This is a genomic window from Paraburkholderia sp. OAS925, from assembly GCF_040543975.1.
GTDB lineage: Bacteria > Pseudomonadota > Gammaproteobacteria > Burkholderiales > Burkholderiaceae > Paraburkholderia > Paraburkholderia graminis.
The window spans coordinates 2,529,015-2,644,357 of the sequence record NZ_JBEUNO010000002.1 but is presented as its reverse complement, the minus strand read 5'-3'; the positions used below and the strand labels follow the sequence as shown (position 1 = coordinate 2,644,357).

Genomic DNA, 115,343 nt, shown 5'->3' with positions numbered 1-115,343 from the left:
GCTTTTCGCCGCTTGCACAGGCGCTTCTCGACCGCTCCGTTCAGATGGTGCGTGCAGTTCCGTTCCTCGCCATGCTGCCGCTCGTGATCGTGTGGTTCGGCGTCGGCGAAGTCGCGAAGATTTTCCTGGTGGCGCTCGCGGTGCTCTTTCCGATTTACATCAACACGATGCTCGGCATTCGCCAGATCGATCCGAAGCTCATGGAGCTTGGCCGCGTGGTCGGACTCGAGCGGGCCGCGATCGTGCGGCGGATCATTCTTCCGGGCGCGATGCCGTCCATTCTCACGGGCGTGCGCTACGCGCTCGCGCATGCGTGGCTCGCGCTGGTCATCGCCGAAACGCTCGCAACGACGAAGGGCATTGGCTTCCTCGCGATGGATGCACGCGAATTCCTCAATACGAACGTCATCATCCTCACGATGATCATTTACGCGATCATCGGCGTCGTCGCGGACGCGCTGGTGCGTCTGCTCGAAGGCCGCTTCCTCTCGTGGCACGCGAACTACACGAAAGGAGCGCGCAAGTGAATCAGCCTACCGCTCCATCTCGCGATCGCGCTGCGGCAGCGCCTTCACACGAACGCGAACGCGAACGCATCGGTACTCAAGCATTGGCCGTTTCCGTCCGTGGACTAAAGCGGCGCTATGGCAGCCGCGTCGTGATCGACTCGCTCGACCTCGACATCCAGAAGGGCGAATTCGTCGCGCTGCTGGGTGAAAGCGGTTGCGGCAAGACGACGCTGCTGCGCGCGTTGGCCGGACTCGATCAGCCGGACGCGGGGACGATCCGCGCGCCGGAACGTCCGTCCGTCGTGTTCCAGGAACCTCGCCTTTTGCCGTGGGCGCCGCTGTGGGAGAACGTCGCGCTCGGTCACGAAAGGACGATTGGCCGCGACGGCGCCGCGCGCGCGCTCGCCGAAGTCGGACTCGCCGGCCGTGAGGACGACTGGCCGCGCAACCTCTCGGGCGGCCAGGCTCAGCGCGTGGCGCTGGCACGCGCGCTTGTTCCCGATCCCGCGCTGCTGCTGCTCGATGAACCGTTCGCGGCGCTCGACGCGCTGACCCGCATCAAGATGCACGGACTCGTCAAAGAGCTTGTCGCGCTCCACCAGCCAGGCGTGCTGATCGTCACTCACGATGTCGACGAAGCGCTGACCCTTGCAGACAGGATCATCGTCATGCGCGCAGGCCGCATCGCGGCCTCGTTCCGCCCCAAAGACCACGCCGGCACGCTGCGGTCCATTCTGCTCGAAGAGCTGGGCGTTCAGTCTCATTGACCCGTTTCCCGTCAAACCGAAGGATCTCAAAGGATGAATGATTCATTGCTGAGCCGCCGCCAGTTGCTGCGCGCGGCGGGCGGCCTGCTGGCCGGCGCTGCCGTGGGCGGCCTCGTTCCGGCGCAGGCAGCCGAACCGCGCAAGCTCACACGTAATACGGACACCGTACGAATCGGCTGGGGCTACGGCAGCCTGCCCGACATCGCCAAACAGCGCGGGCGTGTTCGAAAAGACGCTCGCGGCCAAAGGCATCAAGGTCGAATGGATCGGGCCGTTCCCGAACCATGCGCCGTCGATTCAGGCCGTGGTCGGCGGCAGCGCGGACTTCGGTTTCTGGGGATCGACGACGCCCGCGCTCGCCGCAATGCTCGCCGGCTCGCCCATCGTCTTCAATGCGTTCGATATCTATTCGCCGCGCTCCACTTCCATCATCGCGAAGAAGTCGAGCGGCATCAACTCGATTGCGGATCTTGCGGGCCGCAAGGTCGCCGTCAACCGCTCCGGACTCGGCGAATTTCTGCTTATCGCCGCGCTGGAGAAACATCGCATCGACCGGGACAAGGTGCAGTTCGTCTATCTGAATCCGCCCGACGCCGCACCGGCGTTCGCGCAAGGCCGGGTCGACGCCTGGTCGATGTGGTCGCCGGGCGTGGACATCGCGCGCTTCTCGAACGACGCGAAGGACATATTCAACGAAGGCCGCGACCTGGATTTCCTGATCGACTATAGCTCGCTGGTCACGCGCCGCAAGTTCACCGAAGAGAACTCCGAACTGATCCGCGCGGTCATCGATGCGTATTACGTTGAAGGGACATGGCAGTCGTCGCACTCCGTCGAAGCGGAGCAGCTCGTGCAGCGCGAGGGCAAGTATCCGGATCAGGTGCGCGACTATCTCGCCGGCCTCAAGCGCGTGAACCAGTTCCACGAGGCAGACGACGCCGCCTTCATCGCGCAGTTTCAGCGCGCCGCCGACTGGCTCGCGGAGCGCAAGATCATCAACTCGCGCATCAAGGTCGCGGACTACAGCATCAGAGTTTGAACACGGGCGAGCGCATGACTGACACCAGCAGCATCAAGGAAGCGGGGCCCACGCAGTGGATTTCGCCGCTGAGCGTGACGCTCGGCTTCGCGGAGATTATTGCCGCCATCGCCGCGACTGCCGCGGCGCGCGAACGGGAGCATCGTCTGCCGCACGACGAGATCGCGAGACTCAAAGCGATCGGCTTCGGCGCGTTGCGTCTGCCGTCCGATAGAGGAGGGCATGGCGTGTCGCTCAGCGAATTGTTGGTCGTAGCCCGCGACGTGGCCGCCGCGGATTCGAACATCGCGCATGCATTCCGCAATCATCTGTGGCAGGTGGAAACGGCGCTCAGGAAGCGCGATCATCCGTTCCATGCACACGTCCTCGCACTGAGCGCGCAGAAAAAAACCGTCGGCCTGAGCTTTACCGAAAGCGATGTGAAGGCGGCCGGCGCGCGTCCGACTCAAGTGTTGAGCCGGCTCGAATGGGACGCTTCGCGCGACCTGTACGTCGGCTCGGGAGAGAAGGTGTACGCGACGGGCAATCTGTACAACGACGCGTTCGTCGGCCTCGCGGTGGAGAGCCGCGCGGGGCGAACCGTGCAATATGTGCTTGAGCGAAGCGCAGGCGTCAGCAACGACGACGACTGGCAAGGTTTCGGCCAGCGGCTGACCGGCTCGGGCACGGCCCGCTTTCGCGACGTCACCGTGCCGGCGGCGCATCTTTATCCGCTCGATCCGCCGGCGTCCGAACACGCCGCGCCGTGGGGATTCACGTTCCATCAGGTCTATCTGACCAATTGCATTGCGGGTATCGTGCGCCGCGTTGCGCTGGACGCCGTCGACGTGCTGCGCACGCGCGGCCGCAACTTCTATCACGGCGAAGCCGAGCATCCCGCCGACGAAGCCGTGCTTCAGTCGCAACTCGGTCGAATCCGTGCGTATACGGCGAGCGTCGAAGCAACCGCCGATCGCGCTGTCGCTGCCTTGCAGCGCGCCTGCGACGCTTACGGCATGGACGGCGAATACGAGGCCACGCTCGCTGCCACCTTTGCAGCGTCCGAAGCCAAGGTCGTGATCGACGACCTCGCGCCGCAGATCGCAAGCTGGCTGATCGATCTCGGCTCGGGCTCGGTCGTCTCGCGTATCGGTGCGCTCGACCGGCACTGGCGCAACATCAAGGTCATCGCCTCGCACAATCCGCGGCTCTATAAGGAGCGTTTGCTTGGACAGAATTTGCTGACCGGTCAGTTGCCGCCTACCGGTGCGTTTTTCTAGGCGTGCATGAAAGCGCCCGCGCGCGTGCCACGACGTGACATGACGGGCGGGCGTTTGACTTTCGGCGGTGGCGTTGTGTTCAGTCCAGCAGGCGGCGAACGCGCGGCATGACTTCCTCGGCGAAACGGGCCATGTCGGCTTCGAAAGGCTGGAACTGCAGCATGAACAGTTCGATGCCGGCGCGATGGAACTCCGCAATGCGCCGCGCGACCGTATCGTAATCGCCGACAAGGCCCGCAGCCGTGCCGCCGTTCGATCCGACGCGCGCCGAGCGCGCGAAGGTCTGATGCATCACCGCGTTGGGATCGATGTTGGCTTTTTGCCGTTCCCGTAGCGGCTTGTCGAGTTCGGCCAGCGCGAACAGGTGCTCGAGATGAGCGTCGGCCCCGGACTGCGTCTCGCGTGCAATCACGAACGCCGACAGGCCGAAGCGCAACGCATCGTGGCCGGCCGGACGGGGGCGCGCGGAGACATCGGCGATAAGAGCCGCCACGTCGTCATGCGGCTGTCCGTTGATGAACCACACATCGCCATGCGCGGCCACCAGCGAACGCGCAGGCTCCGACTCGCCGCCGACATAGATGCGCGGCCGCGCGCGGAACGGATCGGCCGGACGCAACTGATAGTCGTCGATACGGAAGTTGTCGCCGCGATGCGTGAGCGCTTCACCGCGCAGCAACGCATCGACGACGGTGATCCATTCGCGGCCGTACGCGTAGCGTTCGTCGTGTTCCGCAAAGCCGATGCCGGCGCGCTCAAGCTCGGGGCGATTCCATGCGTTCACGAGATTGATTGCGAAGCGTCCGCCGCTGATGTGCTCGATCTGCTGCGCCATTTTCGCGAGCACGGCCGGATGGTACAGATACGGCTTGATCGCGGCGATGATCTCGATGCGTGAAGTCAGTGCCGCCAATGCAGCCGATGCCGTCCACGCCTCGAGCTGATCGAGCGAAGGATCGTGCGGATTGATGGTGTGCTGCGCGACGAGCACCGAATCGTAGCCGAGACGCTCGGCTTCCAGCACGAGCGCCTTGTTGCGCGCCCATGAAGCGTCGTAGGGTTCCGCGGGGTCCTGCAGCGCCGCACGGCTGCCATGTACGAGCGCCCAGACGCCGAAGCGGAGAGGTTGGGACATTGCGCGAGTAACCCCGAGGACGGAACAGGAAGGATGCCTATGTTAAAGGCCGCACGCGTGCGCCGTTCCAATTTCTATCGATATGCAATTGCCGTATTGGCATTTGCAGCGCGTCAACGCACGTACCTCTAAGAAGCTTGCGACGAATCTCACGTTGCCTTCTTCACATCCTTGCTCGACCGGTTCGTCAGCATCGCGCCCGCGATAAAGTCGAAGAGATAATCGGCGCGTGGCGCGAACGACGGCTGGTCGACGACCCAGCCGAGTGCCGACATCAGCGCGAACAGGTCGACACCGTTCATATCGGCGCGCGCGGTTCCCTCGGCCTGAGCGCGGAGCAATAGCCGCTCGCCCGCCGAGTGCACCGCTGCGCATGAAGCGTAAAGCGCGGACTCAGGGTCCGCGTGGGCGCTCGCCATCAACGCGACAACGCCGTTATAGCTATGGACGAATGCGACGCCTTCGCGAAACCAGGACACGAGCGCTTCGTCAGGTGGACTCGACGCTTCGAGTTCGGCCGCCTTTTGCGTCAGCGCGTCCAGATGCTCGCGCAGCAACGCCTCGAACAACGCTTCTCGCGTCGGGAAATGGCGCAGCACGGTTGCCAGCCCGACGTCGGCGCGGCGCGCGATATCTCGCATGGACGCATCGGCACCATGTTCGCTGATGACGTCGCGCGCGACTTCAAGTAGATGGCTGTAGTTCTTTCTGGCGTCGGCTCGCATGATTTTCTTGACAAGTGGATCAGTGATCCATATATTTGACTCAGGATGTGGATCAGTGATCCATAAGATACAGCGCTTTTGTTCAAATGGGAATAGCGGCGCTGCCCGACACCACGAAAGGAGAAGTCATGGGAAAGCTAGACGGTAAGGTTGCAGTCATCACGGGCGGTTCGAGCGGCATGGCGCTGGCGAGCGCGAAGCGGTTCGTTGAAGAAGGCGCGTATGTGTTCATCACGGGCCGCAGGCAAGAGGCGCTCGACGAGGCCGTCAAGCAGATTGGCCGCAACGTGACCGGCGTGCGCGGCGACGCGGCCAATCTCGACGACCTCGACCGCCTGTTCGATACAGTCAAGCGGGAGAAGGGCAAGATCGACATCCTGTACGCAAGCGCCGGCACGGGCGAAGCGCTGCCGCTGGGTCAGATTACCGAGCAGCACTTCGATGCGGCCTTCGACCTGAATGCGCGCGGCACGCTGTTCACGGTTCAAAAGGCGTTGCCGCTCTTCAACGACGGCGGATCGATCTTCATGACCGGATCGATTGCGTCGATCAAAGGTTTCCCTGGTTTCAGCGTGTATGCGGCGAGCAAGGCGGCGCTGCTCGCGTTCGCACGTGGCTGGCTCAACGAACTGAAGGGCAGGAATATCCGCGTGAACGTGCTGAGCCCGGGGCAGATCGCCACGCCGATTCAGGAACAAGTCTTCGACGAAGAGACGAAGCGGCAGTTCGAATCGCTGGTGCCGCGCGGGAAGATGGGTCGTCCCGAGGAAATCGCGACGGTTGCGCTGTTTCTCGCTTCAGACGATTCGAGCTTCGTGAATGGCGTGGAGTTGTATGTCGACGGCGGCACGTCGGCTATCTGAGATCGCGCCGATACACGTGTAGAAGTAGCTATCGACTTGATGAAGGTGGTCCAAGTACTTCCATAAATCCGGATTCCTTATCATATTGAATGGAGTTTTCGCATGAGCTATTCGATTATTGGCTTTGGCGCGGTAGGCCAGGCGCTCGCCCGAGCGTTTGCAAGAAAGAACATCGAAGTGACCGTCGCCAGCCGGCGCTCGCCCGAGAGCCTGACGCAGCAGGCAAGAGCGATCGGCCCCACCGTTGTCCCGAAGACGCTGCAAGACGCCATCGCGTCCGACATCATCTTCCTGGCCATTCCGTTCTGGGAACATCGCGAAGTCGCGAAGCTGATCCCGAACTGGCAGGGCAAGACGATCATCGACGCGACCAACGCTTTCGGTGTTCCCGTTGAGGAACTAGACGGTCAGCCGTCGTCCGCGGTTATCGCCAAAGCGTTCACCGGCGCCCGGTTCGTAAAGGGCTTTAACCATCTGCCCGCTGGAGTTCTTGCGTCTGATCCGAACGTGAACGGCGGCAGCCGCGTCGTGTTTCTGTCGAGCGATGACGAAAAGGCGGTGGCACCGGTCGCGGCTCTGGCCGAACAACTCGGTTTCGCGCCGATCGCGCTCGGACCGCTCAAGAATGGCGGCTCGCTCGTGCAGGCCAAGGGCAATACGTGGGCTGAACTGATCTTCAAGGATCTCGTCAAGTTCAAATAGCGGCGCGTCGCGGGAAAGTCGCAGCGGCCACGCGCATTGCATTGCTAAACGCGTGGCCGTGATCCGCACAGCTCCTATCTCAGCGCTTGCCCGACACCGCGGCCGCTCCCACGTTTCCCCTACCGCGTTGCCTCAGCCAAGCGCGACAACAGCAATTTCGACCAGCAGCTCCGGCGCGGCAAGTTTGGCCTGCACCGTCGCACGGGTCGGCGCGCAGCCTTGCGGAACCCACGCGTCCCAGACCTCGTTCATGCCGGCGAAGTCGCGCGAAATATCCGCGAGCCAGACTTGCGCGGAAACGAGCCGCGTCTTGTCGATGCCGGCCTTCTCCAGGAAGCCGTCGATTTTCTCCAGCACTTTGGCGGTCTGAATCTTCACGTCGGGCGCATGATCCGCGGAAGTCTGGCCGCCGATAAACACGAGGCCGGCAGCCTTCACGACGCGGCTCATACGTTGATTGGTTTCGATACGAACAATATCGGTCATGACAGTTTCTCAGGTTGAGGTCGAACGAAGCCGCCGCGCGTGCTCGCGAAGCGCGCACGACGGAACAAAAAACAGAACCGCTTAATGCGTCGCGAGTTGCGCGGCGCCGGCGTGAGAGGGCGCCGCGTTGCGCTCGAAACGATCGATCGCGAACGCGTCGAGCGAAAGGCTCGGCGTGCCGTCGAGCATCAGTTCGGACACGAGCTTGCCGCAACCCGGTCCCAACTGAAAACCGCTGCCGCAATAGCCGAACGAGTAATACAGATTCGACGCCTCGCGGCTCGCGGAAATCACCGGTAGTTCGTCTTCGGTGAATGCTTCGACGCCGGCCCATGCGCGATTCACGCCGAGATTGCGCAGATGCGGAAACAGGTCGGTCACGGTTCGGGCGCTGCGCACGAGCCGCACGAAATCGACTTCGCCGTGACGATTCGCCAGATCGGCAATGCCGATCAGTTTTCCGCCGATCACGACCGTGCCGTTGTCGAACTGCTTGAAGGACAGCGGCCTGCCGGTTGCGCCGAGCGTTGCGCGGCAGAAGGGCGCGACGCGATGCGTGACCATCAGCATCAGACCTTCGGGATGAACGGGCACGGGCTCGCCCACCTGCTTGGCCAGTTCGCCGGACCACGCGCCTGCGGTGACGAGCAGTTTCTCCGCGCTGAACGTGCCGCGCGGCGTGTGCGCGAGCCAGCGCGTGCCGCGTTGTTCGATGCGGCGCACGGCGGTGCCTTCGAGAAAACGCGCGCCAAGGCGCTGTGCGGCGAGCCGGAAAGCCGTCGTGGTCCGATAAGGCAACGCGTAGCCGTCGCGCTCCACCCAGATACCGCCGGTCACATGCCGCGCAAGCGCCGGTTCGAGTTCGAGCACGGTCTCGCGGTCAATGACCTTTTCATGCGTGAAGCCCCGCGATTCGAGTAGCGCGACTCGCTCGCGGCATACCTGAAGTTCGTCGTCGGTTTCGGCGATCTTCAACTGGCCGGACGCGACAAACCCACCGTCTTCGCCGAGCAGATCGGTCATGCCGTGCCAGATTTCACGCGACATCAGCGCAAGCGGAATCTCAGGCAGCGGACGGCCCAGCGTCCGCACGCCGCCCGCGTTGACCCCCGACGAATGACGCGCGACATAATCGGCTTCCAGCACGATCACCTTCGCGCCGCGACGCGCCAGATGAAACGCGCTGCTCGTGCCGTGCAGCCCGCCGCCCACCACGAGCACATCGGCTTCCTGCGTGACGGTCGTGTCATTCACCGGCGAGTTCTCCGAGCGTGAGCGGCTTGATCGGCGGACGGATGCGGTAATAGCCGACTTCGGCCGGCGAGACGCGGCGCGCATCGGCGATTACTTCGGTCACCGTAAGACCGCACATGCGTCCCTGGCACGGTCCCATGCCGCAGCGTCCGAACGACTTCGCCTGATTCGGTCCGACGCAGCCGAGTTCGACGAACTGGCGCAATTCCCCCGCGGTCACTTCCTCGCACCGGCACACGACGGTCTCGTCGCGCGGAATGCGGTTGATGTCGCGCGGACGGTACAGGCTGTCGAGAAACGGCCGAATGCGCATCACACCGGCGAGCGCGCGGCGATGTTCGACGGCTTCGGCGTCGCGTGTCGCCGCGGTCAGCGCGCCGAGTTGCGCGGCCACCGCGAGGCCCGCGAGCGTGCCCTGCAATGCGGCCGCCTGCGCGCCGCCGATGCCCGCGCCATCGCCCGCGATGAAGATGCCCGGCACGTCGAGCTCGCCCCATGCGTCGACCTTCGGCGTGAAGCACAGTTGAGCGTTGTCCCAGCGATGCGCCGCGCGCAGCGCCTGCGTGAACTGCGTGTTCGGCACCACGCCCTGATGCAGCAGGATCACATCGGCTTCAATACGATGCGCTTTACCGTGGCTCGTGAAGTGCAGCGCGGCGGCACGCTCCACATTATCTTCACCGATGCGCCCCTCGACGCGCAGATCGTCGGCGGCCTCGAAGATCGGCACGCCCGCGTCGCGCAACGTGCGAATCAATTGCAGGCCCTTGCTGAGAAACGGCCATGCGCGCAGCGCGGCGAACATGTGACGTTTCGCGCGCCAACGGTCTTCATGACGCGTGGTATCGACGAGCGCGCGGATCGGCACGCCCGCACGCACATACTGCCAGCCGAGCAGATACAGCAGCGGTCCGCAGCCTGCGAGCACGGGCGGCGCGGCGGGCACTTCGCCCGCGCTCTTCAACAGAATCTGCGCCGCGCCCGCCGTCAGCACGCCGGGCAGCGTCCAGCCCGGAATCGGGAAGGGCCGTTCCAATGCGCCGCTTGCGAGAATCACGCGCTGCGCGTCGAAGCTGCCGATCTTGCCGTCCTTCAGATAATTGACGCCGCGCTCGCGCGTGACCTGCCACACCGTCGCGTTAGTCAGATGACGCGCGCCGGAGGCGGCGAAGGCCTCGGCAAGCGCCGCGCCCGCTGCGTAGTCGGGGCCGAGAATCTCCTTGCGGCGCGCATCGGCGCGGCCGATCGCGCGATAAATCTGGCCGCCCACGGCGTCCTGTTCGTCGATCAACACAGTCTTGAGGCCGGCGCGCGCCGCGCGCGTGGCCGCGCTCATGCCGGCAGGACCGGCGCCGACCACGACGACGTCGACGGCTTCGGAAGCGAATTCGGAAGCGAACTCGGAAGCGAAATCAGCGGCCATGTGCGTTCTCCATCGGTGCGTCGGCGAAGCTCACGGGCGGCAGATCGCGCGCGCCTTCCTGCGAGCGGATACGCATGCCCGCCTTGACTTCGACCATGCAGGCCTGGCTGCTCGGCACGCCGTCGATCTCGACAAGACAATCGAAGCACGCGCCCATCATGCAGAACGGCGCGCGCGGTGCGCCGGAAACCGGCGTCGCGCGAAAACGCGATACGCCTGCCGCGAGCAGGGCCGCGGCCACTGAACGACCACCGGGCACGGTAAGCGGCTGATCGTTGAACCAGATGGCGACGTTGGTGACGGCCGCGCCTTCAGCGCCGGGCAGCACCTTGAAGAGCGTGTGAGCCGGTGTGTGAGTCGATTGAGTAGTCATGTCGGATTCAGTGTGCGGAAATCAGTTCTCTCGCGTGCTCGAAGCGTTGCGCGGAGAAGGTGGGCAACTCGTCGGGCATGGCCGCGCCCATGATCCACGGCGCGACGCGCAGCGCATGCGCGGCCGCGAGCGTCACGCCGCTATGGCACGTAACGACGAACGCGCCCGGATGCGCTTCGGACTGGTCGTAGATCGGAAAGCCGTCAGGGCTATAGACGCGCAGCGCCGCCCACATGCGCACGAGCCGCACGTGTTGCAGCATCGGAAAAGCGCGCACGCCGCGCCGGGCAATGTCGGCGAGCACGTGCGTCGTGGTGAAATCGTCGAAGCCGACTTCTTCCATCGAATCGCCGAACTGCACGCTGCCTTCGTCGGTCTGGCGCACGTTGAGCGTCGGATAGTGGAGAAACGGCGCGACGCGCTCGCTCACCAGCACTTGCCCGCGATTCGGCGCAACCGGTGCATGAAGTCCCACGAACGGCGCGAGCGTGCGATTGCCGAGTCCTGCGGCGAGCACGACCTTTGCAGCGCGATACGTGCCGCGTTTTCCATGCACGACAAAGCCGTGTCCTTGAGCTTCGATGCGCGCCGCGCGCTCGCCGGAGACGAGCTTCACGCCGCGTGCCTGCATCGCCGTGTGCAGCGCGCGCAGCAGCTTGAGCGGGTTCACGTGGCCGTCCATCGGCGTGTAGCTCGCGCCGATCACCGCGGGCCCGACTTGCGGAATGCGCGCGCGAACTTCGGCGGCATCGAGCATCTGATACGGGTAATCGCCTAGCTCGGCTCGCAGCGTCGACAGACGTTTTTCGCGCTCGGCGAGTTCGTCGTCGTTAAAGCAGAAGTGGAAGCCGCCTGGCTGCTTCAACGCGACGTCGATGCCGCTCTCCTGTTGCAGCGCTTGCGCGAGTTGCGGCCAGCGCGTCGCTGAGCTTCGCGACCAGCGTGCGTAGGGCGACAGGCCGTAGCCCTTGCCCTGAATCCAGACGAGGCCGAAATTGCCGCGCGAGGCGCGAAAGCCGCCGTCGTCCTCGTCGAGCACGGTGACGCGCGCGCCTTCGCGGGCGAGCCCGTAAGCGACGGCCGAACCGACGAGGCCGCCGCCTACGACTACCACGTCCGCGAGCTTATCGGCACTCGCGGCGGTGCTTGTCAATGTCATCGAGCTTCTCCGATCAGAATGCGGTCGAGTCCGACCATGCGGTCAAGCAGGACCATCAGCAGGACCGTGCCGACAATCAGCACCGCCGACACCGAAGCGACGAGCGGATCGATCGTCTGCGCGATCTGGTTGTACATGGCGACGGGCAGCGTGGTCGTGCCGGGCGTCGCGACGAAGATGGTCATCGTCAGTTCGTCGAAACTCTGGATGAACGACAGCACCCAGCCGCCCGCGACGCCCGTGCGGATCATCGGCAGCACGACGCGGCGAAACGCGGTGAAGCGGCTCGCGCCACACGACAGCGCGGCGCGTTGCGCATCGCGATCGAGCCCGACCGCCGACGACAGCGCGAGACGCAGCGCATACGGCAGCACGATGACCACGTGCGCACAAACGAGAGACCAGAACGAGCCCGACAGATGCAGCAGCGAAAGAAAACGCAGGAACGCGATGCCGAGCACGACGGCCGGAATCATCATCGGCGAGAGGAAAAAGCTGGTCAGCGCAGCGCGGCCCGGAAAGCGATAACGCGCGATGGCGAGCGCCGCGGGCACCGCGAGCAGCACGCCGATGGTCGCCGCGGCAAACGCGAGCCGCACCGACAGCCAGAACGCCGAGACGATGTCGCCGTTCTCGATGATCGCGCGGAACCAGCGCAGCGACGCGCCATCGAAGGGCATCGAAATAAAGCCCTTGTCGGTGAACGCGACGAGCATCACGACGACGAGCGGCGCGAGAATGAAGGTGAGGAAGAACGCGTTGTAGACGAGCCCGAGAATGCCGTTCTGTTTCATGATCGCTCTCCTTCGCTCAATCGAAGATATGCCGGAAGCGGCGTTCGGCGAGGCGGCTGCAGCCCATCACGATCGCCACGTTGGCAATCAGCAGCAACACGGCGATACTCGCGCCGAGCGGCCAGTTCAGCGTGCCGAGGAACTCGTCGTAGGCGGCGGTCGCGACCACTTTGAGGCGCCGCCCGCCGATCAGCGCGGGCGTGGCGAACGCCGACGCCGACAGCGCGAACACGATGATCGAACCCGACAGCACGCCCGGCATGATCTGCGGCAGCACCACGCGGCGAAACACCGCGAACGGCGAGCCGCCGAGCGAACGTCCGGCCCATTCGATTTGCGGGTCGAGCTTTTGCATCGTCGCCCACACGGACATCACCATGAACGGCACCAGTACATGCGTGAGTGCGATGATCATGCCGGTCATCGTGAAGACGAGGCGGATAGGTTCGTCGGTGATATGCAGCGACTGCAACGCGTTGTTGAGCACGCCGTTGTTGCCAAGCAGTATCTGCCAGCCGAGCGTGCGCACCACCACCGAAATAAGCAGAGGCCCGAGCACGACGAGCAGACACAGCGATTGCCACGGACGCTTCATCCGCGCGAGCACGATGGTTTCCGGCACGCCGAGCACGATCGACAGAAGCGTGACCGCGAAGGCGAGACCGGCGGTGCGCAGGAAGATCGTGCCGTAGTACGGATCGCTCACGACCTCCCAGTAATTCGTGAGCGTATAAGCGGAGGTGACGCCGGCCGTGTCGCTGAACACGCGGAACGACAACATCAGCGTGAGCAGCAGCGGCACCAGTAAGAGACCGATGAAAAGCAGCAGCGCCGGCCCCGACAGCAGCCACGGCGCGGCGCCTGGGCGGTCGTCGTCAAGCGTGGCCATGAGCGCCCTCCGGCCGGTCTTGCGTCAGTACGCGCAGGTCGTCGTCGGTCCATGCGAGGCCGACTTCGTCGCCTTCCTCGGGCGGCGGCGCGCCGTGATTCGGTTGCGCGACGCGCAGCTTGCCGAGCTCCGTCTCGACTTCGAGCAGCCATTGATTGCCGACGAAAACACGCGTCGCGATACGGCCGCGCACGCGTGCATCGCCGTTGGCGAGATGGACTTTTTCGGGGCGGATATAGACATGCACGGCGCCGTCGACGTGCCGGCCTTCGTGCGGAACATGCAGCGTCGTGCCCGCGACATCCACTTCGGCGCAACGCGGATTGCGCCGCAACACTTCGCCGGCCAATGCGTTGGTGCGGCCGAGAAACGTCGATGTGAACGGCGTGGCGGGGCGCTCATACGCGTCGTACGGCGTGCTCAGTTGCGCGATCACACCGCGATGCATCATCGCGATGCGATCGCTCATCGTCATCGCCTCGACCTGATCGTGCGTGACGAGAATCGTCGTGATGCCGAGACGCTTCTGGATCGCGCGCAGTTCGATGTGCATCTCCTCGCGCAGCTTGGCGTCGAGGTTCGACATCGGCTCATCGAGCAGCAGCAGTTCGGGTTCCATCGCGATGGCGCGCGCAATCGCCACGCGCTGACGCTGGCCGCCCGACAGTTCCTTCGGATAGCGATGCCCAAGACCTTTCAGCCGCACGAGAGACAGCGCTTCGGCAACGCGCTCTTCGCGTTCCTTGCGCCTGACCTTGCGCATCTCGAGCCCGAAGCCGACGTTGCCCGCCACCGTCATATGCGGAAACAGCGCGTAGCTTTGAAACACTACGCCGATGCCGCGCTTCTCCGGGCGCTCGTTCGTGATGTCGCGGCCATCGAGCAGAATGCGGCCTGTGGTCGGCGAGACGAAACCGGCGACCATCTGCAGCGTCGTCGTCTTGCCGCAGCCGGACGGGCCGAGCAGCGCAAGCAGCTCGCCGCGTTCGACGTCCAGATCGATGTGCTCGATCGCCGTGAAATCGCCGTAGCGTTTCGAAATGCCTTGCAGAGTCAGAAAGGCCATGCGCCTCGCTCCTTCATCAGATCGCGCGCCGCGCGAGGAATCTGCCAGTGCCGAAGATGTTCAGCGCTCGACCGAACGGTTCCAGCGCTCCGTCCATTCCGTGCGATGCTGGTTGATCGTGGTCCAGTCCATCGCGGTCAGCTTCGAGATCTGATCGGGACCGTAGGGCACGCGTGCAGCAATCTCGGGCGTCAGCTTCACGGTCTTGTTGACCGGGCCGAGTCCGATGCCTTGCGCCTGCAACACCTGCACTTCCGGCGTCAACAGGTACTGCACGAATTGCTGCGACAACTGCGGCTGCGCGTTTTCAGCGACCACGCACGCGGCCACCTGCAACGCGACCGCGCCTTCTTTCGGGTAGATGAATTTCAGCGGAAAGCCGGTGTTCTGCAACGCGACCGCGCGGCCGCTGCCGTACGGCGCGAGGATCACGTCGCCGGATTGCATCTGGCCGTCCATCTCGCCAGGCGTCGGCGCCCAGGACAGCACGTTGGGCGCGACCTGCTTCGTCATCGCGGTGAAGCCGGGGTCGATATTTTTCTCGCCGCCGCCCGAGAGGCGCGCGAGCATCACGAGCGTGTGCAGGCCGTACGTGTTGGTGATCGGCGGCACGCCGAGCTTGCCCTTGATGTGGCTGTCGGTAAGCGACTTCCACGAGTCGGGCGGCGGCAAGCCGGCCTTCTTGAAGGCTTCCTCGTTATAGCCGATGCCCGTCGCCACCATGCCGACGCCGATCGCCGACGGCCCCAGCTTCGCGAGCGGGTAGACGTCCTTCATCACGGGCGCGTCGTCGAGCTTCGCGCACAGGTTGAGCTGCATCGCCTGGTACATCGGGCCGTCGTCCATCACGGCGACGTTGATCTGCTGATGACCCTTCTGCGCCTGGAGCTTCGCGAGCGTGTCGCTGGAATTGCCCGCGACGTACACAATCTTCACGTTGTGCGCCTTCTCGAACGGCGGAATGATTTTCTGCCGATAGAGCTGTTCGTTCGACCCGCCGACGTTGGCGACATACAGCGTGGTCTCGGCCTGCGCGATGAGCGGCGCGGAGAGGCTGACGGCGAGCGAAACGGCCGCAAGGGCGGGGGCGGACAGACGGCGATGCAACGCTCTTTTCATGACGACGATCTCCAGTTCCGGTATGTGTGGGGCGGGCTTCGCTGCCCGTCGCTGAAATGCAGTGTCGCGCCGGCTGGCTATGTCGTCCAATACGAATAAAATACCTATCCATACATGGATGATATGGATAGGCAGACCGTCTCCTGGGGGAAATACGCATGAATCTCAAGCACATCGAGGCGTTTCGCGCGGTGATGGTGTCGGGGTCGATGACCGCCGCAGCCAAGGCGCTCTTCACGTCGCAACCGAACGTGAGCCGTCTGATTGCGCAACTGGAGCGCGATACGGGCCTGCAGCTATTTCAGCGCAGCGGCGTGCGCCTGATTCCCACTAGCGAGGGCGAGGCTTTTTTCCGCGAGGTCGAACGCGCTTTCGTGGGCTTGCAGGGACTGGCGAATGCGGCCGCGCAGATTCGCAATCTCGGCAGCGGGCGCTTGCGGATCGCGGCGATGCCGTCGGCGGGCATGACGCTCGTGCCGCATGCGATCAAACGTTTCGTCGAGCTGTTTCCCGATGTGACGGTGTCGCTGCACGTCAATACGTCGGCGACGGTCAATCATTGGACGGCATCGCAGTTCTGCGATCTCGGCGTGGCGGTCTACGTGAGCGAGGCGTCGGATTGCGAGGTCGAGCAGCTATCGGACGTGGCGGCCGTTTGCGTGATGCCGGCGGCGCATCGGCTCGCTGCAAAGCGCGGCATCAAGCCGGAGGACCTGGAGGGCGAGTCGTTCATATCGCTCTGCCACGGCGACGGCACGCGAGCCTTGATGGACGAGGTGTTTCTGCGCGCGGGCGTGCAGCGCGTGCTCGCCATCGAGGCGCAGTACACCGCGATGTGCTGCGAGATGGTCCGTCATGGCATGGGCGTGACGCTCGCGCATCCTATCGTCGCGCGGGACTATGCCGGACCTGATATTGCGATCCGGCCGTTTGTGCCGGCTACGCGTTTTCAGACCTATTTGCTGTTTCCGCCGCATCGGCCGCGGGAGCGGCTCGCGTCGGCGTTCGTCGAGGTGTTGCGCGGCTTGCACGACGAATTGCTGGCGGAAGTCGTGCCGCCGTCGCGCAATGCCGCGCCGCGCGGGCGGGCGAGGTTGCGAGCGGGCGCGTGATGCGTTGCGCTCATGCTCCCGGGTTCCTTATAGCGCGCGAGCCGCCGCTGCGCAGGCTTTCTTGATTCAAACCAGCCGGGCGCCGCCATCCAGATTCAGCGTGACGCCGTTCATGAAGCCATTGGTCATCAGGAACACCACGCCTGCACCCGCCTCGGCGGCAGTGCCCAAGCGGTGCAGCGGCAGAGTCTGCTTGAGTCCTTCCACAAAGCCGTCGCGGGCCTCGCCCAGCGCCTTGTGAAAGATGGGTGTGTCGATCGGTCCCGGTGACAGCGCATTGACGCGAACCGGCGCCAACTCGAGGGCAAGACCGCGAGCGAGCGCCTCCATTGCCGCCGACGCCGCGCCGAGTACCGCAGTCCCATAAGCGTTCGGACGATCCGCGAGGCTGCCGGAGATCAGCGTGATCGAGCCGTCCTTGCTCAGGCGATCGCCCAATGCGCGAATCACATGAACCGCGGCCCAGATACGCTCCTCGAACGCCTGACGCAGATAGGCCACCTCGGCGTCGCGCACCTTGCCCGCGACGAATGTGCCGGCCAGCAGCACCAGATGGTCGACGCGAGGTATGTCCTTCACGGCGCGTTGGAGCGAATCGGCGTCGGTGACATCCGCAGCGCGCCATCCCGCGAAACCGTGGTCTTTCGCCGCCTGTTCGGCGGCAACCGCGTTGCGGCCCACAACGATGACCTGCGCGCCTGCCTGCTTGGCCTGAATCGCGGCCTCGAGCCCGATACCCGAAGTGCCGCCGAAAACCAGCACCGTCTTGTCCGCGAGTTGCGCCGCGTTGCTTGCCTGCACTGCGTGATTCATTTTCTTCTCCAGGGATGAACGCCCGTTGGCGTCGTTGGAAAGAAGGTTAATTGACGACGTGCAGCTTGATAATTGGGCCGGACATCGCTTTAATAGTGCCACCATGGAACAAATCGAACGACTCACCGGGCTCATGGCGTTTGCGCGCGCCGCGTCGCTCGGCAGCTATACGGCTGCCGCACGTTCGCTGGCGGTTTCGCCGTCCGCGATCAGCAAAAGCGTGCAACGGCTCGAGCAGCACTTCGGGCTCAAGCTGTTCAGCCGGACAACGCGCTCGTTGACGCTGACCCCTGAGGGCCGCGATCTGCTCGAAAGGACGCAACGTCTGCTGCGCGAAGCGGAAGACATTGAGCAGGCTGTGGCCGCGGCTCGCGCCGAGCCGGCCGGCACGCTCAAGGTGGCGACGTCGCTTCCCGTTGGCGTGCACATTCTTGCTGCCGCGTTGCCGCAATTTCGCAAGCGCTTTCCGAAGGTGAACGTCGACGTTCGACTGAGCGACCGGATTGTCGATCTGATCGAGGAGGGGATCGATGTTGCGGTTCGCGTCGGCGATCCGGGCGACACGAGACTGATCGCACGCCGGCTCGCGCCGCATCGGATATGCGCGTTTGCGTCGCCGGATTATTTGAAGGCGCGCGGCACGCCCCGGCACCCGAGCGACCTGCAGAGCCACGATTGCGTGAACTTCCGCTATCAATCGACGGGGCAGCCAGCCGTCTGGCCGTTCTGGATGGGAGACAAGCTATTGGAGTTGTCGCCGCCGTCAGGGCTGACGATGGACTTGAGCGATGCCATCGCCACGGCGCTCGCAGCCGGTGCCGGCATCGGCATTTCGGCCACCTATATCGCGGCCCCCTACGTCAGACGCGGCGAACTCGTTCCCGTGCTGTTCGAGCACGCGTACGACCGGTTTCAGCTTCACGCGATATGGCCCGAGAGTCGCCGGAGCAATCCTGCGGTGAAGGCGTTTATCGCTTTCTTGCAAGAAGTTTTTCCGTCGCCGGCGCCGTGGGACGTGGACGTCGAGCGACACGCGCGTGCTGCGGCAAAATCACTCAAAGGACGCGCCGGACACCCGGCGAGATAGCACCAAATCAAGTGCGATCCTCTCGCGCCCGACCCGGTTCGCAAGCGGTTGATTCCATCTGTCACTCTGCTGCTGGTAGCATGGGACATTGAGTCGAACTAACTCGGGCGGCATTATGACCACGTATCAGTCGGAGACCCCATCATCGAGCCCTGAGGCGCTCGCGGCGCTTGGCGAATACCTCGAACTCGCGCTGAGCAAAGGCGTCAGCTTCATCGTCGTGCGACGGGGCTCCGACTCGAGCGCCTTATACATCGGCGACGCGAGCGCGCCCGCCGACGAATGGACCCGTTCCGGCTCAATCAGCAACGCCGCGGTGAGCTCGATACTGGAAGCGACGCAGTCTGGCCGGAACGACCTGCTGATTGGCGGGCAACCTTATCGATTCCTGCGCACCTTCACGCAAGTCGAGAACGATGGCGCGATCGTCTTCACTCCGGTCTGAGATAGGTGTGACCAAGATGTGACTCCCGATCGCGCCAGCGACGATTCGCTCATGCGTCTTGAACCGGGTCCTTGTTCAGCATGCTCTTCGGAATCGACAAAATAAGCACGCAGCTGACAAGCAGGCATGCACCAAGCGCGTACGTACCATTGTTGATATTGCCGGTCAGATCTTTAGCGATGCTCGTAATCATCGAGCCCGTGAATCCGGACAGGTTGCCGACCGAATTGATGAGCGCAATGCCCGCAGCAGCGGCGGTGCCCGAAAGAATCTGTCCTGGGAAGGTCCAGTAAATCGGCATCAGGCCGAGAATCGCGCAGGTCGAAATCGTCAGAAACACAATCGACACCGGAACATTGTTCGCAAACAGCGCACTCAAAATCAGACCGACGCCACCGATGAACGCAGGAATAGCCGCATGCAATCTGCGCTCCCCGGTCTTGCGCGAGTGCGATGCGTTCCAAAGCATTGCCACGACGGCGCTAAGGTAGGGAATGGCGGTCAGCAGGCCAATGTTCAAAGTACTCTTTACACCGGAAGCCTTGATGATAGAAGGCAGCCAGAAGGCCAACCCGTAAAAGCCGGTATTGAACGTGAGAAGAATGAACGTCAGCAACCAGACGCGCGGGCTTTTCAGCGCAGCGCCAACGCTGTGGGTCTTTTTAGCACTTTCCTGTTCGAGATTTCTTTGAAGCAAAGCCTTCTCGGACTGTGTCAGCCAGGTCGCCGATTGAATTCCGTCGCCCATACGGAAAAGCACGACGAACGCGACCAGAATAGAAGGAATGCCTTCGAGCAGAAGCATCCATTGCCAGCCTCCCATGCCGAGCAGACCGTGCGTGTTTTCCATCAACCAGCCGGAGACGATGCCGCCGAGCGTCAGGCTGACCGGAATGGCAATCAGGAACCCAGACATCGCCACGCTTTGGCGCCTGGCGGGAAACCAGTAATTCATATACAGGATGATGCCGGGAAAAGAACCCGGCCTCGCATACTCCGAGCAGAAACCGGAGCGTGTAAAACATCGTCGAAGTCTCGACATGGAAAAAGTGCGAAAGCGGGGAGATGAATGCGAGTGACGAGGAGACGATGCCCCATGTCACCATGATGCGTGCAATCCAGAAACGCGCGCCGTAGCGATGCAGAAGAAGATTGCTGGGCATTTCAAAGAAGAAATAGCCCCAGAAGAAAATGCTGGCGCCCACGGCATACACGCCGTCGCTGAAGCCGAGCGAGTCGAGCATCTGCAGCTTCGCGAATCCGACATTGACACGGTCCAGATACGCGACGACATAGCATAGAAGCAGCAACGGCAGGATGCGCTTCAAGACCTTGCGATACAACTGTTCTTCGACCTCGTTGGCTACCGCCGGCGCGGCTGCCGCCTGAGTGAGGGTTGGCATGGGACTGTCTCCTTTTTGGTGTGTCTCGAACGGTCCCGTTAAAGCGGAGACCGCTTTCGGCATCTCGTTGTCATGCACCGATACGTCGTGCCGCTCATGCATGCTCGCCGCATGTGGCAATTTATGTTACCGATAACATATCGGGGCAAAACGTTGCCGACGGCGAAAATGTTATCGGTAACGAAGGTAGCACGATGCGGCCCAAAACGGCAAGCCAGGGGAATCTACTTAGGCGCCCTGTACCGAGTGTCGTATCATGCTCAGTCGCTGCCAGCCGGTGCTGCCGTATTCCGCCGACTCGCGCATTCAGGCAACATTCGAACAACATTCAGGCAACTCAACCCCGAGACCGATGGGCACTACCCGCATCAACGACCGTGTCGTCAGCGACCCGCAAGCGAGTCCGCCTCGCATGTCCGACGTTGCGCGCATCGCGGGCGTTTCGAAGATGACGGTGTCGCGCGTACTCGCCGGGCACAGCGTCGCGCCGGCAACCCGCGAGCGCGTGCAGCAGGCAATCGACAAACTCGGCTACGTGGCCGACGCCGCGGCAGGCGCGCTATCGTCCGGCAGGTCGGAGTTTGTCGCGGTACTGGTGCCGTCTCTGGCGAGTTCCAACTTCTCGGATACGGTGCGCGGACTATCGGCCACACTCGAACCACACGGCTTGCAACTCCTGATAGGCGACACCGACTACGACCTCGTTCGCGAAGAGCGGCTGGTTCGCTCGATGCTCCGATACCAGCCTCGCTGCATCGCGCTGACGGGTTCGCAGCACACTGAAGGCACACGGCAACTGCTCGAGCGCTCGCGCATACCCGTCGTCGAAATGTGGGACTTGCCGGCCAATCCGATCGATATGGCAGTGGGCTTTTCGAACGCCCGCGCAGCGCGCGAGATGGTCCGATATCTGAAGGAGCGTGGTTACCGGAAGATAGGTTTTCTGGCCGGCGCCAGCGACCTCGATCGACGCGGTCTCGAGCGCCTGAAGGGCTATCAGCAGGAGATGAAAGCGCAAGGTCTCGGCGAGCCTCGCGTGATCCGCTTCGGCGAATCGCCTATCACGATGAGCCACGGCGGTCCGGCGCTCGACGCGCTTCTCGAACAGTGGCCCGACACCGACGCCGTCATGTGCGTGAGCGACATGTCGGCGTTCGGCGCCATCATGCAATGCCACCGCCGCGGCCTCAGCGTTCCCACGGACATTGCCGTGGCGGGCTTCGGCAATTTCGAAGTTGCCGTCTGCTGTCATCCGACCATTACCACGGTCTCCGTCGACGCCTATGGCATCGGCTCACGCACCGGCAAGCTACTGCTGTCGTCGCTCGGTTCGGTCACCGCACAAGCGGTGCCGCAGCGCCGCAAATTAACCATCGATTACACCGTCATTGCACGCGAAAGCGCGTAGCCTTTTCTGCTGCACGACGTCCGCGCAGCGTGATAACATCCAAAAATGTTACCGATAACAACGCCTGCGAAAAATATCGCGACGAAGCTAGAGGCAAGCGGCAATCACGGCGATAGTGGCTACCATATCGTCAAGACATCGAACGAGGAGTACAAGCGATGACTCAACTCAATTCAAGGCGGTTGCGCAGCCAGGAATGGTTCGACGACCCCGCCAATGCGGACATGACCGCGCTTTACGTTGAGCGCTTCATGAACTATGGCCTCACGCGCGAGGAGTTGCAGTCGGGCCGGCCGATCATCGGTATTGCGCAGACAGGCAGCGATCTCGCGCCGTGCAATCGTCACCACATCGAACTCGCGGCGCGCACGAAGGCGGGCATTCGGGACGCCGGCGGCATTCCGATGGAGTTTCCGGTTCACCCGCTCGCGGAACAGAGCCGCCGTCCCACGGCGGCGCTCGACCGCAATCTCGCGTACCTCGGTCTGGTGGAAATCCTGCACGGCTTCCCGCTGGATGGCGTCGTGCTGACGACGGGCTGCGACAAGACCACGCCGGCTTGCCTGATGGCGGCCGCAACGGTCGATATGCCGGCCATCGTGTTGTCGGGCGGCCCGATGCTCGACGGCTGGCATCACGGCAAACGGGTCGGGTCGGGAACGGTCATCTGGCACGCGCGCAATCTGCTCGCGGCGGGCGAGATCGACTACGAAGGCTTCATGGAACTGACCACCGCCTCGTCGCCGTCCATTGGTCATTGCAATACGATGGGCACGGCGTTGTCGATGAACAGTCTCGCCGAGGCGCTCGGCATGTCGCTGCCTGGCTGCGCGAGCATCCCGGCAGCGTACAGGGAGCGAGGGCAGATGGCGTATGCGACCGGCAAGCGTATCGTCGACCTCGTGCGGGACGACGTACGGCCGTCGAAGATCATGACGAAGGCCGCATTCGAGAACGCGATTGTCGTGGCGTCGGCGCTGGGCGCGTCGAGTAATTGTCCGCCGCACCTGATCGCGATTGCCCGTCATATGGGTATCGAACTGAGTCTGGACGACTGGCAGCGCGTCGGCGAAAACGTGCCGCTCATCGTCAATTGCATGCCCGCGGGCGAGTATCTCGGCGAGAGCTTCCATCGCGCGGGCGGCGTTCCGGCAGTGCTTCGCGAGTTGGACCGCGCTGGCCTCGTGCATCGTGAGTGCTTGACCGTGTCGGGCGAGTTCGTTGGTGCTATCGCCGACCGTGCAGCCGAACCGGACCGCGAGGTCATCAAGAGCACGGACGAGCCGCTCAAGCATGGCGCTGGTTTTATCGTGCTGTCGGGCAACTTCTTCGACAGCGCGATCATGAAGATGTCGGTCGTCGGCGATGCTTTCCGCAATACCTATCTGAGCGAGCCCGGTGCGGAAAACGCCTTCGAAGCAAGGGCAATCGTGTTCGAGGGACCCGAGGATTACCACGCGCGCATCAACGACCCGTCGCTCGAGATCGACCAGCACTGCATTCTCGTTATCCGCGGCGCGGGCACCGTGGGTTATCCGGGCAGCGCCGAGGTCGTCAACATGGCGCCTCCCGCTGCGCTCGTGCGCCAGGGCATAACCTCTCTTCCGACGATGGGCGACGGCCGGCAAAGCGGAACCTCGGCAAGTCCTTCGATCCTCAACATGTCGCCCGAGGCGGCCGTGGGCGGCGGACTCTCTCTGCTGCAAACAGGCGACCGCGTGCGTGTCGACCTGAACGCGCGTTCGGTGAACGTGCTGGTCGATGACGAAGAGCTTGCACGCCGCCGCGAGACAGTCAGCATCTCGATTCCGCCGGCGCAGACCCCGTGGCAAGAGCTATATCGGCAAACCGTCGGCCAGTTGTCCACGGGCGGATGCCTTGAGCCCGCGACGCTCTATCTGAAAGTCATCGAAGAGCGCGGCAACCCGCGGCACTCCCACTAAACTATCGGCACTGACTTCAATCGGCGATACGTTGCGCCGACATGATCTGCCAACATACACGGAGACAATCGCTACCATGACTTCACGATTCGCTACTAACTATCTGCCGCACGATGTCGAGCGGGCGCTGCTTGTCGGCCGCGTCTGGCGCAAAACCGCGACGTATGAAGGGCCGTCGGTCGTCGTGGTCCGCAACGGCGAAGTGCTGGATATAACCGCGAGCGCGCCGACCACGGCCGATCTGTTCGACCGTGAAGACGTCGTTCAGTTTGCGCGGACAGTTGCGGGCGAAGCGCTCGGCTCTGTTCAGACGCTGGTGGAAGCAAACCTGGGCGCTGTGCAGGAACACGCACCGCGACTGCTTGCGCCCAATGACGTGCAGGCCATCAAGGCATGCGGCGTCACGTTCGCGGTGAGCCTCATCGAGCGCGTGATTGAAGAGCAGGCGGGCGGAGACGCCAGCAAAGCGCAAGAAGTGCGGCAAACCATCGCCGCGACCATCGGAACCGACTTGTCGAAAATCAAGCCGGGTTCGGAAGCAGCGATGAAGCTCAAGGCGGAACTCGAACGACGCGGCGCATGGTCCCAGTACATGGAAGTCGGAATTGGTCCGGATGCCGAAGTATTTTCGAAATCGCAGCCGATGTCCGCAGTAGGTTTCGGTGCAGACGTCGGATTGCTGGCTGCGTCGAACTGGAACAACCCGGAGCCGGAGATCGTTCTTGCGGTCAACAGCCGCGGAGAAATTGTCGGCGCGACCTTAGGCAACGACGTCAACCTGCGCGACATTGAAGGCCGCTCGGCGCTGCTGCTGGGCAAATGCAAGGACAACAACGCGTCCTGTTCGATTGGTCCTTTCGTGCGTCTGTTCGACGAATCGTTCGATCTCGACTCGATCCGCGCGACAAGCGTTGCGCTGCGCGTGGAAGGGTCGGACGATGGCTTTGTCCTCGAGGGCGTGAGCCACATGAGCGAGATCAGTCGCGACCCCGAGGATCTCGTCGCGCAGACGTGGGGGCGCCATCACCAGTATCCCGATGGTTTCATGCTGTTCCTCGGCACGATGTTTTCGCCTATCAAGGACCGCGACACGAAGGGCGGCGGCTTCACGCATCACCTTGGCGACAAGGTGACCATTTCGACGCCGGAACTCGGTGCGCTAATCAACACCGTGCGCCTGAGTACCGAGGTCGCCCCGTGGACTTTCGGGGTGCGCGCGCTGTATCGCAACCTGGCGTCGCGGGGCGTGCTTTAAGCGCATTATTTGCGCTCGCTGGCAAGCCATGCTCGCCAGCCGCCGAACTCGCTGATGTCGACCGCGGACTCCACGCCATAAGGCTCGCACACAAAGCCTGTCACCCATGTGCCGTTCGCCAGTTCGACTTTGCCGAGCCCAAGCGGCGACGGGATGGTTGCGATGAACGAGCCCAGTTCCAGGCTCGGCATCTCCCATACTTCGACGGCGATCGCGGCGCCTCCATCGGGCACTCGCCACATGCCGGGCCGCCTCGTGCCGTCCGGCGTGGCGGCCAGTGCGGATAAGCGGTAGTGCGGAGCGGTTTGCGTCGCTTCCACCAGGCGCGCGCCACGACGAAGCAGATCGCGATTGAGCGGCAGGCCCTGCATGTGAGCGCCGCATACCGCGACGCGTATGCGGTCTTTCGCTGCTGCTCGCCCGTTGCTCGCATCAGGCGCATTGCCTCCCACGCATTCGACTCCGCTCATTCGCTGTAACGTGTCCGCCACGCTCAGCAGATACTGATCCGTGAACGCACGACCGAACACGGTCACGCCCCACGGCAAGCCATTTTTCATGAATGCGGTCGGCGTCGCCACCGCTGCATAGTCGAGCAGATTCATGAAGTTCGTGTAGTAGCCGAGCAGCGAGTTCGGTCCGATCGGGTCGCGCTCCAGTTCCGCTAACGTAACGGGACGCGGATAGGTCGGCGTGAGAACGAAGTCCACGGATTCAAGCGCGGCGTCGCACGTGACCTTCAGCGCTTGCAGACGATATTGCGCGCGAAAAAGCTCGACCGCGGTAGCACCGGGCGCTTTCGCGAGTACGTCGCGAATCACCGGTAACACAGCCTCTTGATTAGCCTCGATCAACTCTCCCGCGACGGTGTAGCGCTCCGCGACCCACGGCCCTTGATAAAGCAGATTCGCTGCTTCGACGAACGGCGCGAAGTCGATTTCGACGGCTTCGCCACCCGCGGCTTCGAGCATCGCGCGGGCCTTCGCGAACAACGCCGGGCTTTCGGCGCAGCCCGCGAATTCGAGCTTCGACGGCACGCCGAAGCGGAACGTGGTCAGTTTGCCGAACGCGCGCGCGTCGTTCCATTGCGGATTTCTGCGGCTGTATGCGTCGCGAGGATCGGCGTGCGCGGTGAGCGCGAGCAGTTCGCTGGCTTCGCGCGCGGTCGCCGTGAAGTAGGTCACGCAATCGAGCGTGCGGCAAGCCGGCACGACGCCGGCTGTCGATAGCAGACCCTTGGTCGCCTTGAGTCCGACGAGATTGTTCAGGCCCGCCGGCACGCGGCCCGAGCCGGCGGTATCGGTGCCGAGCGCGAAGCTCGCGACGCCGAGCGCGACGGCCAGCGCCGACCCCGCGCTCGATCCACCCGACGGATACTCGGGATGCACGCTGTTGCGGCACTTGCCGTACGGCGAACGCGTGCCGTTCAGGCCGGTAGCGAACTGGTCGAGATTGGTCTTGCCGAGCGGCACGGCGCCGAGCGCGATCAACTGCGCGACGAGCGTCGCCGACTCGGCGGGCGTATAGGAGAAAGCAGGGCACGCTGCGGTAGTCGGAATACCGGCGAGATCGATGTTGTCCTTGATCGCGAACGGAATGCCGTAGAGCGGCAATGATTCGACATCCTGAGTATCGAGCCACTCCAGATATGGCGCGATTTCCGCCTCGCTCAGAAGGTGGATGAACAGATGAAACTCGGGATTCAGTGCAGCCGCTTTCGCCAGCAGTTCGCCGATCAGCTTGCGCGGCGTCATCGTCCCGTTAAGGTAAGCGGCGCGCAGCGTGGAGAGGCGCAAATCGAATGAAGACATGGATAATTTTCCAGGAAGGTTCAAAGGCGTTCGATTACCGCGACGCGTTGCCCCGCCCGCACCGCGGAGCCAGGCGCCACATAAATCTCGCCGACGGTGCCCGCGCACGGCGCGCACACGGAGATCTCCATCTTCATCGACTCGATGACGAGCAGCACGTCGCCGGCCTCAACCGTATCGCCGGAACTCACGCGCACTTGCCAAAGGCTGCCCGCGATCTCGCTGTCCACGGCGATGTCGCCGTCTTTCAGCGGCGCGAGTTCCGCATCGTCAGCGACAGGCGGCTCGAAACTTTCCTCCGCCGATCCCGCTTCGCGCCATCGTTCGCGCTCGGCCTGAAACGCCGCTTGCTGACGCACGCGGAATTGCTCGATGCCGGCCGATTCGCGCGTGAGAAACGTTTGATAATCCGCCAGCGACAGTTCAGTCTCTTCGATCTTCAGCGGATAACGCCCCAGCGGAAAGTCCGCGCGGATGCGCTGCAACTCGTCGGCAGTGACTTCGTAGAAACGGATCTGATCGAAAAAGCGCAGCAGGTACGGGCGCCCCGCGAACTCGGCAACGTCGCGATAGCGATTCCACATCTGCAACGTGCGGCCGACGAACTGATAGCCGCCAGGCCCTTCCATGCCATACACGCAGAGATACGCGCCGCCGATGCCCACCGAGTTCTCGGCCGTCCACGTACGCGCCGGGTTGTACTTGGTCGTCACCAGCCGATGACGCGGATCGAGCGGCGTCGCGACCGGCGCGCCGAGATAGACATCGCCGAGTCCCATCACAAGATAACTCGCATCGAAGACGATCTGCTTCACGGCGTCGATCGAATCGAGGTCGTTGATGCGGCGGATAAACTCCAGATTGCTCGGACACCACGGCGCGTCCTTGCGCACCGTCGTCATGTATTTGTCGATGGCGAGCCGGCACGCGGGATCGTCCCAGGACAGCGGAAGATGCACGATGCGTGACGGCGCGCGCAAGTCCTTCTGCAACAGAACATGCTGCCATGCACGCTCGACGATCGCGAGCAACTGCTGCAACGGCAAGCGTTCAGGTTGATAGTGAATCTGCAGCGAGCGGATGCCGGGCGTCAGATCGATCACGCCGGGCAATGCCATCGCTTCGAGTGACTGCATCAACGCGTGACCGCGAAAACGCAATACGAGGTCGAGTTCTGCGGGACCGATTTCGAGCAGCAGATGCGTGTCGCCGGATACTCGCGCGACGAGCCGTTCGCGATCCGCGCCGGTATCGAGCACGATCGGCGATACGAGCGGTGCTGCGTTCGCGATAGCAACCGGCTTCGCATCGAATTCGAGCGTCTGCAATTCACGCAGACGTTGTTGTGCCGCCTCGCGCGCTTCATCGATATGAACGGGTACGAAGCGCACTTTGTCACCGGCTTTCAACTGACCGATTTGCCACAAGTCCGCCTCGATAATCGTCACCGGACAAACGAAGCCGCCAAGACTCGGACCATCGGGACCGAGAATCACGGGCATGTCGCCGGTGAAATCGACGGCGCCCACCGCATACGGATTATCGTGAATGTTCGACGGATGCAGCCCGGCCTCGCCGCCGTCCTCGCGCGCCCACTCGGGCTTCGGTCCGATCAGACGCACGCCGGTACGGCTCGAATTGAAATGAATTTCCCATTCGGTGTCGAAGAACCGTTCCATATAACGCGGCGTGAAATACTCCGGCGCGCCATGCGGACCATAAATCACGCGCAGCGTCCGCACGGTTTCCAGCTTCGGAACATTGGCAAGCGCAACGCCCGCATTGTCGTCGCGCAACGCGTGAAGATGCAGCACGTCGCCCGCCCGCAACGCTCGCCCGCCATGTCCGCCGAACTGGCCGAGCGTGAACGTGCTGCGGCTGCCGAGATACATCGCGACATCGAAGCCGCCGCGCACGCACAGATACGCACGTGCGCCGGCGCCGCGGATCGTGCCGAGCGCGAGCGTCGAACCCGCGCGAACGAACAGCGTGGTGTTCAACGGCTGCTCGATGTCGTCGAGCGATACGGACAGATGCGCGCCCGTCACCGCCACGACGGCATCCGTGTTGAAGCGCAACGTCGGGCCGCTCATGGTGAGTTCGAGCGCGGCTGCGTCTGCCGCATTGCCGAGCAGCCGGTTGCCGAGCCGCAGCGCGCGGTCATCCATCGGACCCGAAGGCGGAATGCCGACTGCCCAATAGCCAAGACGTCCCGGATGATCCTGCACGGTCGTCTGCGTGCCGCCGCTCACGACTTCGACGGTGGTCGCGCGATAGTGAAGGCCTTCGAGGCAGCGCGTCCAAGGTTCGCCCGACGCGAACGGATGATCGTCGAGAATCTGCCGGAGATAGTCGCGATTCGTTTCGACGCCATAGATGCGCGTGTTCTGCAATGCCTGACCGAGCGCGCGTCGTGCCTCGTCGCGCGTCGGCGACCACGCGATCAGCTTCGCCAGCATCGGATCGAAGTAGGGTGGTACTTCGCAACCCGCTTCGATCCATGTATCGATGCGCAGCGCGCGACCGTCGGCGGTTGGAAACGCGACGTCGGTCAATAGGCCGGGGCTCGGCTTGAAATCGCGGCCTGGGTCCTCCGCATAAAGACGCGCCTGAATAGCGTGTCCTTGCGGCTTCAGTCCCGCTGCGAGTTCTTGCAGCGGCGCGAGCGTGCCCGCAGCGAGTTCGATCATCCAGCGTACGAGATCGACGCCCCAGACCTGTTCGGTCACACCATGCTCGACTTGCAGGCGCGTGTTCACTTCGAGAAAGTAGAAGCGCTGCGCGGCGCTGTCGTAGACGAATTCGACCGTACCGGCCGAGCGATAACTCACCGCTTTGGCGAGCTTCACCGCGGCGTCGCACAATGCGGCCGGCATGCCGTCCGGCAAACACGGCGCCGGCGTTTCCTCGAGTACTTTCTGGTTGCGCCGCTGCACCGAGCAATCGCGCACGCCGAGCGCAATCGCATCGCCGTGCCCGTCGCCGAAGACCTGCACTTCGAGATGCCGCGCCCGCTCGATATACTTTTCGAGGAACACGCCGGCGTCGCTGAAATTGTTCTGGCCGAGCCGTTTGACCACGTCGAAATGCGCGGTCAGTTCGTCGACGTTCCAGCACACCCGCATGCCGATACCACCGCCGCCCGCCGTGCTTTTCAGCATCACCGGATAGCCGATCGATGCCGCTGCATCGAGCGCCGCCGCAAGATCGTCGAGCAGGCCCGTGCCTTCGAGCATCGGCACGCCTTGTTCCGCCGCGATCGCGCGAGCCGTGTGCTTGAGGCCGAATGCCCGCAATTGCGCGGGCGTCGGTCCGATAAACGCGATGCCTGCCGCTTCGCACGCTTCGCCGAAGCTCGCGTTCTCCGACAGGAAACCATAGCCCGGATGAATCGCCTGAACGTTCTCGCGGCGGGCGATCTCGAGAATCTTTTGCACATCGAGGTAGGTCGCCGCTGCTGGTCCGTCGCCGAGACCATGCGCAATAGGCGCCTCGCTCACATGACGGCTCGCGCGATCCGCTTCGGCATAAACCGCGACACCCGTTACTTGAAGTTCGCGCAGCGTTCTAAGGATGCGGCACGCAATCGCGCCGCGATTCGCGATCAGGATTTTCTCGAACATGAAGGGAGCTTGATTCGTGGGCGGGCCGTCCCGCCACGTGGGAATGCATGCCGCGGTCGTCCGCGGCAGAGACCGGCTTCAAAGAGGCTTTATCGATCCGCTCGAGTCAGTTGCTCGCGCGTGCAGCGACAGCATCGTCCCGAGCGAACCAGCATGACGTAGTAAAGCCAGTGGCGAACACGCGTCAGTTCCATATCAGCAGCTCCGCGGGAGTCGGGTTGTAGGCGTTGCACGGATTGTTCAACTGCGGGCAGTTGGAGATCAGCACGATCACGTCCATTTCCGCGCGCAATTCGACGTACTTGCCTGGCGCCGAAATGCCGTCCTCGAATGTGAGGCCGCCTTCGGACGTCACCGGAACGTTCATGAAGAGGTTGATGTTCGCGCCGATGTCCTGCTTCGACAAACGTCCGTCGTGCGCGCACGCGCGCAGGTAGTTATCGCGGCAGCTATGCATGTAGCGCTTTTCGAGCGCGTAACGCACGGTGTTGCTTTCCTGCGCGCACGCTCCGCCGAGCGTGTCGTGACGGCCGCAGGTATCGGCGACGATCGTCAGCAGCGGATTGCCCAGGTTCGAATACAGCACGGTGCCGGTCGTCAGATAAAGGCTTTTCTGCCGACGCAGCGTGCGTTGCGGATCGAAGCGCTCGCGCGGATCGGCGAGACTGTAGAACAGCGTATCGACGGCCTGATTGCCTTCCAGATCGAGAATGCGCAGCGTCTGCCCGGCTTTGAGTTCGTGAAGCCACGGCTCGCCAGCCGCGAGTGTCTCGCGAAAGACCGCGTGTTCGGGGCGTTTATCGCTGACGGTCAGCGTCGTTGTCATGGTGTCGCGCTCCGCTCAAAGAAAGAAACGATCGGTATTGATGAAGCCGCGCACGTTTTCCTCGCAGGCGGTTCGGCAAATTTCGGCGACGCCTGGCTCGGCGCGGCTCAACTCGAGCTTGACCGGCTTCGGCGCGTATTCCGGATTCGGGTCGAGCGGATGCTGGATCGCGGTGAGCACGACGAGCGTGTTCATCGGCGCATAGAGATCGACGTAGTCGCCGGCCTTCGAATTGCCCGCTACGAAGTCGAGCGCGCCCGCATCCGTCACGTCGACGCGGCTGAACAGATTGAGCGTCATCAGCAGGTCCTGAATGCCGAGTCCCCACTTGCCCATTTCGACGAGCAGGTTGTCGGCGCCGTTTCGATAGAACGCATTGCGTCGTTCCTGATAGCGGCCCACGCCATAGCGTTCCTGCACTTCGTCCGCATTCGATACGCCGCCGATGCTGTCGTGCCAGCCGCACGTATCCGCCACGATGGCGGCGAGCACGCGGCCCATGTCGGAGTACAGGCAATGGCCGGCCGTGAGCTTCGCCGTGTGCTGGCACTTCAGCGTATCGGGCAGGTTGAGCCGTTCGCTTTTCTCCGTTGCATTGAACAGCAACACGCTGACGTTCGCGCCGCCGCGCAGATCGGTCACGCGCAACGACTGGCCGCGCTTGACGATCAGCGATGCATGCCCGCCGCCGGGGACGGTTTCTTCGAGTAGCAGATCCATGATGTTGAGATTCCTGTCAGGCTGAGACCGCTTCGACACGCGATGCACCTTCCACCACGGCCTGAGCCATATGGAGGGACGAGGCCGAATCGCGGCTGTGGTCGAGCGGAATGTTGTAGGTGATGCGCGCGCCGTAGGCACCGGGCGCCTGCGGATCGACGCGAACCTTGTCGAATACCAGCACGCGGCTGCCGAGCGTGAAGCCTTCCTTCAGATCGTGCGTGACCATGAAGACGGTGAGCTTCGATTCGCGCCACAGGCTCAGCAGCAAGTCATGCATGTCCTTGCGGATGCCGGGATCGAGCGCGCCGAACGGTTCATCGAGCAGCAACACGCGCGGCTTCATCATCAGCGCCTGCGCGATCGCGAGGCGCTGCTGCATGCCGCCCGACAGTTGCTGCGGATACTTGTCCAACGCCGCGCCGAGGCCGACGCGGTCGAGCATCGCCGCGGCCTCGTCACGCGCGGCACGCCGTTGCGCGCCGAACAGCCGGCCGGTGAATGTCGCGCGCGGCAGCTCGAGCCCAAGCATCACGTTGCGAAGCACCGTGAGGTGATCGAATACCGAATAGCGCTGAAACACCACGCCGCGATGCGCGTCGGGCTCTGCGGGCAACGGTTGACCGTCGAGCAGAATGTCGCCGCGCGTCGCGCGCTCCTGGCCGAGCAGAAGCCGCAGGAACGTCGACTTGCCGCAACCCGACGCGCCGACCAGCGAACAGAACTCGCCCGCTTCGATACGCAGGTTCAATCGTTCGAGCACGACCTGATCGCCGTATTCCTTCCACACGTTGCGGACTTCGATCATCGTGCGCCTCCGAACCAGGGAAACGACCACTGCGTCACGCGGCGCAGGCACTCGTCGATCAGCCACGCGAGCAGCGTGATCCACGCGACGTAAGGCAGGATCAGGTCCATCGCGAGGTAGCGGCGCACGAGGAAAATGCGGTAGCCGAGGCCGTCGGTCGACGCGATCGCTTCCGCCGCGATCAGAAAAAGCCACGCCGCACCGAGCGACAGACGGATCGCCACCAGCAGACGCGGCAGCAACTGCGGCAGCACGAGACGCAGAATCAACGTCCAGCTATTGGCGCCGAGCGTTTGCGCCTTGACCCACAATTCGGCCGGAATTTCGCGGGCGCGCGAATGCAGATCGCGAATGATCATCGGCGTAATGCCGACCACGATCAGCACCACCTTCGACAACTCGTCGAGCCCGAACACGATGAAGAGAATCGGCAGCACGGCGAGCGGCGGGATCATCGAAACGACCGTGATGAACGGCGAAAACGTCGCGCTGACGAGCGGAAACGAGCCGGTCGCGATGGCGGCTGCCAGTGCAATCACGGCACTCACCAGGAGGCCGATACCGAGCCGCCGCAAGCTCGAAACCGTGTCGGCCCACAGCAGGTATTCGCCCGTGCGTTTGTCTTCGGTGAAAGCGGCTTGCTTGATGGCTTCGCTCATCTGCGTCGCGGCGGGCAGCAGCTTGTCGTCGGGATTGACTGCAAGCCGCATCGACGACCCCGTGAAATACACCGCAATCAGCACGATGAACGGCATCACCAGCAGCATGAGGCCGCCGCTTCGGCTGGGATGTCGATTGATGAGTCGCATGAATGGCCGCCTTGTCGAATGCGTGAATGTCTCGCTTACAGCTTGCCGGCCGCGGCCATTTCGACGTAGGTCGGATCGAAGCGCAGCTTCACGTTGCTCTTGTTGCCGATCACGACGCCTTTGTCGAACGCCATGCCGACCACGTCCGCGCTTTTCGCATCCTGGCCGAGCAGGCCATGATCGAACGAGAACCTGGCGACGCGCGTCATGATCTTCGGCATCTCGGGGCTGGTGACAAAATCGAGTGCGGCTTTCGGCGTGTAGAAGAGGGCGGTGGTCGACAGTTGGCCCTTGAAGCCCGCGAGGTCGGTGCCCGAAGCCTTGGCCATTGCGGTGAGCGCGGCGCTGCTGTCAGCGTTGTTCGCGTGCATCAGCGCGACCATTTCAAACCATGCGCCTGTCAGCGCTTTGCCGAGTGCGGGGTTGTCGTGCAGCGTCTTCGTGTTGACGACCATCATGTCCATGATTTCGCCGGGGATCTTGCTCGAGTCGAAGACTTCGGTGACGTTCGGCTGCGCCTTCAGGTCCGCGAGCATCGGGTTCCACGTCACCGTGTTCTGCACGGCAGGCGTTGCGAATGCGCCGGAGATGTCGGCGTCGGACGTGTTCACCACCTTGAGGTCGCGCTCGCTCATATGCGCGCTTTCGAGCGCGCGTGCCAGCAGGTAGTGCGAGACGGAGAACTGCACGAGGTTGATCTGCTTGCCCTTCAGGTCGGCGATCTGCTTGCCCTTGCCCTTGATGAGCACGCCATCGTTGCCGTTCGAGTAGTCGCTGACGATCAGCGCCGTCGAGTCCACGCCGCCCGAGGCCGGAATGGTCAGCGCATCCATGTTGGTCATCGCGCAGCCGTCGAACTTGCCGGCGGTGTACTGGTTGATGGATTCGACGTAGTCGTTCAGTTGCACGACATCGACATTGATGCCGTACTTCCTGGCCCACTTGGAGACGATGCCCTGAGTCTTCGCCTGGCCCCACGGCATCCAGCCGGCGTAGATGGTCCAGCAAACCTTGAAGTCGGTGCGGCCCGCGGCGGAGGCGGAGGTGGAAGCGAAAGCGGCGAGGGAGACGGCGGCGATGCCGAGAAAGCGTACGAGCTTGCGCATGAGGTTGACCTCGGAAGGGACGGTTAGCGACGGCAGGGAGCAGCGCAAAACATCGCGTTCTCTCCCGGGCTTTTGTCCCGCCGTGTAACCTCGCCTGAGGTCGACAGCTCTCGGACCAGCGCCTGCGTGAAGCAGGCCGGAACCCTAGCCGTCCATTTCCAGATTGTGTTGAACCGGATGAGGCGCCGGCTCCTTGCGCTCCTTTTAGAGCGAGAAGCGTGCCACGCGGAAATCGCCGTATCTGGCGATGTCACAGTGCGTTTGCGCCCCGTTCCGGTGATTGCGCGCACCGGCGCATGCCGGAATCGCACCGCATGCGTGCACTGATGGTGTGGGCTTGATGATGAGTTTCAATTGCCGAGCGGGGCGCTCGCCGGCATGACGGACGTGACGGGCATGCTGTATCGTAGACGCCTTTCATTGCCCAGAGACCCCGATCTCCGTAACGATGCCCTGGATGACCCCACTCCACCGCGATCCCGCTTTCTACCAGCTTCTCAGCGATAGTTACACCCGCTTGCTCGGCGTCCCGCTGGTGCCGCAGCCCATGTCTGCCGCCGACGCCGCCGAATGGCTTTACGAGCACGCGCCGTTCGCCGTGCTTGCGCACAACACCGATCCCGATCCGGTCTTTATCTATGGCAACAAGGCGGCGCAGCGCCGCTTCGAATATAGCTGGGACGAAATCACCAGGCTGCCGTCCCGGCTCTCGGCAGAAGCCCCGAATCGCGAGGAGCGGCAGCAGTTCCTTGCACGCGTGGAGCGGCTCGGTTATGAAGCGGGCTACAAGGGCGTGCGCGTGACACAGTCAGGCCGGCGCTTCATGATCGAGGAAGCCACGCTGTGGCAGCTTCTCGATGAGCAAGGCAAACTGCATGGCCAGGCGGTCGTGATTCCGCGCACGCGCGACCTCTGAGCGCATCGTCTTTCCTCGCGTCGCCTCGGCTCGGCATCGCACTCAGTTCAACGCGACCGCGGCCGCAGCGCTCACCGGCGAGCCTTCAATCGCCACCGAAGGCGTACCGTCCGGCCCGACCGGCACATCGCCGACCAGCGTCGTGCGGTACAACTGCCGGTCGAACTCGAGATCGAAAATATCGGAGGGCGCGAGGTGAGCCGTCGCGCGGTTGTCCCAGAACGCGACGCTGCCTGCTTCCCATTTGAAGCGCACGGTGAACTCCGGCCGCGTCACATGTTCCCAGAGCAGTTCGAGCAGCGCCTGGCTCTCGCGCGGCGTCACGCCGACGATCGACTTCAGGAAGCTCGGGCTCACATAGAGCGCGCGCTCGCCGGTTTCCGGATGCACTCTCACGAGCGGATGCTCGGTCACGAGAATGCGTTGCTCGACGGCTTTGACGAATGCTTCCGTTCCGCTTGCGCCGGCGGGCGGCGCAAAGCGGTGAAGGCCGCGCAGACCGTCGACGAACGCGCGCAACGGCGCGGAGAGCTTCTGATACGCAGCCACGAGGTTGGTCCACTGCGTGTCGCCGCCATACGGCGGAATCGTCACGCCGCGCAGGATCGACGCCCAAGGCGGATTGACGGCGGCCGTCACGTCGGTGTGCCAGCCAGTCCACGGACGCAGCAGCGTTTGCCCTTCGAAACGCGTTGCCTGGCGATACTTCGAGATCGAGTAGATTTCCGCATGACCGTCGACGTGGCCGAACACGGGATGCCCCACCGTCAGCTCGCCGAACTGCGCCGAGAAAGCGATGTGCTGCTCGTGCGTCAGAAACTGCTCGCGAAAGAACACGACGCGCCATCTAAGAAGCGCCGCGCGAATTTCCGCGACTTGCCGCGCATCGAGTTTTTGCGTGAGATCGACACCATGAATTTCCGCGCCGATGTGCGCGGAAAGCGGGTTCACCTGAATCGACTGCGTGTCCTGCAATGCGGCTGCGCTCATGCGAGGCTCCTGGAAAAGAGAACAGGTTGCGTCAATATCCCGCGACCGCGGGCACCTGTTTTGTGAGGTTGGTATAGCGGTTTGCAGGCCGCGGCAGTCCGAGGTTCTCGCGCAGCGTGCGCCCCTCGTATTCGGTGCGGAAAAGTCCACGCCGTTGCAGTTCCGGCACGACGTGTTCGGCGAACTCCGTCAGGCCGCCCGGCAACCACGGCGACATGATGTTGAAGCCGTCGGCGCCTTCTTCCTCGAACCATTGCTGCAACTGATCCGCGATGCTTTGCGGCGTGCCGACCACCTGCTGGTGTCCGCGTGCGCCGGCAATGCGCAGATAGAGATCGCGGATCGTCAGGTTCTCGCGCCGCGCGAGATCGAACAGCAGGCGTTGACGGCTCTTGCCGCCGTTCGTTTCGGGCAGCTCGGGCAGGGGGCCGTCGACGGGATAGTGCGACAGGTCCACGCCGCCCGACATGTTCGACAACAGCGACAGCCCGACGGTCGGATGAATCAGGTCCTGCAGCGCGGTGAATTTCGCGTCGGCCTCTTCCTGCGTGCGGCCGATGATCGGAAAAATGCCAGGCATGATCTTCAGATGATCCGGCGCACGGCCATACTTCGCGAGGCGGCCTTTGATGTCGCGATAGAACGACTGCGCTTCCTCGAGCGTCTGATGCGCGACGAAGATCACCTCGGCGGTTTGCGCGGCGAGCTCGCGCCCGGCTTCCGATGCGCCGGCCTGCACGACGACCGGCCATCCTTGCGGCGAACGCGCGACGTTCAACGGTCCACGCACCTTGAAGTGCTTGCCCGCGTGACCGAGCACGTGCAGTTTGTCGGGGTCGAAATAGACGCCGCTGTCCTTGTCGCGGACAAACGCGTCGTCTTCCCAGCTATCCCACAGGCCGGCGACCACGTCGTAGAACTCGCGCGCGCGCTCATAGCGGACGGCGTGATCCGGATGGCGCTCGAAACTGAAATTGAGCGCCTCCGATTCGGTGCTCGATGTGACGAGGTTCCAGCCCGAGCGCCCGCCGCTCAGATGATCGAGCGACGCGAATTTGCGGGCGACGTTATACGGCTCGTTAAACGTGGTGGAGACCGTGGCGATCAGGCCGATGTTTTTCGTCACGACCGAAAGCGCGGAGAGCAACGTCAACGGTTCGAAATGATCGGCGCGCGCGGTGCGCGATAGCGAGGGCAGATTCGTGTCGCGCACGCTCACGCTGTCGGCGAAAAACACCGCGTCGAATTTCGCGCGCTCGGCGATCCGTGCGAGTTCCGCATAGTGCGCGAAGTCGAGGCCGCCGCCCGCGTGCGCATCCGGATGCCGCCATGCGGCGATATGGTGGCCCGTCTCCATCAGGAAAGCGCCCAGTTTGATTTGCCGCTTGTGGCGATTTTCACCGCTCATCGTGATCTCCGTGAATGATCCAGGTGTGGGAATGCCGCGGGTGTCACCACGCGAGCCGCCATTCGGTGATCGGCGGATTGACTACCGGAATGCGCGTGCCGCCGTGCGGCGTATCGTCCTCGCCACGCTCTCCGTCGTGCCCGGCGAAATCGGCCAGCACTTCCTCGCGCAAACGAATGAAGCGGGGATCGTTGCGGTCGCGCGGACGAGGCAGCGCGACATCCACGATCCGTTTGATCCGGCCCGGCCGCGGCGCCATCGTGACGACCCGATCGCCGAGATAAAGCGCTTCGTCCACGTCGTGCGTGACAAGAATCATCGTGATGCCTTCGTGTTCCCAGATGCGTTGCAACTCGTCTTGCAAACGGCCGCGCGTGAGCGCGTCGAGCGCACTGAACGGCTCATCGAGCAGAAGCACGCGTGGCCGGTTCACGAGTCCGCGCGCGATCGCCACACGCTGCGCCATGCCGCCCGACAACTGATGCGGATACGCATGCTCGAAACCGTTCAGGCCGACGAGCGCGATGTGCTGCGCGACCGCATCGCGCTTCTGTTTCGCCGATAGCGGCGCATTGCGCAACGCGGCCAGGACGTTTTGCGACGCCGTGAGCCACGGAAACAGTCGATGATCCTGAAACACGATGCCGCGCTCGAGCGACGTGTCGCGCACCTTGTCTCCGGCGACGACAATCTCGCCGTTGTAATCGGTGTCGAGTCCCGCGATCAACCGCAGCAACGTCGATTTACCGCAACCGCTCGATCCGAGCACGCTGACGAATTCGCCGGGGCGTACCCGCAGGCTGATGTCGTCGAGAACCGCGAGCGGCGTACCGTCTTGCCGCGCATAGCGCTTGCTGACGTGAAGAATGTCGATGCTGTCGGACAGCGTGGAAGACGTCATGTGCGGACCTCGGTGTGCAATGCAATGTGTGGCGTGTTCATCGGGCGGCCGCCTCCGAACGGCGCGCAAACATCGCCCGTTCGACCGCGCGCGCCAATGCGTTCAGCGCCCAGCCGGTCACGCCGACCACGACCACGCCGAACAGCACCAGATCCATGCGGAACTGCTCGCTGCCGTCGATCAGCGTATTGCCGATTCCGCTGCCTGCCACGAGCAGATATTCCGCGCCCAGCGTCGCGAGCCACGAATAGATCAGCGCGAGATAGAGGCCCGTGAAAATCGACGGCAGCGCGGCCGGCAGAATGACTGCGCGGATCAGTTGCCAGCGCGAATAGCGAAAAGCGCGCGCGACTTCGATGTACGCGCGCGGCACCGCATGAATGCCGTCACACGTATGCGCGGCGACCGGCAGCAACGCAGCGAGCGAGAGGAACACGACCTTCGCTGCATCGCCGAGACCGAACCACACGGAAATCAACGGAATCCACGCGAACAGCGAAATCTGCTTGAACGTGTCGAAGCTCGGGCCGATCATGCGCGTGGCGAGCCGCGAGAAGCCGAGCGCGCTGCCGAGCAGCAGGCCGCCTAGCGTGCCGATCACGAAACCGCTTGCTTCACGCGCGAGCGACGCGGAAAGCGCCTTGAACAGCGCGCCGCTGACGATTTGCTGCCAGGCGGTGGCCAGCACCTGCGCGGGGCTGACGAGCAAGCCGCTCTTGACGACGTGCGCTTCGGAGATCGCCCACCAGATTGCAATGGCCGCAATCGGCAAGACGGCGCCGCGCCAGTCGACGCGTGCGATCAGTGGCTTGCGTGGTCGCGCGGCGCGTGCGAAGGCGGCGGGCACGTTGTCGCCGCAGTCGCACGACAACGTCTTCGTCGACTGCTTAGATGCTTCGGCGGACCGTTTAAAGACAGCAAGACTCATCGTGAATACCTCATGGGCGATGCGACGCGATGCGGCCCGGCAATGGGTCGTCACTACTCGTCATTACTCGCGAAACGCCGACGGTTGACCGCGCCGCAAGCGCGCTTCGAGTGCGTCGAGCGAACGATTCATTGCGTAACCGATAGCGCCGACTACGACGACCGACGCCATCACCAGATCGAGTTGAAACAGTTGCCGGCCGTAGACGATCAGATAGCCGAGCCCTTCCGAAGACGCGACCAGTTCGACCACCACTAGTGCGAGCCAGGCTTTGGTGAACGCGAGCCGTACGCCTGTCGCGAGCGTGGGCACGGCGGCGGGCACGACCAGATAGACGATCCGTTGCCAGCGCTTGTACGCAAAGACACGCGCGACTTCATCGAGCGATGCGGGCGTCTGGCGAAACCCTTGCAGCGTGCTCAACGTCACCGGAACGAGCGCGGCATGCGCGATCAGAATGTATTTGAGCGGCTCGCCGACGCCGACGAGCAGCAACAGAAACGGCAGCCAGCCGAGCACCGGAATCTGCACGAGCGCATTGAAGCTCGGCAACACATACGCTTCGAAAGTGCGGGACAGACCGAGCGCCGCGCCGAGCGCGAAGCCGAGCAGCGTGCCCGCAGCGAAGCCGACCAGCACACGTTGCAAACTGATCAACGTATTGCTTGCGAGATCGCCGCTTCTCGCCAGTTCGACGAAGGTGTCGAACACGCGCTCGGGCGGCGGCAAGATCTGCGGTGCGATCCAGCCGCGCTCGCAACCCGTCGCCCATAAGGCGAGCAGCACGGCCGGCAAGACCCACGGTGCAAGGCGCCAGGCAAGCGCGCGCAGCCGCGCATTGCGATGTGGCGGCGCCGCGGACAACTCGCGCGCCGCTGCGTCGTGGCCGAACCGTTCGTTGCCGGCATCAAGTGCGGTTTCGCTCATCGTGATCGCTCCCGTGTTAGCCGAGCGGCTTGCCGGCGGCGTCGTAGCGTGTCCAGTAATGGTCGAGTTTCTGCGTGCGCAATGCGTTGTCGAGATACTTGGTCTCGAACCAGTTATCGACTTCGACGGGCTGACGGATCAGCTTGAGTTTCAGCGCATCGGCCGCGACGGCCTTGTAGCGCGCGACGATGAACGGGTCGATCAACGGCGAGTTGCGGTCTTTGAGTGTTTGATTCGCGAACTCCGCCTGCCATGACGCATACGGCACGCCGCTCTTGGACCACAGCTTGAAGAGCGCATCGCGGTTCGCTTCATCGGACGACCATTGCGCGCCTTTGACGAGCACGTTGACGACCCGTTGCACGACATCGGGATGCGCGCGATCGAAGTCGTCGAGCACGAGCAGATGCGCCTGACGCGTGAATTGCGGTCCATCGTTCTGCGATTCGTAGACGATCTTCGCGAGGCCTTGATCGCGCAGCTTGTACAGGTGGTAATCGTTGACCGACGCGTCGATCCCCTTGGATGCCAGCGCCGCCAGCGAACTCGCGGAATCGAGATTGATCACGCGAAGATCGCGCTCATCGAGCTGATTGGCGGCGAGCGCATTGTCCGCGACGAGCTGCAGATTGGTGCCGCGAAAGATCGACACGCGCCGGCCTTTCAGGTCTTTAATCGAACGAATGTCCGAATCCGTCGGCACAGCGATCTTGATGCCGACGCGGACGCCCGAGGCGAGCAGCAGGCGCGTCTTCAAACCGTTGGCGCGGCCGAGTACCGAGGGCAAATCGCCCTGATAGGCGAAGTCGAGCGCGTTGTTGGCGATCGCTTCGTTGACGGCGGGGCCGGCTCCCTTGAAGAACAGCCATTCGACCTTGATGCCGTCGGCGGCAAATTCTTTTTCGAGCGACTGCTGCAATTGCACGGTGGCTGCGGGCGATCCACCAAACGTAGGCGGATCGCCATTACCCTGTTGCGCGACGCCGATGCGAATTACCGCCGGCTTGTCGGCATAGGCGTGAACCGCGGCGAGCGACAACGTCGCCACGGCGAAGAAAGATTTCAGCAGACGGAAATAGCGCATGCGGCAATACCGGTCGATGGAAGGGAAAAGAAGTGCGAATGCTCTGGCGGGCAGAGACCTGGCACTACACGTTAGATTCGCGTGCCGTCGAATCCAACCAATCATTGCTGATAAGAAAATCTGCGGCAGTTCGAATCGCGTGACTGAATGCCGTCATGCGGCACGAGCCGCATGCAAGTGCGCAATTCCCGATTTGCATAGTTAAATTCGTCGTTTTGCCCGCATGGATTGCATGGCTACCATGCGACGCTTCAGCCATTCATACGAACGCGAGATCATGTCCACTGTTGCTTTTCCCTCCACCGAAGCCGATCCGCAAACGTCTGCCGGCAACGCGGCGCGTCGCGCGGTCATTCGCAATGCGCACGACGTGTCACGCATCGTCAGCGCAGGCGCCGCGAAAGGCAGTAATGCGCGGATCGTGATTGCGATTGCACTGGGCGGTGTCTTTCTCGATGCTTACGATCTGACCTCGCTCGCTTACGGGATCAAGGACATCGCGCGCCAGTTTTCGTTGTCGCCGGTTCAGGTGGGATTCGTGTCGTCGGCCATCACGTTCGGCGCGATTCTCGGCGCGCTGTTCGGCGGGTATCTGACCGATCGCATCGGCCGTTATCGCGTGTTCATGGCCGACATGCTGTTCTTCGTGGTCGCGGCGATCGCGGCCGGCCTCGCGCCGAATGCGTGGGTGCTCGGCGGCGCGCGCTTTTTGATGGGCTTCGGCGTGGGGCTCGATCTGCCGGTGGCGATGGCGTTTCTCGCCGAGTTCTCGCGGGTGGCGGGCAAGGGCAACAAGGCGGCGAGCGTCGCTGCGTGGTGCCCCGCATGGTATGCGGCCACGAGCACCTGCTATCTGCTGATTCTTGGGTTGTACGCGATTCTGCCCGAGCATCAACTGGGCTGGCTATGGCGTTTGACGCTCGCATTCGGCGCGGTGCCGGCCATCGCGATCATTCTCGTGCGTAGCCGTTATATCAGCGAGTCGCCTGTTTGGGCCGCGAATCAGGGCGATCTCGAAGAGGCCGCGCGCATCCTGAAGCGCTCTTACGGCATCGACACAGTAGTCGAACGAAGCGCGACGCCGCAGAAGGCGCCGCGCGCGGCATCGTGGCGCAATTACGGGGTTCTGTTCAACGCCACTTACCGTCGCCGGACGATTCTTGCCGCGGTGATCGGCAGTGCTTCGTCATTCGGCTATAACGCGATCATCTTCGGCTTGCCGGTGATCATCACGAGTTTCTTCCAGCAGGGGCCGCTGACGACGATTGTCGCGGCGCTCGCGCTGAATCTCGCATTTGCGTTCGTCGGCGGGCTGATCGGCGTGCGCACCGCGCCGACCGTCGGCGCGTGGAAAATGACTGTGCTCGGGCACGCGCTGCAATTCGCGTCGCTGATCGGACTCGCGCTGATCGGCAAACCGGGCAGCGGTGCGCTCGTGGTGGTCGCGATTCTGCTGCTCGGCGGCTATCTGTTCGGACAAGGTTTCGGACCCGGCTCGCATTCGATGACTTATGCGTCGCTGAGCTATCCGACCTCGCTGCGGGGAATCGGCGTCGGTTTTAACCAGACGCTGGTGCGTTCGGCGTCGACGGTCTCGCTGTTTCTTTTTCCGGTGCTGGCTGCCGCGTTTGGCACGAAGGTCTTCTGGTTGATCGCCATCGCGCCGCTGACGTCGTTGCTCGTGCTGCTGGTGATCCGCTGGGAGCCGTCGGGCTACGACATCGACGCCGAAGACTACGCGGAGCCGGGCGGCGTCACGGCCGCGCGTTAGGTCATGGGCTGACGATGTCGCGCGACAGCGCAGTCTGCAGGTCCACCAACGGCATGGCAGTCACGGTGACGGCGACCGATTCCGATTCCGGCAGCATGCCTGTAAGTGCCGCAAGTCCGGTTACGCAGATTGCGATGACCGCGCATGCGCCGATCACGACGATTCCGTTTTTATAGGCCGCGTTCGCTCGGAATGAGTTTGCAAAGAGCCGCATCATGACTGTCTCCTGGTGATGCGGCTAACATTTGCAACTACTGTGCCGACAACGATGCGCTTATGCTCACCGCCCGCCGAGCCAGAGTGGGCGGGCATTCCATGGGAAGGGCGGGAGCGTAACGGCAAATCGATGTTGGGTCTGCCCAGACAGCTCGCATCGTTTTACTCGTCCGATACCAACACTCATCAGGTCCAGCTTTCCATTCCGGCGCCACGTCGCGGCGCGCGTCGGTTGCGCTAGACTGGCGCGAATAAACGGAAGGGGACCTGGATGATACGCAAGACGCTCAATGCCTCGCAGCTTCAGCAGGAGGTCAGCCGGCGAATCCATCGGTTGCAGGAAATCGTCGAGGACGGCGTGAAGATTCGCGTGCCGCGGCCGCAATTGCAGGAAGTCGACAAGACAGGCTGCAACTGGAACATGACTCACTTCGGCAATGTGGTCGGGTTCGAGCGCGACGTGGAAGCGGTCCTCAAGGCGGTGCGTGCGGAATACAATCTCAGTACTGAGGCGAAAAGCAGCGGCAATCCGTTTGAGGACTAAGCGCTTGCCTCGAACAGAAAAAGTACCGACGACCGACACATGGACCTTTGGATTCAACCTTGCGCGCAATGCGCGGAACTGTATGGCAAACCGGCGGCTGAGCCTCCGCACTCGGACCTGACGCTCAACGGCGTCGGTTCAGTGGAAGAGACGCGCCGCGAAGAGCACTACACGTGCAGCCGATGTCGCGCGGTCTTTGCGCGAATTCTTGCGGGGCCAGAGGCCCGGCAAATCTGGATGGTGCTGAACGCGGGTCAGCACTGAACGGCGCTTGGCTCGATCTTGCGCGCGCGGTACTTTTGCGGCCGCAGTCCGGCGCGAGCGGCAGGAACGCGCGTTGCGGCGCTGCATGCTTTCTTTATCCTGATCCGCTTTGCGTGCGGAGAAGACGAGGAGCCGCATGCCGCCATCGACGATTGCACATAAAAAGCCTGCTCACCGGATTGCACTTGCATTGCAAGGCGGCGGCGCATTTGGCGCGTTCCAGGCCGGCGTGCTCGAAGCGTTGCACGACGCGGGTGTCGAAATCGACGCCTGCAGCGGGTCGTCGATTGGCGCCATCAATGCGGCGCTGTATTTCGGCAACGAGCCGTCGCGCAGGATAGAGCGGCTCAAAACCTTCTGGAATAGCGTGTCGGTGCCCGGCTCCGCGCTGCGCGAGCACGCGTTGCAACTATGGCCGCCGCGCGGCGCGCTCGAACATCGAACGGTGAGACGCATGCTCGCCGAAGCCGACCAAACGTACGCGCTGCAATTCGGGTTGCCGGGGTTCTTCGTGCGGCGCGTGGATATTCCGTGGGTCGCAGGCACAGGCAATCCGGGCGATGCGAGCGTATTCGACACACAACCACTCGTCCGCACGCTGTCGAACCTATGCGACTTCGAACTGCTCAATCGCAGCCCCGTCCAGGTCAGTGTGGTGGCTGCGAACGTGGCGACGGGCGCGGCGCGCTACTTCGTCAATCACGACGACGGACTCAATGGCGCCATGATCATGGCGTCGGGCGCGCTGCCGCCGTGGTTTCCAGCCGTCGAAATAGACGGCGCCTGGTACTGGGATGGTTCGCTCGTGACCGGCGCGCCCGTGCGCCATCTGCTGGCGAGCGCATCGCCTGGTGTGAGCACCACCATTTTGCGCGCCGACTTATGGAGTTGCGATGGCCCGCTTGCGGACAATCTCGTCGACGTGGACATTCGCCTCAAGAACATTCAGCACGCAAGCAGAGCGGCGTTCTTCAACGAAACGCGTGAGGAATCGCAACGTTTGAAGTCTTTGCTTGCGTACGCGCTCGAGTGCATCGACGGCGAAAAGCGGCAGAGCGACCCGCAACTGATCAATGCAGCGGCGCTTGCGCAGCCGGACAATGTACGCATCGTGCCGGTGGATTACGAGCGCTCGCAATGCGAGGCGCACTTCAAGGACTCGCAGTTCGGCAAGACCGCCATCGACGAGCACTGGAACAATGGGCGACGAGTGGCCGAAGCGGCGCTCTCGCAGATGGAAAGTGCCTGAATTGCCTTGCGCGGTCTTCAGGCATGCGCCATGCGCTACGTGTCCCACCAGGCCACTGCTGCGCATACCGTCGTGGAAAACCATCCCTTCAGCCTTACGGATTGGCACCGCTTTCTTTTCGGGAACACGTCATCGCTGTTCCTGCTTGAAGTACTGCTGCGAACCGGCGTGACCTATGTACTGCTCGTCATCGCAATGCGTCTGCTCGGGCGCCGCGTGGCGGCTCAATACACATTGTTCGAGATTTCAATTGTGGTCACACTCGCGGCGGCCATCGGCGTGCCGTTGCAGGCGTCGAACCGGGGGATGCTGCCGCCGCTGGTGATTGCACTCGTCGCAATCGTATTGCAGCGTCTCATTGCCCGGCTCGGCACCACACACCGGCGGCTGGAAACACTTATTTCAACCGACGTCACGCTGCTCGTCAGCGAAGGCCGGCTCGAAATGGACGAGTTGGCGCGTGCCGCGATGCCGCGCGAAAAAGTATTCGAAGCAATGCGGATCAAGGGCTGGCAACACCTCGGACAGATTAGCCGGCTCTATATGGAGCCCTCGGGTTCTTTCTCGTTCATTCCCGCGAGACCGTCGAAGCCGGGCCTCTCCGTGCTGCCGGCAATCGACAAGGAACTGCAGGAAGAAGGCCACTTGCCAGGCTGGTCGGCATGTCGTCATTGCGGCAACACGATTGAAAAGGAACACACAGACAATTTGCGATGCGAGAACTGCGGCTCGACTGAATGGACATGTGCAGTCAGGGAAGTGGAGGTTTGATGCAGCTCGTTCAGCGAATCCTGATCGGCGACGGACCCTGGGCGTTCTTATTGGAAGTGGTGGTCCGCGCGGCGCTTGTCTATGTGCTGCTGCTAGTGGCAATGCGCATGATGGGCAAGCGTGTTGCCGCACAGTTGAGCATTACTGAACTCGCGGTGATTCTCATGCTGGGCGCCGCGATTGGCGTTCCTATTCAGGTGTCGTCGCAAGGCATTTTGCCGGCGGCTATCGTGCTATTTACCGTCGTCGCGCTTCAGCGCATGAGTTCGAGAGCCGGCCTGCGGTGGCGCAAATTTCAGGTAGCGCAGGAAGGCGACGTGACCATGCTCGTAAAAGACGGCAGAATTCTTCTCGACGAACTCAAGACCAGCGAGGTGTCCCGCGAAATGCTCGCGTCGGAACTTCGTGCTGCAAACGTCGCGCATCTGGGACAGTTGCGCCGCGTTTATCTGGAGTCGTCCGGTTCTATTAGCCTCGTGTGGAGAAAGCACGAACGCCCCGGCTTGACGGTTCGACCAGACATGGAGTGCTCGCTTCTCGATGCGATCGGCGCCGACGGCTACTTCGCATGCTGGAGTTGCGGCGCGACCGTCGATACCGAGAACCGGCCGACCGAACCGTGCTCCGCGTGTCGTTCGATGCGATGGGAATCGGCGGTGCAATTGCCGCAGAAGCCGAAAGTCGAAGAGAAGACAGAATGAAACCTTTGAAAAGAACTACAAAGCCACTATAAAAACAGCCATAAAGCGACTCATGACTCGTCGCGAATCTCGCCAGGTCCCTTGCCGGTCCAGCGCTTTATTGCTCTGCGGAAGTTAGCGGTGTCGCTAAAGCCGACCAGCATCGCGACATCGTCGGTGCTGAGCTTGGTGGTTTTCAGGTACTCGGTGGCGAGCGAGCAGCGGACGTCATCGACAATTGCGACGAACGACGTGCCTTCCGATTCGAGTCGGCGCCTCAACGTTCGGCTCGTCATTTTGAGTGCTTCGGCCACGGTTTCCATGCTCGGAAAAACGCCGGGCTTGCGCATTAAAAGCTGATACACCTCGCCGGATGCACCCGATGATGTTTTCGCTTGCCCGATCAATCTGTCGCACGTCTCCTGCAAAAGCGCAGCCGAATGCCGATGTGCCAGGTGCGGCTTAACTTCGAGTATGGCGCTGTCGTAGATCAACTGGCATTCGTCGGCGTCGAACTCGCATGGGCAACCCAGGTACTCGCCGTATATCGCGGCATGCTCCGGCGCGGGATAAGAGAAGCGCGCAAGTACCGGCGGGCAGCTTCTTCCCGCAACGTCCTGAAGATGCGTGACGTGCTGCGTGTACTGCTGTTCGAGAAGAAACTGCTGGACGTCGTGCGGCAAATTCGAAGAAAAGGCGTCGGGAAAAGTCCACACCGAAGTATCGGGATTTTCGGTCCACTCGATCGTGATAGTCGGCGTGGCGAGCCGATGGTATTTGACGCCGAGCCGGAAGTAGTCGCGCAACGAAAGGCACGACATCAGCGCATAGCCGTACATGCCATAGGCGGCGAGATGAAGACGTGCTCCCGTTTTGAAAGGAGTACTTGGATCGGATGAAAGACTGACGGCGTTTCTGCATACCATCGCGTATTGCCGCACCGAGGTCATGACCGACGCGTCATAGATCTGGTCAGGCTCGACGCCGCTTCCCTTGAGGCTCTGTTCGGGGGCAATGCCTTGCTCCGCGAGTACTTCCACCAGCGCCGCGATCTTGTACGGCGCGTAGATGCGCTCGTTCAACAGCGGAAATTTCGCCGACACCGTGCCTCCCGTGGATGTCCTCGTGGGACATCAGCTTGTCCGAAATTGACCTTACATACTGAATCGTATCTCACTACTATCAATGGGACAAGAGACGGGTCCGCATTGCAGTTGTGCGACTCGCAAACCTGTTGGAGACAAGCATGCAAATCCACCATCCCCGTGATCTCGCGCCTTTGGCGCTCGTGGCAATCGGCCTGACGCGCGTCATTGCGTCAGCGGCCGCATTCGCCCCGGCTTCCGAGTACTCTGCATCAGCCGCAACACGATAGGTATTGAAATGGGAAATTCGACCAGTAAAGTCATCATTACGTGCGCAGTGACAGGCTCGGCGCATGTGCCGTCGATGTCGGAATATCTGCCGCTCACGCCCGATGACATCAAGACTCAAGCACTCGAGGCCGCCGAGGCCGGCGCCGCGATTCTTCATCTGCATGCACGCAATCCGCAAGACGGACGGCCAACGCCTGCGCCCGAAGTGTTCCGCCAGTTCGTGCCCGCGATTGCCGCGCAGACCGACGCGGTCATCAACATCTCCACTGGCGGCAGCACGCGCATGACGCTCGACGAGCGTTTGGCCTACGCACGCGTCGCCAGACCCGAGATGTGCTCGCTGAACATGGGCTCGATGAACTTCTCGCTGCATCCGGTCGCGGCCCGAATCTCTTCCTGGCGATTCGATTGGGAGAAGGAATACGTCGAAGGCATGGAGGACATGATCTTCCGGAACACGTTCCGCGATATCAAGAACATCCTCACCGAGTTTCATGACTACGGCACGCGTTTCGAATTCGAATGCTACGACGTCGGGCATTTGTATAACCTCGCGTACTTCATCGACATCGGACTAGTCAAGCCGCCGTTTTTTATTCAGTCCGTGTTCGGCATTCTCGGCGGCATCGGTCCTGATCCAGAGAACCTTGCATTGATGCGTTCCACCGCCGACCGTCTATTCGGACGTGAGAACTATCAATTCTCCGTTCTTGGCGCCGGCCGTCATCAAATGTCGCTCGTGACGATGGGCGCGATCATGGGCGGCAATGTTCGCGTCGGTCTCGAAGACAGCGTCTACCTGTCGCGTGGCGTGAAAGCGCGATCGAATGCCGAGCAGGTCCGCAAGATTCGCAGAATCCTCGAAGAGCTTTCTTTCGAAATCGCGACACCGGCCGATGCCCGCGCGATGCTCGGACTGAAAGGGCGCGAAAGCGTCTCGCTTTAAGCATTGAGCATTGAGCATTGAGCATTGAGCATTAAGCAGATGGCATTGCGCGCAAAAGGCTCGCAAGCCGAAGTACTTTTTATCCTGCAGCGCCGGTTGGCAATCGCCCGGCGCGCAACACAAGAAAAAACAGGCAGGACAATTTCCGGAGACATCATGACTGCAGCTACTATTGACCCCCGCCTCGGCGACACGCACTGGCGAGCGACTCGCAAGGCGATGGCGAGGCTCCTTCCGTTAATGTGCGCGATCTACTTCATGTCGTTTATCGACCGCACGAATGTTGCGCTGGCCAAGAGCGCACTCGCGGCCGATCTCGGCATTAGTGCGGCGGCCTACGGGCTGGGCGCCGGCATCTTCTTTATCGGTTATGCGCTTCTCGAAGTGCCCAGTAATCTGGCGGCGCACCGCGTCGGTCCGCGGGCCTGGATTGCGCGTATTGCCGTCACCTGGGGAGCGTTATCCACGGCGATGATGTTTGTGCAAGGCGAACTGTCCTTCTACGTTCTGCGGGTATTGCTTGGGGTCGCGGAAGCAGGGCTTTTTCCGGCCTTGATGTACATGGTGACGCTGTGGTTCGCGCCTAAGGACCGGGCGGTCGCCGTGGGCTGGATTTATACCGCTCCTTCCATTGCGCTCATTATCGGCAATCCGCTCGGTGCGGGGCTGATGCAACTGGGCGGAATCGGCGGTCTGCACGGATGGCAGTGGATGTTTCTGCTGGAAGGTCTGCCCACCATCGTGGTCGGCATCATCCTCTTTTTCAAGCTGCCGAACCGGCCCACCGAGGTGAAGTGGCTCACTCCAGAGGAAGCACAGGCGCTCGAGGATAACGCGGTCATCGACACGCACGGTCACGCCGAACTCACGTCAGCGCACTGGATCGCCGCACTGAAACGTCCGACCACGGTACTCATTGCACTGATTTACTTTCTGAATCAGGTAGCGTTCGTGGGCCTGTACTTTTTCACTCCGTCGATTGTCGGACAGATGCATGTTAAGTCGCCGCTTCTCGTCGGCTTACTGTCGAGTAGTGTCGGCATTGGCTTTCTGCTTGGCGTGCTCACGCTGCCGCGCATTCACCGCCGGATAAGCAATGACTGCGGCTTCCTGGGTGTGCTGACTGCGGGCGTGGTTATCACCGCTTGCGCGTTTATCGCGACGAAAAATCAGGCGGCACAAATCACGCTGCTTGGCATCACCGGCTTTTTCGCGGGCGGCATTCTGCCTTCGTACTGGGCCGTGGCGATGAAGCGATTGCAAGGCGTGCAGGCTGCGGCCGGACTTGCTTTCATCAATACGATCGGCTTGTTGGGTGGCTTTGTCGGACCTTATCTTTTCGGGCTGGCCGAGACGATAACCGGCAGAAGCGACTCGGGCTTTAACGTCGTGGTCGTCGCATCGGTGCTCGGCCTGTGTCTCGTGCCGCTTCTTGCGAAAGCCATCCGGGCTGCGGATCGTCCGATCCCGGCGACGGCCAAGGGCGCGCAACTCAACACATCCAAAAGCTGAATGCCGGCATCGCCATGAAAGCGTATAAGCCCGGAAACGGCTTTATTCCCCATTCGGTTTTATTTGTTGGTGCGACACATGAATACTTTCGAGCTTCTCAAACCGAGGCCCGGTCTGCGCGTACTTATCTCCGGCGCAGCCGCGGGAATTGGAGCAGCCATTGCCGATGCATTTGTTCAAGCAGACGCACAGGTCTATATCTGCGACGTCGACGGCTCGGCAGTTGAAAAAGCCAAGCAGAGGAACCCAAAGCTCTACACCGGCGTCGCGGATGTGGCAAAATCGCGAGCAGGTCGACCAGGTTATCGACGACGCGCGCGCGAGGCTCGGCGGACTCGATGTTCTTATCAACAACGCGGGCATCGCGGGTCCGACGGGCGACGTCGAATCCATTCAACCGCACGACTGGGAACGAACCATTTCGACGAATCTCAACAGCCAGTACTACTTCCTGCATAAGGCCGTACCGCTGCTGAAAGAGACATCGGATTGCCCGGCGATCATTGCAATGTCGTCGGTGGCGGGGCGGCTCGGGTACGCGTTTCGCACGCCATACGCCGCGACCAAATGGGCGATTGTCGGACTGGTGAAGTCGCTGGCAGTCGAGCTTGGGCCCGAGAACATTCGCGTGAACGCCGTTCTGCCAGGCGTCGTGCAAGGCGAGCGAATGGACAGGGTGATCGCCGCGCGAGCCGAGTCGACGGGCGTGTCGTTCGACGAAATGAAAGAGCAGTACCTGAAAAAGATTTCGCTGCGCCGGATGGTGACCGTCGACGACATTGCCGCGATGGCGTTATTCCTCGCATCGCCGGCGGGCTACAACGTCACGGGGCAAGCCATCAGCGTGGATGGCAACGTCGAATATCTTTGACGGCATACCCACATCAAAACAACTCACTACTCAGGGACGCAGATCCAATGAGACTCAACGGTAAGGTCGCAATCGTCACAGGCGCGGGCCAGGGAATCGGCGCGGCGACGGCACTCAAATTCGCACGCGAAGGCGCGAGCGTCGCGGTATGCGACGTGAATGCCAATGCGGTGACATCGGTGGTCGGCGCGTGCCGTGAGGCGGGCGCGCAAGCGGTGGGCTTCACCGTCAACGTGGCCGATCGTGAGGCCGTTCAGGATATGGCGGCCAGCGTGCAGGAGCGCTTCAAGCGCATCGACGTGCTGGTGAACAACGCAGGCATTACGCGTGATGCGCGCCTGCAAAACATGACGGCCGAGCAATTCGAAGACGTCATGGATGTCAATCTGCGCGGCGTTTTTCACGCCACTCAAGCCGTGCTCGACTGCATGATCGGCCAGCAGGCCGGCGTGATTCTCAATGCGAGTTCGGTCGTCGGAATCTACGGCAATTACGGGCAGACGAACTACGCGGCGTCCAAGTTCGGCGTCATCGGATTCACGAAAACATGGAGCCGTGAACTCGGCCCTAAAGGCATCCGCGTGAATGCTGTCGCGCCGGGCTTTATCGACACGCCGATTCTCGCGACCGTACCCGGCGAAGTACTCGAGAAGATGAGAAACCAGGTGCCGTTGCGGCGCCTGGGCAAGCCCGAGGAAATCGCGAACATCTACGCCTTTCTCGCGAGCGACGAAGCGAGTTATATCAACGGCGCTGTTATCGAAGCGTCTGGCGGCATGACGCTGTAGCGGCACAACGTGCAAGCAGCGCGCGGCATTCGCGTTGCGGAAAAGTCGGTCATAACGGAGACATCATGATTCGAGTTCACCTTCGCAATTTGAAAGTCGCGCGCGCCGTCGCGCTCCCTGCCGCGCTCGTTGCCGCGCTTTTGATTACATCGGCGATTCCCGCATCCGGCATAGCTGCGACTCTGCCCGCCGGCCACGTGGCCGCTTGCGAGCGGCTGCAAGGCTTTATCGTGCCGGCTTCGGAAATAGGCTTGCCGACCTCGGGAGCGGCCGTCACCGCCGTAAAGCCAGTCGCAGCGAGCGGAAGCGGAGCAACCGCGCTTCCGGAATACTGCGAGGTCACCGGCAAGATCTCGCCACTCGACCGATCCGCGCCCGACATTCAATTCAAGGTCGCGTTGCCCGCACAATGGAACGACAAAGTCGTCATGTTGGGCGGCGGTGGTTTTGACGGGACCATTCCGAATGTGGCCGGCAACGTGCCCAATGGCCCGGTCGACCAACCCGTACCGCTTGGCCGCGGCTATGCAACGTTCGCAAGCGACTCGGGTCATCAGGCGAACGCGCTCGCCTCGCAGGACGGACGTTTTGGCCTGAACGACGAAGCGGTTAGAAATTTCGGCGGCGACGCATTAAAGAAAACGCACGACGCAGCGCTCGCGATCATCAAGGCCCGCTATGCGCATTTGCCACGCAAGGCCTATTTCGCAGGCGGCTCCACGGGCGGGCGTGAAGCCGTCACGGCAATCCAGCGCTGGCCGTCGGATTGGGACGGTGCAATCGCATGGTATCCCGCATGGGACGACGCAGCGGCGCTACTCGGCGGTCAACGCATGAACCGCGCGCTGGCGAAACCGGGCGCTTATCTTTCCGTCGGCAAACGGCAGGCACTGTACGACGCGGCGATTGAGGCATGCGACGCGCTCGACGGCGTCGCCGACGGCCTGATCAGCGATCAGCAGCAATGCAACGCGCGATTCGATCCGTCTATTGCGACGCTCAACGGTGCTCCGTTGCGCTGCGCGAAAGGCGTGGACACCGGCGACAATTGCCTGTCGGACGCACAAATCGAAGCGCTGAAAGCAATCAATACGTCCACCCACTTTCGCTTCCGGCTCGCGAGCGGCGAGACTCAATATCCTGGCTACAACGTATGGGGCGCCGACCTCGGCATCGTCACGCGCAGTTCTCCCGTCGAGCCTGTGGTTACGTTCCTCGCATTCGGCACCTCACAGCCGGCCAATCCGATGCCTTTGACGGCACCGTATGTCAGCGTGCTGACCGATCAGTGGATCAAGTACTCGGTCACGCGCGACCCGAACTTCAATTCGCTATCGCTCGATCCGGAGCAGCCGGGCGTATGGGCGAACCGTATCAGCGAGCTCAGTTCGCAACTCGACGCAAGCACCGACATTGCTGCGTTCAAGGAACGTGGCGGGAAGCTGCTGCTCGTTCATGGATTATCCGATGTACTGGTCAGCACGCGTGCAACGGAGCAATATTATCGGCGGCTGCAAGCGCAATTCGGCGTTCGCCAGGTCGAGTCGTTCGTGCGCTTCTATGAGATTCCCGGAATGGGCCATGCGGCAAGCAGTACGTTTAACGCCACCTGGGATTCGCTGTCGGCGCTTCAGCAATGGGTCGAAAGAGGCAAGGCTCCGGTCGCGCAGGTGACTACCGACACCGCCGGCGTTCCCGGTCGCACGCGGCCGCTATGCGATTATCCGAAATGGCCGCGTTATCAGGGCGGCGACGTGAATCAGGCTGCTTCATTCGAGTGTGTCGTGCAGTGAGCGAACGAACCGTGCAGGGGCCGCGGTGCGTGTGCACGCGGTCGACGGATTCGGAGTCGGCACAAAACGCAGGCATCAAGGCACAAAACGCTGAGAGTTCCTGTTAGTTAAGAGCACAATTTATGGCCTATGCTGCATTGGCCACGCCCTGAAAACAGAGGCAAAGGCCCCGGCAGAGTGGCATGCCATTCCGCTTGTATAAAAGAGGGGAAAGTATGTCACGCGATATGTTCTCCATGCGCCCGCCGCGCGCCTCGGGCAACCTGCCCGCCGTCCCTGTCTCTATCTCACTGTCTGTCTTCGCGTTGTTCATCGGCATGTCGTGCGCGGCCCCGGTGCTTGCGCAAGGCACCTTGCCGCAAGGCGGAGCCTATGTGAGCGGCAGCGGTTCGATTGCCGGCGCCGGCAATACGCTGACCGTCACGCAACCGGGTTCGACGCGCGGCGTCGTCAACTGGAACAGCTTTTCGATCGGCGGCAACAACACGGTCGTCTTCAACAACGGTTCCGGTGCGACGCTAAACCGTGTGACAGGCGGATCGCCATCGTCGATTCTCGGCAAGCTCAACGCGACCGGCAGCGTCTATCTGATCAATCCGCAAGGCGTCGTGGTCGGGCCGCAAGGCGTGGTCACGACAGGCGGCCGCTTCGTTGCTTCGACACTCGACACCGACAACGCGTCGTTCATGAACGGCGGAGCGCTGACGTTCTCCGGCCAGTCGGATCAGCGTGTGGTCAACCTCGGCCACATCGGCTCGACGAACGGCGATGTGCTGCTCATCGCCGCGAAGGAAGTCGACAACTACGGCACGATCAGCGCGCCGCAAGGCACGGCTGAAATCGCTGTGGGCAGCAAGGTGCTGCTGCAGGACTCGTCGAGCGGGCAGCAGATGTTCGTGCAGACCGCAAGCGGCGGCGCGATCGTCAACACCGGCGCAATCGAAGCCGCGCAGGTGAACCTGCAAGCCGTGGACGGCAACATCTATGCGCTCGCCGGCCGCAACGATGCGGTGCGCGCAACCGGCACCGCGACGCGCGACGGACATGTGTGGCTGGTGGCGGGCACCGCGGGCCAAGTGATTCTCGCGGGCAACGTCGGCGCGCAGCGCGCCGATGGAACCGGCGGCATCGTCGATACCACGACGGGACTGCTGACCTTCTGGGGCGATCTCACGAAAGTCACCGCAGGGCAATGGAACGTTACGCTGCCCGCATACACGTTCGATGACGGCGCGTCGCGCGCCTTTGCCCGCAGCCTCAGCGCGGGCACGTCGATCAACATGACGACGACAGGCGCGGCGGGCCAGAGCGGCGATATCGACGTCGCGCAGAGCATTCAATGGACCGGCGGCGCATCGCTCGCGCTCAACGCGGCGCATAGTGTTTCGGTCGCCTCGGGCGCGACGCTCGGCAACCAGGGCGGCGGCGCGCTGACGCTGCGCGCGGACGCGGGCGGCATCGACAACGGCGGCAGCGTCGCCAATAACGGCACGATCGACTGGTCTTCGAGTACCGGCACCGTCAGCGCGCTTTACGACATGAACGGCAGCTATACGCCCGGCGTCGTGCTGAGCAATAGCGCGTGGAGCGCACCCGCGTACAGCGGCCTGCTCACGCAGGTCACCGGCTATAAGCTCGTGAATTCGGCGCAGGATCTGCAGAACATAGCCAACGACATGGCCGGCAACTACGCGCTAGGCAAGGACATCGACGCAAACGGCTATGCGTTCAAGACGTTGGGCTTTACCGACCATACGTCGTTTTCCGGGCAGTTCGACGGCATGTGGCACACGGTGTTGAACATCTCGCCCGACTCCGATGCGGTGTTCAGCGATATCGCCGCAAACGCCGTGGTGCGCGACGTGAACATCAACGCGAACTCGCATATCTACGCGCCGTCGTTCAGGTCCATCGGGATTCTGGCCGGCAGTAACCACGGCCTGATCGTCAATACGTTCACCTCCGGCGGAATCTCGGCGCCGACCAATGGTGCAGGCGCGTCGATCGGCGGACTGGTCGGCGATAACTCGGGAACCATCGCGCGTTCGGGCAGCAGTGCCGATGTCGTCGCCGATTCGGGTGGCGGCGGCCTCGTGTTTAACAACACAGGAACGATCACCCAGTCGTATGCGACCGGCAATGTGTCGGCCAACGAGTCGCGCGGCTCGTCCGGGGGACTCGTGAATATCAACAGCGGCACGGTCACGGAGTCGTTTGCAACCGGCAAGGTCTCCGCGTACAGCTTGCGCCAGGTAGGCGGGGTCTGCGCCTATTGCTCGGGGCTTGGCAGCAACGTGTACTGGAACGCCGAGACGACGGGCGTGGCGACGAGCGGCGGCAATCTGCCGCCGTCGAACGGATTGACGACTGCGCAGATGAGCGATCCCGCGAGCTTCGCCGGGTGGGACTTCAGCAGCAACGGGGCGTGGACGATGCCTGCGGGCGCAACGCATCCTGTGCTGCGCTGGCAGGTCGAACAACACTAACGAACGGTGCGCTAGAACCGATACAACACCGAAGCCATGCCGTTCAGATCGAGACGCCGCTCGGTGATCGGGCTGCCGGCGGCGGACTTTTGCAGACGCCCGACGACAGCCGCGACGTTCGCCGACCAGTGCGCGTCGAATTTATAAAGCGCGTTGACGTTGAAGTGCACGTCGCGCAAGCCCGAATGCGTCGCATATTGAGGCAGGCCCGACGCGGCGCTTTCCTGCGCATTCACGCCGAAGAAGGTCTGCGTGTATGTCGCGTTCGCCCATGTTACGCCAGGCCCTGCGGACAGCAGCAATTTGCCGAGCGGCGCGGATACGAAGAGATCCGCCATCGCGGTCAGGCCTTGCCCGGTTCCGGCGATGTCCCTGTAGACCGCCGCCGAGCCCGTGAAAGCCCACCACGTATAGTCCGCAAAAAGCCGCAGCTTCGGTCCCACGTGCACATCGGGCAAGCCTTTGAGCCGCGCATCGTCGGAGCTCTTTCGCGACTGGAAATCGAAACTCAGCGAGGCCCCGGCATGATAGTTCTCGCCCGCGAGCGCATTGACGCCCAGCACATCCGGACCTTGGGAGAACACACGGTCCTTCCATGAAATGTCCTGAACGGGAAACGGCAGCACCTGGATCTGCGAAGAGCCTGGGTACTTTGGAAACACATACAAGCCCGGCCCGACCGATATTTTCCAGTCGCTTGCTGCTTGCGGTTCGTCGGCGTGAGCCGCGCCGGCACAAGCTGCCACTGCAAAGCCGCACGCTGCCGCCTTGAGCACGAATGTGCGCTTCATGCTTTCCTCGCCACAGTCGCCAGTTGCCGCAGGCGGCGTGCGAGCGCGCGAGAAACCACGGGCGCCGGGTTATGGCTCGACACGGTGGCGGCCACGCTTTCGCGCAGGAAGAGGGCGCATTCGCGCGCCACGACTTCGCGTTCGTTGTCGGACGTGATCATGTGATAGGAGTCGTCGAGCCAGATGGTTCGCAAGAATGACGCGCCGATGGTGGTCCCGACGAATCGCGCGTTATGCGGGCTCGAGGTTTCGTCGTCGATGGCGTGAATAATCAGGCAATCGGTGCCGATGCCCTTGAGCTTCTTCTTTACCGAGCCCGCCAGGCGGCCGGCCTCGTGCAGCGCCGGCAAGCCGATGAACGCCGGTCCGACTTCGCTGATGTCGTTCTTCTGCATGGCGCGCGCGATCTTCGAGCGCAACGCCTCGTTGCGCAGCCCGTAGGGTTCCTGCTCGCGATAGCGATAACGCGAGCGCAGCGGCGTGTAATACACGTAGTCCAGCAAAAAGCGATACCAGGGAATCGCCCAGCCGTCGTAATTGAGCGTGATCGACAGCAGCAGCAACGCGCGGGCGGCGGGCCGCTCGTGCGCAACCGCGGCCGCGAGCGTCGCGCCCATCGAGAGACCGCAGATCGAGACGTGCCGATGCCGTGCGGCGAGCCGGTCGAACTCGGCGACGGCCGCGCTGATCCATTGCTCCATCGGCTGATGTCCGGTGCCTGCGCTGTAGCCGGGCAATTCCGGCGTATGCGTGGCAAAACCTTCGTCCGCAAGCAGCCGGGCGAGAAAGCGCAATTCGAGCGGCGAGCTCGACAGACCATGCAGCAGCAGGACCGCGTGATCGCTGCCCTCAATGCCTGAAAATGGCGTGGCGTTCATGTCAGTCATCCGCGCGCAAAACCAGGAATTCACCGGACGACGTGGTGAAGCGATCGCACACGCATTCGACCGGCCGCCAGTCGTCGCGGGCGCCGGAGAGAAAACGCATACGGTGATGGCCCGGCGTCAGATGGACGCGCACGTGCGCGAGATCCTCCTCGTGCACTTGCGCATGCTTCGCGCAATAGGCGATGCCCGCGTGCAACGATGCGTCGTCGACGAGGGCATTGGGCGTTGCCGTGGCGGCCGCCGCCACGAAGCTGCCAGGCGGCAAGCTGTTGGCCGGATCGAGCGCCTTGATGAGAATCAGCGAGCGGTTGTACTGCGCGATATGACGCAGCATGCGGTGCATTTCATCGGTAGCCCGGCGGGCAAGCAGCCGCTCGTTGTCGTGGCGCAGCAGCATTTCGTAGCGCGACTGCGCGACGGCCGCAAGCAGTTCGGCGCGATACTGCGCGCGCCGCAAACGTTCAACGAGGCTGATGATGAGAATCGTGAGCAGAGGGTACGAGATCAGCAGATGTAGGTCCGACGCGTCGATCACGTCGATGTGGCCGTACGGCGGCACGAAAAGATAATCGGCAAGGCAAAGCCCGAGCAGCATCACGCATAACGCGGGCGCGAGGCCGCAGTAGTACTCGACGAGCACCGCGGCGATCAGAAAAGCAGTGCCGGGCATGAACGGCCCGAGCAGCGGATGCAGGATCGCTCTGATGATCGCGGCGGCACCGAGTGCCGCGGCTGCGGCGATCCACCTGTTCCGGCCCCGCGGCGCCCACCGTCTTGAATTTATGACTTCCATGCACCCGACGCAAACTTAAGAACCTTTCACCTCGTTAACGGCAATAGGGGAGAAAGATTTAGCCGATAAGTCGTTCGGTGAACCAAACTTTGAGCGCGGCGGCCGAACGAGCCGCCAAAGTTTAATCCAGTGCTGAGGGTTGCGCGAGTTTTAAGACGTGGGGCGTGGTGTCGCGGCGCGATGCAATGCGCAAGCGCCCGCGCGGTGCGGACAGTCGTTCGCGGGCTGAGGTCATTACTTCGGCGCTAAAACAAGCCGAAGTCGTCGTTGCTATCGGGAATCGCGGCAAGGAGATCGCGAATCGCGCGCCAGCCGATCAGCCCCGCCAGCGCCAACGCGACGGCGAGCAGGCGGCTCGTATTCACGCGTCGCTTGCTCGTTGCATGCCGTAGAACACAGGTCGACATATCGATCCTCCCGTCAGGCGCTAAGCGCTGCGCCGCGCGGCACGATTGCCGCTAACGCCTGCGTCAGCGTCGTCGGACCGAAACGCCGTTCGCCGACGCCGTCTTGCACGTCGATGCGGCCGGCGTTATGCGCGTCGTAGAGATCGACGATCAGCCGCGCGTGTCCGTCGCCGAGACCGGCTCCGGCGAGCATCGCGGCCCATTGCTCGCGCGGCACCGCGTGGGCGGTGACTGTGCGGCCGGCGAGATCGGCAATCGTGCGCGCGACGTCGATCACGCTCACCCGCTGTTCGCTTTCGATGCTCACCACGCGCGGCGAATGCCGTGGCGGTTTGCCGTCCATCAGCAGTTGAGCCGCCAGCGCGCCGACATCCTCCGCGGCCACGGTAGGAAAGCGCTTGTCCAGCGGATGATGCAGGCTCGGCAGCACGCCCTTCGCCAGTGCGACCGGCAGCACGCGCGCCCCAGTTGTGCATATGTTCGGCGGCGCGCAGAAACGTCAGGCGAGTGTCGAGCGTGCCGAGCCGCGTCTCCAGGTAGTGGAACAGCGTGGTGATGCCCGTCCCGCTCGCGTGCTCGGCGCCGTAATCCGAAAGCGCGAGCACATGTTGCGGCGGATTCGCGCGCAACGCGTCGACACTCGCGTCGATCATGCGGCGCATCGCGCTCGCCGGGTCGTCGTGATCGCGCGGCACCGGACACAGCATCTGCACCGCGTGCGCGCCGTCGATGGCGCGCGCTACGGACGCAGGATCGTGCAGATCGGCGATCGCCACCTCACAACCCGGGTCGATGAGCGGCGCGGCCTGCGCGGCGTTGCGGACCACGGCACGCACGTCGCAGCCCGCGCGCCGCAACGCAGCCGCGCTTGCGTTACCCACCTTGCCGCCTGCTCCAAAAATCACGAACACGTAAGGCTCCTTATTGGATCGTCATGGCCCGATCATAAGGAAGCGTGCCGCAAAAAACGCGCATGCCTGGATGCAGATGAACAGATTCGGATGGTCGTTTGACGATGGCCGTCCATCGAGCGAAGCCGCGAAAAACCCGGCACAATGCCCGCAGATCGACTGCCATCCGCGAGACAAACGATGAACGCCGTCATACCTGTCCCGACTCAGATTCCGCCCGCGCACAGCGGCTCGCGCACCGCGCTGCGCTCGAGCAAAACGCTCGGCTGGCAAGGCTTCGGCGCGGAGCTGGTCAACGTGTCGGCGGGTTTGCACCGAATACCGGCGCTCAAGCATCATCGGGTCGGCGTGCATGTGGGCGGGCCGGTCAGAGCGCATTGTCTTTGCAACGAGAAGCCGCACTCGCGCATTCAGGCGCACGGCGACGCCGACGTGATTCCCGCGGGACTCGACGGCCAATGGAGCGACGAATCGGCCTGCACGATTTTCAGCGTCTGGATCGGCGAGGAATTCGCGCGCAAGACAGCGGAGCAACTGGCAGTCAAGGCAAGCGACGCGCAGATTCGCCCGCAATTCCAGATGCGCGATGCGCGCTTCCAGCATCTCGCGTGGGCGTTGCGCGCCGAACTGGAAGCCGACGACGCGTCCGATCCGCTATACGCCGAAAGCCTGTGCACGGCGATGGTGGTGCGGTTGATCGGCGGGGCGCCGTCGCTCGACGGCAAGGAGCGCACGCTCGCTCCGAGAACGGCGGCGCGCGTGACGGACTTCATCGAAGCGCATCTCGACCGCCGTCTCACGCTGAGCGAACTCGCGGCGCAGGCGGATCTGAGCGTGCCGCATTTCAAGGTGCTGTTTCGCGCGACGCTCGGCGTGCCGGTGCATCAGTACGTGGTGCAGCGGCGCGTCGAACGCGCGCGAACGATGCTGCTGCAAGGCCGGCTCTCCGCGAGCCAGATTGCACTGGAGGCCGGCTTCTCGCACCAGAGCCACATGGCGCACTGGATCGGGCGGCTGCTCGGCGTGACGCCGCGCGAACTGGTGAAGTCGGCCGCGCGCTGACGTGCGCGGTGGTTCACCAGCGCAGGCGCATCAATCCGTCTGCGTCGCGCCGGTCAATTGTGCGTACACGTCATGCGAAAGCTGCAGCAACTGCTTGCGGTCGATGCCGCCTGACACCGCATAGCCGAAATCGCCGTCGACCCAGTAGAACACGTTGACGGGTCCGTCCTGGTACAGCTTGAACGCCGTGGTGTTCGCATTCACCTGGCGGCGCGAGATGCACAGCGTCACCCGTTCGCCCTTCGGTCCGCGATACATGAACTGGGCCATCTGGCCGTCCGGGCCGGGCAGCAGGCGCCCGCCGGAGAGCGAGAAGCCTTGCTTCGCGAGCATCGGCGGATGGACGTTGGTGCCGAGACGGTTCGCGAGCCACTGCACGAAATCCTGCTCGTGATCGGCGCTCATGTCGGTAGGGCGGTCGACCTCCGGCATATACACGACGTGCGCAACCGCGGCCTGGCGGGCGAAGACCTCGGCTCGGTCCGCGCTCACCGGGCGCGTATTGGAAGAACCCGTCGACGAACCCACGGAGAAGCCCGCCACCGACTGCATCGCGTCCTGCCCCATATGCGTGCCGACGCCGATGCCGACGCCCATCACCAGCGCCGCCGCCATCCCCGCGAATTGCGGCCAGTTGGCGGCGATGCGCGAGCGGCGCGAATGCGGCGGCGCGGCCGGCTGCAAGCGCTTCGGCACGGGTTCGTTCAACACGCGGTCGTAGCGATCGTGGAACAGGCTGTTCAGCGAAAAATAATCGCTGATGCGCGCGGCCAGTTCGGGATTCTGTTCGAGCGCGCGCTCGACGTCGGCGCGCCGTTCGTCGGACAGCGTGCCGTCCACGTAAGCATGCAGCTCTTCTTCAGTGATCGGGGTATGTTGGTCGCTCATCGCACCACCTGTAATTTCGCACCGGGCTGGCTGCCCGCCATCAATGCCCGAAGCCGTTCGCGTCCGCGCGAAAGCCGCGACATGACCGTGCCGATGGGCACGTTCAGCGCGAGCGCGACGTCGGCATAGCTCATTTCCTCGAGGCCGACGAGCAGCACCACTTCGCGCTGGTCGACCGGCAGACGCTGCAACGCGTAGTCGAGATCGCGCATTTCCAGCGAGCGCGTCTGAGGCGCCGGCACGGCGAACTCGGCTTCGTGGACGCTTTCGTCGTCGACCGCCACATGGACCGCGCGCGACGATGCCTTGCGTGCCTGATTGGCGAACACGTTGTGCATGATCGTGAAAAGCCACGCACGCAGGTCGGTGCCGGGCTGGAACATGCCGGTGCGGCCGAGCGCGCGTTCCAGCGTGTCCTGCACCAGATCGTCCGCGAGGTCGCGATTGTTGATCAGCGCCCGCGCGTAGCGCCGCAGGCGCGGCACGTGTTCCATCAACTCGTCACGGACATCCATTCTTGATCCCGGTCATGGGGCCTCTCGTGGGCAGGAAGCGCGGCGCTGCGTCGGAGCGTCGCTCGTGTTGTAGGGCGGTTGTAGGGCGAACACGCGTGAGCGGATTCTATTCCCGTCGATGCGGCGAGTCATCGCGCGTGTACGACTGCGTGGGCGCTCATGGCATCGTCATGACGTCGGCGGCGCGCATCAGGCCGTGCGTGCGCGCGTCGCCCGCGACCACGAAGCGTTGCCGCTGCGCGGTCCACGTCAACAGACGCACATCGCCGATGCGGCGCGCGGACCACTGCGGCTGCGCAGGCGCGAGCAGGGCGAGCGTCGACAGCAGGATCACCGGCTGGTTGTCGCCGTTTAGGTAGACGAATGCGGTGGCGCGCTGCAACAGGCCGAGCGACAGCACGCGCTCATCGACAAGCCGCAGCCCGATCGCCTCGAGGTCGGGCGCGGACGGCTCCCGGCGAGTCGGCGATGCCGCCGGATAAGGAGCGGCCACCGTTTCCGCCAGCGCCATCACGGCGGCATTGTTGAGCGCCTGCTGCGTCACCTGAGTCGCCGCAAACCAGCCGCTCACCGCCGCACACGCGATGACGACGGCGACCAGCGCTCTGACCGCCTTGCGCACACGCGGCTTGCCGGCAACGTTGCGCCAGCGGCCGCGCGCGCCGCGCCGGGCTTTGAACGCCGTGGACGCGGGTTCGTCGGCGGTCTGAAACGAACGCTGAATCTGCTCGTTCAGCGAGCCGTAAAAGGCGACGCGGCGGGCTTCCGCCGGATCGCGGCCCAGATAGTCGCGCAAAAACGCGGCGCGCGCCGGCGACAGCGTGCCGTCGGCGTAGGCTTGAACGTCGGCTTCGGAAAGCGGTGAATCGGCGGGGGCGTCGGTCGGTTTCATGATGCAAGTTCTCCGGCCGGGGTTCGGCTGTTGAGGTGCAAACACGGTTGTACGCCGGTTTATTCCGCTCGCGCGGCGTCTTTCAGAAGTTCTTTTACCGCGTGAGCGAGGCATCGTCCAGACCCGGGCAAACCGGTTCGCGGCGCGCTTTATTCCGTCGCGCGGAAATGTTTTTTACTTGCGCCGCGCCGAGGAATAAAAGCCGGCAAAGCGTGGTTCTCCCTGATGCAAACCCGCACACAACTCACCGGAGTTCATCATGAAGAAGATCGCTTTCGCCGCATTGTCCGTCGTCGTCCTTGCCGCATCGTCGAATGTTTTCGCGGAAGGAAAAACGCGCGCCCAGGTCTACCAGGAACTGATCGAGGCACAACAGAACGGCCTCGACTACGTGACCGACGCATCGTACCCGGATGTCAGCCCCGTGTTCGCGCATCAGGTCGAGCAGCACAAGCTGGCGCTCGCCGCCGAAGCGGCGGCAAGCCGCATGGCAAGCGAAAGCGCGTCGACGGACAGCATGAATTGAACCGCGGCGCGCGCCGAGGAGCGGCGCGGCTCGCGGACGAACGCCTGGCTACGCGCGCACGCGTTCGCCGCGCGGGTCGTACGGCGCCTTCAGGTGAAGCGTGGCCGGCAGCGATTCGCCGGCCACGTCGATTGCGTAGGCGCCGCTCGTCAGATACGCGGCGTCGGCTGCGCCATCGGGATTGTTCACGTAGCCCATCGCGACCGGGCAGCCGAGCGTGTGGCCGAACGCCGCCGAGCTCACGAAGCCGACTGGCTTGCCGTCGCGCAAAATCGCTTCGCCGCCCCATAGCATGCGATCCGCGGCGCCGTCCGCGCTCAGCACGACCATGCGGCGGCGCAGCGGCTCGTCGCGCAGTTTCAGCAGGGCGTCGCGGCCGCGAAACGGAATCTCCTTGTCGAGCTTGCACGCGAACGCGAGCCCGGCTTCGAACGGATTCGTGTCCGGCGTGAGTTCGCGGCCCCATGCGCGGTAGCCTTTCTCGATCCGCAGCGAATCGATCGCGTAATAGCCTGCATTCGCGAGGCCAAACGCTTTGCCCGCTTCGCGCAACGCCTCGTACACGCCGACGGCGAATTCGACCGGCACGTACAGTTCCCAGCCCAGTTCGCCGACGTAGGTGAGGCGCGTTGCGCGTACCGTCGCATAGCCGATGTCGACTTCGCGGCTTTGGCCGAACGCGAACGCTTCGTTGCGCCAGTCCGCTTTCGATACGCTTTGCAGCAGTTCGCGCGAGCGCGGGCCCATCACGGCGAGCACCGCATATTGGCTGGTCACGTCGACGAGCACGCAATGTTTGTCGCGCGGAATCGCTCTCTCGATCATGTCGAAGTCGCGCGTGGTTTGCGCGGTGCCGGTGACGAGCAGGTACTGGTCCGCGGCGATGCGCGTGAGCGTGAAGTCCGATTCGTAATTGCCGCGTTCGTTGAGCATGCCGGTATAGACGGCCGTGCCGGGCGGTACGTCGACGTCGTTCGTGACGAGGCTTTGCAGCACGCTTTGCGCGTCGCGTCCTTTGACCAGGAATTTCGAAAACGACGTCATGTCGAAAAGCGCCACGCCTTCGCGGCAGGCGCGGTGTTCGGCGCCGCTTGCACGCAGCCAGTCCGGCTGACCGAAGGTGTAGTCGACGCGTGCTTCGCCGGGCGTCGGCGCGAAAAAGTTGGCGCGCTCCCAACCCATCTTGCTGCCGAAGCACGCGCCGTCCTCGCGCAGCAGCGCGTACAGCGGCGAGCGGCGCAGCGGCCGCGCGCTGTCCAGTTCGCGATTCGGCCACGGCATCGCGTAGTGCAGGCCGAGCGTCTCCTTCACGCGATCGTGCAGCCACGCGTCGTTGCCGTTAAAGCGCGCGAAGCGGCGAATATCGACGGGCCACAAATCCATGGTCGGCTCGCCCGCGACGATCCATTCGGCCAACGCCATGCCCGCGCCGCCCGCCGAAGCGATGCCCATCGAGTTAAAGCCCGCGCCGACGAAAAAGCGCCGTAATTCAGGCGCTTCGCCGAGCATGAAGTTGTTGTCGGGCGTGAACGATTCGGGTCCGTTATAGAACTGGCGGACCTGTGCGGTTTCGAGCGCGGGCACGCGTTGCAGCGCGTTAGTCATCAGGATTTCGAACTGATTCCAGTCGTCGGGTAGAAGCTGGAATTCGAAGTTCTCGGGAATGCCGTTCATGCCCCACGGTTTGGCGTCGGGCTCGAAACCGCCCATCACGAGGCCGCCCACTTCCTCCTTGAAATAGATGAAGCCGTCGGGATCGCGCATGACCGGCAGATCGGGGTGCACGCCCTCGATGCGATCCGTGACGATGTAGTAGTGCTCCGCCGAGTGCAGCGGCACCGTGACGCCGCACAGTCGGCCCACGGCCTTGGCCCACTGGCCCGCGCAATTCACGACGATGTCCGCGCTAATCGAGCCTTCGTCGCCGTCCTTGTTGCGCCACGCGACGCCGGTTGCTTCGCGAGAGCCGTGCGCGTCGCGCGCGTGGATCGCCGTGACGCGGGTGTTTTCGACGATGCGCGCGCCGCGCATGCGAGCGCCGCGGGCGAGCGCCTGCGTGAGATCGGTTGGGTTGGCCTTGCCGTCGCCCGGCAGCCAGACGGCGCCGAGCAGGTCGTCGGTGCGCATGACCGGCCACAGGTCGCCGGCTTCGCGCGCGCCGATCACCTCGCACGTGACGCCGTACGCGCGGGCCACGGCGGCGGTGCGCTTGAGTTGCGTCATCCGCTCGGCCGTGCGGGCCACCGACAGCGAGCCGCATTGCTTCCAGCCGGTGGCAAGACCGGTGTCCGCTTCGAGTTCGGCGTAAAGCGCGGTCGAATAGCGGATCAGCTTCGTCATGCTTTCCTGCGCGCGCAACTGGCCGACGAGGCCGGCGGCGTGCCACGTCGTTCCGCAAGAGAGCTGGCCTTGTTCGAGGAGGATGACGTCGGCCCAGCCGAGCCTGGTCAGGTGGTAGGCGACCGAGCAGCCGATAATGCCGCCGCCGATGATGACGACGCGGGTTTGTGGGGGGAGGGGTGTGGACATGTGTGGTTGTTGGTGGCGTTGGTGTGCGTAGATTGCCGTATAAGTGCACGGAATGCAACGTGAGACGCGAGGCTGTGTGGTGGTTTGGTGGTGTCATGTGGTGGTCGTATTTTGGCGGTAGGTGAGCGATCGACGTGCGCTCGGATCAGTCTGAGGGCGAGTTATCTTCCGCACGGGACAGCAGCGAAGACGGCTGCAAGGTCGGTTGGGAAAATGGCTGGGAAGGGCGTTGGGAAGGGCGTTGGGACGGCGGCTGGCAAAGATGCAGCGAAGGCTGCGGCGAAGCCGCTTGCATATTCGGCTGTGAACGCTGCGGTAGGCGTCGGGCGTCGCTCCGGCGTCTCGCACGCCGTGAACTAGGGGGGCTGCAGCCGACTGTGGAAATATGTTGGAAATCCCACATCAGCCCGTCGTTTTGCTAAACTCACCGCACCCTTCATCCGCCCGACTCCATGCTCTCGACCCAACGCCAGGCTGAAATCCTGCGGCTCGTCCGCGAGCAGCGCACCTGCACGATCACCGCACTTGCCGCGCGATTCGAGGTGTCCGACGAAACCATCCGCCGCAATATCAAGCCGTTGATCGCGCAGGGTCTGCTGCTGAAGGTTCACGGCGGCATCACGCTGCCCGAGCGCCTCGACGAGCCGCCGTTCGAGCGGCGCATGGCCGCGAGCCTCGCGGGCAAGCGGGCCATCGGCGCGCGCATCGCCGAACTGGTGAGCGACGGCGATTCGCTGATTCTCGACGGCGGCAGCACCTGCGTGCACATCGCGCGGGCCTTAGTGGCGCGTTCGCGGCTGACGGTCGTCACGAACTCGATCGAAGTGGCCCGGCTGCTCGCGCCGCACAACGGCAACCGCGTGTTCATCGCGGGCGGCGAAGTGCGGGCCGACGACGCCGCCGCGGTCGGCGACAGCGTGCAGGCTTTCTTGCGCCAGTTCCACGTGCGCTACGCGATCGTATCGGTGACCGCGATCGACATGCGCGGGCATTTCATGGATGCACTGCCGGCAGACGTCGCGTTTTCGCTGGCGGCGTTCGCGCAGGCCGAGCGCCGCGTGGTCGCCGCGGATCACGCGAAGTTCGGCCATAGCGCGCTGCTGCACGCGTTCGGCGCGGATTGCGTCGACGTGCTGGTGACTGATGAGGCGCCGGCGCCGGCGCTTGGGCAATTGCTGGCGGCGGCGGGGGTGGAGGTGGTTGTGGGGGTGCCGGCGGGTGGGGAAGCGTAGGGCCGTGCTGGTATCTCGAATGGGTTAGATCGCGACTCGTTTTGAGGTCAAGGGCTGTTCAACGAATTCGGCCGACGGTTTCCGTTGCTTGAACCTGACTGGTTCGACAACCTGGACTCGTGATGCGGATTCGTAAGCCGCTTGCCTGCCCGCGCGGCAACGGGAAGTGCGTGAGTTGGGAGGACGGAGGTGACCCCGAACGGTCCTTCGACTTTCCTTTAATCGGATGTGCGCAATGAGAAGTGAGTTCAGCAGCAATACGGCGGCTACGTTATGTCTTGGCGTCGGAGTCACCCGGATATTTTGCCTACGACCTTCGGGACGACGGATACTTGATCGTTCGCAAGTAGGCCCGCCGCTCATCGTCAGTCATCTTGTAGACCAGTTCAGGGGCATGACCTCGGCGTCGAAACTTCCGGGCAGGAGGGAATGCGGGCTTATCCTCATCACTCGGAGACGTCGTATGAACGTTGCAGAGGTTCGCTTTGGCATCCGTAAGCGGCATCGTGGAGCGGAGAATACAAAGGTCGTCGAAGTTGCGACCTATCTCCCCTAGGATCTCTACATCTCTCTCTGCGCTTAACGATTCGAACGTTTCGCGATCGTGGACTCTTTTCGTCTCCGCACGATAGCGTTCGTGGGCTATGTACTCAGCTTCGCGTAGCCACTCGTCCGCAATCGTCACCAGTGTCACGTGCTCGAGATCGTTAGCGCCGTGCAGATGATAGTTCCTTGCGCGAGAAAGGATACTGCGCGAAAGGCCGACCTTTGTTCTTCCGTTGCCAAATCTAAAGGCGTAGATCACGGATCGATCCTCAAATTCGGCAACGGCCCGCCTAATGTGCAAAAAGCTCTGGTTCATGTTGTGCGCGATGTCCCGGTTTTGTCGGGGCGGCAAGGCGGCTATCACGTAGAGGCCACATGCCCGCTGGCGGAAAGGTCAGAGCCGCAGTGTTTACACTTTATGGCTTCTGCCCTGATGTCTTCCGCACAGAAAGGACATTTCTTCAGTTCCCGCGCTGTAGCTCCTGCGGCTGCGGCCTGCGCCGAAGCGTTTAGAGAAAAAGCAGTAGCAACCGGTCTGTTCGCCGCTATGTCGGCGAGGACACTGCCGCCATCGACGTTCGTCCAAGAGGATGGAACTTCAGGAGCCAAGGGCGTGGCCGCTCCCTCAACGCCGGTATGGGCCCAGACGAGGGCGCCCACCCATCCAAGCACTGTCCAGCCAAGCAGGAGGTTCAGAACAAAGATGGCCACCCGGTTCGGGTGTTTCCGGTGCGCTGCAGCGAACGCCGGCGAAAAGTAAAGCGCGATTGCGGCGGGGAAAAAGATAATCGCGCAAACCAGTGCAATGCCGTTTGTGCCGCTTCCGATAAGGCCGGTGACGGTCACAAGCGCCGCCAATCCCCAAAATCCACACAATAGTCATCTAGCCCCCGAGGATTGCTTTTTTATATGCTGCGCGAGGATATTAGCACGTGGCAATCCGGCGACGATTGCGCCTAGATCAGCATGCTTGTACCACTGCGCAACGCAACGACGCTGCATGATCCAAAGCCGCTGCGAGTTTGCAGGCGATCTCCTCAGTCGATCAGGCGGTCGAGAACCAACCCGCCAGTCGAACGAAAAGCGGGCGCCGGTACTGGCCGCTCTGCTTATATCCGGATTTATGAAGCCTGGATGGTGGCCACAGCCTGATGAGCATTTCAAATCTGGCGCGGAGAAAAAATCCGATGACGATTCACTTGAACGCCCGGGTCGATAGAAGGGGCATTCGTCTTCCGCTTTCGACAATCCGATGACCATGACACCATTCGCGGCGGGCGCGTGTTAGACCCCTGCACCGCCCAACCGCGCCACGCCCAAATCATAACGACGCACCATTCCCCCTCGCCGTCTCAATCGCACGCGAGCCAGCCGATACCCCACACCTCCGGTTCCCCCACCAAACCCGCCTCGCGATCGCAGGGCTAAGCAGCGACGACGGCGGCATCATCAGGTTGACGACCTTTAGAAACGCCGTCGCCAGCGTGCTGTCGCGCGTCGCCGCGACGTGAAGCTTGCCGATGTACCAGTTGATGAAACGCAGCATCGGCGGACGCGCGCCCTTGACGTGTGGATGACGCAGGTCGTTGCCCACCGCAATGTCCCACGGAATGTCGACGATCTTCGCGGCCGACCGGAAGAACCGGCGCGCAAGATCGTTCGAGCCCGCGCGCAGGCACTGCTGCAGCGCCAGCGCTTCCTCCGCCGCGACCGTCATGCCCTGGCCGTAGACCGGATTGAAGCTGCAGATGGCATCACCGAAAACGAGGTAGTTCCCGGGGAACCGTGCAAGCTTCTCGTACCGCCGGCGCAGGCTGGAGGCGTATCGGTACTGCGTGTAACCGGTTAGCGGTTCCGCTCTTGCGACAACGTCGTGAATCTCCATGGTCGGCAGCGTCGCCAGATACGCGAGAAAGCCCTGGTCGTCGTCCGGTGCGTCGTCGCCAAGAAAACCGCCGGCACTCACGATCCAGCTGTCGTTTTCCTGCGCGAGCATCACGCCATTGCGCCAGTTCGGCGCACTACCGGCGACAACAATACCGTGCTTGCCGTCAAGATCAGTCGGCCGACGCCGATAGGTACGGGTCATGTAGCAGATGCCGATCTCCACCTTCTCATTGGCGGGAGGCGGGTAGCCGAGCGCTTCAAGCCACGCCGCACTGGATGAGCCGCGGCCAGTCGCATCGACCATGAGGTCCGCGCTGAGAGTCTGCTCCGGCTTGCCGTCGATACATGTGCGCACACCGGTGACGCTCTTGCGAACGGGGTCGGTGGCAAGGCCAGTCACAGCGCAACTCTCTATGGCGCGCACGTTCGGCAATCGCAGCAGCCGTCGGCGTAGATGGCCTTCGAGCACGGGACGGCTCGCAAGCAGACCGGTCAGGTCGCTCCTCGCGTTAGCAAGCCTCACGTTGTGACCTATCCAGATCACATCGTTGGCGACATCGCCGATCAGGCCGCCGCTTTGCGCGACGACCTCGGCGTTGTATCCCGCGAAGAATTCCTCGAGTATCGCGCTGCCGCGCGCAAGCAGACCATGCGTATGACGACCCTGTGGCACGCCCTTGCGCGGCGTGTGGGCTGCCGGAAACGCATCGCGTTCGAGCAAGGTAACCCGGGTATAGAAATCCGACAGCACGCGGGCGGCCAAAAGCCCACCCATGCTGGCGCCGATCACGATCGCATGCTCGCCCAGATTCTTCATGGCAATCCTCCAGTTCAATCCGTCGCGATGAGTCGAGCGACCATCGCCTGCTGGCAATGCTAGGATTGCCTCGTCCCCTGAGCGTCCCCCGGACGCCGTCATCGAGGATCGTCCCGTCATGCCTCTGTTCAGCGTGCACACGCTTGGATTTCCGGAGATCCGTCGGGATGACCGGCTGTGCCCGCTGCCCTTGCGCAAGGGCGTGGCGCTGCTGGTCTACCTGGCCGAAGCGACGGGAGCAGTCGGGCGTGAAGTCCTCGCCACGATGTTGTGGCCCGAAGGCCGCGAAGAAGTTGTGCGGGCGCGGTTGAGGCGTCTGTTGCATCGCCTGCAGCTCACGCTTGGCGACGACGTTCTCTCCATCGACCGGTCGACGGTTCGATGGTCATCAGCAGTCAGCCTGCAACTGGATTCCCAACTGTTCGAGCAAGCCTGCGACCGCAGCGAATTCGAGTGGGCCTGCCGCCATTATTCCGGCGACTTTCTCGAAGGCTTTTCGCCCGGCGACTGTCCGCAGTTCGACGAGTGGGCTTTTTTTCGCCGGGAGGCGCTGCGAGGCCGGGCAATCCAGGCGCTCGAGCGAGTGGTGCACGACAGGAATGCGGCGGGTGACTATGCAAGCGCGGCCGCCCATGCCGGCCGTCTTGTGGAGCTCGATCCGCTTAGCGAAGTGTACGGGCGGCAACTCATCCGCAACCTGCTGCTCGCCGGAGACCGGCTCACCGCTCAGCGGCACCTCGCGGCGCTCACGCAGCGCCTTCGCGACGAGCTCAATGTGGCGCCCGAATCCGCGACCCGCGCGCTGCTCGATGCCGACGCAAGCTTACCTGTCGAGCACCCGCCGTCGACGCGCTATGTCAGCGGTGACGGCGTCCATCTCGCGTTCCAGACCTATGGTGCCGGCCGCATTGATGTTCTGCTGGTGCCCGGTTTCGTGTCCCACGTCGAACGGGTCTGGGAGGAGCCCCTGTGCCGGGCGTTCCTGTCCGCGCTCACTGAGATGGGCCGTCTTATCCTGCTCGATCGTCGCGGCATCGGGCTTTCCGACCGGGTCGGTTTCAACCCCAGCGTCCACGCGACCGCGCAGGACATCGGCACCGTGCTTGATGCCGCCGGCAGCCGCCGGGTCGTGTTGTTCGGCGCGTCCGAGGGCGGACCGGCATGCATCAAATTTGCCGCTGAACACTCCGACCGTGTCGCCGGCCTCGTTCTCTTCGGCTCGTTGGCGAAGGGCAGCGCGACGCCCGACTATCCGCACGCGCTGCAGGCCAGCCAGTACGACACGTGGCTGCGGCAGCTCGTCGCCGGCTGGGGTGGTCCTGCCGGTATCGAAACATTCGCGCCGAGCCTCGCCGGCGATCCGCAGGCGAGAGCCTGGTGGGCCGGGTTGCTGCGGGCCGCGTCGAGCCCCGGAGCCATCAAGGGCGTACTCGAGGCGTTGCGCGATATGGATGTGCGGCCACTCCTCGGCCGAATTTCCGTTCCGACTCTGGTGCTGCATCGCGAGGGCGACCGCGCCGTTCGCATCGGCGCCGGCCGGCATCTCGCCAGTCACATCGCGCAGGCGCGCTTCGTCGGGCTCGACGGTGCGGATCACTGGGTCTTCGCGGGCGACCAGCAACCGGTGCTGGACAACATCAGGCAGTTTGTCGGCAACCCTTAACTTGCCGACTGCGACGTCCATTCGCTGAAGCTCAGCCCGTCACGAATGGTTTTATGTTTTGCCCATTCCACTTCGGCAGCAGTCGCGTATGTCACCCCCGGCTCCCACCAGAGTGCCGCTTCCTGTTGCACAGAAGGTCGTTTTTCCATTCGAGCGACCAACGACGCAAGCCTGGGTCGGGCAGGGGAGCGCCAAGACAATCGCAATGGGCGCGTTTCGATGAACTGACAAACACAGGTGAGCAGGATGTCCTGAGCCGAAATGACACCGGGGACGAAAGCGCCGTCAGCGCCGACAAGCTGGGTCTCGAACCAGTCGAGAAGATACTGGTTGCGCATCGCACATCGCGCGGCGTGAACATTTTCTTCATGCCTGACGCCGGACCACTGCAACTGCGACACCATCGTCGTCGATACGCCGAACGTCTGTAACGTCGCGAGAACGAGCTTGTCGTGCCAGCTTTCCGTCGCGCGCACATAGTCGGACGCCAGGGGCTCCATGCCTGGGGGCGCAGGCGCGCCTGGATACGTGGACATGAGGTAATCGATGATCACAGCGGAATCCCAAAGCGTCAGGTTGCCGTCAACCAGCGTAGGAACCTGAAGCGTCGGCGCGACCTTTGCACGCTCTTCGACGCTGGGTGTCGTGAAGGTCTCCTCGCGCTCAAAATCGAGTCCCTTCTCGACAAGCACGATACGGACGGCACGAGCGAAGGGCGATCCTGTCGTGAAGAACAGCTTGCGCATCGTGGTCCCCTTGATTGACGGACGGCGTTGACGGACATCCACTGCAACGTGGCGAGCGCAGCCTGATGTGTGTGGATGAACTGCGTGCAACAAACGGCGCGCTTTTTCAGTAGGACCGGACAATCTCCCTGGACGCGCTGCAGCGCGCACGCGAAGCGTCGGCAACACCTGGACGATCGGGCAAAAAATGTCGACGCACGGGCAGGACGGCAACGGCCTGCGCGAGGCAAAGTCCGTCACAGGATGGGACGTGACATTTCAAGGTCATCCGTCGTTCGCAGCCAAACCTTCCACCGGTTCCGGAATCCTGGCGCGCCACCAGACTTGCGCAGATCGGTTTAGGCACAGTGGCTTATCGGTTCGTGCAAAAGAGACAGCGTGAGATGCCGATGAAACGCCTGATAAGCCGCGCGATGTACCACCCGCTCATCGCACTATCCATGTTCTACTTTATCGACCTGATGTACAACGTCGACTACAGTCCAACCAGCGCTCTGCTCGTGCTGGCAGCGAAATCCATGTCGCGGGTGGCGAACGTGTTTAATAAGGGGTAGGGCTATACGTCGATATGGCACACCCACGCCACTCAAATATCGATCACCACATCACCATGCGGCCTCGCGCAGCAAATCAGCACGTTCCCTCCCGCAGGTGAATCCAGCGGATTGGGCTCATACACGACGGACCCCGAGATCAACCCGCTCTCGCAGTTGTGACAGACGCCGCTGCGGCACGACCAACGGACGGGCACGTCACATGCCTCGGCGAGTTCGAGAATGCTCTGATAGGCCGACGCGTTCCAGTGCGCGGCGATGCCACTGCGCGCGAACGATACCAGCGGACCGGTGTTCACAGCGTCTTCAGGCAGATGTGGAACTCGCGTGGGTACGCCGGCGATGCCAGGCGTCATCGACTCCCCGCCGTTGAAGATTTCGACGTGAGTCCGTTCGGGCGGCACGCCGAAGGCCGCGAGTGCCTCTTTCATATCCGCCATGAAGACAGTCGGTCCGCAGAGATAGAAGTCCGCGTCTCGCGGGACGCCGACCTCGTCCAGGACCGCTCGCGACAGGCGACCGGTCGCGTCGAAATCCTCGCCCATCCGGTCGCCCAAGCCGGGCCTGCTGTAACGGACGTGACTGCGGCCGTGAGCCAGCGACAGCACCAGGCGGCGCGCTTCGGCGGCGAATGGATGGTGCTGCGCGTCGCGGGCGGCATGCATCCACAAGACCTGCCGCGTCGAGCGGGCCGTCGACAGCGCGTGGAGCATTGCCAGAAGAGGCGTCGCGCCGATTCCCGCGCTGACGAGCACAACGGGCCGCAGTCCTTCCTGCAGAGTGAAGCTCCCGCGCGGCGAGCTGACATCGAGCGCATCGCCGACACGCACATGCTCCCTCAGATAGTTTCCAGCCGCGCCATTCGGCTCGATCTTCGGGCTGATTCGATAGCGTTCCGTCGATGCAGCACCCGAGAGCGAATAGCTGCGAAAAAGCGGCGGGCCGTCGACGGTCCTTTGAAGACGCAGCACCACATACTGGCCGGGCAGAGCGGGTCGGAGCGGCTGGCCGTCCGCGCTCGTCAACGTGAGAGAGAGGACGTCCGCGGACTCCGGCTCGATGGCCGCCACTCTGAGCGGTCGAAACCCGGGCGGAGCCGGATGCGTCGCCGCTGCGGGCGCGAGGCCCGCGTTACCGCCCGCGCTGCCGCTCGCCTCGCCGCTCATGCGGCTTTGCAGTAACGCCTCGAACGAAGAGCGCCATCCCGGCGAAAGCGCCTCGATCCGCAATGCGCGTTCGAGTCGATCGCGCGGATGATCGGGCGAATAGAGGAGCGCGTTGACCTCTGCGACTGTCATCCGCTCCGTTGCCTCTCCGACCTTTACGATCTCGTCGCCCGCGCCGACTTCGCCTTCTTGCAGGACGCGCAAGTAGAAGCCGGGCCGTCCGCTGGATGTCAGCAAAGCGGGCATCCGCGGCTCGTTCATTCGAATGCCGACGCGGTAGCAGGTGACCCGTGGCTGACTGACCTCGAACAGTGCGTCGCCGATCCGATAACGGTCGCCGATGCACACCGCAGAGTCGGGCATTCCCTCGATCGTGAAGTTCTCGCCGAACTGGCCGTAGACGAGATCGGATCGTTTCAACTGCTCCTGCCAATAACGATACGATTCCATCTGGTAGACGAAGACGGCTCGCTGCTCACCGCCGTGTCCAGCGAGATCGCCTTGGCCGTCTCCATCGAGATTCAGCCGCCTGGCCCAACGGCGACCCGGCACCGGGTTCTTCCAGATCCCGGTGTGGACAGTGCGGCCATTCCAGTCGATGTCGCGCGGAAGCCCGACATTCACCGATAGCAGTTGAGCCATGCAAGCCTCAATTACGTTCTTGAGTCGATCTTTCGGGCGAGGAAGTCGCGTATCAGCGGCACCATCTCGTCCGCCTTGTCTTCGAGCGCGAAATGACCCGTGTCGAGCAGATGCGTCTCGATGTGCGGCAAATCCTCTTTGTACGGATACGCGCCATCCGCCGGAAAGATGACGTCGTTCTTGCCCCAGACAATCAGCATCGGCGGCTTGAACTCACGGAAATACGCCTGCACCTTCGGGTAAAGAGGCAGATTGGTCCGGTAGTCATAGAACAGGTCGAGCTGGATGTCGTTATTGCCGGGGCGATCGAGCAGCGCCTGGTCATGGATCCAGTTGTCCGGAGAAATACGCGTGCGGTCGGACACGCCATCGGTATATTGAAAGATGGTCGTCTCGAGCGTGAGCAGCGGCAGCAATGCTTTGCGGCTCGCGTCCGAGCCGTCGGCCCAATACGCCTTGATGGGGTCCCAGAATGCCTTGAGGCCCTCGTCATAGGCGTTTCCGTTCTGGACGATTAAACCTGCCACGCGATCCGGATGCTTCAGAGCAAGCCGCCAGCCGACGGGCGCGCCATAGTCCATGACATACATCGTGTACCGATCCGCGCCGAGCTGATCGAGCAGGCTGTCCACTAATTCAGCGTAGCGGTCGAACGTGTAGGCGAATTCGGCACGATCCGGCATGTCGCTCTGACCATAGCCGGGGTAGTCCGGTGCAATCACGTGATAGCGGTCGGCGAGTGCAGGAATCAGGTTCCTGAACATATGCGACGAAGTTGGAAAACCATGCAATAGCAGCACAACGGGAGCGTCGAGCGGTCCGGCCTGTCGGTAGAAGATCTTCAATCCATCCACCACCGCGGTTCGATGATAGGTGACGGGAACGGTAGGACCGGTGCGCTCGGCAGCAGACGAAGTACTCGAGGCTGGACTGGCCATTGCGATGCTCCTTGTTCGGATGGCCGGTCCGCGATCACCTTCTTTGCTCGAGGATGTCGAGCCGCGGCTCAGCACTGTGTGAGAGCTACAGAAATACGCTGCAAGAAAGGCATGTGAAGCGAGGAAGTTCGGACGCCGACACCTGGATCAAGTCATTGCGGCGACGACGTCGTCAGTGGATACCACCGCGTGCGCGAGAAACGCATAGTTGATCATGGCCGCTTTATAGCCATCACCCCAGACGGGATGACGTGGCCCCGCGGTCGCATCGGCTACGACCGACACTTCAAAGCCCTGCTCGAGCAGGTCGCGCAAATGCGCTTCCACGCACATGTTGGCGAGCATGCCGCCGAGCACGACTTTGCTCATGTGACGTTTGCGCAATTGCAGTACAAGGTCATTAGTTTGCGGACCGAAGACCTTGTGCGGACTCACGACGATGGTCTGGCCGTCATCAATGTAAGGCTTGAACTCAGCCAGCCAATCCGCGCCCGAGCTTTCGAATCCCTGAAGGTTCAGAGCGCCTTCTCGCGCGAACGTACCGGTTGCGAACTCGTCCGCTTCGAGCGGACCGTTGAACTTCCACGCGCGATCGGTCGGAAAGAAGTAATGCGGAGATATGAATACATTGATCTTCGCGGCTTTTGCGGCCTTGAAGATCCTCAACATGTTTTCGACGGTTCTGTTTTCCGTGACGCTCGCACCCACCGCACCCCAATTCTTTCCCGTCGGGCTCAGCACGTCGTTCTGGGGGTCGATGAAGACCACGGCCGTATCGATTGGATCACAGTTCATGCCGGGTCCTCAGTAGAGAAACGGATGGCCGTCGAGCCTCCGCTTACATGAAGTGTTAGGAAGCGTAGGTTAGTCGCTACCGTTTAGCAATGCGGAATTTTGGTGCGACTGTGGCCCCTTTCGCGAGAGAGAACGATCGCGTCATGCGAACGTGATGCGCGGCATGTCTATCCTCTCTGGCGATGAACGCGATCGTGCTTTTGCTGTGATGTCGACTCCGCACCATCGAGGTGCCATTCATATGCAAAAGCTGAATCGCGTTCGAGCCACTTCTGCGCGCGTCGAATAACGCGCAGCGTATCCATGCGCCGCCAGATGCATTACTGCTGCGCATGCTTTGCTGCGTCTTCAATCACCGCGGCCACTTCCTTCGGGCGCGACTCGTACACCGAATGGCTTGCACCCGCCAACACGGTGGTATGGCTATGCGCGCGCTGGTAATAGAAGCGTTCGAGATCCGGATTGATGATCTTGTCGTCGGCCGCGACGATACCCCAACTCGGCTTCATGGTCCACGCGGCCACTTTCATCGGCGCGGAGAAAACTTTCGCGGCCGTCAGGATCTGCGAGCGCGACTCGAACTCGGCTTCCTTCAGCGGCAGATCCGCCGCGAAATCCTTCGCGAAGTCGGCGGGATTCAGATAGGTGTAGCCGTCGTCGGTTTTTTTGATTGCGCCTGCCTGCTTCGACGTATAGCTGGGCATCTGCTTGCCGAGGTCGCTTTCGTCTTCGCCGACTGCCGGTGCATGCGCCGCCACGTACACCAGGCCGGCCACTTTCGGATCGACGCCCGCCTCGGTGATAACCGAGCCGCCGTAGCTATGCGCGACCAGAATGGTGGGGCCATCCTGCAGATCGATGACGCGTTTCGCGGCGGCCACGTCGTCGTCGAGCGACGTCAGCGGCTCCTGCACCATCGTGACGTGATAACCGTCTTTGGTGAGGATGTCGTAGACCGGCTTCCACCCCGAGCCGTCGACCCACGCGCCATGAACCAGAACGATGTTCTTGATCGGCGCCGTAGCGGGTTGCGTGGTTTGCGCCATTGCGCCAGCGGATCCCAAAAGACTGGCGGCCAAGGTCAAGGTCGATACTGCGAAAGGAAAAATCTTCACTTTGAAACTCCAACGAAAAAGGTTTGATTTGAAGAGCGGGCGACGCTAAACGATATCGCGTGTCAATGCACGACGGAGTCGTTGAGCAGGGCCACTTAACTGCCGGAGTAGATATTGCAGTAGCTAACCGGGCCGACGCAGCCGGAGCTCATCGCCGTCTGAAGCCGTGTGCCCGCAGCGGAAGTGCCACGCTGCGCGACACCGCCGACAGCTTGCGTAGTCAATTGCCTGTCGTTCTGTGCGGCGATCCTGGCTTCTGCCGCCTGGACATCAGCCGGGTAGTTGACGTCATCGCCTCGGCTCGGGTTATAGCCGGCCTGCTCGACGCGAACAAGATCCGCCCGAACTTCTGCGCGCGTCAGCGGGGCGCTCGACTGAGCAAAACTGAGAACGGGAGCGCCAAGCGTGGCAGCGGCGAGTGCAAGAGCAACGAACAGTTTCGACATGGTAGGAACTCCTAAATAAATTTAAAATTTGCTGGACCATGAGTTAGCCAGCGGGACAGTGATAACGACAAGCCGGATCGGTTCTCGGTTGACTTCGATTATCGGTCGATTATCGGTTCGGCTTTGGTCTACATGGGGGCAAACACGGGCGCCGCGTGCTTATTCCAAAAGATTTTTACAATCGATCCGATTGCCGTGTCGCATTGCGGGAAGCGGGTACGGGGTTTGCTCGCCTCCGGTGACGAACGATGGCGCCTAACGCAAGACAACCTCCATAGGTTGCGCGCTGGCCCAAACCGCTTTAAGAGGCGGATTTTTTACCGGAGGAACGAAGATGAACAAGGATCAGCGTGAAGGAATCAAGGAAGAGCTCAAAGGCTTCGTGAACAAGGGCGTTGGCTCGATCACCGGAAACGAGGGCCGCAAGGCGAAGGGCGAGGCGCAGATTACGACCGGCGATAACCGTAAAGAGCTCGGCGACCAGACGGACAACATCGAGAAAGGCAAGGTCGATCCGGGCAATCCGTCCAACCTTTAATGCTCGAGAAGTGCGGCCGGTCTTACCTCGGCTCACCGATCGGAAGGAGCAGTCGGATGCAGGAAGTGCACACTCATCGCGGTTTCACGGTGACCGTTCTCGCGGAAGACGATCCCGCAGGCGGCTCGACGGTGACCACGCGAATACAACGTGACGACGGCGGTCAACCGGACAACGGCGAGTGGACTGCGCCGCGCCAGAGCCGCTCGCGTTTTCGCGGCGCGGCCGCAATCGGCGCGGCGCTCGACGATGCGCGCCGCCAGATAGACAGCGCCTTGGGCAGCGACGACCCACTCGGCGAATAAGCGCCGCTGTCCAAATTGGTGCGCGTCGCGCGTTGCCGCTTGCATCGCGAGCCAATAACAATCCCCGCCCACAACCCATCCCCACGAGCGCCACCTCGCACAGCCAAATCCCGCCAACGCGTAAAATGGCCGGTTATCACTGGCAAGCAACGCTTCGAAAAATCGTGGCGGTAGACAACGCACCGTCCGCCGAATCGATTCCATCGCGCCGCTTGCCTTCGCCGGCTTGAAGAGGATGCACGCTGATGTCGTCAGTTTTCTTTGATCGCGAACGGATTGCAGAGTGGCTCGGTGATCACACCGTCGCCAAGGCGCGCGCGGTCGGCCCTGTCACCAACATGCAATGGCACGGAGCCACACTGACGGGCGACGTGCAGGGCAGCCAGCCCGAGCCCTACCGAACCCGCGTGCGCTTTCGCACGGACGGCGGCACGCCGTGGGCGCAGAGCGATTGCAGTTGTCCGGTCGGCCGCAATTGCAAGCATGTGGCCGCGCTGCTGCTTGCCGAGCTCGAGTATCACGACGAGATGGACCACATCACTCGCGTCGACGACGATGAGCGCAGCGACAGCGCGCCGCTCGTGACGCAACGTGCGTCGGTGGAACGCTTCGGTCCGCCGCAGGGCGTGCGCCCGGAACTCGTGAGCTGGCTCGAACGCTTCCGTGCGCGCGCTGAAGCCGCCGATGCCGCCGCTCAGAAAACGGCTGCCGCCCGCACCGAAACGCTCGCCTACCGGCTCAACTGGTCCGACTTCCACATGCGCCACGAGGTGGTGCTGTATCGCGCGCGCTGCGATGCGGATGGCCGCATCGTCGAGGTCGGCGAGACGTGGGGCAATGTGGAATCGGCGCTGCTCAAGCAACCCAGGTTCGTGTCGGACGAAGATCTGTCGATTCTGCGCGGCCTGTGGCTTGGCCGTTCGCGCGAAGACTTCGGGCAATTTATTCTGCGCGGCACGAGCGGCGCGGAAATGCTGCAAAAGCTGATCGCCACCGGGCGCCTCTTCTTCGACTTCAAGCTCGCGCCCGGCGATGACGCGCCGACGCCGCTCGCGCGCGCCGCCGACCGGCCGGGGCGCATCGAATGGGAACCGCTTGCCGACCAGCGTCTGCGTCCCGTGCTGCGCACCGAGCCGCGCGCGAGCATGGTGCTGCCGACCGAGCCCGTCTGGTACGTGGATGGCGACGCGCGGGAGGCGGGCATCGTGCGCTCGTCGCTGCCGTTCCAGCAATTGCCCGATTACCTCGCGATGCCGCCGATCTCGCTGGCCGAAGCGCCGCTCGTCGCGTCCGTGCTGCGCGAAGTCGCGCCCGAGTTGCCGTTGCCGCCCACCCACGACACATCGGCGATTCGCGTGATCGACGTGGAGCCCGTGCCCGTGCTTACGCTGAACAGCCACGCGCTGCCGTCCGCTGCAAAGACCAGCAAGCCTGGCAAGGCGGGCAACGTCGCCAAAAGCCAGGCCGTCGAACTGGCCGGCGTGAGCTTCGACTACGACGGCGTCAGCATCAACGTGGACAGCAGCGTCACGCTCGTGCCGATGCCGGGCGGCGACGTCATCCATATTCGCCGCCGCTACGACGCCGAGAAAAAGCGCCTGCTCGAACTGCGCAAGACCGGGTTGCAGAAGGTGCCCACGAGCCGCGTATTCGCGTCGCGCCTGTTACCCGACACGATGCTCGGCTTGCCCGATGCCGAAGCGTGGTCCGCGTTCGTCAACGACGCGGTGCCCGAACTCGTCAGCAAGGGCTGGCGTGTGACGATGGCGCCCGAGTTCCGCTACAACGTGATCGAGATCGATGCAATCGACGGCACCGCGCATCAGGCCGGCGACGGCTGGTTCGATCTGGAAATGGGCATTCGCATCGGCGAGCGCAACGTGCGGCTCGAACCGCTGCTCGCCGATCTGTTCCGGCGCGACCGGCGCTGGCTTGGCGGCGCGCTCGAAGCCATCGCCGACGACGAGCCGATCGAGCTCAAGACCGAAGAGAATAAGCGCTTGCGGCTGCGCGCCGACCGGCTCAAACCGGTGGTGCGTGTGCTGGTCGATCTGTTCGATTCGCTCGGCGGGACGCTCGCCGATGGCGCGCCGCTGCGCGTGCCGTCCGTCGACGCAGGCCGCCTGCAGGCGTTGAGCGACACGGGCCGCTGGCAATTCCGTGGCGACGATTCGATCCGCCAGCTCGCCGAGCGTCTGCAAGCCGGTCCGCGTTTGCGCGAGGTGCCGGTGCCCACGGCGTTGCGCGCGCAATTGCGCGTTTATCAGCAGCAGGGCCTGAACTGGATGCAGTATCTGCGCGAGCAAGGTCTTGCCGGTGTGCTCGCCGACGACATGGGTCTCGGCAAAACCGTGCAGACGCTCGCGCACATTCTCGCGGAGAAAGAGGCCGGACGGCTCGACAAGCCCGCGCTGATCGTCGTGCCGACCACACTCGTGCACAACTGGCGCGAGGAAGCGCGACGCTTTGCACCCGAGCTGAAAGTGCTGGTGCTCAACGGCCCGCAGCGCAAGGAGCGCTTCGAGCAGATCGGCGAACACGAACTGATTCTGACGACGTACGCGTTGTTGTGGCGCGATCAGAAGGTGCTCGCCGAGCATCAATATCACCTGCTGATTCTCGACGAAGCGCAGTACGTGAAGAACGCCACGACGAAAGCCGCGCAGGCGATCCGTGGGTTGAGCGCGCGCCATCGTCTGTGTCTGACCGGCACGCCGCTCGAGAATCACCTCGGCGAATTGTGGTCGCAGTTCGATTTTCTGCTGCCCGGATTTCTCGGCAGCCAGAAGGACTTCACGCGCCGCTGGCGCAATCCGATCGAAAAGAATAACGACGGCGTGCGCCGCTCGCTGCTAGCGCGCCGCATCCGGCCATTCATGCTGCGGCGTCGCAAGGACGAGGTCGCGAAAGAACTGCCGGCCAAGACGACGATTGTATGTTCCGTCGATCTCGAAGGCGCGCAGCGCGATCTGTACGAAACGGTGCGCACGGCGATGCAGGAAAAGGTGCGCGCCGCGGTGAGCGCGCAGGGCCTCGCGCGCAGCCACATCATCGTGCTCGATGCGCTGCTGAAGTTGCGGCAGGTGTGTTGCGATCCGCGTCTCGTGCGCACGCTGCGGACTGCTCAGAACGTCGGCGAAGTTAGCGAAGGTTCGAGCGCTCATACGGCACGGGCTTCCGATAAAACAGAGAAGGGTGTGCGTTCCGCCAAGCTCGATCTGTTGCTCTCGATGCTGCCCGAACTGATCGACGAGGGCCGCCGCGTTCTGCTGTTCTCGCAGTTCACCGGCATGTTGTCGCTGATCGCGCAAGCGCTCGACGAAGCCGCGATTCCCTACGTGATCCTGACGGGCGACACGACCGACCGCGTCACGCCCGTGCAGCGTTTTCAGCAAGGCGAAGTGCCGTTGTTCCTGATCAGCCTGAAGGCGGGCGGCGTGGGTCTGAACCTGACCGCCGCCGACACGGTGATTCACTACGACCCCTGGTGGAATCCGGCCGCCGAGAATCAGGCCACCGACCGCGCGCATCGGCTCGGTCAGGACAAGCCTGTGTTCGTCTACAAGCTGATCGCGGCAGGCAGCATCGAAGAAAAGATCGTGGAATTGCAGGAGCAGAAGGCGGGCCTCGCCGACAGCATTCTCTCGGAAGACGCCGCGGGCGCCGCCAAATTCTCCGACGACGACCTCGACGCGCTCTTTGCGCCGATGCCCGAGCTGGAAGGCTCGAAGTGACGCGCGCGGTCGCAACGACCGTGCGTGTCGATCACAACCGCGCGTCTTTCAAAAACGCCGTGCCGCTGTAAAGCCCGCCTTTTGATCGTATTCAAATCTCGTCACATCTGACTCGCTACTGTTCAAAGGCGTCACAAATCGTCAAGGATTGCTGAGTTTGACCTGATGCCGTCAACGGTTTCTTTTCGCACTCGTTGAACACGCGACCATTAATCGGTCAGTCAACGCATACGTTAAGGAAAACACCGTCATGAACAAGCAACTTCTCGCCGCCGCCGTCGCTGGTCTGTTCTCGATCGCCGCTTTCGCGCAAGCCTCCGCGCCCGCAGCTGCTTCCGCGCCGCAAGCGGCTCCGATGCATGCAGCTTCGGCCGCAACGCACGAAGGCGAGCCGGTAGCCCCGCATCATCACGCGACGAAGCAGCACAAGCACGCGCACAAGCACGCGCATAAGCATGCACACAAGCACGCGGCATCGACGGCACAGGGCGACGACAACAGCGCGCCCGTAGCCGACGAAGCAGCGCCTGCCAAGCCGTAATTTTTCCGTCGGTTAGCGAGTCTGCGAAGAAGCGGGCCGGTGCGAGCGCATCGGCCCGCATCGCCGCATTCGCCCGCATTCGCTTCACATCGGCATGAAGAGCGCCATCCGGCCGCGACGCCGATTTGCATGATTGCATGGTTGCATTAGCGCACACACAAAAACGCGAGCGCTGAAACGCCGCTCGGCAAGATCACGATCTCTTCTCATACGTTAATGAAAATCTGTTTGCCCCGATGCGCAGCGCCGCGCGTTCTGAAGCTGCTCGCATGGTCATTGGCCGGCGCGCTGAGCGGCTGCTCGCTGCTTTCGCCGAGCACGCCGTTGCTCGAAGCGCCGGTCAGTTCGTCCTACGATCCGATCTCGGCCTGGACGGCCGGCAATGCGTCGGCCGCGTTGAATCCGCCGACCGTGCCCGCGGGGTTTTATCGCGTGAATCCGGGCGATACGCTGACGGCCATTGCGCACGACTTCGGCCGCGACGCGTCGGCGATCGCCCAATGGAATCGTCTTTCCGCGGATGGCTCGCTGCGCGCCGGGCAGATATTGCGCGTCGCTCCGCCCGCGGCAACGCAGAACGTTGCGGCCGCAACGGATCAGCGCGCGGCCGCAACAGCGGATAAGCGCACGGATGCGGCATTGACCACCGCCGCCGACGCCAAAGCGCGGCTTGCCTGGCCCGTCAGCGGCGCGGTCAGCGAGCCGTTCGTGGCCGGCAAGACCAAGGGCGTGACGATCGCCACGCGCGCCGGCGAACAGGTCAAAGCCGCGGCGAGCGGCCGCGTCGTCTATGCGGGCGGCGGCATCGCGGGTTATGGCCAGCTCATCATCGTCAAGCACGACTCGCATTTGTTGACCGCTTACGGCAACAACCGCGCGCTGCTCGTCAAGGAAGGCGCACCCGTCAAGAAAGGGCAGGCCATTGCGGAAGTTTCCGCGGACGCCGCCGGCGATGCGTCCGTGCATTTCGAAGTGCGCAAGGACGGCAAACCCGTCGATCCGCTCGCCTACCTTCCCAAGCGCCATTAAGCCGGCGTTTGTTTCCCCGAACCCACCAGACCGCACACGACGCGCGACGCTGTTCACGCAGCGCGGCGCGCGCGACAACGCTCATGATCTCTGATTTCCGCAGTTGTTCGACAGGCCGCCTTTCATCGGCGCTTGCATTGTTAGGCGCCGCGCTCGTGCTGGCTGGCTGCGCGCAACCCGACGCGGGCGTAAGCCCGTCGGGTTTCGACGCCCCGGCCATTCACACGCTGCGAGGCGCGGGCGGATCGCGCTCGAAACATAGCGACGGCGTCGGTGCGGACGCTGCCGGCGTGCCGCTCGCGTCGGCCCCGCAGCCGCACGCGCACCGGCAGCCGCACGCGGACGCAGACGCGAACGCCGATGCCGACGCCGATGCAGACACCGACACTCAGTCCAGCGCCGACGATTCGCCCATCGTGCCGGCCTGCGCCTGCGGCAAGGGCTTTCAGCAGACGGGCTTCGCTTCGTGGTACGGCAAGCTCTTCGACGGACGCCGAACCGCGAGCGGCGAACGCTACAACATGCATGCGTTGACGGCGGCGCATCGCACGTTGCCGCTAGGCGCTTGCGTGCGTGTGACGGCGCACGGCCGGCCGCGCTCGGTGGTGGTGCGCATCAACGACCGCGGGCCGTTCGCGCGCGGTCGCATCATCGATCTTTCGTATGCCGCCGCGGAAGCGCTCGGCGTTCGCGCGGCAGGCCATGCACAGGTCACGCTCGAACACATCGCGCCGGTGCGCGGGGCCGACGGCACGCGTCGCTGCATGGATCAGCCGGTCTGATGTGACGCGTTGCTCATGCCTGCCAGTTGGTTTCAGCGGGCTTACGTATGGGTGACGGCCGCCGGTCTTCCTGGGCGTCATCGGCGAGGCCGGACTGTAACAAATCATCGCTTGTGTAAAACGCGCTGTTTTGCGGGTCTTTGGTCGTAAGTTTTTTGACGCCGCATGCAGCACTGCTTGCGGGCGCACAGCTATTACGGCGTGCGTAATAACTACCGCCTGCGTCGTTACAAAAGTACTTCTTTCATCTTGAGGAAGACTTTCTTAGCAGCTATTTTTTGAGCACTCGTGTGGTAGCCCCCGCGAGCGTGTGGTGTTTTTTGAGCGGCATCGTCTCATGCGGGACGATGCCGTTTTTTTGCGCGCGACGCCTTGCGCCGGCGTTCGCTTCACGTCCGATCCGATCGCGCGGCGATCGACCGTATAAAGAAGAACAGCGCTTATCGGATGGCTCGACGACATCCACAATGTGGCCACGGTTGCAGGCAAGCCCGCACCGTTCACTTACGCGCAACGAGCATTGGCAAGGAGCATTGCTATGGATATCCGGACGAGGGCAACAACGATTCATGTCAGAGAGCGGGGCAGCGGCGAACCGGCACTCGTGTTTCTGCACTACTGGGGCGGATCGTCGCGCACGTGGGACGCGGTTGTGGGCGAACTGTCGAGCGCGCAGAGGAGCATTGCCGTCGACCATCGCGGATGGGGCAATTCCGCGGCGCCGGAGCAAGGCTATACGATCGCGGATCTGGCCAACGATGCGCACGATGTCATCGAAGTACTTAAGCTCTCGCGCTATGTGCTCGTCGGGCACTCGATGGGCGGCAAGGTCGCGCAACTGGTCGCGTCGCGCAGGCCCGAAGGACTGCAGGGCGTCGTGCTCGTCGCGCCGTCGCCGCCTTCGCCGATGGTGCTTCCCGACGAGCAGCGCGCCGCGATGGCGGCGGCGTACGACTCGCGTGAATCGATCGAATGGGTGCTGGATAACGTGCTGAGCGCGAATCCACTCGCGCCGGCGCTGCGCGAGCAGGTGATTGCCGACAGCCTGCGTGGTGCGCCGCAAGCGAGAGCAGCCTGGCCGAACGCCGCGATGCTCGAGGACATCACGCACGAGGTCAGCTCGATCAACGTGCCCGTGCTCGTGGTGGCCGGCGAACTCGATCAGGTCGATCGCGTGGACACGTTGCGCGCGGAGTTGCTGCCGCGAATTGCCGGCTCGCGTCTGCAAGTGCTGGCGGGCACCGGACATCTGTCGCCACTCGAAGCGCCGTCAGCGCTTGCGGCGATCATCCGGCAGTTCGTTGGCGAACTGGGCGCTTCGTAGCGAGCGAGCGGCGCGGATTCGCGCGTGCCGGCGGTGCTTGCCTGAAGCGATCCCACGGCGGCTCGTCGCCGAAAGCAGCCGCGAGGTAGTCGAGGAAGTGGCGCACCTTCAGCGGCAGATGGCGCGCACTCGGATAGACCGCCTGGATCGCGAGCTCGGACGCCTGGTACTCGGGCAGCAGTTCGACCAGCTTTCCGCATGCGATCTGCTCGCCGAATACGAACGTCGGTCCGTAGACGACGCCCGCACCGGCGAGCGCGGCTGCAAGCAGCATCTGCGTATTGTTGGCGGCGAGCCGGCAGGGCCCGTCGATTACGTGCGCGCGTCGTTCGCTGTCGAAGAGCGTCCAGTCGCCGACGGACACCGCTTCGCTGAACGTGAGCCGCGGCGCTTGCCGCAAGTCGTCGGGGCTGCGCGGCATGCCGTTGCGTGCAATGTAGTCCGGCGACGCGCAGATCACCATGCGGCAGGGCGCGAGCCGCCGCGCGATCAGCGCGGAGTCACGCAGGCGACCGATCCGCACGGCGACGTCGACACCGCTTTCAAGCAGATCGACGTAACGGTCCGACAGCGAAACTTCAACGTTGACGTGCGGGAATTGCTCCATGTATCGCGCGAGCACTTCGCCCAGGTGCATCGCTCCGAACGTGACCGGCGCGGCGACTCTGAGCACACCGCGCGCGGTGCCGTGCGCGTCGCTGGCTTCGCGGTTGGCTTCGTCATAAGCGTCGAGAATGCGCTTGCATCGCTCGTAATACGCGTGGCCGACATCGGTCAGGCTCAAGCGGCGCGTGCTGCGCTGAAGCAGCCGCGCGTTCAATTGCGCTTCCATCGCGCTGACGTACTTGCCGGCCATCGCAGCCGATAGGCCAAAGCGGCGCGCTGCCGCCGCGAAACTGCCTTCGTCGACGGCGGCGACGAAAACGGCCATGCCAGTCAAGCGGTCCATGCGTTCCTCGATTCGATTGCGCAGCGATCCGCGCGGGCTATCCCGCATGAGCGGAAAATCGCGATTATCGACGCAAACGAACCACTGTTGCCACGCTCACGCCGCCTCGGTCTCGCGACGGGGCGCCGCGCGATGCGCCGCTTGCGGCCGCTCGATCCGCCGATACGCCGCCTCGGCGAGGATCAACGCGAGCGCAATCAGCGCGGCGGCCACGACGCTCAGATAACGCCCGCCCGTCGACTGCAGCACGATGCCGCCGAGCACGCCCGAACACGCGAGCCCGATATACGTGGCCGTGTTGTTCAGCGCGAGCAGCAACGGCGCGACCTGCGGCGAGACTTGCACGAGCCGGTGCTGCTGCGGAACGATGAGCCCCCATCCGCAGAGACCCCAGACGATCAGCGCAATGACAGCGCTTGCGACGTGCGCCGAAGTCCACGGCAGCGCGCAGAAGTTGATCGCGGCAATGCACAGCATCGCGTTGATGATGTGGCGGCTCGCGAACTTGTCGACGAGGCGTCCGGCCAGCAGATTCCCCACCGTCGCCGCCACGCCCCACACCAGGAACAGGCCCGCGAGCATGCGCTCGTCGCCGTGCGTCACGCGATTGAGCACGACGCCTGCGTAGGTGTAGACCATCAGGAAGCCGCCGAACGCGAACAGCGATGTGAGCAGCGTGAGCGCGACGCGCGTGTCGCGGACCGGCGTGAGCCGGTCGCGCAATTTGATCGGCTGCGGCTGCGCGACGGAGGGCAGCATCGTCCACACGCCGATCATCGCGACGAGACCGAGCAGCGTCACGAACCACAGCGTCGTTCTCCAGGTGCCGAATCCGCCGATAAACGTGCCGATGGGCGAACCGAGCGCGGTCGCGCCCGTCAGGCCCGCCGTCACCGTGGCGAGCGCGCGGCCGCGCTTTTCGGGCGACGCGAGCGCGGAGGCGACGCCCAACGCAGTAGGCGAAAAGAGCGCGGCGCCGAAGCCCGCGAGCGCGCGGGCGAACAGCACCCAGTGCAGGTCGGTGGCCATCGCGCTGATCGCGTTGCCGACGACGAAAACGCTCAGCGCGCCGACCAGCAGCGGCTTGCGCGGCCATGCGCCGGCGACGGCCGCCATCACCGGCGCGGCGATCGCGTAGGTCAGCGCATAAAACGTCACCATCAGGCCGGCCGCGCCGACCGAGGTATGCAGCGAGGCCGCCACGCCGGGGAGAATGCCGGCGACCACGAAGTTGTCGGTGCCCATGGCGAACATGCCGAGCGCGAGTATCAGTAATCGACGGTCCATGTGAAGGTTCTCTACTTTTTAGCCAGCCTGTTGCGTTCCGATGCACGGCCGCGCGGCCCTGGCGCGGCGATGCGGTCCTGTCTGCGCCGGACGGCCGGCGCGATGCATAGGCCAAGCATAGCCTTCGTTGACCGCGTCTCAAATGTCGTATATACCATCAATTCAGGACATGGCTGGAGCCGCGCATGCACACGATCGGTTTTGTGGTTTTTCCGAACTTCTATCTGATGGGGTTTGCGGCCGTCACGGCGTTCGAACTGGCCAACGGCGTGCTTGAAGAGCCGGCGTACGACATAACGCTCTTGTCGGAGACGGGCGGGCTCGTGCCGTCGTCGGCGGGGATTCGGGTAGAGACGCAGCCTTTCGGCGACGCCACGTTCGATACCGTGATGTTCGGCTCCGGCGTCGACATCGACCTCCGGTCGCCCGCGCTGACCGCGTTCGTCAGACGCTCGCTCGAAACATCGCGGCGGATCGCAGCGCCCTGCACAGGCGCGTTCGTGCTTGCCGAAGCGGGCGCGCTCGACGGCCGGCGCGCCACCACGCATTGGCGGTTCGCGAACGATCTGCAGCGCCGCTTTCCGAAGATCGCCGTCGAGGAAGATCAGATTTTTATCGTCGACGGGCCGATCTGGACGTCCGCGGGCATGACGGCCACCATCGACATGGCGCTCGCGATGATCGAGAAGGACCACGGCCAGGACGTGTCGCGCACGGTCGCGCGCAAGCTCGTGGTGTACCACCGGCGCGCGGGCGGGCAGTCACAGTTCTCGACCTTGCTCGACCTCGACCCGAAGTCCGACAAGATCCAGAAGGCGATCGATCACGCGAACGCCAATCTGCGCAACGCATTGACCGTCGAAGAACTTGCCGAGGTGGCGGGACTCAGCCCGCGCCAGTTCAGCCGCGCGTTCAGTGCCGAGACGGGGCAGTCGCCCGCGAAAGCGGTCGAGCATTTGCGCGTCGAAGCCGCGCGGCTGATGCTGGAAAAGGGCCGCCTGTCGCTGGATGTGATCGCGGACGAAGTGGGCTTTACGGACCGCGAGCGGATGAGGCGCGCGTTCCTGCGCACGATCGGGCAGCCGCCTCAGGCGGTGCGTCGTTTGAGCCGGGAGGCGCGCGGAGTGGTGGAGTTGCACGCGGGCTAATTGCGTGCAACAGCGGCCATAAGCGGTGGCGCCCGCAACGCCTGGTGGATTTGACAAAGCTTAAACGATTTATTTTGAGACAGTTCCTATACTGACTCACGAATGTCAAATCGCTGTTTCCGCGCTGTTTTCTGTTCCCGGCCGCGGTTTGAAAAGCAAGGCGGCGGGGCCAGCACCGCGCGAGAGAGACCAACTAATCCAATAGCGAGCCCAGTGGGCGAAGCGCTAATCGGCAGCACCTGAGAGGCAAAAACGAAAAACGTCGGAGCGGCGCGCAAGCCCGCACCGAGCGGCATTCGGCGGCATTTTGCGGCATGCAGGCGGCTCCCAAAACGGTACCAAAGCGGTGCCAAAGCGTTGCTCGAAAGGGCGATGCAATGCAAAGGCCGCCGCTGCGGCGAGTTTAATGATGCGAGCATAAACGCGCGTTTTTTCGATTATGATTATCGCCGGTTTTGATAATCGCCGCTCCTAAATCAAAGAAAATGCGCACAAATTTTGAGACGGGGCGGCAACAGCTTTACGGGGCGCGAGGCGAAGGACCATTAGTTGAAAGAAAGTGGAAGAAACTTCGAAATGAGTGGAAAGCCGGATCGTCGGTGCCAGCGAGCACCGGCATCCCGGCCGATCCGCCGGTTTGCGGCACCGGTTGACGGTGCTCGTGCGCTGGCCCCAGTTATAGATGACGAACAAACGTAAGTCGCGTTGCGGGGTTTTATGAGAATTGCTGTCCTGGATGACGATTCGGCGCAGGCCGATCTAGTTTGCCAAACGCTGTCGGCGGCGGGCCATGTCTGTCATGCCTATGGCCAGGGTCGCGAACTGGTGCGGCAGTTGCGGCGCCAGACCTTCGATCTGCTGGTGCTCGACTGGAACGTGCCTGACATGTCCGGCGAAGATGTCCTGCGCTGGGTGCGGGAAAGTCTGTCGGAGCGGTTGCCCGTTCTGTTCATGACGAGCCGCGGCCATGAAAGCGACATCACGTCGATTCTGAATACGGGCGCCGACGACTACGTCGTCAAGCCGGTCTCCGGCGCGGTGCTGCTTGCGCGCGTCGGTTCGCTGCTGCGGCGCGCCTATCATCTGAAGCCGCCGTCGGCGAAAGAAGTGTTCGGCGAGTTCGAATTCGACCTGCACGCGAAGCATGTGGTGGTGCGCGGCACGAAGGTCGCGGTCACGCAGAAGGAGTTCGAGCTCGCGCTGCTGCTGTTCCAGCATCTGAGCCGGCCGCTGTCGCGCGCGCATATTCTCGACGTCATCTGGAAGCAGGCGACCGACATCCCGTCGCGCACGATGGACACGCACGTCTCGATGCTGCGCAGCAAGCTCGGTCTGCGCCCCGAACACGGCTATCGTTTGACGCCGATTTACGGCTATGGCTACCGGCTCGAACGGCTCGAATCCGCGAGCGACGCGCCGGCCGCGGCCGACCGTCGGGAAGCGGGGCAGGCGTGACGTTTGCCGTCGATCTTGCCGTCGACCTTGCCGCGGCGGGGCGCGGCGGTGCAGCGTCGGCGAGCCGCCGCGCGAGCGCGTGGCTCGCGGCAGCCGGCATGCTCGCGATTGCCTGTTTCGCACCGCCTGACGCGCACGCGCAGTCTTCGCGCGCGCCCAGGCAGCGCGCGAAAGCCGCGCCGCCCGCCTATGTCTCCTACGTGACGCGCGAAGGCGACACGCTATATGAAATCGCGAGCCGCTATCTGATCGACGGCGGCGACTGGGCGGTGTTAAGCCGCCTGAACCACGTGCCCGCGCCGCGCCGCATGCACGCCGGCGTCGCGCTGCGCCTGCCCGCCGACAAACTGAAACAGGACCCGGAAACCGCGCGCGTGATTGCGACGAGCGGCCCCGCCGAACATGCGTTCGGCAAGGGGCCGTATGTGCCGCTTGCGGCGGGCGAGATGCTCGGCGAAGGCGACCGCATCCGCACCGGAACCAACGGCTTCGTCACGCTGGAACTGTCCGACGGCTCGCACGTGACGTTGACCGACGACGCGATGCTCGACATCGGCAAGCTGCGGCGAACCGCACTGACGGGCGCGGGCGACCGGCAACTCGAGCTGCGCCGTGGGCGTGTCGAAAGCGAGGTCACGCACGCGACGAAGAAAGACGACCGCTTTCAGATCCGCTCGCCGTCGGTGGTCGCGGGCGTGCGCGGCACGCACTTCCGGGTCGCTTACGACGGCGACGCGCAAACCACCGCCGTCGAAGTGCTGGATGGCGCGGTCGGCGTCGATCCCGATTCGGCTCTGTCACGTGCGCCTGCACCCGGCCTGCCGTTGCAGGCGTCGGCGCAACTGCTGGCGGCGCGCTTTGGCAGCGTCACGCGAGCCGGCGGCGCGCCAGGCGAAGCAGTCGAACTGCTCGCCGCGCCCGCGCTTGTTCAACCGGCCCGCGTGCAGGACGGCAAGACGGTGGCCTTCGATCTGATACCGGCCGCCGCCGGTGGCTCCGCTGAGACGGCGCGCAAGGCCGCGGCCTATCGCGTGCAGATTTCGCGCGACGCCGACCAGCTCGACCTGATTCGCGACCTGCGCGTGAGCACGCCGCACGCGGACTTTGGCGATCTCGCCGACGGCACGTATTTCTTGCGCATCGCCGCCATCGACGCAAACGGGCTCGAAGGTTTGCCGCAGGTGTATGGCTTCGAGCGGCGTCAGTTCGGACTGACGGCGTCCGCCGCGCCGCGCGCCGGCAGTCACGAGTACGAGTTCCGCTGGTTCGTGAGCCGCGCGCCGGCGTCGGGCGAAACGCGCTTTCGCTTCGTCATGGCGACGACAGCGGATCTGCGTCATCCGATCGTCGATCGCGCCGATCTGACGGAGGGTCAACTGGTGGTGAGCGATCTGCCGCCGGGCGTCTATTACTGGACGATCGTCGCCGAGCAGTTCGACAACGGCCGCTTCTACGAGACGACGAGCGCGGTCCGCTCGTTCACGCTCGCGCGCTGACGTTGGCGGATTGGTGATCGCTTCGGTGGCGGATTCGCTGGTAGATTCACGGAGCCGCATGCGATACGCTCCCGGACTCGCACGCCCAACAGACCCTACGCGCACGCCTTGCTGAACACATCTACGCGCCTGAGCCTCGACCCGCGCGCCCGTCTCGGACGGCGCGCGGGTCGGCGTTTTCTGATCGAATGGGCGGCGATCGGGAGCCTCGGCCTCATCGTGATCCTGCTCTGTTCGATCGGACGCATGAGCGCGAGCGTCGATCACCTGGTGTACGACCACTTGCTGAGCTGGCGCGCGCAACCGGTGCTGCCCGACATCGTCGTGCTTGAAATCGACAATGAAAGCGTCGCGGAACTCGGTCGCTGGCCGTGGCCGCGCAGCGTTCATGCAAAGCTGCTCGAGCAGATCGCGAGAGCGAAGCCTGCCGCCGTCGTCTACGACGTGCTCTTCACAGAACCCAATGCCGACGACGCCGCGCTTGCCCGCGCGATCGCGCTGAGTCCCGACTTATCTGCCGGTGCTGCTCGAAGATGCGGGGCGCGACGCGCCGCGCGTGGTCGTCGAGCCGGTCGCGCCGCTTGCGCGCGCCGCGGCCGGCCTCGGGCATATCAACCTCGAGGTGGACAGCGACGGCATCGTGCGCAGCGTCGCCCAGTTCGAAGGCGACGCCGACGCGCGCTGGCCGCAATTGATGGTGACGGTCGCAAGGGCGGCGCAGCGGGGCGCGTTTGTGCTGAATCCGCAGCCGATGAACCAGGCGAGCGCAGCGCGCGGCGACGCAAGCAACGACGCAAACCCCGACGCAAACCCCGACGCAAACCCCGACGCAAACCAAGACGCAAACCAAGACGCAAACCAAGACGCATCCACCGACGGCCGCTTCCTCATCCCATTCAGCCGCAACGCGCAGCGCTATGCGAAGCTGAGCTTCGCGAGCGTGCTTGCCGGCGACGTCCCCGTGGATAAACTGCGTGGCCGCATCGTCGTAATCGGCGTGACCGCATCGGGCCTTTACGACCGGTTCGCGACGCCGGTGTCCGGCGAGTTGGGGCCGCTGCCCGGCGTCTACATTCATGCGAACGTGCTCGATACGCTGCTGACCGGTCGCCAGGTCCTGCCGGCCGCGCGATGGTTGCTGTTCGCGGTGTCGCTGGTCTCGCTTGCCGCATTGCTGGCCGGTTTCCTGGTGTTGTCGCCGCGCCGCTCGTTGCTGCTCACGGGCGCGCTGTGCGTGATCGCGCTGACGGGCAGCGCCGTGCTGCTCTACGGCGCGCGGCTGTGGCTGTCGCCGGTGCCGGCGATCATCGGCGTGGTCGTCGTTTATCCGATCTGGAACTGGCGGCGCCTGGAAATGACGATGGCCTATCTGCGCAAGGAACTGCAGCGCCTCGCCGACGAACCGCATCTGCTGCCGCAGACTCCGCAGACGCCGCAACGCCGCCGCGAATTCGGCGGCGACGTGCTGGAGCAGCATATGGCGCTGATGGCGCAAGCCGCGCAACGCGTGCAGGACATGAAGCGCTTCGTGTGGGACAGCCTGAACAGCGTGCCGGAGCCGATTCTCGTCAGCGACGTGCGCGGCATCGTGCTGATCGCCAATCATGCCGCCAAGGCGCATTTCGCGCGGCTCGGCGCGCCCATGCCGGAAGGACGCGCGATGCAGGCCGTGCTCGGCGGGCTGACGCTCGTCAAAGCGATCGACAGCGGCGCGGCGTCGGACGCCGACCAAACGCTCTTCGCGCGCGCACACTGGCCCGCGCTGCTCGATCCCGCGCGCAGCGAATTCGCCGCGCTGATGGCGCAGGGCGTCGAGGTGCGAGACGCCGACGAACGCGATCATCTGCTGCGCTATGCAAACTGCACCAACGCGCAAGGCGAGACGACCGGCTGGATCGCGGGTCTCGTCGACGTGTCGGCGCTGCACGCAGCCGAGCGTCAACGCGAAGACGCGCTGCGGCTGCTGTCGCACGACATGCGTTCGCCGCAGGCGTCGATTCTCGCGCTCGTCGAAATGGAGCGCGCACGCGAGACGCCGGCGCTCGCGCGCGGCGTGCTCGAGCGCATCGAACGTTATGCGCAACGCGCGCTGACGCTCGCCGATGACTTCGTGCAGCTCGCGCGCGCCGAATCGCAAACCTACATGCTGGAGCCGGTGAATCTCGCCGAGCTGATGATCGACGCGAGCGACGAAGTCTGGCCGCAGGCGCACGCGAAGCGCATCGCGCTCGATACGGGAACGGACAGCGCGACAGGCCGCAGCGGCCGCGACGAGAACGACAACGACGGCCACTGGATCTGCGCGGACCGTTCGCTGATGACGCGCGCGCTCGTCAACATCCTCAACAACGCGGTCAAATATAGTCCATCGGATACGCGCATCGCCTGCGAGCTGTCGTATGTGAAGTCTGCCGGCGTGTCGTGCACGATCCGCGACGAGGGTTATGGCATTCCAGAGGAACAGCAGGCCGGCTTGTTCGAGCGCTTCAGGCGATTCCATGAAACCGAGCGGCCCGACGTGGGCGGCGCGGGGCTCGGCATGGCCTTCGTGAAGACAGTCGTCACCCGCCACGGCGGCGATGTCGAGGTCGTGAGCGCGCCTGGCCGCGGCACGGCGGTAACGATCCGCCTGCCGGCACTGGACGACGAACAATCGGAGTTGCCCACGAGGCCTCTTCATGGCGTGTGAGCACGCAACCTATCGAAGCGAGGAGAGAACGGTGAAAGCGGTGAAAGCGGTGAAAGGGCTGAATGCGATCCTTATCGGCGCGCTGCTCACGGCGGCGACTCTCGCCGGCTGCACCGGCATGCACGCCGACGTGCATACCGCCACGCCTGCAACTGCACTGCCAGGCGAGCGGACCTATAGCTTCGCGCGCATGCCGACGCAGGGCGCGCAGGGTGCGCAGAGCGACCACGCGCAGATCGAAACCCAACTGCGAGACGAGCTGGCGAAGCAGGGCTTTGCCGATACCGCTGACCGTCCCGCGCACTACGTGCTGTCAGTCGGATACGAAACGCGTCCCGCCGAAATCGGCGTGGATCGCAGCGACTGCACGGCCGGCGATTGCGGTCCGCAGAGCGGCGCACCGTTCTCGCTGTTCGGGGCACGTGCGTATAGGCATACGCTGACGCTGCGTTTTTTCGAGCGCGCGAGCGGACGCGAGATCTACAAAGTGAGCGCGGCCAGCACGGATCGCGACGCCGATCCGCTGCGCGCGACGCCGTCGCTGATCAAAAGCGCGCTGGCTCAATTTCCCTTCGACGCACCGGCCGACTGGCGCGTCAAATTGCGCATGGATAAAGCGCGCGGCGTGCCGGATGTCGTGTCCGTCGAGCCGCTTGAAAAGTAACGCCGCTGCTGCGCTTAGAGGTTCTCAGGCCAGCGGTTTTCGAACACACAATCGGCGAGCGGCATGCGATCCGCCCAACGCTCGGTCTGCAGCATCGGCTCGCTATAGAACCGGTCGACGTGCCCAAGACACAGTATCGCGACCGGCCGCGCGCCTTCGGGCATATGCAGAAGCCGGCGTACCGCATCGACGTCGAAGAGCGACACCCAGCCCATGCCGAGGCCTTCCGCGCGCGCGGCGAGCCACATGTTCTGGATCGCGCACGCGACTGACGCGAGATCCATCTCCGGCAACGTGCGTCGGCCGAAAACGTGCCGCTCGCGGCCGTCCATCAGCGCCATCACGAGCAGCTCGCCGCATTCCAGCATGCCTTCCACTTTCAGCTTCATGAACTCTTCGCGGCGTTTGCCGAGCGCGTCGGCGGTGGCAAGCCGTTCGCTTTCGACGGTTGCATGCAGCGCGGCGCGCAACGCGGGATCGGTGATGCGCGCGATCCGCCACGGCTGCATGAAGCCGACGCTCGGCGCGTGATGCGCGGCGTCGAGGAGACGCTGCAACACGGCGGCATCGACGGGATCGCGCACGAAATGGCGCATGTCGCGGCGTTCGTGGATCGCGCGATAGACCGCATCGCGGTCGGCGTCGTTAAAAGGCTTGGCCATTGAAGAGAGCGGCCGCGAAAGCCGGGTTGGAGGGCCAGTAAGCGTGCATATAAGTTGCGACGATGGAGCCGGCGCGATATAGCGCCTCGCCGGGCGCATCGCCTTGAGGCCGCGTGGCCGAGCGCAGCGGCACTAACGCGGTGCTCACCTTCGAGTAGTGAAACGTGTGACCGGTCATCACGCCATGCAGGCTGTCGATCTGCTGCATGCCGAGCGCGGTGAAACGCGTTTGCATCGTCGCGTGGCCGGGCAGCAGGCCGAGCATCGGCGTGCTGACGCCTTGCGTGTCGGTGAGTCGATCGAGCAGATACAGCATGCCGCCGCATTCGGCGACGAGCGGTTTGCCGTTTGCCACATGCGCGCGGACCGCAGCGGCGCTGCGCATGTTGGCGGCGAGCGCCGCCGCGTGCAGTTCGGGGTAGCCGCCGGGCAGATACACAGCGTCCGTGCCCGCGGGCAACGGCTCGTCGGCGAGCGGCGAGAAGTATTGCACGCGCGCGCCGAGTGCTTCCAGCAGCGTGACGTTGGCCGGATAGATGAACGAGAACGCTGCGTCGCGCGCAATGGCGATCTCCTTGCCTTGCAGAAGCGGCGGCAGCGCCAGCGGCGTGGGCGCGCCGAATTCGACGGCGGGCGGCAGGTCGGCTAACGCCGTATCGGCGAGCGCATCGGCGGCGCGTTCGAGGCGCGCGTCGAGGTCGTCGATTTCGGCCGCTTGATGCAAGCCGAGGTGACGGTCGGGCAATTCGATTTCATCGCTTGCTGCGAGGTGGCCGCACCAGCGCAGCGTCGGTGGCAACGCTTCTTGCAGCATCTGCGCGTGACGCGCCGAGCCGACGCGGTTAGCGAGCACGCCATGAAACGGCACGTGCGGCCTGAAATTCGCGAGCCCGAACGCGACCGCGCCGAAGGTCTGCGCCATCGCCTTCGCAGAAATGACGGCGAGCACGGGCACCCCGAAAGCGCTCGCGAGATCGGCGCTGCTCGGTGTGCCGTCGAACAGACCCATCACGCCTTCGATCAGGATCAGATCGGCTTCGGCCGCCGCCTCGGCAAGCAGATTGCGGCACGCGTCCTGACCGACCATCCACAGATCGAGCGACAACACCGGCGCGCCGCTCGCGTGCGCCAGAATCATCGGATCGAGAAAGTCGGGCCCGGTCTTGAAGACACGCACGCGCCGCCCGAGCCGCCGATGGTAGCGCGCAAGACCCGCGGTGATCGTGGTCTTGCCCTGGCCCGACGCGGGCGCGCTGATGAAGAGCGCGGGGCAGGCGGGCACGTTCAGAACTCCACGCCGCGCTGCGCTTTCACGCCTTGCTCGCGATACGGATGCTTGACGATGCGCATTTCGGTGACGAGGTCGGCGGCTTCGATCAGCGCCTCGGGCGCATGACGGCCCGTCACGACCACATGAAGCATCTCTGGACGCGCGGCGATCACGGACAGCACTTCGTCGAGCGGCAGGTACTCGTACTTGAGCACGGTGTTCAGCTCGTCGAGGATCACCATCTGATAGTCGCCGCTTTCGATCATCCGGCGCGCTTCGTCCCAGCCCTTGCGCGCGGTCGCGATGTCGGCGTCGCGGTTCTGCGTGTTCCAGGTGTAGCCGTCGCCCATCGTGACGAAATCGCAGTTGGCGATGGCGCCGAGAAAGTCGCGCTCCGACGTATGCAGCGCGCCCTTGATGAACTGCACGACGCCAAGACGCATGCCGTGGCCGAGCACGCGCACGGCCATGCCGAACGCAGCGGTCGTCTTGCCTTTGCCGGTGCCGGTGTTGACGATCAGCAGACCCTTTTCGACGGTCGCGTTGGCCTGCTTCTTTTCGTGGCCTTCGCGCCGGCGTTCGGTCATGCGTTGATGCGATTCGGGATCGGTCTTCATGGAAGGTCCTGGTCAGTGAAGGTGGCGCTGCGCGGCAGCGCGTGTTCGGTCGATGCAATCGCCACGGTGACGTCCGCGTGGACGGTTTTGCGAGCGACGAGATAGGGCGTTTGAGCAGCAGCGTGGATCGACGCGCCAAGCAACGCACAAGGTTCGCAGACGCCGTCGACGCCGAGATGCTCGCGCGCGGCCGCCGAGGGCTCGGCGACATGCAGCGCGGCGATCTGCGCACGAGTGAAGAATTGCAGCGGCAACCCGTGGCGCGCGCAGAACGCGAGCAAGCCGGGTTCTTGCGCTTTTGTCTCGATCGAGGCGACGGCCGCGATGTCTTCGAACGCATGCGAGCCGAGCGCTGCGCGCACAGCGTTTTCGATTTCTTCCGCCGACGTCTGCAAGCGGCAACCGATGCCCACGCTAAGCGTTTTCATCGGACATCCTTCGCCAGCGACGCCACGCCGCCGATCACCACGATTGCGGGCGAGCCGAGTCCCGCGCGCGCGACGGCATCGGCGAAATCACCGAGTGTCGCGAGCGCATGCCGCTGCTCGGGGCGCGTTGCGGATTCGATCGCGGCACACGGAGTCTGTGCCGACATGCCCGCTGCCAGCAACGCGCCGACGATGTCGTTTAGCCGCCGCATGCCCATATAGATGACGAGCGTCATGCGCGTGGCGGCGAGCGCGGCCCAATCCGGCTCGCTCGTGCCCGCGCCGTGGCCGGTCACGAACACGACGCCTTGCGCATGATCGCGGTGCGTGACCGGAATGCCGATGGCCGCCGGCGCCGCAATGCCGGCCGTGATGCCGCTGACGATTTCGACATCGACGCCCGCGGCATGCAGTGCCTGTTGCTCTTCGCCGCCTCTGCCGAACACGAAGGGATCGCCGCCTTTGAGTCGCGCGACGCTGCGCCCTTCGTTCAGATGCGCGAGCATTTGTTCGACGATGCCGTGTTGCGGCGTCGACGGATGACCGCCGCGCTTGCCGACATACACGATGCACGCATCGGCGCGCGCAAATTGCAGCACGTCGGGGTTCACCAGATCGTCGACGAGTATCACGTCGGCTTGCGCGAGCGCGCGGGTTGCCTTCAGCGTCATCAGTTCGACGTCGCCGGGGCCTGCGCCGATCAGCCATGCGCGTTTCATCGCGGCATGCGCCGCGTCGGCGCACATGCAATCGCGCAGCGTCGACATACACGCAATGTGATGGAGATTGAAGTCATTCGAAACTGTGCATTCGCGCACGACAGCAAACGCGGATTGCAGACCGCTTCCCTAAGTCGTGCTTGAGCGCCTTCACATCCGTCCCTCGCGGATTCCGGCGGCCGGCGGCGTGACGTTGAGAACGCACGGCCGCCTCCGCGTCTGGCCGGTATCCGGGCTGGCGGCCTCACGCGCTTTGCCTTCCCGCCCACATTCATTCGAATGTGCTGGACAGTGGCACTGAAAACGCATGTGCGGCGCAAAAAATAATCGCGCCGCCGGTCGCTTACCGTTGCGGGGACAGCACAGGTTGAGCGCAAGCGCGCTGCCTGTTTCCCGTTTAACTGCACACGCGAGCGCATGTGCGGGCACCAGACGCGCGCATACGATAGCACACGGCAAGCCCGTCCGATAAGCGCGCCGGGCTTGCGTTTTCTTGACGGCGCAAGGCGCGCGGCCTACACTCGCACGCACTTCTGGTGCTCGTGTGCGCGCTCGTGCGCATGCAGTTAAACGGGAAACAGGGCGCCCGCCTCGCATGGATCGGGTCAACCTGTGCTGCCCCCGCAACGGTAAGCGAAAAGCGACGTCATGGCGGTTTGCATGGCGCCGCGGAGCCGGCTTCGATGTCCACGCGCAAGGCCGCGTCGGCATATCACCACTGGGCGAGAAATCACTCGTCCGGGAAGGGGAAGCGGCGCTTTCGCCAGCCCGGATACCGGCCGGAACACGAAGGGCGAACGCCGCGGGGAAGCGGCGCTGCGCTCATGACCTCATACCCGTATTCTGCGTTTCCCTGGTGTAGCGGCAAGGCCGTCGTGCGTTCCCGCGTTTTGCGATGCGACGTCATGCGCGAAAGCGTGTGATTCGGCCGGCCAGCAGATGCAACTCTCACGGATGGACTCACCATGCAAGTTCAGATGCGCAAGATTCCCGTCACCATCGTCACGGGCTTTCTCGGCAGCGGCAAGACCACGTTGCTGCGGCACATTCTTCGGAATGCGGGCGGCAAGCGCATTGCGGTGATCGTCAACGAGTTCGGCGAGCTCGGCATAGACGGCGAAATCCTCAAAGGTTGCGGCATTGGTTGCGATGAAAACGGCGTCGAGACCGAAGGCCAATTGTATGAACTGGCGAACGGTTGCCTGTGCTGCACGGTCCAGGAAGAGTTCTTTCCGGTGATGGAAAAGCTCGTCGAGCGCCGCGAGCAGATCGACCATGTGCTGATCGAAACGTCGGGGCTCGCGTTGCCGAAGCCGCTCGTGCAGGCGTTCAACTGGCCGCAGATCAAGAACAGTTTCACGGTGGATGCGGTGATTACCCTCGTCGATGGACCCGCTGCGGCAAGCGGCCAATTCGCCGAAAACCCGCTTGCCGTCGACGCGCAACGCAAGGCCGATCCGAATCTCGACCATGAGTCGCCGCTGCACGAATTGTTCGAGGATCAGTTGTCGGCTGCGGATCTGGTGATTCTGAACAAGACCGATCTGCTCGACGAAGCAGGCCAGAACGCGGTCGAAGCCGTGATTCGCGCCGAAATTCCGCCGCAGGTGAAGATCGTGCGCGCGCATAAAGGCGAGCTCGATCTGCATGCGTTGTTCGGGCTTGAAGCGGCGTCGGAGGAAACGATTCACTTGCGCCACGATCACCACGGTTCGGCCGACGACGCCAATCATCATCACGATGAGTTCGATTCGGTGGTCGTGAATGCAAAGGCACAGTCGCGTGAAGCGGTGATCGCCGCGCTGCAAGGACTCGTGGAAAACAACACGATTTATCGCGTGAAGGGTTTCGCGGCGTTGCCGGGCGCGCCGATGCGGCTCGTCGTTCAAGGCGTGGGCCGGCGCTTCGATAGTTATTTCGATCGACGCTGGCAGCAAGGTGAACTGGAAGAACTAGGCGAAGGCGCCGAAAGCCGCTTCGTGCTGATCGGTGAAGACCTCGACCAGGCTGCGCTGCAACGCGCGTTCGACGCCGCGCTCGGCGTCGCAGCCGCTGTCGCCGCGCAACAGACGTAAGCAGGTATAGACACATGCATCTGCTGCGCACCACGCCGGGCGGTTTCGTCGACGATACGCAAGGCGTGATCCGCATTGATCAGCGGCCCGCGGACATCGTCATTCTGAGTTCCGCGGATACGACGCTGTCGTTGCTCGCGAGCGTGTTTCCCCGTCTCGGCGACGGCTTTCCGAGCGTGCGCCTCGCGAATGTCACGTATCTGCGGCAGCCTGCCTCCGTGGACTTTTACGTCGAAGACGTGTTGCAACATGCGCGCGTCGTCGTGGTCGATCATCTTGGCGGCGAGGCGTACTGGCCATACGGCATCGAGCAGGTGGTCGCGCTTGCGGAGCGCAAACAGCAGACGCTCGCGATGTTTTCCGGCGATCTCCAGGAAGATCCGAACCTGCTCGCACGTAGTACCGCCGATGCGGATCTATGCCATCAACTGTGGCGCTATCTGCGCGAAGGCGGGCCGCAAAACGCCGAGGCGTTCCTGCGCTGCATCGCGCATCGCGCTTTAGGATGGGGACGCGAACCGGCGCCGCCGCGCGCGTTGCCTGCCGCGTCGCTCTACCATCCCGCATGCGATACGCCGACTATCGCCGACTGGCAGGCGCGCTGGCGGCATGCCGCGCCCGTTGCCGCGATTCTGTTCTACAAGGCGCATCTTCAGGCGGCCAATACCGCGGTGTTCGATGCGCTGATCGACGCGCTCGAATCAGAAGGCATGAACCCGCTGCCGATCGCGATCACGTCGCTAAAAGATGCGATGAGCCGCGAAGTCGTGCAGTCGTTGTGCGCGCAACATGACGCCGCACTCGTGCTCAACACCACTGCGTTCGCCGCGTCTGCGATCGACGATCCAGAGCCGCTCGCGCTCGCAGGCGATGCGCCGGTGCTGCAAGTGATCCTGAGCGGCGGCAATCGCGACGACTGGGTGAAGGACAACCAGGGTCTCAATTCGCGCGACATCGCGATGCATATCGCGCTGCCGGAAGTGGACGGCCGCATCATCACGCGCGCGATCAGTTTCAAGGGACTCGCCTATCGTTGTCCGCATACGGAAGTCGACGTGGTCCGCTATCAGCCGGATCTCGAGCGCGTGCGTTTTCTCGCTGAACTGAGCCGCCGCTGGTGCCGGCTGCGTTCGCTCGACAACGCCGAGAAGAAGCTCGCGCTGATTCTCGCGAACTATCCGATGAGCGAGGGACGCATCGGCAATGGCGTCGGGCTCGACACGCCGGCGTCGGTGGTCGGCATTCTGTCGATGCTGCGCGACGAAGGTTATCGCGTGGCCGACGTGCCAGAAAACGGCGACGCGCTGCTGAAGAAGCTGACCGAAGGCGTGACGAACGATCCCGTCGTGCGCGATCTGCGGCCCGCTTTGCAAAGCTTTGCGCTTGGCGACTACCTCGCGCATTTCAATGCGCTGCCTGCTCAGACGCGCGATGCGCTGAACGCGCGTTGGGGCTCGCCGGACCAGGACCCGACCGTGCGGCGCGGCCGTTTCATGATTTCGGGCTGGCGCTGCGGTCATGTGTTCGTCGGCATTCAGCCGTCGCGTTCACGTGACCAGGGCGATTACGCGAGCTATCACGACGCCGAGCTGGTGCCGCCGCATGCGTACCTGGCGTTCTATTTCTGGCTGCGTCATCAGTTCGGCATCGACGCAATCGTGCATGTCGGCAAGCATGGCAACCTGGAATGGCTGCCGGGCAAGAGCGTCGCATTGAGCGATACCTGTTGGCCCGATCTGATTCTCGGGCCGATGCCGCATCTGTATCCGTTCATCGTCAACGATCCAGGCGAGGGCAGCCAGGCGAAACGCCGTGCGCAGGCGGTGATCGTCGATCACCTGATGCCGCCGCTCACGCGCGCGGAAAGCTATGGGCCGCTGCAGGATCTCGAGCGCCAGGTCGATGAATACTATGAAGCATTGATGGTCGATCCGCGCCGCTCGAAGCTGTTGCGGCGCACGATTCTCGCGACCATCGTAGAACATAGGCTGCATGAAGAGCTGAGCCTGTCGGAGCCGAACGGCGAGGACGATGAAGATGTGCTGTTGACGCGCGTCGATGCGTGGCTCTGCGAATTGAAAGAGGCGCAGATTCGCGACGGGTTGCACACGTTCGGTCAATCGCCGCACGGCGTGCAACGGCGCGATACGTTGCTCGCGCTGGGGCGCTTTCCCGTCGGCGATGGGCAAGGCGGCAACGCAGGTTTGATCGATGCGTTGGCGCGCGATCTGAACATCGATCGGTTCTTCGATCCGTTGTCCGTCGATTGGTCCGCCGCATGGACGGGTCCGCGCCCCGATGTTCTGCAACGCGTGAGCGACGCGCCGTGGCGGCATTGCGGCGATACGCGCGAGCGTCTGGAACTGCTCGCAGCCGACATGCTTCGAGCAATGTGCGAGGAGCAAGGCGACGCTTCAAACTCGTTTGCCGAAGTCAGCCTGCCGCAAGCATCACGCGTACTCGAACGTTTGCGCGACGACGTGCTGCCGCGGCTCGACGCATGCGGCCCCCAGGAGATGCTGCATCTGAAGCGCGGTCTCGAAGGGCGTTTCGTGCCGCCGGGGCCGAGCGGTTCGCCATCGCGTGGGCGGCCCGATGTGCTTCCCACAGGGCGCAACTTTTATTCGGTCGACACGCGCGCGGTTCCCACGCAAGCCGCCTGGTCGCTCGGGCTCAAGTCGGCTCAGCAATTGATCGAGCGGCATCTGCAGGAACACGGCGATTATCCGCGCGCGATCGGTCTTTCCGTATGGGGCACCGCGACCATGCGTACCGGCGGCGACGACGTCGCGCAGGCGCTTGCGCTGCTCGGCGTGCGGCCGAAGTGGGCGCCGGGCAGCCATCGCGTGACCGACTTCGAGATCATGCCGATCGAAGCGTTCGACCGTCCGCGTATCGACGTCACGTTGCGCGTATCCGGGTTTTTCCGCGACGCTTTCGCCAACGTGATGCACCTGTTCGATGCGGCGGTGCAGGCCGTCGCCGAACTCGACGAACCCGCGGAGCTCAATCCGATTCGCGCGCGTGTTCTGCGTGAACGCGATGCGTTGATCGCGCGCGGCATGGACGCCGCCGAAGCGCGCAAGCGCGCCGGCTGGCGCGTGTTCAGCGCGCGGCCCGGCGCGTATGGTGCGGGCTTGCAGGACATGATCGACTCGCAGCAATGGCAGACCGACGCGGACCTCGCGAACGCGTATCAGGCGTGGGGCGGTTATGCGTACACGCAGAAAAGTGCGGGCGAAGAGGCGCGTCAGGCGTTCGGCGCACGCCTCGCCGCAATGGATGTCGTCTTGCAGAATCAGGACAACCGCGAACACGATCTGCTGGATTCGAACGACTACTATCAGTTTCAGGGCGGCATGGTGGCGGCCGTGCGGCATCTCGCGGGCAATCAGCCGAGTGTCTATCACGCCGATCACAGCAATCTGGCCGCGCCGCGCGTTCGCACGCTTCATGAGGAAATCGCGCGCGTGATCCGCTCGCGCGTGGTCAACCCAAAATGGATCGACGGTGTAAAGCGCCACGGTTATAAGGGCGCTTCCGAAATCGCGGCTACTGTCGATTATCTCTACGGCTATGACGCGACCGCGCGCGTGGTCGCGGATCATCAATATGCGCTCGTCGCCGATGCTTATCTGAACGATCGCGACACGCGCGAGTTCTTGCAACAGCACAATCCGCATGCGCTGCATTCGATTTGCGAGCGTCTGCTCGAAGCGATGCAGCGCGGTTTGTGGCAGACGCCTGGCGACTATCGCGCGCAGGTCGAACAGCATCTGCTCGCGAGCGAACAGCAGATCGAAGGAATGCAATCATGAATGCAGCCACGCACGATGCACGCGACGGCGCGCCGCAGAAAAGGCCCGCGTTTCCGTTTGCCGCGTTGATCGGACAGCCCGCGTTGCAGCAGGCATTGCTGCTCGCGGCGATCGATCCGGGCATCGGCGGCGTGTTGGTCAGCGGGCCGCGCGGCACGGCGAAATCGACGGCCGCGCGTGCGCTCGCCGAGTTGCTGCCGGAAGGGCAACTCGTGAACTTGCCGCTTGGCGCAAGCGAGGATCGTCTGATCGGCACGCTCGATATCGAAACGGTGCTGCGCGACGGCTCCGTGCGCTTCTCGCCTGGGCTGCTCGCGAAGGCGCATCGCGGCGTGCTGTATGTGGACGAAGTGAATCTGCTGCCCGATGCGCTCGTCGATGCGTTGCTCGATGCGGCGGCGAGCGGCGTGAATACCGTCGAACGCGATGGCGTATCGCATAGTCATGAGGCGAGCTTCGTGCTGATCGGCACGATGAATCCTGAAGAGGGCGAATTGCGGCCGCAATTGATCGACCGTTTTGGCCTGATGGTGGAGTTGCAAAACTGTTTCGAGCCGCGCGTGCGTGAGCAGATCGTGAAGGCACGGCTCGCGTTCGATCTGGATGCTGCTGGTTTTCGTGCGGCTTATGCGCAAGAGCAGGCGCAGTACGTCGAGCGGATTCATGCGGCGCGCGAGGCGCTGCCGCAGCTTTCTTTCGACGACGCAGTGCACGCGCACGTCAGTGCGTTGTGTATCGACGCTGCCGTGGATGGCTTGCGCGCCGATCTCGTGATGCTTCGCGCGGCGCGTGCGCTCGCAGCGTTCGAACTCGCGGATGCGGTGACGCCGCAGCATGTGGAGCGGGTCGCGGATGCGGTGCTGATGCATCGGCGGCGTGAGCGGGGAGCGTCGTCTGCGAGTAGTGCGCGGGATAGCGAAATGGAGTCCTCGCGTGATTCGCAGCGGGGCTCGACTGCGCATTCGTCTTCGCCTTCGTCTTCACCTTCGCTAGACGAGGCCGCTGGCGGCGAAGGCGATTGGGGTTATCTGCCACCGCAGCCGGCCGCGACGACGCACGTCAAAGGCGTTATCCCGCTCAACGTAAAAAAACGCTGAGCCATCGGAAGGGCGCCGCCGCTGAGTTGGACAGCGGATTTCGATGGCGGCAAAAGGCAGATGCGGTCTTGCGTTCGCGTGGCGATGCGCGTCTTGAGATGCGTGGTAATTCGAGCCGGCGTATCGCATGGCCGCAGACATTCGCCGCGATCGGGAAACAACGGCGGCGCACGCTGAGTGCCGAAGATCTGCGCTTCATGCGTGATGTACCGCGCGGCGGTGTGCTGCACTGCTTCGTGCTGGACTGTTCGGGCTCGATGCTGGCCGGAGAGCGTCTCGCGCTTGCCAAGGGTTTGCTGATTGCGCTGTTCGACCGCGCGAGCGCGATGCGTGCGGAGGCTGCGCTGGTCTGCTTCGGCGGAGCGGGCGCGGATCTGCGTTTCGGTCCCGCCGTGCCGCGATGGTGGAACGAGCGATGGCTCGAGCCGGTCGGCGGTGGCGGCGGTACGCCGTTCGCAGCGGGCGTTCGATGCGCCACGCAATTGCTGGAGCGCAGCGCGCAGCGCAAGCCCGCGCAGCAGCGCTGGCTGTGGATTCTCACCGACGGCCGCACAACGGATAAGGCGGCACGGCCTCCTCACGCGGACGAGATCGTATTCGTCGACTTCGAGCAGGGCACGATACGGCTTGGCCGCTGCGAGAGACTGGCTACCGCCTGGGGCGCGCGGCACCTGACGCCGGAAGAACTGATCGGCTGAAGGGCGAGAAGATCTGCCGACGACCAGGCTGCTATTCAGTGACAAATATTTTCATTGGATAACTAACTATTCTATTCGCCGGAGAAGAGTGCGGCTTGTTGCCGCTTTTTCTTGCACTTCTGAACTTTTCGAAAATAATTGCAGAGAAGGGGTTGACGGGGTGCGGACCGCATCGCATAATTCGCCTCCCGTTTGATGACGGACGCGAAGAAAGCAGAGCTTCTGAGCGAATGATCTTTAAAAACTAACAGCCGATAAGTGTGGGCGCTTGATGCGCGACGCGCGCCGGGTTGCGGGGTTTAACTCCGGAGCTGGGCGAAAAGCGAAAGTATCAAGTCTCACACAGTAATGAAAGGAAGGTTTGGTCATCGAGAGATGGTTAGACACTTCGTCAGTACGTTGAGTGAGCGACCGGGTTCGAAAGAGCCCGAAAACAGTAACAGGTTTGAACTGAAGAGTTTGATCCTGGCTCAGATTGAACGCTGGCGGCATGCCTTACACATGCAAGTCGAACGGCAGCACGGGAGCAATCCTGGTGGCGAGTGGCGAACGGGTGAGTAATACATCGGAACGTGTCCTGTAGTGGGGGATAGCCCGGCGAAAGCCGGATTAATACCGCATACGCTCTGCGGAGGAAAGCGGGGGATCCTTCGGGACCTCGCGCTACAGGGGCGGCCGATGGCAGATTAGCTAGTTGGTGGGGTAAAGGCCTACCAAGGCGACGATCTGTAGCTGGTCTGAGAGGACGACCAGCCACACTGGGACTGAGACACGGCCCAGACTCCTACGGGAGGCAGCAGTGGGGAATTTTGGACAATGGGCGCAAGCCTGATCCAGCAATGCCGCGTGTGTGAAGAAGGCCTTCGGGTTGTAAAGCACTTTTGTCCGGAAAGAAAACCGCCTGGCTAATATCCGGGCGGGATGACGGTACCGGAAGAATAAGCACCGGCTAACTACGTGCCAGCAGCCGCGGTAATACGTAGGGTGCAAGCGTTAATCGGAATTACTGGGCGTAAAGCGTGCGCAGGCGGTTCGCTAAGACAGATGTGAAATCCCCGGGCTTAACCTGGGAACTGCATTTGTGACTGGCGGGCTAGAGTATGGCAGAGGGGGGTAGAATTCCACGTGTAGCAGTGAAATGCGTAGAGATGTGGAGGAATACCGATGGCGAAGGCAGCCCCCTGGGCCAATACTGACGCTCATGCACGAAAGCGTGGGGAGCAAACAGGATTAGATACCCTGGTAGTCCACGCCCTAAACGATGTCAACTGGTTGTCGGGCCTTCATTGGCTTGGTAACGTAGCTAACGCGTGAAGTTGACCGCCTGGGGAGTACGGTCGCAAGATTAAAACTCAAAGGAATTGACGGGGACCCGCACAAGCGGTGGATGATGTGGATTAATTCGATGCAACGCGAAAAACCTTACCTACCCTTGACATGTACGGAAGTCCGCTGAGAGGTGGATGTGCCCGAAAGGGAGCCGTAACACAGGTGCTGCATGGCTGTCGTCAGCTCGTGTCGTGAGATGTTGGGTTAAGTCCCGCAACGAGCGCAACCCTTGTCCCTAGTTGCTACGCAAGAGCACTCCAGGGAGACTGCCGGTGACAAACCGGAGGAAGGTGGGGATGACGTCAAGTCCTCATGGCCCTTATGGGTAGGGCTTCACACGTCATACAATGGTCGGAACAGAGGGTCGCCAAGCCGCGAGGTGGAGCCAATCCCAGAAAACCGATCGTAGTCCGGATCGCACTCTGCAACTCGAGTGCGTGAAGCTGGAATCGCTAGTAATCGCGGATCAGCATGCCGCGGTGAATACGTTCCCGGGTCTTGTACACACCGCCCGTCACACCATGGGAGTGGGTTTTACCAGAAGTGGCTAGTCTAACCGCAAGGAGGACGGTCACCACGGTAGGATTCATGACTGGGGTGAAGTCGTAACAAGGTAGCCGTATCGGAAGGTGCGGCTGGATCACCTCCTTTCCAGAGCTGAACGTGTCAAACGTTGAGCGCTCACGCTTATCGGCTGTAGTGAAGAAACGCAGACAGACTCAGGGGTCTGTAGCTCAGTCGGTTAGAGCACCGTCTTGATAAGGCGGGGGTCGATGGTTCGAATCCATCCAGACCCACCATGTCATGTCTGGTGAGCTGATGGACTGAAACCTCTGGTGCTGCTGTGCAGTGACTTGGGGGATTAGCTCAGCTGGGAGAGCACCTGCTTTGCAAGCAGGGGGTCGTCGGTTCGATCCCGTCATCCTCCACCAATCCTCAATGCGTAGCGTTCTGTGAAACAGGCAGAGCGTTGTGCATTGGCGATTGAGCCAGTCAGCAAGTGATATGAAGCAGAGCTTTGTATCGGCTGTCGTTCTTTAACAATCAGGAAGAAGTAGTAAAGAGATTCACGAAAGCATACTTAGAGATGGGTGTGCGAGTAGGTGAATCAGGGTTGTGATTGTATCGATGTATTTTAAAGGTAATCGAAAGATTGCTCTTGGAATACGGCGCAACACGAATACTCAACCTGTAGCGAGTGATCGGATCGCTGGTCCCCTTCGGGGATCGGGCCAGAGTAAGTGCTAAAGCACTAACACTGGCCGAGAAGACACACCCGTTATAGGGTCAAGCGAACAAGTGCATGTGGTGGATGCCTTGGCGATCACAGGCGATGAAGGACGCGGTAGCCTGCGAAAAGCTACGGGGAGCTGGCAAACGAGCTTTGATCCGTAGATGTCCGAATGGGGAAACCCACCTCTTTTGAGGTATCCGTGGCTGAATACATAGGCCATGTGAAGCGAACGCGGTGAACTGAAACATCTAAGTAACCGCAGGAAAAGAAATCAACCGAGATTCCCAGAGTAGTGGCGAGCGAAATGGGACCAGCCTGTACTCTTTATCTTCATTGTTAGTCGAAGGCTCTGGAAAGTGCCGCCATAGCAGGTGATAGCCCTGTAGACGAAAACAGCGAGGAAGAACTAGGTGTACGACAAGTAGGGCGGGACACGTGAAATCCTGTCTGAAGATGGGGGGACCATCCTCCAAGGCTAAATACTCGTGATCGACCGATAGTGAACCAGTACCGTGAGGGAAAGGCGAAAAGAACCCCGGGAGGGGAGTGAAACAGATCCTGAAACCGCATGCATACAAACAGTCGGAGCCTTCGCAAGAGGGTGACGGCGTACCTTTTGTATAATGGGTCAGCGACTTACATTCAGTGGCAAGCTTAACCGATTAGGGCAGGCGTAGCGAAAGCGAGTCCGAACAGGGCGTTCAGTCGCTGGGTGTAGACCCGAAACCAGGTGATCTATCCATGGCCAGGATGAAGGTGCGGTAACACGTACTGGAGGTCCGAACCCACTAACGTTGAAAAGTTAGGGGATGAGCTGTGGATAGGGGTGAAAGGCTAAACAAACCTGGAAATAGCTGGTTCTCTCCGAAAACTATTTAGGTAGTGCCTCGTGTATCACCTTCGGGGGTAGAGCACTGTCATGGTTGTGGGGTCCATTGCGGATTACTACGCCATAGCAAACTCCGAATACCGAAGAGTGCAATCACGGGAGACAGACATCGGGTGCTAACGTCCGGTGTCAAGAGGGAAACAACCCAGACCGCCAGCTAAGGTCCCCAAATATGGCTAAGTGGGAAACGAAGTGGGAAGGCTAAAACAGTCAGGAGGTTGGCTTAGAAGCAGCCATCCTTTAAAGAAAGCGTAATAGCTCACTGATCGAGTCGTCCTGCGCGGAAGATGTAACGGGGCTAAGCCATATACCGAAGCTGCGGATGCACATTTATGTGCATGGTAGGAGAGCGTTCCGTAAGCCTGCGAAGGTGCACTGGAAAGTGTGCTGGAGGTATCGGAAGTGCGAATGCTGACATGAGTAGCGATAAAGGGGGTGAAAGGCCCCCTCGCCGTAAGCCCAAGGTTTCCTACGCAACGTTCATCGGCGTAGGGTGAGTCGGCCCCTAAGGCGAGGCAGAAATGCGTAGCTGATGGGAAGCAGGTTAATATTCCTGCACCAGTGTTGAATGCGATGGGGGGACGGATCGCGGAAGGTTGTCCGGGTGTTGGAAGTCCCGGTCCTTGCATTGGAGAAGGCGCTTTGGCAAATCCGGGCGCGGAATTCAAGGGTGCGAGGCCAGTCGTTTAGGCGACGAAGCAATCGGAAGTGGTTCCAGGAAAAGCCTCTAAGCTTCAGTTCAACAGTGACCGTACCGCAAACCGACACAGGTGGGCGAGATGAGTATTCTAAGGCGCTTGAGAGAACTCGGGAGAAGGAACTCGGCAAATTGGTACCGTAACTTCGGGATAAGGTACGCCCCTGTAGCCTGACTGGCCTGCGCCAGAAGGGTGAAGGGGTTGCAATAAACTGGTGGCTGCGACTGTTTAATAAAAACACAGCACTCTGCAAACACGAAAGTGGACGTATAGGGTGTGACGCCTGCCCGGTGCCGGAAGATTAAATGATGGGGTGCAAGCTCCTGATTGAAGTCCCGGTAAACGGCGGCCGTAACTATAACGGTCCTAAGGTAGCGAAATTCCTTGTCGGGTAAGTTCCGACCTGCACGAATGGCGTAACGATGGCCACACTGTCTCCTCCCGAGACTCAGCGAAGTTGAAGTGTTTGTGATGATGCAATCTCCCCGCGGCTAGACGGAAAGACCCCATGAACCTTTACTGTAGCTTTGCATTGGACTTTGAACCGGTCTGTGTAGGATAGGTGGGAGGCTGTGAAGCGTGAACGCCAGTTTGCGTGGAGCCATCCTTGAAATACCACCCTGATCTGTTTGAGGTTCTAACCCTGGTCCGTGAATCCGGATCGGGGACAGTGCATGGTAGGCAGTTTGACTGGGGCGGTCTCCTCCCAAAGTGTAACGGAGGAGTACGAAGGTACGCTAGGTACGGTCGGAAATCGTGCTGATAGTGCAATGGCATAAGCGTGCTTAACTGCGAGACCGACAAGTCGAGCAGGTGCGAAAGCAGGTCATAGTGATCCGGTGGTTCTGTATGGAAGGGCCATCGCTCAACGGATAAAAGGTACTCTGGGGATAACAGGCTGATACCGCCCAAGAGTTCATATCGACGGCGGTGTTTGGCACCTCGATGTCGGCTCATCTCATCCTGGGGCTGTAGCCGGTCCCAAGGGTATGGCTGTTCGCCATTTAAAGAGGTACGTGAGCTGGGTTTAAAACGTCGTGAGACAGTTTGGTCCCTATCTGCCGTGGGCGCTGGATATTTGAAGGGGGCTGCTCCTAGTACGAGAGGACCGGAGTGGACGAACCTCTGGTGTACCGGTTGTCACGCCAGTGGCATCGCCGGGTAGCTATGTTCGGAAGAGATAACCGCTGAAAGCATCTAAGCGGGAAACTCGCCTTAAGATGAGATATCCCCGGGGCTTTAAGCCCCTTGAAGGGTCGTTCAAGACCAGGACGTTGATAGGTCAGGTGTGTAAGCGCAGTAATGCGTTCAGCTAACTGATACTAATTGCCCGTAAGGCTTGATCCTATAACAGGTGTGTGTCGGCAGCCGTTAGTGCTTCAGCACTTATGGATGCCCCACCCTGCGCAACGCGCAGGGTCTTATGCAGACCGCACACGGTTGAGTGATCAGTGTTGTGCCAGAAACAGCACAGCCCGCTACACCTGGTGAGCATCACCAGAAGCTACTTCTTCCCGATTGGTTGTGCCGCCCCCACAGGCGACACGACAACAAGTCATGCCTGATGACCATAGCGAGTCGGTCCCACCCCTTCCCATCCCGAACAGGACCGTGAAACGACTCCACGCCGATGATAGTGCGGATTACCCGTGTGAAAGTAGGTAATCGTCAGGCTCCCCAGCAGTGTCAGAAACCCCACCCCGCAAAGGTGGGGTTTCTGCGTTTACACGGCGGAACAAGGGGCGGAACAAAGGGCGGCAAAATGCGGCGCGCCGTCACGGCCCGCCCATGCGCAGAGCGCCCGCATAGCCGGTCAGTTCCAGATACGCCCGCCCGAGCTCAGTACCATCGCGGCTCACCCGCGCCGCGCCTTCCCAGTACACCGCGCCGGTGGACTGCCGCGAGTCCAGTTCCTGATCGTCCATCAGCGGATCGAGCTGCCATGTCAGCGCGCCGGTCCTCACCGTC

92 protein-coding genes, 2 tRNA genes, 3 rRNA genes, 5 pseudogenes and 3 riboswitches (2 of these 105 cut by a window edge) are annotated in these 115,343 nt (G+C 63.0%); of the genes and pseudogenes, 50 read left to right on the top strand and 52 right to left on the bottom strand.

The window, feature by feature from the left end; translation table 11 throughout:
• The 4 genes and pseudogenes from ABIE53_RS30545 to ABIE53_RS30530 all read left to right on the top strand — a co-directional run.
• Positions 1–527: the 3' portion of an ABC transporter permease subunit gene (locus tag ABIE53_RS30545; RefSeq protein WP_053860539.1), read on the top strand. The gene continues 313 nt to the left of window position 1, outside the view; the window shows 527 of its 840 coding nt (coding positions 314–840); its start codon lies beyond the left edge, outside the window; its stop codon occupies positions 525–527.
• A gap of 68 nt (positions 528–595) precedes the next feature.
• On the top strand, positions 596–1,276 hold the full coding sequence (locus ABIE53_RS30540; protein WP_051153974.1) for an ABC transporter ATP-binding protein: 681 nt from the start codon (positions 596–598) through the stop codon (positions 1,274–1,276).
• 33 nt (positions 1,277–1,309) lie between these two features.
• Positions 1,310–2,315, top strand: a pseudogene (locus ABIE53_RS30535) (NrtA/SsuA/CpmA family ABC transporter substrate-binding protein).
• Between the two features lie 14 nt (positions 2,316–2,329).
• On the top strand, positions 2,330–3,574 hold the full coding sequence (locus ABIE53_RS30530) for an acyl-CoA dehydrogenase family protein (RefSeq protein ID WP_192700230.1): 1,245 nt from the start codon (positions 2,330–2,332) through the stop codon (positions 3,572–3,574).
• 79 nt (positions 3,575–3,653) lie between these two features.
• Here ABIE53_RS30530 and ABIE53_RS30525 read toward each other — a convergent pair whose 3' ends face one another.
• Entirely contained in the window at positions 3,654–4,709 is a 1,056-nt protein-coding gene (locus tag ABIE53_RS30525) for an LLM class flavin-dependent oxidoreductase (protein ID WP_053860540.1), read from the bottom strand.
• Between the two features lie 149 nt (positions 4,710–4,858).
• Positions 4,859–5,434 carry a TetR/AcrR family transcriptional regulator gene (locus ABIE53_RS30520; protein WP_192700229.1) on the bottom strand — a complete coding sequence of 192 codons (576 nt, stop codon included), beginning with the start codon at positions 5,432–5,434 and terminating at the stop codon, positions 4,859–4,861.
• Positions 5,435–5,562: 128 nt separating this feature from the next.
• On the opposite strand from ABIE53_RS30520, the gene ABIE53_RS30515 reads away from it, so the two are divergent.
• Together ABIE53_RS30515 and ABIE53_RS30510 are read left to right on the top strand one after the other, a co-directional pair.
• Positions 5,563–6,297 carry an SDR family NAD(P)-dependent oxidoreductase gene (locus ABIE53_RS30515; RefSeq protein ID WP_006050373.1) on the top strand — a complete coding sequence of 245 codons (735 nt, stop codon included), beginning with the start codon at positions 5,563–5,565 and terminating at the stop codon, positions 6,295–6,297.
• A gap of 102 nt (positions 6,298–6,399) precedes the next feature.
• Positions 6,400–6,999 (top strand): NADPH-dependent F420 reductase, encoded by a 600-nt coding sequence (locus ABIE53_RS30510; RefSeq protein ID WP_006050372.1) that lies wholly within the window; start codon positions 6,400–6,402, stop codon positions 6,997–6,999.
• Between the two features lie 132 nt (positions 7,000–7,131).
• Here the strand turns inward: ABIE53_RS30510 and ABIE53_RS30505 are convergent, their stop codons facing one another.
• The 9 genes from ABIE53_RS30505 to ABIE53_RS30465 all read right to left on the bottom strand — a co-directional run bounded on the left by ABIE53_RS30505 (position 7,132) and on the right by ABIE53_RS30465 (position 15,562).
• A complete protein-coding gene (locus tag ABIE53_RS30505) occupies positions 7,132–7,485 on the bottom strand; it encodes a RidA family protein (protein ID WP_006050371.1) in 354 nt (117 codons plus the stop codon).
• A gap of 81 nt (positions 7,486–7,566) precedes the next feature.
• Positions 7,567–8,739, bottom strand: coding sequence for an NAD(P)/FAD-dependent oxidoreductase (locus tag ABIE53_RS30500; protein WP_006050370.1), 1,173 nt, complete (start codon positions 8,737–8,739; stop codon positions 7,567–7,569).
• Positions 8,732–10,162 (bottom strand): FAD/NAD(P)-dependent oxidoreductase, encoded by a 1,431-nt coding sequence (locus ABIE53_RS30495; RefSeq protein WP_006050369.1) that lies wholly within the window; start codon positions 10,160–10,162, stop codon positions 8,732–8,734. Before ABIE53_RS30495 ends, ABIE53_RS30500 begins: the two co-directional genes overlap by 8 nt.
• Positions 10,152–10,535, bottom strand: coding sequence for a (2Fe-2S)-binding protein (locus ABIE53_RS30490; protein WP_192700228.1), 384 nt, complete (start codon positions 10,533–10,535; stop codon positions 10,152–10,154). The genes ABIE53_RS30495 and ABIE53_RS30490 overlap by 11 nt, the downstream gene beginning before the upstream one ends.
• Positions 10,536–10,542: 7 nt before the next feature.
• Positions 10,543–11,694 (bottom strand): NAD(P)/FAD-dependent oxidoreductase, encoded by a 1,152-nt coding sequence (locus ABIE53_RS30485; protein WP_006050367.1) that lies wholly within the window; start codon positions 11,692–11,694, stop codon positions 10,543–10,545.
• Positions 11,691–12,488 carry an ABC transporter permease gene (locus ABIE53_RS30480; protein ID WP_006050366.1) on the bottom strand — a complete coding sequence of 266 codons (798 nt, stop codon included), beginning with the start codon at positions 12,486–12,488 and terminating at the stop codon, positions 11,691–11,693. The genes ABIE53_RS30485 and ABIE53_RS30480 overlap by 4 nt, the downstream gene beginning before the upstream one ends.
• A 16-nt stretch (positions 12,489–12,504) precedes the next feature.
• A complete protein-coding gene (locus ABIE53_RS30475) occupies positions 12,505–13,377 on the bottom strand; it encodes an ABC transporter permease (protein ID WP_107707886.1) in 873 nt (290 codons plus the stop codon).
• A complete protein-coding gene (locus ABIE53_RS30470; protein WP_006050364.1) occupies positions 13,364–14,443 on the bottom strand; it encodes an ABC transporter ATP-binding protein in 1,080 nt (359 codons plus the stop codon). Before ABIE53_RS30470 ends, ABIE53_RS30475 begins: the two co-directional genes overlap by 14 nt.
• A 60-nt stretch (positions 14,444–14,503) precedes the next feature.
• Complete coding sequence (locus ABIE53_RS30465) at positions 14,504–15,562, bottom strand: ABC transporter substrate-binding protein (protein WP_192700227.1); 1,059 nt, start codon at positions 15,560–15,562, stop codon at positions 14,504–14,506.
• Positions 15,563–15,720: 158 nt separating this feature from the next.
• Here ABIE53_RS30465 and ABIE53_RS30460 point away from each other — a divergent pair, with 158 nt between their 5' ends.
• Positions 15,721–16,674: a LysR substrate-binding domain-containing protein gene (locus ABIE53_RS30460; protein WP_192700226.1), complete on the top strand. Its 954-nt coding sequence runs from the start codon at positions 15,721–15,723 to the stop codon at positions 16,672–16,674.
• A gap of 66 nt (positions 16,675–16,740) precedes the next feature.
• Here the strand turns inward: ABIE53_RS30460 and ABIE53_RS30455 are convergent, their stop codons facing one another.
• A complete protein-coding gene (locus ABIE53_RS30455) occupies positions 16,741–17,487 on the bottom strand; it encodes an SDR family oxidoreductase (RefSeq protein ID WP_192700225.1) in 747 nt (248 codons plus the stop codon).
• Between the two features lie 103 nt (positions 17,488–17,590).
• Here ABIE53_RS30455 and ABIE53_RS30450 point away from each other — a divergent pair, with 103 nt between their 5' ends.
• Complete coding sequence (locus ABIE53_RS30450; protein ID WP_192700224.1) at positions 17,591–18,574, top strand: LysR family transcriptional regulator; 984 nt, start codon at positions 17,591–17,593, stop codon at positions 18,572–18,574.
• 115 nt (positions 18,575–18,689) lie between these two features.
• Positions 18,690–19,019 (top strand): hypothetical protein, encoded by a 330-nt coding sequence (locus tag ABIE53_RS30445; protein WP_029968969.1) that lies wholly within the window; start codon positions 18,690–18,692, stop codon positions 19,017–19,019.
• 49 nt (positions 19,020–19,068) lie between these two features.
• On the opposite strand, the pseudogene ABIE53_RS30440 reads toward ABIE53_RS30445, so the two are convergent.
• Positions 19,069–20,422, bottom strand: a pseudogene (locus ABIE53_RS30440) (MFS transporter).
• 352 nt (positions 20,423–20,774) lie between these two features.
• On the opposite strand from ABIE53_RS30440, the gene ABIE53_RS30435 reads away from it, so the two are divergent.
• The 3 genes from ABIE53_RS30435 (at position 20,775) to ABIE53_RS30425 (ending at position 25,028) form a co-directional block, all read left to right on the top strand.
• Positions 20,775–21,830 carry a LacI family DNA-binding transcriptional regulator gene (locus tag ABIE53_RS30435; RefSeq protein ID WP_181324902.1) on the top strand — a complete coding sequence of 352 codons (1,056 nt, stop codon included), beginning with the start codon at positions 20,775–20,777 and terminating at the stop codon, positions 21,828–21,830.
• Between the two features lie 158 nt (positions 21,831–21,988).
• Positions 21,989–23,773, top strand: a complete 1,785-nt coding sequence (locus ABIE53_RS30430) for an IlvD/Edd family dehydratase (RefSeq protein ID WP_192700223.1) — start codon at positions 21,989–21,991, stop codon at positions 23,771–23,773.
• A gap of 76 nt (positions 23,774–23,849) precedes the next feature.
• Positions 23,850–25,028, top strand: coding sequence for a fumarylacetoacetate hydrolase family protein (locus tag ABIE53_RS30425; RefSeq protein ID WP_107707880.1), 1,179 nt, complete (start codon positions 23,850–23,852; stop codon positions 25,026–25,028).
• A 5-nt stretch (positions 25,029–25,033) separates the two neighbouring features.
• Here ABIE53_RS30425 and atzF read toward each other — a convergent pair whose 3' ends face one another.
• The 7 genes from atzF to ABIE53_RS30390 all read right to left on the bottom strand — a co-directional run bounded on the left by atzF (position 25,034) and on the right by ABIE53_RS30390 (position 34,731).
• Positions 25,034–26,839 carry an allophanate hydrolase gene (gene atzF, locus ABIE53_RS30420; protein WP_192700222.1) on the bottom strand — a complete coding sequence of 602 codons (1,806 nt, stop codon included), beginning with the start codon at positions 26,837–26,839 and terminating at the stop codon, positions 25,034–25,036.
• A gap of 20 nt (positions 26,840–26,859) precedes the next feature.
• The gene (uca, locus tag ABIE53_RS30415) at positions 26,860–30,462 is read right to left on the bottom strand and encodes an urea carboxylase (protein WP_192700221.1); all 3,603 of its coding nucleotides are present in this window, start codon (positions 30,460–30,462) and stop codon (positions 26,860–26,862) included.
• A gap of 184 nt (positions 30,463–30,646) precedes the next feature.
• A complete protein-coding gene (locus ABIE53_RS30410) occupies positions 30,647–31,288 on the bottom strand; it encodes an urea amidolyase associated protein UAAP2 (protein ID WP_192700220.1) in 642 nt (213 codons plus the stop codon).
• 15 nt (positions 31,289–31,303) lie between these two features.
• Positions 31,304–32,008, bottom strand: a complete 705-nt coding sequence (locus ABIE53_RS30405) for an urea amidolyase associated protein UAAP1 (protein ID WP_006050352.1) — start codon at positions 32,006–32,008, stop codon at positions 31,304–31,306.
• 16 nt (positions 32,009–32,024) lie between these two features.
• Positions 32,025–32,816 carry an ABC transporter ATP-binding protein gene (locus ABIE53_RS30400; protein WP_006050351.1) on the bottom strand — a complete coding sequence of 264 codons (792 nt, stop codon included), beginning with the start codon at positions 32,814–32,816 and terminating at the stop codon, positions 32,025–32,027.
• A complete protein-coding gene (locus ABIE53_RS30395; RefSeq protein ID WP_006050350.1) occupies positions 32,813–33,625 on the bottom strand; it encodes an ABC transporter permease in 813 nt (270 codons plus the stop codon). Before ABIE53_RS30395 ends, ABIE53_RS30400 begins: the two co-directional genes overlap by 4 nt.
• 35 nt (positions 33,626–33,660) lie before the next feature.
• Positions 33,661–34,731 (bottom strand): putative urea ABC transporter substrate-binding protein, encoded by a 1,071-nt coding sequence (locus ABIE53_RS30390; RefSeq protein ID WP_192700219.1) that lies wholly within the window; start codon positions 34,729–34,731, stop codon positions 33,661–33,663.
• A gap of 59 nt (positions 34,732–34,790) precedes the next feature.
• Positions 34,791–34,890: riboswitch (guanidine-I (ykkC/yxkD leader) on the bottom strand.
• A 298-nt stretch (positions 34,891–35,188) separates the two neighbouring features.
• On the opposite strand from ABIE53_RS30390, the gene ABIE53_RS30385 reads away from it, so the two are divergent.
• Positions 35,189–35,647: an MEKHLA domain-containing protein gene (locus tag ABIE53_RS30385; RefSeq protein ID WP_044021358.1), complete on the top strand. Its 459-nt coding sequence runs from the start codon at positions 35,189–35,191 to the stop codon at positions 35,645–35,647.
• 42 nt (positions 35,648–35,689) lie between these two features.
• On the opposite strand, the gene ABIE53_RS30380 is transcribed toward ABIE53_RS30385, so the two are convergent.
• The 6 genes from ABIE53_RS30380 to ABIE53_RS30355 form a co-directional block, all read right to left on the bottom strand.
• Positions 35,690–36,637 (bottom strand): TauD/TfdA dioxygenase family protein, encoded by a 948-nt coding sequence (locus ABIE53_RS30380; protein WP_192700218.1) that lies wholly within the window; start codon positions 36,635–36,637, stop codon positions 35,690–35,692.
• A 31-nt stretch (positions 36,638–36,668) separates the two neighbouring features.
• On the bottom strand, positions 36,669–38,045 hold the full coding sequence (locus ABIE53_RS30375; protein ID WP_192700217.1) for an LLM class flavin-dependent oxidoreductase: 1,377 nt from the start codon (positions 38,043–38,045) through the stop codon (positions 36,669–36,671).
• Positions 38,046–38,088: 43 nt separating this feature from the next.
• Positions 38,089–38,946, bottom strand: a complete 858-nt coding sequence (locus ABIE53_RS30370; RefSeq protein WP_192700216.1) for an ABC transporter ATP-binding protein — start codon at positions 38,944–38,946, stop codon at positions 38,089–38,091.
• Positions 38,947–38,983: 37 nt separating this feature from the next.
• Positions 38,984–39,874, bottom strand: a complete 891-nt coding sequence (locus ABIE53_RS30365; protein ID WP_192700215.1) for an ABC transporter permease — start codon at positions 39,872–39,874, stop codon at positions 38,984–38,986.
• Between the two features lie 63 nt (positions 39,875–39,937).
• Complete coding sequence (locus ABIE53_RS30360; RefSeq protein ID WP_192700214.1) at positions 39,938–40,801, bottom strand: ABC transporter permease; 864 nt, start codon at positions 40,799–40,801, stop codon at positions 39,938–39,940.
• Between the two features lie 16 nt (positions 40,802–40,817).
• Positions 40,818–41,885 (bottom strand): ABC transporter substrate-binding protein, encoded by a 1,068-nt coding sequence (locus ABIE53_RS30355; RefSeq protein WP_029968996.1) that lies wholly within the window; start codon positions 41,883–41,885, stop codon positions 40,818–40,820.
• Between the two features lie 277 nt (positions 41,886–42,162).
• On the opposite strand from ABIE53_RS30355, the gene ABIE53_RS30350 reads away from it, so the two are divergent.
• Complete coding sequence (locus ABIE53_RS30350; RefSeq protein ID WP_192700213.1) at positions 42,163–43,656, top strand: MFS transporter; 1,494 nt, start codon at positions 42,163–42,165, stop codon at positions 43,654–43,656.
• Position 43,657: 1 nt separating this feature from the next.
• On the opposite strand, the gene ABIE53_RS30345 is transcribed toward ABIE53_RS30350, so the two are convergent.
• A complete protein-coding gene (locus ABIE53_RS30345) occupies positions 43,658–43,873 on the bottom strand; it encodes a hypothetical protein (RefSeq protein WP_006050340.1) in 216 nt (71 codons plus the stop codon).
• A 270-nt stretch (positions 43,874–44,143) separates the two neighbouring features.
• On the opposite strand from ABIE53_RS30345, the gene ABIE53_RS30340 reads away from it, so the two are divergent.
• From ABIE53_RS30340 to ABIE53_RS30325, 4 genes are all read left to right on the top strand, one after another.
• On the top strand, positions 44,144–44,416 hold the full coding sequence (locus ABIE53_RS30340; RefSeq protein ID WP_006050339.1) for a hypothetical protein: 273 nt from the start codon (positions 44,144–44,146) through the stop codon (positions 44,414–44,416).
• Positions 44,417–44,816: 400 nt separating this feature from the next.
• Complete coding sequence (locus ABIE53_RS30335) at positions 44,817–45,929, top strand: patatin-like phospholipase family protein (protein ID WP_006050338.1); 1,113 nt, start codon at positions 44,817–44,819, stop codon at positions 45,927–45,929.
• Positions 45,930–45,959: 30 nt separating this feature from the next.
• The gene (locus tag ABIE53_RS30330; RefSeq protein ID WP_006050337.1) at positions 45,960–46,700 is read left to right on the top strand and encodes a DUF421 domain-containing protein; all 741 of its coding nucleotides are present in this window, start codon (positions 45,960–45,962) and stop codon (positions 46,698–46,700) included.
• On the top strand, positions 46,700–47,401 hold the full coding sequence (locus ABIE53_RS30325) for a DUF421 domain-containing protein (RefSeq protein WP_161966596.1): 702 nt from the start codon (positions 46,700–46,702) through the stop codon (positions 47,399–47,401). The genes ABIE53_RS30330 and ABIE53_RS30325 overlap by 1 nt, the downstream gene beginning before the upstream one ends.
• A 50-nt stretch (positions 47,402–47,451) precedes the next feature.
• Here the strand turns inward: ABIE53_RS30325 and ABIE53_RS30320 are convergent, their stop codons facing one another.
• Entirely contained in the window at positions 47,452–48,483 is a 1,032-nt protein-coding gene (locus tag ABIE53_RS30320; protein ID WP_006050335.1) for an AraC family transcriptional regulator, read from the bottom strand.
• 280 nt (positions 48,484–48,763) lie between these two features.
• Between ABIE53_RS30320 and kce the strand changes: the two genes are divergently transcribed.
• The 6 genes and pseudogenes from kce (at position 48,764) to ABIE53_RS30290 (ending at position 57,152) form a co-directional block, all read left to right on the top strand.
• Entirely contained in the window at positions 48,764–49,702 is a 939-nt protein-coding gene (kce, locus tag ABIE53_RS30315; RefSeq protein ID WP_114157383.1) for a 3,5-dioxohexanoate:acetyl-CoA acetone transferase, read from the top strand.
• 156 nt (positions 49,703–49,858) lie between these two features.
• Positions 49,859–51,214 carry an MFS transporter gene (locus ABIE53_RS30310; protein WP_114157382.1) on the top strand — a complete coding sequence of 452 codons (1,356 nt, stop codon included), beginning with the start codon at positions 49,859–49,861 and terminating at the stop codon, positions 51,212–51,214.
• 78 nt (positions 51,215–51,292) lie between these two features.
• Positions 51,293–52,085 (top strand): annotated as a pseudogene (locus tag ABIE53_RS30305) (SDR family oxidoreductase).
• A 47-nt stretch (positions 52,086–52,132) separates the two neighbouring features.
• Positions 52,133–52,873 (top strand): beta-ketoacyl-ACP reductase, encoded by a 741-nt coding sequence (locus tag ABIE53_RS30300; protein ID WP_029969009.1) that lies wholly within the window; start codon positions 52,133–52,135, stop codon positions 52,871–52,873.
• Between the two features lie 65 nt (positions 52,874–52,938).
• Positions 52,939–54,666, top strand: a complete 1,728-nt coding sequence (locus ABIE53_RS30295; protein WP_192700212.1) for a tannase/feruloyl esterase family alpha/beta hydrolase — start codon at positions 52,939–52,941, stop codon at positions 54,664–54,666.
• 215 nt (positions 54,667–54,881) lie between these two features.
• On the top strand, positions 54,882–57,152 hold the full coding sequence (locus ABIE53_RS30290; protein WP_192700211.1) for a beta strand repeat-containing protein: 2,271 nt from the start codon (positions 54,882–54,884) through the stop codon (positions 57,150–57,152).
• An 11-nt stretch (positions 57,153–57,163) separates the two neighbouring features.
• Here ABIE53_RS30290 and ABIE53_RS30285 read toward each other — a convergent pair whose 3' ends face one another.
• The 4 genes and pseudogenes from ABIE53_RS30285 to ABIE53_RS30270 form a co-directional block, all read right to left on the bottom strand.
• Positions 57,164–57,943, bottom strand: a complete 780-nt coding sequence (locus ABIE53_RS30285; RefSeq protein ID WP_192700210.1) for a MipA/OmpV family protein — start codon at positions 57,941–57,943, stop codon at positions 57,164–57,166.
• On the bottom strand, positions 57,940–58,821 hold the full coding sequence (locus tag ABIE53_RS30280; protein WP_192700209.1) for an alpha/beta hydrolase: 882 nt from the start codon (positions 58,819–58,821) through the stop codon (positions 57,940–57,942). The genes ABIE53_RS30285 and ABIE53_RS30280 overlap by 4 nt, the downstream gene beginning before the upstream one ends.
• A 1-nt stretch (position 58,822) precedes the next feature.
• Positions 58,823–59,623: a DUF4118 domain-containing protein gene (locus ABIE53_RS30275; RefSeq protein ID WP_029969019.1), complete on the bottom strand. Its 801-nt coding sequence runs from the start codon at positions 59,621–59,623 to the stop codon at positions 58,823–58,825.
• Positions 59,624–60,043: 420 nt separating this feature from the next.
• A pseudogene (locus tag ABIE53_RS30270) lies at positions 60,044–60,941 on the bottom strand (NmrA family NAD(P)-binding protein).
• A gap of 180 nt (positions 60,942–61,121) precedes the next feature.
• On the opposite strand from ABIE53_RS30270, the gene ABIE53_RS30265 reads away from it, so the two are divergent.
• The gene (locus ABIE53_RS30265) at positions 61,122–62,003 is read left to right on the top strand and encodes an AraC family transcriptional regulator (RefSeq protein ID WP_029969022.1); all 882 of its coding nucleotides are present in this window, start codon (positions 61,122–61,124) and stop codon (positions 62,001–62,003) included.
• A 30-nt stretch (positions 62,004–62,033) separates the two neighbouring features.
• Here ABIE53_RS30265 and ABIE53_RS30260 read toward each other — a convergent pair whose 3' ends face one another.
• The 3 genes from ABIE53_RS30260 to ABIE53_RS30250 form a co-directional block, all read right to left on the bottom strand.
• Positions 62,034–62,891, bottom strand: coding sequence for an anti-sigma factor family protein (locus tag ABIE53_RS30260; RefSeq protein WP_006050322.1), 858 nt, complete (start codon positions 62,889–62,891; stop codon positions 62,034–62,036).
• Entirely contained in the window at positions 62,888–63,406 is a 519-nt protein-coding gene (locus tag ABIE53_RS30255; RefSeq protein WP_006050321.1) for a sigma-70 family RNA polymerase sigma factor, read from the bottom strand. The genes ABIE53_RS30260 and ABIE53_RS30255 overlap by 4 nt, the downstream gene beginning before the upstream one ends.
• A gap of 157 nt (positions 63,407–63,563) precedes the next feature.
• The gene (locus ABIE53_RS30250) at positions 63,564–64,298 is read right to left on the bottom strand and encodes an anti-sigma factor family protein (RefSeq protein WP_029969024.1); all 735 of its coding nucleotides are present in this window, start codon (positions 64,296–64,298) and stop codon (positions 63,564–63,566) included.
• Positions 64,299–64,557: 259 nt separating this feature from the next.
• On the opposite strand from ABIE53_RS30250, the gene ABIE53_RS30245 reads away from it, so the two are divergent.
• Complete coding sequence (locus tag ABIE53_RS30245; protein WP_006050319.1) at positions 64,558–64,824, top strand: DUF4148 domain-containing protein; 267 nt, start codon at positions 64,558–64,560, stop codon at positions 64,822–64,824.
• Between the two features lie 48 nt (positions 64,825–64,872).
• Here the strand turns inward: ABIE53_RS30245 and ABIE53_RS30240 are convergent, their stop codons facing one another.
• Positions 64,873–67,353 carry a GcvT family protein gene (locus tag ABIE53_RS30240; protein WP_192700207.1) on the bottom strand — a complete coding sequence of 827 codons (2,481 nt, stop codon included), beginning with the start codon at positions 67,351–67,353 and terminating at the stop codon, positions 64,873–64,875.
• Between the two features lie 452 nt (positions 67,354–67,805).
• On the opposite strand from ABIE53_RS30240, the gene ABIE53_RS30235 reads away from it, so the two are divergent.
• A complete protein-coding gene (locus tag ABIE53_RS30235; protein ID WP_192700206.1) occupies positions 67,806–68,585 on the top strand; it encodes a DeoR/GlpR family DNA-binding transcription regulator in 780 nt (259 codons plus the stop codon).
• A gap of 906 nt (positions 68,586–69,491) precedes the next feature.
• Here the strand turns inward: ABIE53_RS30235 and ABIE53_RS30230 are convergent.
• Entirely contained in the window at positions 69,492–69,977 is a 486-nt protein-coding gene (locus ABIE53_RS30230; RefSeq protein ID WP_376916588.1) for a superinfection immunity protein, read from the bottom strand.
• Between the two features lie 475 nt (positions 69,978–70,452).
• Positions 70,453–71,835 carry an NAD(P)/FAD-dependent oxidoreductase gene (locus tag ABIE53_RS30225; protein ID WP_192700204.1) on the bottom strand — a complete coding sequence of 461 codons (1,383 nt, stop codon included), beginning with the start codon at positions 71,833–71,835 and terminating at the stop codon, positions 70,453–70,455.
• A gap of 118 nt (positions 71,836–71,953) precedes the next feature.
• Between ABIE53_RS30225 and ABIE53_RS30220 the strand changes: the two genes are divergently transcribed.
• Positions 71,954–73,498, top strand: a complete 1,545-nt coding sequence (locus ABIE53_RS30220; RefSeq protein ID WP_376916586.1) for a bifunctional AfsR/SARP family transcriptional regulator/alpha/beta hydrolase — start codon at positions 71,954–71,956, stop codon at positions 73,496–73,498.
• On the opposite strand, the gene ABIE53_RS30215 is transcribed toward ABIE53_RS30220, so the two are convergent.
• The gene (locus ABIE53_RS30215) at positions 73,495–74,244 is read right to left on the bottom strand and encodes a glutathione S-transferase family protein (protein WP_029969032.1); all 750 of its coding nucleotides are present in this window, start codon (positions 74,242–74,244) and stop codon (positions 73,495–73,497) included. The two genes, ABIE53_RS30220 and ABIE53_RS30215, sit on opposite strands and share 4 nt — an antisense overlap.
• A gap of 389 nt (positions 74,245–74,633) precedes the next feature.
• Between ABIE53_RS30215 and ABIE53_RS30210 the strand changes: the two genes are divergently transcribed.
• Positions 74,634–74,798 carry a hypothetical protein gene (locus tag ABIE53_RS30210; protein ID WP_192700354.1) on the top strand — a complete coding sequence of 55 codons (165 nt, stop codon included), beginning with the start codon at positions 74,634–74,636 and terminating at the stop codon, positions 74,796–74,798.
• A 32-nt stretch (positions 74,799–74,830) separates the two neighbouring features.
• On the opposite strand, the gene ABIE53_RS30205 is transcribed toward ABIE53_RS30210, so the two are convergent.
• The 5 genes from ABIE53_RS30205 to ABIE53_RS30185 form a co-directional block, all read right to left on the bottom strand.
• Entirely contained in the window at positions 74,831–76,606 is a 1,776-nt protein-coding gene (locus ABIE53_RS30205; protein ID WP_192700203.1) for an MOSC and FAD-binding oxidoreductase domain-containing protein, read from the bottom strand.
• An 11-nt stretch (positions 76,607–76,617) separates the two neighbouring features.
• Positions 76,618–77,544: an alpha/beta fold hydrolase gene (locus ABIE53_RS30200; RefSeq protein WP_192700202.1), complete on the bottom strand. Its 927-nt coding sequence runs from the start codon at positions 77,542–77,544 to the stop codon at positions 76,618–76,620.
• A gap of 147 nt (positions 77,545–77,691) precedes the next feature.
• A complete protein-coding gene (locus tag ABIE53_RS30195) occupies positions 77,692–78,339 on the bottom strand; it encodes an isochorismatase family protein (protein WP_192700201.1) in 648 nt (215 codons plus the stop codon).
• A gap of 320 nt (positions 78,340–78,659) precedes the next feature.
• Complete coding sequence (locus ABIE53_RS30190) at positions 78,660–79,385, bottom strand: alpha/beta fold hydrolase (protein WP_232292293.1); 726 nt, start codon at positions 79,383–79,385, stop codon at positions 78,660–78,662.
• Between the two features lie 164 nt (positions 79,386–79,549).
• Positions 79,550–79,900, bottom strand: a complete 351-nt coding sequence (locus ABIE53_RS30185) for a DUF4148 domain-containing protein (protein WP_192700200.1) — start codon at positions 79,898–79,900, stop codon at positions 79,550–79,552.
• Positions 79,901–80,234: 334 nt separating this feature from the next.
• On the opposite strand from ABIE53_RS30185, the gene ABIE53_RS30180 reads away from it, so the two are divergent.
• From ABIE53_RS30180 to ABIE53_RS30150, 7 genes are all read left to right on the top strand, one after another.
• Positions 80,235–80,438, top strand: coding sequence for a CsbD family protein (locus ABIE53_RS30180; protein WP_006050307.1), 204 nt, complete (start codon positions 80,235–80,237; stop codon positions 80,436–80,438).
• A 56-nt stretch (positions 80,439–80,494) separates the two neighbouring features.
• The gene (locus ABIE53_RS30175) at positions 80,495–80,743 is read left to right on the top strand and encodes a hypothetical protein (protein WP_107707843.1); all 249 of its coding nucleotides are present in this window, start codon (positions 80,495–80,497) and stop codon (positions 80,741–80,743) included.
• A 245-nt stretch (positions 80,744–80,988) separates the two neighbouring features.
• Positions 80,989–84,477, top strand: a complete 3,489-nt coding sequence (locus tag ABIE53_RS30170; RefSeq protein ID WP_192700199.1) for a DEAD/DEAH box helicase — start codon at positions 80,989–80,991, stop codon at positions 84,475–84,477.
• Between the two features lie 250 nt (positions 84,478–84,727).
• Positions 84,728–85,018, top strand: coding sequence for a hypothetical protein (locus ABIE53_RS30165; RefSeq protein ID WP_192700198.1), 291 nt, complete (start codon positions 84,728–84,730; stop codon positions 85,016–85,018).
• A gap of 216 nt (positions 85,019–85,234) precedes the next feature.
• Entirely contained in the window at positions 85,235–86,047 is an 813-nt protein-coding gene (locus tag ABIE53_RS30160) for a peptidoglycan DD-metalloendopeptidase family protein (RefSeq protein ID WP_192700197.1), read from the top strand.
• An 83-nt stretch (positions 86,048–86,130) separates the two neighbouring features.
• Positions 86,131–86,829 carry a septal ring lytic transglycosylase RlpA family protein gene (locus ABIE53_RS30155; protein ID WP_192700196.1) on the top strand — a complete coding sequence of 233 codons (699 nt, stop codon included), beginning with the start codon at positions 86,131–86,133 and terminating at the stop codon, positions 86,827–86,829.
• Positions 86,830–87,367: 538 nt separating this feature from the next.
• On the top strand, positions 87,368–88,153 hold the full coding sequence (locus tag ABIE53_RS30150) for an alpha/beta fold hydrolase (protein ID WP_192700195.1): 786 nt from the start codon (positions 87,368–87,370) through the stop codon (positions 88,151–88,153).
• Here ABIE53_RS30150 and ABIE53_RS30145 read toward each other — a convergent pair.
• Positions 88,116–89,102, bottom strand: a complete 987-nt coding sequence (locus ABIE53_RS30145) for a LysR family transcriptional regulator (RefSeq protein WP_192700194.1) — start codon at positions 89,100–89,102, stop codon at positions 88,116–88,118. The two genes, ABIE53_RS30150 and ABIE53_RS30145, sit on opposite strands and share 38 nt — an antisense overlap.
• A 96-nt stretch (positions 89,103–89,198) precedes the next feature.
• Entirely contained in the window at positions 89,199–90,389 is a 1,191-nt protein-coding gene (locus tag ABIE53_RS30140) for an MFS transporter (protein WP_192700193.1), read from the bottom strand.
• Positions 90,390–90,574: 185 nt separating this feature from the next.
• Here ABIE53_RS30140 and ABIE53_RS30135 point away from each other — a divergent pair, with 185 nt between their 5' ends.
• The 5 genes and pseudogenes from ABIE53_RS30135 (at position 90,575) to ABIE53_RS30115 (ending at position 97,841) form a co-directional block, all read left to right on the top strand.
• Positions 90,575–91,537 carry a GlxA family transcriptional regulator gene (locus tag ABIE53_RS30135; protein WP_192700192.1) on the top strand — a complete coding sequence of 321 codons (963 nt, stop codon included), beginning with the start codon at positions 90,575–90,577 and terminating at the stop codon, positions 91,535–91,537.
• Between the two features lie 717 nt (positions 91,538–92,254).
• Positions 92,255–92,992 carry a response regulator transcription factor gene (locus ABIE53_RS30130; RefSeq protein WP_006050296.1) on the top strand — a complete coding sequence of 246 codons (738 nt, stop codon included), beginning with the start codon at positions 92,255–92,257 and terminating at the stop codon, positions 92,990–92,992.
• On the top strand, positions 92,989–94,488 hold the full coding sequence (locus tag ABIE53_RS30125) for a FecR domain-containing protein (protein ID WP_192700191.1): 1,500 nt from the start codon (positions 92,989–92,991) through the stop codon (positions 94,486–94,488). The genes ABIE53_RS30130 and ABIE53_RS30125 overlap by 4 nt, the downstream gene beginning before the upstream one ends.
• Before the next feature lie 108 nt (positions 94,489–94,596).
• Positions 94,597–97,177: pseudogene (locus tag ABIE53_RS30120) on the top strand (CHASE2 domain-containing protein).
• A complete protein-coding gene (locus ABIE53_RS30115; RefSeq protein WP_192700189.1) occupies positions 97,167–97,841 on the top strand; it encodes a DUF4136 domain-containing protein in 675 nt (224 codons plus the stop codon). The pseudogene ABIE53_RS30120 and the gene ABIE53_RS30115 overlap by 11 nt, the downstream one beginning before the upstream one ends.
• A 14-nt stretch (positions 97,842–97,855) precedes the next feature.
• On the opposite strand, the gene bluB is transcribed toward ABIE53_RS30115, so the two are convergent.
• Genes bluB through cobA form a run of 5 tightly spaced genes read right to left on the bottom strand, consistent with a single transcriptional unit; the run spans position 97,856 to position 101,537 of the window.
• Positions 97,856–98,503 (bottom strand): 5,6-dimethylbenzimidazole synthase, encoded by a 648-nt coding sequence (gene bluB, locus ABIE53_RS30110; RefSeq protein ID WP_006050292.1) that lies wholly within the window; start codon positions 98,501–98,503, stop codon positions 97,856–97,858.
• Complete coding sequence (locus ABIE53_RS30105) at positions 98,487–99,785, bottom strand: cobyrinic acid a,c-diamide synthase CobB (protein WP_006050291.1); 1,299 nt, start codon at positions 99,783–99,785, stop codon at positions 98,487–98,489. Before ABIE53_RS30105 ends, bluB begins: the two co-directional genes overlap by 17 nt.
• Before the next feature lie 2 nt (positions 99,786–99,787).
• The gene (gene cobO / locus ABIE53_RS30100; protein ID WP_006050290.1) at positions 99,788–100,390 is read right to left on the bottom strand and encodes a cob(I)yrinic acid a,c-diamide adenosyltransferase; all 603 of its coding nucleotides are present in this window, start codon (positions 100,388–100,390) and stop codon (positions 99,788–99,790) included.
• Positions 100,387–100,818 carry a cobalamin biosynthesis protein gene (locus ABIE53_RS30095; RefSeq protein WP_192700188.1) on the bottom strand — a complete coding sequence of 144 codons (432 nt, stop codon included), beginning with the start codon at positions 100,816–100,818 and terminating at the stop codon, positions 100,387–100,389. Before ABIE53_RS30095 ends, cobO begins: the two co-directional genes overlap by 4 nt.
• Positions 100,815–101,537 carry a uroporphyrinogen-III C-methyltransferase gene (gene cobA, locus ABIE53_RS30090; protein WP_044021378.1) on the bottom strand — a complete coding sequence of 241 codons (723 nt, stop codon included), beginning with the start codon at positions 101,535–101,537 and terminating at the stop codon, positions 100,815–100,817. Before cobA ends, ABIE53_RS30095 begins: the two co-directional genes overlap by 4 nt.
• A 204-nt stretch (positions 101,538–101,741) precedes the next feature.
• Positions 101,742–101,985: riboswitch (cobalamin riboswitch) on the bottom strand.
• 69 nt (positions 101,986–102,054) lie between these two features.
• Positions 102,055–102,335: riboswitch (cobalamin riboswitch) on the top strand.
• Positions 102,336–102,502: 167 nt separating this feature from the next.
• Here cobA and cobW point away from each other — a divergent pair.
• The 9 genes from cobW to rrf all read left to right on the top strand — a co-directional run bounded on the left by cobW (position 102,503) and on the right by rrf (position 115,049).
• Complete coding sequence (cobW, locus tag ABIE53_RS30085; protein WP_192700187.1) at positions 102,503–103,612, top strand: cobalamin biosynthesis protein CobW; 1,110 nt, start codon at positions 102,503–102,505, stop codon at positions 103,610–103,612.
• A gap of 14 nt (positions 103,613–103,626) precedes the next feature.
• Complete coding sequence (gene cobN / locus ABIE53_RS30080) at positions 103,627–107,430, top strand: cobaltochelatase subunit CobN (protein ID WP_192700186.1); 3,804 nt, start codon at positions 103,627–103,629, stop codon at positions 107,428–107,430.
• Positions 107,427–108,527 (top strand): magnesium chelatase ATPase subunit I, encoded by a 1,101-nt coding sequence (locus tag ABIE53_RS30075; protein WP_192700185.1) that lies wholly within the window; start codon positions 107,427–107,429, stop codon positions 108,525–108,527. The genes cobN and ABIE53_RS30075 overlap by 4 nt, the downstream gene beginning before the upstream one ends.
• A 98-nt stretch (positions 108,528–108,625) precedes the next feature.
• A complete protein-coding gene (locus ABIE53_RS30070) occupies positions 108,626–109,225 on the top strand; it encodes a vWA domain-containing protein (protein ID WP_192700184.1) in 600 nt (199 codons plus the stop codon).
• Between the two features lie 447 nt (positions 109,226–109,672).
• A 16S ribosomal RNA gene (locus ABIE53_RS30065) occupies positions 109,673–111,205 on the top strand.
• Between the two features lie 72 nt (positions 111,206–111,277).
• Positions 111,278–111,354 (top strand) — tRNA-Ile (locus tag ABIE53_RS30060).
• Between the two features lie 56 nt (positions 111,355–111,410).
• A tRNA-Ala gene (locus ABIE53_RS30055) sits at positions 111,411–111,486 on the top strand.
• Between the two features lie 353 nt (positions 111,487–111,839).
• Positions 111,840–114,722, top strand: a 23S ribosomal RNA gene (locus ABIE53_RS30050).
• A 213-nt stretch (positions 114,723–114,935) separates the two neighbouring features.
• A 5S ribosomal RNA gene (gene rrf / locus ABIE53_RS30045) occupies positions 114,936–115,049 on the top strand.
• Together the 16S, 23S and 5S rRNA genes with 2 tRNA genes alongside form the textbook arrangement of a ribosomal RNA operon.
• A gap of 101 nt (positions 115,050–115,150) precedes the next feature.
• On the opposite strand, the gene ABIE53_RS30040 is transcribed toward rrf, so the two are convergent.
• Positions 115,151–115,343 carry the 3' end of a lipocalin-like domain-containing protein gene (locus ABIE53_RS30040; protein WP_192698912.1) on the bottom strand. It continues 1,019 nt past the right edge of the window, so only the last 193 of its 1,212 coding nucleotides appear in the window; its start codon lies beyond the right edge, outside the window — the gene reads right to left on this strand; its stop codon occupies positions 115,151–115,153.

Coding starts and splice junctions, on each gene's coding strand:
- ABIE53_RS30530 (WP_192700230.1), top strand. CDS start 2,330: ATGACTGACACCAGCAGCATCAAGGAAGCGGGGCCCACGCAGTGGATT.
- ABIE53_RS30525 (WP_053860540.1), bottom strand. CDS start 4,709: ATGTCCCAACCTCTCCGCTTCGGCGTCTGGGCGCTCGTACATGGCAGC.
- ABIE53_RS30520 (WP_192700229.1), bottom strand. CDS start 5,434: ATGCGAGCCGACGCCAGAAAGAACTACAGCCATCTACTTGAAGTCGCG.
- ABIE53_RS30515 (WP_006050373.1), top strand. CDS start 5,563: ATGGGAAAGCTAGACGGTAAGGTTGCAGTCATCACGGGCGGTTCGAGC.
- ABIE53_RS30510 (WP_006050372.1), top strand. CDS start 6,400: ATGAGCTATTCGATTATTGGCTTTGGCGCGGTAGGCCAGGCGCTCGCC.
- ABIE53_RS30505 (WP_006050371.1), bottom strand. CDS start 7,485: ATGACCGATATTGTTCGTATCGAAACCAATCAACGTATGAGCCGCGTC.
- ABIE53_RS30495 (WP_006050369.1), bottom strand. CDS start 10,162: ATGGCCGCTGATTTCGCTTCCGAGTTCGCTTCCGAATTCGCTTCCGAA.
- ABIE53_RS30490 (WP_192700228.1), bottom strand. CDS start 10,535: ATGACTACTCAATCGACTCACACACCGGCTCACACGCTCTTCAAGGTG.
- ABIE53_RS30485 (WP_006050367.1), bottom strand. CDS start 11,694: ATGACATTGACAAGCACCGCCGCGAGTGCCGATAAGCTCGCGGACGTG.
- ABIE53_RS30480 (WP_006050366.1), bottom strand. CDS start 12,488: ATGAAACAGAACGGCATTCTCGGGCTCGTCTACAACGCGTTCTTCCTC.
- ABIE53_RS30475 (WP_107707886.1), bottom strand. CDS start 13,377: ATGGCCACGCTTGACGACGACCGCCCAGGCGCCGCGCCGTGGCTGCTG.
- ABIE53_RS30470 (WP_006050364.1), bottom strand. CDS start 14,443: ATGGCCTTTCTGACTCTGCAAGGCATTTCGAAACGCTACGGCGATTTC.
- ABIE53_RS30465 (WP_192700227.1), bottom strand. CDS start 15,562: ATGAAAAGAGCGTTGCATCGCCGTCTGTCCGCCCCCGCCCTTGCGGCC.
- ABIE53_RS30460 (WP_192700226.1), top strand. CDS start 15,721: ATGAATCTCAAGCACATCGAGGCGTTTCGCGCGGTGATGGTGTCGGGG.
- ABIE53_RS30455 (WP_192700225.1), bottom strand. CDS start 17,487: ATGAATCACGCAGTGCAGGCAAGCAACGCGGCGCAACTCGCGGACAAG.
- ABIE53_RS30450 (WP_192700224.1), top strand. CDS start 17,591: ATGGAACAAATCGAACGACTCACCGGGCTCATGGCGTTTGCGCGCGCC.
- ABIE53_RS30445 (WP_029968969.1), top strand. CDS start 18,690: ATGACCACGTATCAGTCGGAGACCCCATCATCGAGCCCTGAGGCGCTC.
- ABIE53_RS30435 (WP_181324902.1), top strand. CDS start 20,775: ATGGGCACTACCCGCATCAACGACCGTGTCGTCAGCGACCCGCAAGCG.
- ABIE53_RS30430 (WP_192700223.1), top strand. CDS start 21,989: ATGACTCAACTCAATTCAAGGCGGTTGCGCAGCCAGGAATGGTTCGAC.
- ABIE53_RS30425 (WP_107707880.1), top strand. CDS start 23,850: ATGACTTCACGATTCGCTACTAACTATCTGCCGCACGATGTCGAGCGG.
- atzF (WP_192700222.1), bottom strand. CDS start 26,839: ATGTCTTCATTCGATTTGCGCCTCTCCACGCTGCGCGCCGCTTACCTT.
- uca (WP_192700221.1), bottom strand. CDS start 30,462: ATGTTCGAGAAAATCCTGATCGCGAATCGCGGCGCGATTGCGTGCCGC.
- ABIE53_RS30410 (WP_192700220.1), bottom strand. CDS start 31,288: ATGACAACGACGCTGACCGTCAGCGATAAACGCCCCGAACACGCGGTC.
- ABIE53_RS30405 (WP_006050352.1), bottom strand. CDS start 32,008: ATGGATCTGCTACTCGAAGAAACCGTCCCCGGCGGCGGGCATGCATCG.
- ABIE53_RS30400 (WP_006050351.1), bottom strand. CDS start 32,816: ATGATCGAAGTCCGCAACGTGTGGAAGGAATACGGCGATCAGGTCGTG.
- ABIE53_RS30395 (WP_006050350.1), bottom strand. CDS start 33,625: ATGCGACTCATCAATCGACATCCCAGCCGAAGCGGCGGCCTCATGCTG.
- ABIE53_RS30390 (WP_192700219.1), bottom strand. CDS start 34,731: ATGCGCAAGCTCGTACGCTTTCTCGGCATCGCCGCCGTCTCCCTCGCC.
- ABIE53_RS30385 (WP_044021358.1), top strand. CDS start 35,189: ATGACCCCACTCCACCGCGATCCCGCTTTCTACCAGCTTCTCAGCGAT.
- ABIE53_RS30380 (WP_192700218.1), bottom strand. CDS start 36,637: ATGAGCGCAGCCGCATTGCAGGACACGCAGTCGATTCAGGTGAACCCG.
- ABIE53_RS30375 (WP_192700217.1), bottom strand. CDS start 38,045: ATGAGCGGTGAAAATCGCCACAAGCGGCAAATCAAACTGGGCGCTTTC.
- ABIE53_RS30370 (WP_192700216.1), bottom strand. CDS start 38,946: ATGACGTCTTCCACGCTGTCCGACAGCATCGACATTCTTCACGTCAGC.
- ABIE53_RS30365 (WP_192700215.1), bottom strand. CDS start 39,874: ATGAGTCTTGCTGTCTTTAAACGGTCCGCCGAAGCATCTAAGCAGTCG.
- ABIE53_RS30360 (WP_192700214.1), bottom strand. CDS start 40,801: ATGAGCGAAACCGCACTTGATGCCGGCAACGAACGGTTCGGCCACGAC.
- ABIE53_RS30355 (WP_029968996.1), bottom strand. CDS start 41,885: ATGCGCTATTTCCGTCTGCTGAAATCTTTCTTCGCCGTGGCGACGTTG.
- ABIE53_RS30350 (WP_192700213.1), top strand. CDS start 42,163: ATGTCCACTGTTGCTTTTCCCTCCACCGAAGCCGATCCGCAAACGTCT.
- ABIE53_RS30345 (WP_006050340.1), bottom strand. CDS start 43,873: ATGATGCGGCTCTTTGCAAACTCATTCCGAGCGAACGCGGCCTATAAA.
- ABIE53_RS30340 (WP_006050339.1), top strand. CDS start 44,144: ATGATACGCAAGACGCTCAATGCCTCGCAGCTTCAGCAGGAGGTCAGC.
- ABIE53_RS30335 (WP_006050338.1), top strand. CDS start 44,817: ATGCCGCCATCGACGATTGCACATAAAAAGCCTGCTCACCGGATTGCA.
- ABIE53_RS30330 (WP_006050337.1), top strand. CDS start 45,960: ATGCGCTACGTGTCCCACCAGGCCACTGCTGCGCATACCGTCGTGGAA.
- ABIE53_RS30325 (WP_161966596.1), top strand. CDS start 46,700: ATGCAGCTCGTTCAGCGAATCCTGATCGGCGACGGACCCTGGGCGTTC.
- kce (WP_114157383.1), top strand. CDS start 48,764: ATGGGAAATTCGACCAGTAAAGTCATCATTACGTGCGCAGTGACAGGC.
- ABIE53_RS30310 (WP_114157382.1), top strand. CDS start 49,859: ATGACTGCAGCTACTATTGACCCCCGCCTCGGCGACACGCACTGGCGA.
- ABIE53_RS30300 (WP_029969009.1), top strand. CDS start 52,133: ATGAGACTCAACGGTAAGGTCGCAATCGTCACAGGCGCGGGCCAGGGA.
- ABIE53_RS30295 (WP_192700212.1), top strand. CDS start 52,939: ATGATTCGAGTTCACCTTCGCAATTTGAAAGTCGCGCGCGCCGTCGCG.
- ABIE53_RS30290 (WP_192700211.1), top strand. CDS start 54,882: ATGTCACGCGATATGTTCTCCATGCGCCCGCCGCGCGCCTCGGGCAAC.
- ABIE53_RS30285 (WP_192700210.1), bottom strand. CDS start 57,943: ATGAAGCGCACATTCGTGCTCAAGGCGGCAGCGTGCGGCTTTGCAGTG.
- ABIE53_RS30280 (WP_192700209.1), bottom strand. CDS start 58,821: ATGAACGCCACGCCATTTTCAGGCATTGAGGGCAGCGATCACGCGGTC.
- ABIE53_RS30275 (WP_029969019.1), bottom strand. CDS start 59,623: ATGGAAGTCATAAATTCAAGACGGTGGGCGCCGCGGGGCCGGAACAGG.
- ABIE53_RS30265 (WP_029969022.1), top strand. CDS start 61,122: ATGAACGCCGTCATACCTGTCCCGACTCAGATTCCGCCCGCGCACAGC.
- ABIE53_RS30260 (WP_006050322.1), bottom strand. CDS start 62,891: ATGAGCGACCAACATACCCCGATCACTGAAGAAGAGCTGCATGCTTAC.
- ABIE53_RS30255 (WP_006050321.1), bottom strand. CDS start 63,406: ATGGATGTCCGTGACGAGTTGATGGAACACGTGCCGCGCCTGCGGCGC.
- ABIE53_RS30250 (WP_029969024.1), bottom strand. CDS start 64,298: ATGAAACCGACCGACGCCCCCGCCGATTCACCGCTTTCCGAAGCCGAC.
- ABIE53_RS30245 (WP_006050319.1), top strand. CDS start 64,558: ATGAAGAAGATCGCTTTCGCCGCATTGTCCGTCGTCGTCCTTGCCGCA.
- ABIE53_RS30240 (WP_192700207.1), bottom strand. CDS start 67,353: ATGTCCACACCCCTCCCCCCACAAACCCGCGTCGTCATCATCGGCGGC.
- ABIE53_RS30235 (WP_192700206.1), top strand. CDS start 67,806: ATGCTCTCGACCCAACGCCAGGCTGAAATCCTGCGGCTCGTCCGCGAG.
- ABIE53_RS30225 (WP_192700204.1), bottom strand. CDS start 71,835: ATGAAGAATCTGGGCGAGCATGCGATCGTGATCGGCGCCAGCATGGGT.
- ABIE53_RS30220 (WP_376916586.1), top strand. CDS start 71,954: ATGCCTCTGTTCAGCGTGCACACGCTTGGATTTCCGGAGATCCGTCGG.
- ABIE53_RS30215 (WP_029969032.1), bottom strand. CDS start 74,244: ATGCGCAAGCTGTTCTTCACGACAGGATCGCCCTTCGCTCGTGCCGTC.
- ABIE53_RS30210 (WP_192700354.1), top strand. CDS start 74,634: ATGAAACGCCTGATAAGCCGCGCGATGTACCACCCGCTCATCGCACTA.
- ABIE53_RS30205 (WP_192700203.1), bottom strand. CDS start 76,606: ATGGCTCAACTGCTATCGGTGAATGTCGGGCTTCCGCGCGACATCGAC.
- ABIE53_RS30200 (WP_192700202.1), bottom strand. CDS start 77,544: ATGGCCAGTCCAGCCTCGAGTACTTCGTCTGCTGCCGAGCGCACCGGT.
- ABIE53_RS30195 (WP_192700201.1), bottom strand. CDS start 78,339: ATGAACTGTGATCCAATCGATACGGCCGTGGTCTTCATCGACCCCCAG.
- ABIE53_RS30190 (WP_232292293.1), bottom strand. CDS start 79,385: ATGGCGCAAACCACGCAACCCGCTACGGCGCCGATCAAGAACATCGTT.
- ABIE53_RS30185 (WP_192700200.1), bottom strand. CDS start 79,900: ATGTCGAAACTGTTCGTTGCTCTTGCACTCGCCGCTGCCACGCTTGGC.
- ABIE53_RS30180 (WP_006050307.1), top strand. CDS start 80,235: ATGAACAAGGATCAGCGTGAAGGAATCAAGGAAGAGCTCAAAGGCTTC.
- ABIE53_RS30175 (WP_107707843.1), top strand. CDS start 80,495: ATGCAGGAAGTGCACACTCATCGCGGTTTCACGGTGACCGTTCTCGCG.
- ABIE53_RS30170 (WP_192700199.1), top strand. CDS start 80,989: ATGTCGTCAGTTTTCTTTGATCGCGAACGGATTGCAGAGTGGCTCGGT.
- ABIE53_RS30165 (WP_192700198.1), top strand. CDS start 84,728: ATGAACAAGCAACTTCTCGCCGCCGCCGTCGCTGGTCTGTTCTCGATC.
- ABIE53_RS30160 (WP_192700197.1), top strand. CDS start 85,235: ATGAAAATCTGTTTGCCCCGATGCGCAGCGCCGCGCGTTCTGAAGCTG.
- ABIE53_RS30155 (WP_192700196.1), top strand. CDS start 86,131: ATGATCTCTGATTTCCGCAGTTGTTCGACAGGCCGCCTTTCATCGGCG.
- ABIE53_RS30150 (WP_192700195.1), top strand. CDS start 87,368: ATGGATATCCGGACGAGGGCAACAACGATTCATGTCAGAGAGCGGGGC.
- ABIE53_RS30145 (WP_192700194.1), bottom strand. CDS start 89,102: ATGGACCGCTTGACTGGCATGGCCGTTTTCGTCGCCGCCGTCGACGAA.
- ABIE53_RS30140 (WP_192700193.1), bottom strand. CDS start 90,389: ATGGACCGTCGATTACTGATACTCGCGCTCGGCATGTTCGCCATGGGC.
- ABIE53_RS30135 (WP_192700192.1), top strand. CDS start 90,575: ATGCACACGATCGGTTTTGTGGTTTTTCCGAACTTCTATCTGATGGGG.
- ABIE53_RS30130 (WP_006050296.1), top strand. CDS start 92,255: ATGAGAATTGCTGTCCTGGATGACGATTCGGCGCAGGCCGATCTAGTT.
- ABIE53_RS30115 (WP_192700189.1), top strand. CDS start 97,167: ATGGCGTGTGAGCACGCAACCTATCGAAGCGAGGAGAGAACGGTGAAA.
- bluB (WP_006050292.1), bottom strand. CDS start 98,503: ATGGCCAAGCCTTTTAACGACGCCGACCGCGATGCGGTCTATCGCGCG.
- cobO (WP_006050290.1), bottom strand. CDS start 100,390: ATGAAGACCGATCCCGAATCGCATCAACGCATGACCGAACGCCGGCGC.
- ABIE53_RS30095 (WP_192700188.1), bottom strand. CDS start 100,818: ATGAAAACGCTTAGCGTGGGCATCGGTTGCCGCTTGCAGACGTCGGCG.
- cobA (WP_044021378.1), bottom strand. CDS start 101,537: ATGAAACGCGCATGGCTGATCGGCGCAGGCCCCGGCGACGTCGAACTG.
- cobW (WP_192700187.1), top strand. CDS start 102,503: ATGCAAGTTCAGATGCGCAAGATTCCCGTCACCATCGTCACGGGCTTT.
- cobN (WP_192700186.1), top strand. CDS start 103,627: ATGCATCTGCTGCGCACCACGCCGGGCGGTTTCGTCGACGATACGCAA.
- ABIE53_RS30075 (WP_192700185.1), top strand. CDS start 107,427: ATGAATGCAGCCACGCACGATGCACGCGACGGCGCGCCGCAGAAAAGG.
- ABIE53_RS30070 (WP_192700184.1), top strand. CDS start 108,626: ATGCGTGGTAATTCGAGCCGGCGTATCGCATGGCCGCAGACATTCGCC.